Annotated in this window: 87 protein-coding genes, 2 pseudogenes and 1 other annotated feature (1 of these 90 cut by a window edge); of the genes and pseudogenes, 44 read left to right on the top strand and 45 right to left on the bottom strand. The window is 59.8% G+C overall.

The annotated features are described in order from the left end of the window. Nucleotides 1-33: 33 nt before the first annotated feature. The 3 genes from GB927_RS28740 to GB927_RS34445 all read left to right on the top strand — a co-directional run bounded on the left by GB927_RS28740 (nucleotide 34) and on the right by GB927_RS34445 (nucleotide 2,179). Nucleotides 34-1,347 carry an NAD(P)/FAD-dependent oxidoreductase gene (locus GB927_RS28740; protein ID WP_256120648.1) on the top strand — a complete coding sequence of 438 codons (1,314 nt, stop codon included), beginning with the start codon at nucleotides 34-36 and terminating at the stop codon, nucleotides 1,345-1,347. Nucleotides 1,348-1,398: 51 nt separating this feature from the next. Beyond that, nucleotides 1,399-1,815 (top strand): RidA family protein, encoded by a 417-nt coding sequence (locus GB927_RS28735; RefSeq protein ID WP_256120647.1) that lies wholly within the window; start codon nucleotides 1,399-1,401, stop codon nucleotides 1,813-1,815. Between the two features lie 274 nt (nucleotides 1,816-2,089). Beyond that, nucleotides 2,090-2,179, top strand: coding sequence for a hypothetical protein (locus GB927_RS34445; protein ID WP_439655540.1), 90 nt, complete (start codon nucleotides 2,090-2,092; stop codon nucleotides 2,177-2,179). A gap of 798 nt (nucleotides 2,180-2,977) precedes the next feature. Here GB927_RS34445 and virB11 read toward each other — a convergent pair. Genes virB11 through GB927_RS28670 form a run of 13 tightly spaced genes read right to left on the bottom strand, consistent with a single transcriptional unit; the run spans nucleotide 2,978 to nucleotide 13,127 of the window. Beyond that, on the bottom strand, nucleotides 2,978-3,997 hold the full coding sequence (gene virB11 / locus GB927_RS28730) for a P-type DNA transfer ATPase VirB11 (RefSeq protein WP_256120646.1): 1,020 nt from the start codon (nucleotides 3,995-3,997) through the stop codon (nucleotides 2,978-2,980). 7 nt (nucleotides 3,998-4,004) lie between these two features. Continuing rightward, nucleotides 4,005-5,177, bottom strand: a complete 1,173-nt coding sequence (gene virB10 / locus GB927_RS28725) for a type IV secretion system protein VirB10 (protein ID WP_256120645.1) — start codon at nucleotides 5,175-5,177, stop codon at nucleotides 4,005-4,007. Between the two features lie 13 nt (nucleotides 5,178-5,190). Next, complete coding sequence (virB9, locus tag GB927_RS28720; protein ID WP_305112793.1) at nucleotides 5,191-6,045, bottom strand: P-type conjugative transfer protein VirB9; 855 nt, start codon at nucleotides 6,043-6,045, stop codon at nucleotides 5,191-5,193. After that, nucleotides 6,042-6,713, bottom strand: coding sequence for a VirB8 family type IV secretion system protein (locus tag GB927_RS28715; RefSeq protein WP_256120644.1), 672 nt, complete (start codon nucleotides 6,711-6,713; stop codon nucleotides 6,042-6,044). The genes virB9 and GB927_RS28715 overlap by 4 nt, the downstream gene beginning before the upstream one ends. Nucleotides 6,714-6,717: 4 nt before the next feature. Further along, nucleotides 6,718-6,984 (bottom strand): hypothetical protein, encoded by a 267-nt coding sequence (locus GB927_RS28710; protein WP_256120643.1) that lies wholly within the window; start codon nucleotides 6,982-6,984, stop codon nucleotides 6,718-6,720. Between the two features lie 34 nt (nucleotides 6,985-7,018). After that, complete coding sequence (locus GB927_RS28705) at nucleotides 7,019-7,954, bottom strand: TrbL/VirB6 family protein (RefSeq protein WP_256120642.1); 936 nt, start codon at nucleotides 7,952-7,954, stop codon at nucleotides 7,019-7,021. Between the two features lie 6 nt (nucleotides 7,955-7,960). After that, nucleotides 7,961-8,194 (bottom strand): EexN family lipoprotein, encoded by a 234-nt coding sequence (locus GB927_RS28700; RefSeq protein WP_256120641.1) that lies wholly within the window; start codon nucleotides 8,192-8,194, stop codon nucleotides 7,961-7,963. Then, complete coding sequence (gene virB5 / locus GB927_RS28695; RefSeq protein ID WP_256120640.1) at nucleotides 8,191-8,889, bottom strand: P-type DNA transfer protein VirB5; 699 nt, start codon at nucleotides 8,887-8,889, stop codon at nucleotides 8,191-8,193. Before virB5 ends, GB927_RS28700 begins: the two co-directional genes overlap by 4 nt. Beyond that, the gene (locus tag GB927_RS28690) at nucleotides 8,889-11,270 is read right to left on the bottom strand and encodes a VirB4 family type IV secretion/conjugal transfer ATPase (RefSeq protein WP_256120639.1); all 2,382 of its coding nucleotides are present in this window, start codon (nucleotides 11,268-11,270) and stop codon (nucleotides 8,889-8,891) included. The genes virB5 and GB927_RS28690 overlap by 1 nt, the downstream gene beginning before the upstream one ends. Then, a complete protein-coding gene (locus GB927_RS28685) occupies nucleotides 11,263-11,604 on the bottom strand; it encodes a VirB3 family type IV secretion system protein (RefSeq protein WP_256120638.1) in 342 nt (113 codons plus the stop codon). The genes GB927_RS28690 and GB927_RS28685 overlap by 8 nt, the downstream gene beginning before the upstream one ends. A gap of 4 nt (nucleotides 11,605-11,608) precedes the next feature. After that, nucleotides 11,609-11,908: a TrbC/VirB2 family protein gene (locus tag GB927_RS28680; RefSeq protein ID WP_256120637.1), complete on the bottom strand. Its 300-nt coding sequence runs from the start codon at nucleotides 11,906-11,908 to the stop codon at nucleotides 11,609-11,611. Further along, nucleotides 11,905-12,585, bottom strand: coding sequence for a lytic transglycosylase domain-containing protein (locus GB927_RS28675; RefSeq protein ID WP_256120636.1), 681 nt, complete (start codon nucleotides 12,583-12,585; stop codon nucleotides 11,905-11,907). The genes GB927_RS28680 and GB927_RS28675 overlap by 4 nt, the downstream gene beginning before the upstream one ends. A 2-nt stretch (nucleotides 12,586-12,587) precedes the next feature. Then, nucleotides 12,588-13,127: a hypothetical protein gene (locus tag GB927_RS28670; protein ID WP_036565640.1), complete on the bottom strand. Its 540-nt coding sequence runs from the start codon at nucleotides 13,125-13,127 to the stop codon at nucleotides 12,588-12,590. Between the two features lie 95 nt (nucleotides 13,128-13,222). On the opposite strand from GB927_RS28670, the gene GB927_RS28665 reads away from it, so the two are divergent. The 5 genes from GB927_RS28665 to repC (GB927_RS34440) all read left to right on the top strand — a co-directional run bounded on the left by GB927_RS28665 (nucleotide 13,223) and on the right by repC (GB927_RS34440) (nucleotide 18,224). Next, a complete protein-coding gene (locus tag GB927_RS28665; RefSeq protein ID WP_006472545.1) occupies nucleotides 13,223-13,567 on the top strand; it encodes a hypothetical protein in 345 nt (114 codons plus the stop codon). 616 nt (nucleotides 13,568-14,183) lie between these two features. Further along, nucleotides 14,184-15,416, top strand: a complete 1,233-nt coding sequence (gene repA, locus GB927_RS28660) for a plasmid partitioning protein RepA (protein ID WP_256120652.1) — start codon at nucleotides 14,184-14,186, stop codon at nucleotides 15,414-15,416. Beyond that, nucleotides 15,413-16,408: a plasmid partitioning protein RepB gene (repB, locus tag GB927_RS28655; protein ID WP_036565643.1), complete on the top strand. Its 996-nt coding sequence runs from the start codon at nucleotides 15,413-15,415 to the stop codon at nucleotides 16,406-16,408. The genes repA and repB overlap by 4 nt, the downstream gene beginning before the upstream one ends. A 157-nt stretch (nucleotides 16,409-16,565) precedes the next feature. Next, nucleotides 16,566-17,783, top strand: coding sequence for a plasmid replication protein RepC (gene repC / locus GB927_RS28650; RefSeq protein WP_256120635.1), 1,218 nt, complete (start codon nucleotides 16,566-16,568; stop codon nucleotides 17,781-17,783). 186 nt (nucleotides 17,784-17,969) lie between these two features. Continuing rightward, nucleotides 17,970-18,224, top strand: a complete 255-nt coding sequence (gene repC / locus GB927_RS34440) for a replication initiation protein RepC (RefSeq protein WP_369431744.1) — start codon at nucleotides 17,970-17,972, stop codon at nucleotides 18,222-18,224. A gap of 52 nt (nucleotides 18,225-18,276) precedes the next feature. Here repC (GB927_RS34440) and GB927_RS28645 read toward each other — a convergent pair whose 3' ends face one another. Genes GB927_RS28645 through fic form a run of 3 tightly spaced genes read right to left on the bottom strand, consistent with a single transcriptional unit; the run spans nucleotide 18,277 to nucleotide 20,540 of the window. Then, nucleotides 18,277-18,486: a hypothetical protein gene (locus GB927_RS28645; protein WP_006472548.1), complete on the bottom strand. Its 210-nt coding sequence runs from the start codon at nucleotides 18,484-18,486 to the stop codon at nucleotides 18,277-18,279. Between the two features lie 60 nt (nucleotides 18,487-18,546). After that, on the bottom strand, nucleotides 18,547-19,452 hold the full coding sequence (locus GB927_RS28640) for a recombinase family protein (protein WP_256120634.1): 906 nt from the start codon (nucleotides 19,450-19,452) through the stop codon (nucleotides 18,547-18,549). Next, nucleotides 19,449-20,540, bottom strand: coding sequence for a protein adenylyltransferase Fic (gene fic, locus GB927_RS28635; protein WP_256120633.1), 1,092 nt, complete (start codon nucleotides 20,538-20,540; stop codon nucleotides 19,449-19,451). The genes GB927_RS28640 and fic overlap by 4 nt, the downstream gene beginning before the upstream one ends. Nucleotides 20,541-21,005: 465 nt before the next feature. Here fic and GB927_RS28630 point away from each other — a divergent pair, with 465 nt between their 5' ends. Continuing rightward, nucleotides 21,006-21,353 (top strand): DUF6283 family protein, encoded by a 348-nt coding sequence (locus GB927_RS28630; RefSeq protein WP_256120632.1) that lies wholly within the window; start codon nucleotides 21,006-21,008, stop codon nucleotides 21,351-21,353. Nucleotides 21,354-21,389: 36 nt separating this feature from the next. Here the strand turns inward: GB927_RS28630 and GB927_RS28625 are convergent, their stop codons facing one another. Beyond that, complete coding sequence (locus tag GB927_RS28625) at nucleotides 21,390-22,481, bottom strand: tyrosine-type recombinase/integrase (RefSeq protein ID WP_256120651.1); 1,092 nt, start codon at nucleotides 22,479-22,481, stop codon at nucleotides 21,390-21,392. Nucleotides 22,482-22,608: 127 nt separating this feature from the next. Here GB927_RS28625 and GB927_RS28620 point away from each other — a divergent pair, with 127 nt between their 5' ends. The 6 genes and pseudogenes from GB927_RS28620 to tcmP all read left to right on the top strand — a co-directional run bounded on the left by GB927_RS28620 (nucleotide 22,609) and on the right by tcmP (nucleotide 30,056). Then, nucleotides 22,609-23,562, top strand: coding sequence for a DUF1403 family protein (locus GB927_RS28620; RefSeq protein WP_256120631.1), 954 nt, complete (start codon nucleotides 22,609-22,611; stop codon nucleotides 23,560-23,562). A 2-nt stretch (nucleotides 23,563-23,564) separates the two neighbouring features. Next, a complete protein-coding gene (gene scpB / locus GB927_RS28615) occupies nucleotides 23,565-24,212 on the top strand; it encodes an SMC-Scp complex subunit ScpB (protein ID WP_256120630.1) in 648 nt (215 codons plus the stop codon). A gap of 22 nt (nucleotides 24,213-24,234) precedes the next feature. Next, nucleotides 24,235-24,495 (top strand): annotated as a pseudogene (locus GB927_RS28610) (helix-turn-helix domain-containing protein); the annotation flags it as partial. A 355-nt stretch (nucleotides 24,496-24,850) separates the two neighbouring features. Further along, nucleotides 24,851-25,627: a Hachiman antiphage defense system protein HamA gene (locus GB927_RS28605; protein WP_256120629.1), complete on the top strand. Its 777-nt coding sequence runs from the start codon at nucleotides 24,851-24,853 to the stop codon at nucleotides 25,625-25,627. Further along, nucleotides 25,614-29,015, top strand: a complete 3,402-nt coding sequence (locus GB927_RS28600; protein WP_256120628.1) for a DEAD/DEAH box helicase — start codon at nucleotides 25,614-25,616, stop codon at nucleotides 29,013-29,015. The genes GB927_RS28605 and GB927_RS28600 overlap by 14 nt, the downstream gene beginning before the upstream one ends. A gap of 141 nt (nucleotides 29,016-29,156) precedes the next feature. Continuing rightward, a complete protein-coding gene (gene tcmP, locus GB927_RS28595; RefSeq protein WP_256120627.1) occupies nucleotides 29,157-30,056 on the top strand; it encodes a three-Cys-motif partner protein TcmP in 900 nt (299 codons plus the stop codon). 18 nt (nucleotides 30,057-30,074) lie between these two features. On the opposite strand, the gene GB927_RS28590 is transcribed toward tcmP, so the two are convergent. Both GB927_RS28590 and GB927_RS28585 read right to left on the bottom strand, forming a co-directional pair. Further along, nucleotides 30,075-31,322: a three-Cys-motif partner protein TcmP gene (locus GB927_RS28590; protein ID WP_256120626.1), complete on the bottom strand. Its 1,248-nt coding sequence runs from the start codon at nucleotides 31,320-31,322 to the stop codon at nucleotides 30,075-30,077. A gap of 34 nt (nucleotides 31,323-31,356) precedes the next feature. Then, nucleotides 31,357-32,133 carry a phage Gp37/Gp68 family protein gene (locus tag GB927_RS28585; protein ID WP_256120625.1) on the bottom strand — a complete coding sequence of 259 codons (777 nt, stop codon included), beginning with the start codon at nucleotides 32,131-32,133 and terminating at the stop codon, nucleotides 31,357-31,359. 145 nt (nucleotides 32,134-32,278) lie between these two features. Between GB927_RS28585 and GB927_RS28580 the strand changes: the two genes are divergently transcribed. Beyond that, nucleotides 32,279-33,283, top strand: coding sequence for a hypothetical protein (locus GB927_RS28580; RefSeq protein WP_256120624.1), 1,005 nt, complete (start codon nucleotides 32,279-32,281; stop codon nucleotides 33,281-33,283). 58 nt (nucleotides 33,284-33,341) lie between these two features. On the opposite strand, the gene GB927_RS28575 is transcribed toward GB927_RS28580, so the two are convergent. From GB927_RS28575 to GB927_RS28555, 5 genes are all read right to left on the bottom strand, one after another. Beyond that, a complete protein-coding gene (locus GB927_RS28575; RefSeq protein ID WP_256120623.1) occupies nucleotides 33,342-35,516 on the bottom strand; it encodes a CHAT domain-containing protein in 2,175 nt (724 codons plus the stop codon). Between the two features lie 144 nt (nucleotides 35,517-35,660). Next, on the bottom strand, nucleotides 35,661-36,506 hold the full coding sequence (locus tag GB927_RS28570) for a hypothetical protein (protein WP_256120622.1): 846 nt from the start codon (nucleotides 36,504-36,506) through the stop codon (nucleotides 35,661-35,663). A gap of 174 nt (nucleotides 36,507-36,680) precedes the next feature. Then, nucleotides 36,681-37,901, bottom strand: coding sequence for an XRE family transcriptional regulator (locus GB927_RS28565; RefSeq protein WP_256120621.1), 1,221 nt, complete (start codon nucleotides 37,899-37,901; stop codon nucleotides 36,681-36,683). Beyond that, nucleotides 37,894-38,571 (bottom strand): hypothetical protein, encoded by a 678-nt coding sequence (locus tag GB927_RS28560; RefSeq protein ID WP_256120620.1) that lies wholly within the window; start codon nucleotides 38,569-38,571, stop codon nucleotides 37,894-37,896. Before GB927_RS28560 ends, GB927_RS28565 begins: the two co-directional genes overlap by 8 nt. 239 nt (nucleotides 38,572-38,810) lie before the next feature. Beyond that, the gene (locus tag GB927_RS28555) at nucleotides 38,811-39,491 is read right to left on the bottom strand and encodes a GntR family transcriptional regulator (protein WP_256120619.1); all 681 of its coding nucleotides are present in this window, start codon (nucleotides 39,489-39,491) and stop codon (nucleotides 38,811-38,813) included. 101 nt (nucleotides 39,492-39,592) lie between these two features. On the opposite strand from GB927_RS28555, the gene GB927_RS28550 reads away from it, so the two are divergent. From GB927_RS28550 to GB927_RS28500, 11 genes are all read left to right on the top strand, one after another. Beyond that, nucleotides 39,593-40,192: an amino acid synthesis family protein gene (locus tag GB927_RS28550; RefSeq protein ID WP_439655539.1), complete on the top strand. Its 600-nt coding sequence runs from the start codon at nucleotides 39,593-39,595 to the stop codon at nucleotides 40,190-40,192. After that, a complete protein-coding gene (locus GB927_RS28545; protein WP_256120618.1) occupies nucleotides 40,167-40,958 on the top strand; it encodes an alpha/beta fold hydrolase in 792 nt (263 codons plus the stop codon). Before GB927_RS28550 ends, GB927_RS28545 begins: the two co-directional genes overlap by 26 nt. 36 nt (nucleotides 40,959-40,994) lie before the next feature. After that, a complete protein-coding gene (locus tag GB927_RS28540) occupies nucleotides 40,995-41,912 on the top strand; it encodes a flavin reductase (RefSeq protein WP_256120617.1) in 918 nt (305 codons plus the stop codon). A gap of 3 nt (nucleotides 41,913-41,915) precedes the next feature. After that, complete coding sequence (locus GB927_RS28535; RefSeq protein WP_256120616.1) at nucleotides 41,916-42,953, top strand: LLM class flavin-dependent oxidoreductase; 1,038 nt, start codon at nucleotides 41,916-41,918, stop codon at nucleotides 42,951-42,953. Between the two features lie 7 nt (nucleotides 42,954-42,960). Beyond that, nucleotides 42,961-44,424, top strand: coding sequence for an aldehyde dehydrogenase (locus tag GB927_RS28530; protein ID WP_256120615.1), 1,464 nt, complete (start codon nucleotides 42,961-42,963; stop codon nucleotides 44,422-44,424). Between the two features lie 5 nt (nucleotides 44,425-44,429). Then, on the top strand, nucleotides 44,430-44,759 hold the full coding sequence (locus GB927_RS28525) for an NIPSNAP family protein (RefSeq protein ID WP_256120614.1): 330 nt from the start codon (nucleotides 44,430-44,432) through the stop codon (nucleotides 44,757-44,759). Between the two features lie 32 nt (nucleotides 44,760-44,791). Next, entirely contained in the window at nucleotides 44,792-45,802 is a 1,011-nt protein-coding gene (locus GB927_RS28520; protein WP_256120613.1) for an ABC transporter substrate-binding protein, read from the top strand. Between the two features lie 68 nt (nucleotides 45,803-45,870). Further along, a complete protein-coding gene (locus GB927_RS28515) occupies nucleotides 45,871-46,722 on the top strand; it encodes an ABC transporter permease (RefSeq protein WP_369431743.1) in 852 nt (283 codons plus the stop codon). Nucleotides 46,723-46,724: 2 nt separating this feature from the next. After that, nucleotides 46,725-47,525 carry an ABC transporter permease gene (locus tag GB927_RS28510; protein ID WP_256120612.1) on the top strand — a complete coding sequence of 267 codons (801 nt, stop codon included), beginning with the start codon at nucleotides 46,725-46,727 and terminating at the stop codon, nucleotides 47,523-47,525. Then, nucleotides 47,522-48,598: an ABC transporter ATP-binding protein gene (locus GB927_RS28505; RefSeq protein ID WP_256120611.1), complete on the top strand. Its 1,077-nt coding sequence runs from the start codon at nucleotides 47,522-47,524 to the stop codon at nucleotides 48,596-48,598. Before GB927_RS28510 ends, GB927_RS28505 begins: the two co-directional genes overlap by 4 nt. 27 nt (nucleotides 48,599-48,625) lie before the next feature. Continuing rightward, nucleotides 48,626-50,110 carry an NAD-dependent succinate-semialdehyde dehydrogenase gene (locus GB927_RS28500; RefSeq protein ID WP_256120610.1) on the top strand — a complete coding sequence of 495 codons (1,485 nt, stop codon included), beginning with the start codon at nucleotides 48,626-48,628 and terminating at the stop codon, nucleotides 50,108-50,110. 110 nt (nucleotides 50,111-50,220) lie between these two features. On the opposite strand, the gene GB927_RS28495 is transcribed toward GB927_RS28500, so the two are convergent. From GB927_RS28495 to GB927_RS28485, 3 genes are all read right to left on the bottom strand, one after another. Next, complete coding sequence (locus GB927_RS28495; protein WP_256120609.1) at nucleotides 50,221-51,399, bottom strand: MFS transporter; 1,179 nt, start codon at nucleotides 51,397-51,399, stop codon at nucleotides 50,221-50,223. After that, nucleotides 51,396-51,836, bottom strand: coding sequence for a PACE efflux transporter (locus tag GB927_RS28490; protein ID WP_256120608.1), 441 nt, complete (start codon nucleotides 51,834-51,836; stop codon nucleotides 51,396-51,398). Before GB927_RS28490 ends, GB927_RS28495 begins: the two co-directional genes overlap by 4 nt. Nucleotides 51,837-52,178: 342 nt before the next feature. Continuing rightward, nucleotides 52,179-52,598, bottom strand: a complete 420-nt coding sequence (locus tag GB927_RS28485; RefSeq protein ID WP_256120607.1) for an Lrp/AsnC family transcriptional regulator — start codon at nucleotides 52,596-52,598, stop codon at nucleotides 52,179-52,181. Nucleotides 52,599-52,740: 142 nt separating this feature from the next. Between GB927_RS28485 and GB927_RS28480 the strand changes: the two genes are divergently transcribed. Together GB927_RS28480 and speB are read left to right on the top strand one after the other, a co-directional pair. Next, nucleotides 52,741-53,517 (top strand): carbon-nitrogen hydrolase family protein, encoded by a 777-nt coding sequence (locus tag GB927_RS28480; RefSeq protein ID WP_256120606.1) that lies wholly within the window; start codon nucleotides 52,741-52,743, stop codon nucleotides 53,515-53,517. 97 nt (nucleotides 53,518-53,614) lie between these two features. Beyond that, nucleotides 53,615-54,430 (top strand): annotated as a pseudogene (speB, locus tag GB927_RS28475) (agmatinase). 128 nt (nucleotides 54,431-54,558) lie between these two features. Here the strand turns inward: speB and GB927_RS28470 are convergent. From GB927_RS28470 to GB927_RS28450, 5 genes are all read right to left on the bottom strand, one after another. Beyond that, the gene (locus GB927_RS28470) at nucleotides 54,559-56,046 is read right to left on the bottom strand and encodes a SulP family inorganic anion transporter (protein ID WP_256120605.1); all 1,488 of its coding nucleotides are present in this window, start codon (nucleotides 56,044-56,046) and stop codon (nucleotides 54,559-54,561) included. Between the two features lie 69 nt (nucleotides 56,047-56,115). Continuing rightward, nucleotides 56,116-56,171, bottom strand: a sequence feature (sul1 is cis-regulatory element that is thought to sense ions involved in sulfur or methionine metabolism; They are found in Alphaproteobacteria). A 208-nt stretch (nucleotides 56,172-56,379) separates the two neighbouring features. Continuing rightward, the gene (locus tag GB927_RS28465; RefSeq protein ID WP_256120604.1) at nucleotides 56,380-56,829 is read right to left on the bottom strand and encodes a cyclophilin-like fold protein; all 450 of its coding nucleotides are present in this window, start codon (nucleotides 56,827-56,829) and stop codon (nucleotides 56,380-56,382) included. A gap of 152 nt (nucleotides 56,830-56,981) precedes the next feature. After that, nucleotides 56,982-57,878 carry a LysR family transcriptional regulator gene (locus tag GB927_RS28460; RefSeq protein ID WP_256120603.1) on the bottom strand — a complete coding sequence of 299 codons (897 nt, stop codon included), beginning with the start codon at nucleotides 57,876-57,878 and terminating at the stop codon, nucleotides 56,982-56,984. 42 nt (nucleotides 57,879-57,920) lie between these two features. Next, nucleotides 57,921-58,274 (bottom strand): cyclophilin-like fold protein, encoded by a 354-nt coding sequence (locus tag GB927_RS28455; protein ID WP_256120602.1) that lies wholly within the window; start codon nucleotides 58,272-58,274, stop codon nucleotides 57,921-57,923. Between the two features lie 55 nt (nucleotides 58,275-58,329). Continuing rightward, nucleotides 58,330-59,430: an alpha/beta hydrolase gene (locus GB927_RS28450; protein WP_256120601.1), complete on the bottom strand. Its 1,101-nt coding sequence runs from the start codon at nucleotides 59,428-59,430 to the stop codon at nucleotides 58,330-58,332. Between the two features lie 284 nt (nucleotides 59,431-59,714). Between GB927_RS28450 and GB927_RS28445 the strand changes: the two genes are divergently transcribed. The 3 genes from GB927_RS28445 to GB927_RS28435 all read left to right on the top strand — a co-directional run bounded on the left by GB927_RS28445 (nucleotide 59,715) and on the right by GB927_RS28435 (nucleotide 62,619). Beyond that, nucleotides 59,715-60,902, top strand: a complete 1,188-nt coding sequence (locus tag GB927_RS28445) for an MFS transporter (protein WP_256120600.1) — start codon at nucleotides 59,715-59,717, stop codon at nucleotides 60,900-60,902. A gap of 341 nt (nucleotides 60,903-61,243) precedes the next feature. Continuing rightward, nucleotides 61,244-61,912 (top strand): transcriptional regulator, encoded by a 669-nt coding sequence (locus GB927_RS28440; protein WP_256120599.1) that lies wholly within the window; start codon nucleotides 61,244-61,246, stop codon nucleotides 61,910-61,912. Between the two features lie 380 nt (nucleotides 61,913-62,292). Then, complete coding sequence (locus GB927_RS28435; RefSeq protein WP_256120598.1) at nucleotides 62,293-62,619, top strand: hypothetical protein; 327 nt, start codon at nucleotides 62,293-62,295, stop codon at nucleotides 62,617-62,619. A gap of 326 nt (nucleotides 62,620-62,945) precedes the next feature. Here the strand turns inward: GB927_RS28435 and GB927_RS28430 are convergent, their stop codons facing one another. Then, complete coding sequence (locus GB927_RS28430) at nucleotides 62,946-64,028, bottom strand: HWE histidine kinase domain-containing protein (RefSeq protein WP_256120597.1); 1,083 nt, start codon at nucleotides 64,026-64,028, stop codon at nucleotides 62,946-62,948. Nucleotides 64,029-64,213: 185 nt separating this feature from the next. Between GB927_RS28430 and GB927_RS28425 the strand changes: the two genes are divergently transcribed. The 3 genes from GB927_RS28425 (at nucleotide 64,214) to GB927_RS28415 (ending at nucleotide 66,647) form a co-directional block, all read left to right on the top strand. Then, the gene (locus GB927_RS28425) at nucleotides 64,214-64,591 is read left to right on the top strand and encodes a GFA family protein (protein ID WP_256120649.1); all 378 of its coding nucleotides are present in this window, start codon (nucleotides 64,214-64,216) and stop codon (nucleotides 64,589-64,591) included. Between the two features lie 123 nt (nucleotides 64,592-64,714). Then, entirely contained in the window at nucleotides 64,715-65,680 is a 966-nt protein-coding gene (locus tag GB927_RS28420) for a YihY/virulence factor BrkB family protein (RefSeq protein ID WP_256120596.1), read from the top strand. Between the two features lie 88 nt (nucleotides 65,681-65,768). Beyond that, nucleotides 65,769-66,647, top strand: coding sequence for an SDR family NAD(P)-dependent oxidoreductase (locus GB927_RS28415; RefSeq protein WP_256120595.1), 879 nt, complete (start codon nucleotides 65,769-65,771; stop codon nucleotides 66,645-66,647). 30 nt (nucleotides 66,648-66,677) lie between these two features. Here GB927_RS28415 and GB927_RS28410 read toward each other — a convergent pair whose 3' ends face one another. The 3 genes from GB927_RS28410 to GB927_RS28400 all read right to left on the bottom strand — a co-directional run bounded on the left by GB927_RS28410 (nucleotide 66,678) and on the right by GB927_RS28400 (nucleotide 69,005). Further along, nucleotides 66,678-66,806: a hypothetical protein gene (locus GB927_RS28410; protein WP_256120594.1), complete on the bottom strand. Its 129-nt coding sequence runs from the start codon at nucleotides 66,804-66,806 to the stop codon at nucleotides 66,678-66,680. Between the two features lie 97 nt (nucleotides 66,807-66,903). Continuing rightward, complete coding sequence (locus GB927_RS28405; RefSeq protein ID WP_256120593.1) at nucleotides 66,904-68,463, bottom strand: sensor domain-containing protein; 1,560 nt, start codon at nucleotides 68,461-68,463, stop codon at nucleotides 66,904-66,906. Nucleotides 68,464-68,705: 242 nt separating this feature from the next. Beyond that, entirely contained in the window at nucleotides 68,706-69,005 is a 300-nt protein-coding gene (locus GB927_RS28400; RefSeq protein WP_256120592.1) for a hypothetical protein, read from the bottom strand. A gap of 269 nt (nucleotides 69,006-69,274) precedes the next feature. Here GB927_RS28400 and GB927_RS28395 point away from each other — a divergent pair, with 269 nt between their 5' ends. The 4 genes from GB927_RS28395 to GB927_RS28380 all read left to right on the top strand — a co-directional run bounded on the left by GB927_RS28395 (nucleotide 69,275) and on the right by GB927_RS28380 (nucleotide 71,528). After that, complete coding sequence (locus GB927_RS28395) at nucleotides 69,275-69,562, top strand: HU family DNA-binding protein (protein WP_256120591.1); 288 nt, start codon at nucleotides 69,275-69,277, stop codon at nucleotides 69,560-69,562. 317 nt (nucleotides 69,563-69,879) lie between these two features. Next, nucleotides 69,880-70,092, top strand: coding sequence for a hypothetical protein (locus tag GB927_RS28390; protein WP_256120590.1), 213 nt, complete (start codon nucleotides 69,880-69,882; stop codon nucleotides 70,090-70,092). A 70-nt stretch (nucleotides 70,093-70,162) separates the two neighbouring features. Then, nucleotides 70,163-71,143: an HWE histidine kinase domain-containing protein gene (locus GB927_RS28385; RefSeq protein ID WP_256120589.1), complete on the top strand. Its 981-nt coding sequence runs from the start codon at nucleotides 70,163-70,165 to the stop codon at nucleotides 71,141-71,143. Between the two features lie 7 nt (nucleotides 71,144-71,150). After that, the gene (locus GB927_RS28380; RefSeq protein ID WP_256120588.1) at nucleotides 71,151-71,528 is read left to right on the top strand and encodes a response regulator; all 378 of its coding nucleotides are present in this window, start codon (nucleotides 71,151-71,153) and stop codon (nucleotides 71,526-71,528) included. A 17-nt stretch (nucleotides 71,529-71,545) separates the two neighbouring features. Here the strand turns inward: GB927_RS28380 and GB927_RS28375 are convergent, their stop codons facing one another. Further along, on the bottom strand, nucleotides 71,546-71,749 hold the full coding sequence (locus GB927_RS28375; protein ID WP_137901987.1) for a cold-shock protein: 204 nt from the start codon (nucleotides 71,747-71,749) through the stop codon (nucleotides 71,546-71,548). A gap of 178 nt (nucleotides 71,750-71,927) precedes the next feature. Here GB927_RS28375 and GB927_RS28370 point away from each other — a divergent pair, with 178 nt between their 5' ends. The 3 genes from GB927_RS28370 to GB927_RS28360 are packed head-to-tail and all read left to right on the top strand — an operon-like array spanning nucleotide 71,928 to nucleotide 75,365. Continuing rightward, nucleotides 71,928-72,296: a hypothetical protein gene (locus GB927_RS28370; protein WP_256120587.1), complete on the top strand. Its 369-nt coding sequence runs from the start codon at nucleotides 71,928-71,930 to the stop codon at nucleotides 72,294-72,296. A gap of 8 nt (nucleotides 72,297-72,304) precedes the next feature. Next, nucleotides 72,305-74,944: a DNA ligase D gene (gene ligD / locus GB927_RS28365; protein WP_256120586.1), complete on the top strand. Its 2,640-nt coding sequence runs from the start codon at nucleotides 72,305-72,307 to the stop codon at nucleotides 74,942-74,944. Between the two features lie 37 nt (nucleotides 74,945-74,981). Beyond that, nucleotides 74,982-75,365 carry a DUF4112 domain-containing protein gene (locus GB927_RS28360; protein ID WP_256120585.1) on the top strand — a complete coding sequence of 128 codons (384 nt, stop codon included), beginning with the start codon at nucleotides 74,982-74,984 and terminating at the stop codon, nucleotides 75,363-75,365. Here GB927_RS28360 and ligD (GB927_RS28355) read toward each other — a convergent pair whose 3' ends face one another. Genes ligD (GB927_RS28355) through ku (GB927_RS28345) form a run of 3 tightly spaced genes read right to left on the bottom strand, consistent with a single transcriptional unit; the run spans nucleotide 75,366 to nucleotide 78,200 of the window. Continuing rightward, nucleotides 75,366-76,418, bottom strand: a complete 1,053-nt coding sequence (ligD, locus tag GB927_RS28355; RefSeq protein ID WP_256120584.1) for a non-homologous end-joining DNA ligase — start codon at nucleotides 76,416-76,418, stop codon at nucleotides 75,366-75,368. A gap of 55 nt (nucleotides 76,419-76,473) precedes the next feature. Further along, nucleotides 76,474-77,283 (bottom strand): non-homologous end joining protein Ku, encoded by an 810-nt coding sequence (gene ku, locus GB927_RS28350; protein WP_256120583.1) that lies wholly within the window; start codon nucleotides 77,281-77,283, stop codon nucleotides 76,474-76,476. An 11-nt stretch (nucleotides 77,284-77,294) separates the two neighbouring features. Next, nucleotides 77,295-78,200, bottom strand: a complete 906-nt coding sequence (ku, locus tag GB927_RS28345) for a non-homologous end joining protein Ku (protein ID WP_256120582.1) — start codon at nucleotides 78,198-78,200, stop codon at nucleotides 77,295-77,297. A 199-nt stretch (nucleotides 78,201-78,399) separates the two neighbouring features. On the opposite strand from ku (GB927_RS28345), the gene GB927_RS28340 reads away from it, so the two are divergent. Further along, complete coding sequence (locus tag GB927_RS28340; protein ID WP_256120581.1) at nucleotides 78,400-79,281, top strand: hypothetical protein; 882 nt, start codon at nucleotides 78,400-78,402, stop codon at nucleotides 79,279-79,281. 2 nt (nucleotides 79,282-79,283) lie between these two features. Here the strand turns inward: GB927_RS28340 and xth are convergent, their stop codons facing one another. Next, on the bottom strand, nucleotides 79,284-80,066 hold the full coding sequence (xth, locus tag GB927_RS28335) for an exodeoxyribonuclease III (RefSeq protein WP_256120580.1): 783 nt from the start codon (nucleotides 80,064-80,066) through the stop codon (nucleotides 79,284-79,286). Between the two features lie 180 nt (nucleotides 80,067-80,246). On the opposite strand from xth, the gene GB927_RS28330 reads away from it, so the two are divergent. Further along, a complete protein-coding gene (locus GB927_RS28330) occupies nucleotides 80,247-80,498 on the top strand; it encodes a hypothetical protein (protein ID WP_256120579.1) in 252 nt (83 codons plus the stop codon). A 114-nt stretch (nucleotides 80,499-80,612) separates the two neighbouring features. On the opposite strand, the gene GB927_RS28325 is transcribed toward GB927_RS28330, so the two are convergent. The 4 genes from GB927_RS28325 to GB927_RS28310 all read right to left on the bottom strand — a co-directional run. After that, nucleotides 80,613-80,870 carry a hypothetical protein gene (locus tag GB927_RS28325; RefSeq protein ID WP_256120578.1) on the bottom strand — a complete coding sequence of 86 codons (258 nt, stop codon included), beginning with the start codon at nucleotides 80,868-80,870 and terminating at the stop codon, nucleotides 80,613-80,615. Then, nucleotides 80,870-81,460 carry an SOS response-associated peptidase gene (locus GB927_RS28320; RefSeq protein ID WP_256120577.1) on the bottom strand — a complete coding sequence of 197 codons (591 nt, stop codon included), beginning with the start codon at nucleotides 81,458-81,460 and terminating at the stop codon, nucleotides 80,870-80,872. The genes GB927_RS28325 and GB927_RS28320 overlap by 1 nt, the downstream gene beginning before the upstream one ends. 91 nt (nucleotides 81,461-81,551) lie before the next feature. Then, entirely contained in the window at nucleotides 81,552-82,676 is a 1,125-nt protein-coding gene (dinB, locus tag GB927_RS28315; protein ID WP_256120576.1) for a DNA polymerase IV, read from the bottom strand. Nucleotides 82,677-82,679: 3 nt separating this feature from the next. Further along, nucleotides 82,680-84,465, bottom strand: the 3' portion of a protein-coding gene (locus GB927_RS28310) for an ATP-dependent helicase (protein ID WP_256120575.1). Its footprint extends 284 nt past the window's final position; the window shows 1,786 of its 2,070 coding nt (coding positions 285-2,070); its start codon lies beyond the right edge, outside the window — the gene reads right to left on this strand; the stop codon is at nucleotides 82,680-82,682.

Genomic DNA, 84,465 nt, shown 5'->3' with positions numbered 1-84,465 from the left:
CACTTGATGGAGAGATAACTCATGATGCCCCCCATGGATAGCGTCGCGTCGAACCCTGATCGACCGGCCGAGGTTGATGTCGTTATCATCGGAGGCGGCATTGTGGGTGCTGCGACGGCATTCTTTCTCCGGAGACAAGGTCGTTCCGTCCTGCTGTGCGAAAAGGGGATCATCGGAGGAGAGCAATCGGGGAGAAATCTTGGCTGGTGCAGGACGTTGGGCCGCGATCTTCGTGAGCTTCCGCTCATGCTGGAAGCCATGGAAATCTGGGATCGTTCCGAGGAACTCCTTGGCGCAGACGTCGGATTCCGGCGCAACGGGGTCATTTACTTGTGCAACAATGAGCAGGAACTGGCCAAGAACTCGGAGTGGTTGAAATCGGCGGAGCCTCTTGGCGCAAAAGCCGAGGTGCTGGATTCCGTCGAGGTTGCCGCGTTGCTGCCAGGTGCCGCGCGCTCTTGGCACGGCGCCGTCTACGCCAAAGCCGATGGCTGCGCCGAGCCGCAACTGGCTGCGCCGGCATTCGCACGCGCGGCCCAGCGCGCTGGCGCCTTCATCTCGATCGGAGATGCGGTCCGGGGCATCGAGACAAGCGCCGGCCGCGTTTCCGCGGTGGTGACAGAGAAGGGCACGGTGAAATGCGGCGCCGTCGTCGTCGCAGGCGGCGTGTGGAGCAGCCAGTTCCTTGGGAACCTCCGGGTGCGGTTTCCGCAGCTGGCAGTCGTCACCTCCGCGCAATCCACGCAGGCCGGCGAGACACCGCTCACGCCATCGCTGACCGGATCGGGTTTCATCACGCGCAAGCGGGTGGATGGCGGCTACAACGTGCTGCGCTATGGCGGCGAAATCCATACGATCACACCCAGCAGCTTCCGCTTCCTGTGGGATTTCCGTCACCTCGCCTTCGCGGATACCGGCGTGAAGCTGCGGGTTTCCGGCGCCTCCTTCAAGGGATTCCAGTGGAAGCGATCGTGGAGAAACGATCAGAAAAGTCCGTTTGAAACGGTCCGGATGTGGGACCCGCCGATCGACGAAGCCAATCTCGAGTCCGGGCTCAAGATCGCATCGGCGGCCTTGCCGATGTTTGCAAAGGCCAAGGTGGCTCATAAATGGGCGGGCGTCATCGACGTCACCCCCGACGCCGTGCCCGTCATATCGCCCATAGCAGCCATTCCGGGACTCTTCCTGTCATCCGGCTATTCCGGCCATGGCTTCGGCATCGGCCCGGCGGCGGGCCGCTTGACTGCCGACATGGTCGCCGGCACGGCGCGGCCGGACGAACTGGCCCCGTACCGGCTGGAGCGCTTCTCCGACGGCAGCATCAAGCCCGGACCTGCCGTGCGGTAAGCGCGACGGCGCGCTTCCTGATCAATTTTGGTCAAATCAGTGGAGATCATGATGGAACATACCCGGATCCGTACTTTCAATACCAAGGATACCTATCCCGAGCAGAAGCTCGACAACGATCTGTGCCAGGCGGTCGTTACGCGCGGTGGCAGGACGATCTATCTACGAGGGCAGTGCCCGCAGGATCTGGATACGGCCCGCAACATCGGCAGCCATGACCCCGTTGAACAGACTCACAAAGTAATGCAGAACATCAGGCAGCTCATCGAGGAATGCGGCGGCACGATGGACCACCTCGTAAAGGTCGTCGTCTACATTACAGATGTCCGGCACCGTGAGGCGGTGTATCGGACCATGGGCGAATATATAAAAGGAGTTCATCCCGTTTCCACAGGCCTGGTTGTGAGCGCCCTGGCCCGTCCAGACTGGCTGGTTGAAATTGACGGCACCGCAGTTATCCCTGACTAAAGTCACGAGTTCTCGCTCTCCGCAGCAACCGCGGTGATGAAGGCAGCACGAACTGCCAAGGGATCGTGCTACGCAGGTTTACCGAGGTCGAAATCATGGATCGACTGCTGTCAGTGATATCGCTTTGTCGAACTCAACGAAGCTTTCACCGCACAGAGTCTCGCCTGCTTACCCGAACTCGGCTTGCCCTACGATGCTCCCCATGTGAACCGCCGAGGGCGGGCGCCATCGCGCTCGCCATCCGTTCGGCCTGTCCGGTGCGCGGCTCGTCTTGATGGCTTCACTGGAACTGGAGCAACGGTACGCCCGCCAAACGCTTGCGACGATGTCCATCAGGGTCGGGCAAAGCATATCGCTTTGTTAACACGCTCGCGGAATCAGTGGTATAAAAGCTTGGTTTACTAGCGCCTAGTCAGGCTCGTCTGCAATATATTTCTGAGTGAACGTAGATCAAACTAAATTATCTGATAATCAGGGCTATTAACTCTAAGGATATGGAGGATTTAGTATGGAAACTGGACCCAACAGATATGCGGAGCGGTTTATATTGGCGATCGACGGGCAGACATATATTTCACATGAAGAAAACTATTCGTCGCCCGGCAAATTGGTATTGCCCCCATTTCTATTCAAAAGGCTGAGATTACTTATTCGGCGGTTGGGCGGTCACATTCCCATTCTTACGTCAGTCTATAATTCGCTAACGCCGAATATAGGCTTGGACCAACCTAGGGATGAATGTATTTCTAAATGCAAATAAAATCTTCTGTTTTGTGTCGTCGTTTAAGTGATCTCGTGCTTAACGAAGCTGTAGACGTGTCTTCTCAAGTTTGCCATCTCAGACGAGGTGGCTGAACGCAAGACGATCTGGTTGTCGAGGGAAATCCCTTTGTGTATCGGAGCCACCGAGATGCTGTTCCTTCGCTTTCGACAAGCCCCATACGGATTCCCGCCATCTGGCTAAGCGCAGGAGGCAAGGTCATCACTCTAGCCGCCTCAAAGCAGCACAATAGTGACGATCAAAAGGAGGCGATCAAGTGTAATGAGAAACCAGAGGGGCTCGAAAGAAAATCCCCTCAGGGACAGAATTACTCTGATTCACGCTACACAATACATAGTTTGAAGGCGAACAGCCTTTAGCAGACACCGCAAAAATTAGCAACTATTGTGTAGGATGCTGTAAGATTAAATTGCGCTGACGGAAATATACCTCGGATGCTCGAAATGCGCCAGCTAGACGTCTGCATTGCACGACTACGTCGATAGAAGCATGAAGCAAATTCAATATTTCAACGCGTGCAAGGTCGCGCGCGGCCTCGGATTCCTTGATTAAGAGCATTAACTGTTCGAATGCGAGAGCGACAGAATCCGCATGAACTGTAGTAATCGAGCCTGGATGACCCGAGTTCACGTTCCTAATGTAGTAGAATGCGGTGCCATCACGTAGCTCCTGCAGAAGAATGCGATCTGGTCGCATTCGCAGGCTCGACTCAAGAAGCTGTCTCGGCCCCGCCTGAGAGAGTCCTTGCCGGTCTTTCGAGTAAAAAAGTCGGACATTGTTTATTTGGGGAATTACGAGTTCAGCAGTATCCTCTATCGAAATAATCCGCTCGTCGCCAGGAATGTGTTTGATCAGAGCTTTCGAGAGCGTCGTTTTGGCCGATCCAGTCGCTCCCGAAATTATGATGTTCTTCCGGGACACGACCGCCTGACGCAAGAATTCCTTAATCTGACCGGCGCGATATAGATTACGCAACTCGTCATCGTTGCCTGGTGCGTCGGCCTCAATGGTTCGTGTGCCTTCAAAGAAGAGCCTTTCGTCTAAATCATCGAGCGTAAAATCGACGGATGACGGCTTGCGTATTGTAATGCTCACCGTCTCTTTCAGCGTCGCTGGAGGAATGACAACCTGGATGCGCTCGTCTCCTGGAAGCGTCGCTGAGAGTATCGGGCGCGTCTCATCGATGGACTGGTGCGAAAAGCTGGCAACGGCCCGGGCAAGGCGCATGAGCTTTTCGAAGGTCAGACCCGGAAGATCATGGGTCCGCCACCCGCCGGGTCCTTCCGTCAGCACCTGCCCGGGCCGATTGACGATCACCTCATAGAGTGAGGGATCCTGCAGGAACGCCGAGAACGGCTTCAGCAACTCACGAACAACGGCCGCATCCTGCGCTTCTGTCATCGCCGCGCTACTTCGTTACCAGCTTCGAGTCCGGCGCGAAATCCCCCAGCACCGCCCGATCGAGAATGCGGTTCCGTGGTTCCGTCACGCGTAGCCGATAGATTCCAGAAAAATCTAGATCGCGAGCGACAAAGATCGAGACGAGTTCGCCCTGATGCTTGTTCAGCGTCGGTGGGATGTTGATCGATTGCTCGACAGCGATCGCGGCCGCCTGCTGGCCAGCGCTCGTCGTGTTTTGCGCATCAACATCACTATCCTGCAGCCTGCTGTTGGCGTAGCTGGTCGCATCGCCGACAATGGAAAGAAGCAAGGCACTTCCAAACCGCTCCCACCAATGGGTATCAACATAGCCATCGACACCGGCGCGGCCGAGCGCATCCGTCGCCGGAGACGCCAGCGTGACGATTACCCCCTTCGGCGTTTTGGCCCGGTTCCACAAGACGAACAGGCGCTTCTGCCCCCGTTGCAGTCCACCACGATATTCACCAACGACTTGTGTGCCCTTCTCCATGAGGACGACCCTGCCGTTGTCAGAGAGAACGTCTCGATTGATCACGCAGCTGCTGAAGCCGGGCTGCTCCGACGCGAGCGCGGTTTCCAGCACGCAGGGGATCGACGTCCCCATTGCGACGATGAAGTCACGATTGCCAAGGGTCCCAGCCCTAGAACCTTCGAGCTTCGTCGGCCGCAACAGGCCATCGAAACGATGCTGGTCGCTGTTCTGCTGGTTCTGGCCCATCATGTTGTTGTCGAGCGGCAGGAAATTGCTGTTCACAGCAGTATCTGAACTATCCGCCTCGCGTCGCTGCGTGGCATTCTTCTGCCCGCTGCTAAAGGCCATCACCGGCGCGCGGCGCGCGGAATCGAGGAGTTCGTCTTTCTCTTCGGCGATGGGTTCAATGACCGGGGTCGGGAGCTTTGCCTCGGGGACCACCTCCTTCGGCTCGACCTTCTCCTTCGCGGCCTCGAAGGGCGTTGTCTGGCGAATGACAATGCGCTCTGGCTGGGCATTGTCGTCTTTCCCCTTCTTCCCTGTCGTCGACCAGAGGGCAAATCCGACAAAGGCCACGACGGCAAGGGCCACCGCTCCTCTCTTCAGGACGGGGCTATTGTCGATGCGCCGGCCGGTGACGGTTTCGGCGCGCTCGCCGGGAATGCGGTCTTCGTCTTCCTTGGCCATGGTCTCCCCTTTCCTACTGAGCTGTGGCATCGCCCTTGACGATGCGCTCTACCGACGGTGAGGTCGTGTTGGTGTCCGGATTGATGCCCACACGATCGTAGGCCTCGTTGAAGACGCACAGCACGTCCTTGCCGCGGCGCAGGATGAACTTGCGGCTGATGGCGTGAACCATCACCAAGTTGCCATCGACGGATTTCGGAACCAGGCTCTCGGAGCCGTCGGAATTCTCGACATAGATGGCGGGCATTTCCTGATTGCCGACAAAAGCGAATGTCGTAACCTTGCCGTTGTCGTAGACGCTCTGCGGTTCCAGCGCCTGCGATCCCTGCGCCGAGTAGCGCCAGTTGCGCGGTCCATAGGCTTCGTGAAGCGCGAGCACGTTGTCGGCTTCCTTCGCCTGGTTGGCCAAAGCGCGAGCAGCGGCCTGTTGACGGCGAAGTTCCGCCTCATCACCGGGATAGCGGAATTTCACATAGAAGTAGGTATTCTGCCCGACCGCGACGGAGCCGTCGCGAACGGTGAGCTCCATCTGGTAGCTGCGCGTCGATCCGTCCCGCCGCGTCGTCACCACGGAAATGTTGGTCACCGGCTGGTTTTCGCGCGGCTTTAGGAACAAGATGTTGCCTGCCGGCGCCACTTCCCACGCAACGCTGTTGCCGAGCGCGACATGTGCGATTTCCTCATCCGCCGCGAACTCGACCTGCACCGAAGAGCGTAGCGTGCCGACGATCCTTGTAATATTGAAGGGCTGGTAATTCACGAACCGAACGCGGCTGTCTTGCGACGCACCGCGTGGAATTTCGAGCGCGGCAGCTGTTGAAGCGGCTACAATCAATAGCGCCGTAGCGAAGATGATCTTTCGTATCAATTGATTGCCTCCGGATCGGCGCGGTACTCGCTGACCGCAAAGCCGAGGGGGTTTACAAGCCGGTCCGTCGACGACATCGGGGCGTTGGCATAAGAGTATGTGAGGGTCGCAACCCAGTGGCTCGTGCGAACCTCGTCTCCGCGCGTGATCGTCCGCATGTAACGAACCGAAACCACATTCTGATTGATCAGCGAGATCGAGGCGATGTTGATCCTTGCGGTCGCGCCGCGGCCATAAATGTTTTGCGGCGATTCCGGATTGCTCCCGCGATAGACCGCGGAGAACCGGGCCTGCTCGGCTTGCGTCGACAGCAGCGCAATCGAGCGGAAGTTCTCCTGCGCCTCGCTCCACACATAGCCTTCTCGGGCGCGAACATATTTGGCCGCGAAGTATTTGGTCACGGCTTCATCGTAGGTCCCGGCCGTGGAGGTCAGCGCCGACACCACATCGACGATACCCGTGGAATTGTCGACACGCACGACGAAAGGCTCGACGGTCTTCAACGGGGTCAAGCCCGCGACTGCGAAGACGGATACGCCAGCGATGACACTGGCGACGATGGCAATCGACCAGGCGATCCGGTTCGAACGCTCGATCTGCATCATCCGATCCTGATCGAAACGTCGCGCTTTTTCGAAATAGCTCTTGAGATTGTCTGTCGAGACCATGTTCTCACCCCGCGCAACGGCGATGCGAGCCGTCGATATCAAGGTGGGCAAATGCAGCCGGATCCCTGCCCTCCTCGGCATAGGGCGTGGCCGAGGAAGAGGATCGCCGATCCGAATGCGGGCGCTTCAAAGTGCTGTCGCCTTCCCATTCCCACATCGCCCGATTCAACGGACGGCGCGAATAGCCATCGCACTTGGGAAGCGGATAGGTCAGGGAAGTGCAGCCTCCGAGTGCGATCAGCATGACAAGAAAAACGGTAGTCTTGATCATATAGGAATGGCCTTTTCTTATTATTGAGATGCGCTCACGCGCCAGCGCTCTTCGAGCCGAACGCACTGCCTGCGAAGCGCGCGCCGCGACCGATCATCTGGCCCGTGTATCGGGTTCCCCTGGCGAGCATCCCCTCATGCGCATCCCGCGCGGTGGTGTAGCCGTAGGCGAGCGATGCTCCGCCAGACGCAAGGGCTGAAGCGATCGCCGGCAGTTGGTAGAAGACATAGAGAGCAGCGATGCCGATGGCGCAGAGCGCGATCGGGCGCATGAGAACGTCGGCATAGGCATCGATCGCCGTGAAGGTGGAATCGAGGCACGAGATCAGTAGCGCGCCGACGGCGACGACGAGAACCTGGAGGATGACGAAGTTGGCGAGCTGCCCGATCCAGGCCTCGGTGAAGCGACGCGTCGATTGGAACATGGCGAGAGCGATGAAGATCGGACCAATGGCCAGCACGATGGCCAGTGCCAGTCGCGCGTAGAGCGAGACGACATAGCCGATGCCGGCGACCAGAAAGCTGACGCCGATCACCATCATGCCGCCGATACCGGTGACGATATCGACCGGCCAGGAGGCGCGAGACCAGATGTCGGTGGCTGAAGCCTGTCCCTTGTCGAGCAGACTGTCGAACGTGCTGGCGCTGGGCGTCGTGCCGGTGTTAAGTGCCTGGGCAATCTCGCGCGGAAGGATATCGAAAAAGACGTTCGTGACGTAGGTCTGATATTCCCCGGCGTTTTTCACCAGCATGACGATGATCGCCAGCTTCATCGCCCGAAAAGCAAATTCCAGAACCGGATCCTGTACGGAGCCGCGCAGCACAAGGTAGCCATACAACACAACATAGAGCGTCACCGCTGCCGTCAGCGGACCGGTGACCCATTCGGCGATGTTCGAAGTCCCGTCGGAGACGAACATTTCGAGCGGTCGTTTGAATTGGCCGTCGATGAACTCGAACACATTATACATGGCGCCCTACTTCCCCAGCGCCTTGCGCATGTTCTGGAGGCGGAGCTTGCCGTCGGCCGCTTCCGCGTTCTGGCAGTTGACCGTTGCGCGCAGCTCGCCCGGATTGTTCCGGCACTCGGCCATGATACGAGACAGCAGGGCATCGTCGGCGGTCAGCTGGTCGATGGTATAGGATTGCTCGCTTTTCTCGGAGCAGGCCGCGAGGAGAAGGAGCGTCAAAATGAGCAGAGATCGTCTCATTGCAGCGCCGCCTTCATCGCATCCATGCGCTGGCGCCAATCCTCGGCCTTGCGTTGCTCGTCGACCTGGTTCTGCGCCTGCTGCACCATGCGCAGACCTTCCATCCGAAGCACGTCGGTCTGGAGAAACGCCTGTTCCGCTTGCAACCGCGCCTGAAGGTCGGCGGTTTCCTTGGCATCGCTTGCCGTCGAAATCTTTTCACGAAGCTGGTCGATCCCGTCGATGCGCTTGGTGGCAGCATCGTAAATCTGCTGCCCGAGGCTCATCTGGCCCGCGTTCTTGTTCTGCACGCGCGCGAGTTCCTTGGCATAGAAATCGTCGGCGTCGGTGCGATAGGTGGAGTTGCCCTCCAGGAACTTCGAGGCGGAATCCTTGAACACGCCGGTTCCGTCTCCCTTGAGGAGCCCCTCGATGGCGGCGAAATCCGATGGAAGCGCTTTTCGGATCGCCGGATCATTTAGCACGCTCGCCACGTCAGCCATGTCGGTCAGCTTGTTGAGCGAACCGTAGAGCTGCTGGGCCTGCTCGATCTGCTGATGAAGGGCGTCGAGCTGCGACTTCAGCTGCGTGATGCTTTCGATGTGTTTGAGGATCGCCGTCTGGTCGATCACGGGAATCCCCTGCCCGGCCGCACCGCCGGCGGACAGGATAATCGTCGCTGCGAGCGCCGCAGCATGAAGTCGATAGGAAGCCATCAGCTTGCACTCCTTCTTTCCTGGAAAACGGGAAGCCAGTCCTTTGGGTCGTTGCCGACTTCGGCACGAATCGCGTCGAGCAGCTCGACATTGGCCGTTCGGCCGGAGAGGATCGCGAGTTCGTCGTCGAAGCCGTTGAGATTGAGTTCGGCGACGACGCTGTTGTGCCCTTGCTTCAACACGAACCGCCGGCTCTCGACGGACAGCTCGCGGGCGATCAGCTCGTATTCGCGCTCCGTCAGCTTGAACCCCTCGACATAGTCGGCATGGTTGCCGCGAGAGTTGGGCAGGAAGATTTGCGTCGGGCATTGCTCGATGATGGTGTGCGCAATTGGCGAGATCAGCGCGTCGCGCGGGCTCTGCGTGGCAAACAGCATCAGCCCGTTCTGCTTGCGGATCGTCTTCAGCTTGTTCTGCGCAAGGTCACGGAAGCCTTCGTCCTGCAATGCTTTCCAAAATTCGTCGATGACGATGATGATCCGGCGGCCGTCGATCAGCTGCTCGACCCGGTGGAAGAGATAGGCCATCAGCGGTGTGCGAATTTCCTCATTGTCGAGGAAGTCCGTCATGTCGTACCCGATGAACTTGCCGTTGCCGCCCAGATCGCCGAAGCCGATATCCTCGATGACATTGTCGAAGACCCAGCCAAGCGGCCCTCCCCTCTCCCAACGCCGCAGGCGGGCTGCAATCCCTTCCAGGTCCGTGTTGTTGAGGAAGGTACGAAGTGCGCCGATAGTCCGCTGCTCCGTCGGCAGATCGGCAAGCCCGTCGATGGCACCGGCGATATCACGAAGTTCGGTAACGCTCAGTTCACGCGTGCCAGAACCCACAAGCTTTCCGACCCAACGCGTCAGGAAGACCTTGTTCTCCGGTGTGAGGTCGAGGGCCTTGAGGGGAGCGCAGCCGGTGGGCGTGCCATTCTTGAGGGGGAGATAGGTGCCGCCGGCGGCGCGGACATAAAGGTCCGCGCCGCGGTCCTTGTCGAAGAAGACGACATGCGGATCGTGTTTCTCAAGCTGCGACAGCATGAAGTTGACGATCACCGTCTTGCCGGCGCCGGATGGGCCGCACATGAACGTGTTGCCGAGATCGCCATAGTGGAGATTGAAGTAGTAGGGCGACCCGGATGCCGTCTTGAGCAACGCGACGGCCGGTCCCCATTCGTTGCCGTCCTTATGTCCGATCGGATAGGAGTGGAAAGGCGACAGCGCTGCGAAGTTGCGGGACGTTATCGCTCCCGATCGTGCGCGGTAGCGGAAATTGCCCGGCAACTGCGCCCACCAGGCGGCCTCGAGACCGAGATCCTCGCGAGCAACGACCGCGCCTCCGTTCGTCAGGCTGGCGCGGGCCTTGGCCAGATTGTCCGTCAATTCCTTGACCGAGGCGGCGAAGACGGCAAGCGTCAGGTGATGCTCGCCGAGCACGAAGCGGTTCGATTCCAGATCGTCCATCGCGTCATCGAGCTCGCCGATTTGCGAGGCCGCCTTGTCGCCGCTGCTGACCAACTGGTTCTGCTTGCGGCCCATGATAACGCGGGCATCCGCCTTCGAGGCGAAGCAGAAGGATTGCGACAGGATCAGTTCGAACGGACTGGTCAGAACGCCGTCCAGCATGCCCGTCCTGGTGCGGGCAGGATATTCCTTGATGCTCAACATGCCGGTAAAGCGGCTTTCCGCTTCATGGCGGATTTCGATCGTCTCGCGGCCGATGATGACACGATCGGAATAGATGGCCGAGGAGATCCGGCCCTCGGTCAACGGGACCGGCTCACGCCGGCCGCCGACCAACTGGTGTAATACCTCGCTCGGCTCGGAAAACAGGACCCCGTCGTGATCATAGAGGGAGAGCACGCGCGGCTCGAAGCGTTTCAAGCCGGCAACGACGTCCACGACCTTGTCCTGAAGGTGCTTCAGCGCCTCCTGGTCCAGTTCCACGCCTGAATGGTATCGCTGCCGCAATCGGGATAGCAGCTTCGCGGCCTTGTCGGCCGGATCGCGCGCCGGCGACCAGAGGACGGTGAGGTAGAGGTCGTTGCGAAACAGGTCCTCGCGCACCATGCGCTCGCGATACTTTTCGTTGAGCGCGGCCGAAAAAGGTGTTGCGAACGTCCCGTCCGGGTAGTCGCGATCGCGGCGTCGAATGAGATGCGTCCACAAGGCGAGCCGCTCATCCGCGATATTGCGATAAAGCGTATTCAGATCGCGGTGCAGCGCGTTGAGGTCGAGAACATCGGCAGTCTCGAAGGACACGCCATCGAGCGCCACCATCACCATCAAGGTGCGGGAGTCGAGCGCGACGGTGGTTTCGTCGATATGGCGCACATAGGGGATGAAGGTTTCCGGTGTGAGTTCGCGCGATTTGAGAGTGGTGACGCTAGGCATATCCGAGGTCCCTTTCGTCAAAGCGCCGGACAAGCTTCAGCGGCGAAAGCGTGGCTCCGCCCCAATAGGCGCCGTTCCGGGTCCGGCCGCGCGTCTCGACCCAGGCCACCAGGATCCGGAACATGTTGTGGTCGTGCTTGACCAGCGCCCGGAAGACGAAATGGAAGACCACGCCGACGAGCGCATAGGCGACCGAGCCGGCCGCGAGGTAGAAGATCGTGGTCGCCATGACGTTGATGCCCATGGCTTCCATCGTGACGCCCGCGATCATCGCCGGACGCGTGCAGGCGATGAACAGGGTGTCTTCCTCGAGCTCGAGTCGCGCGGCTGCCATATGGTCAGCTCCCGATGATCGTGCTGACGAGTTCCGAGGAGCCGGCGATTACGCCGATGCCGACGATCCAGTAGCCCGCGCGGCGCAGGTCCATGTAGCCGAACATCCAGGCGAGCGCGATCAGGATGACGGCGATGGTGGCGAACAGCCTGAAGATGTTGCCCTGCAAAAGATCGACGACGTTCTGCAGGATCGTCTCGATGCCGGCCGCCTGCGCAAAAGCCGGCTCGACCAGCATCGCCACCACAGCGAATGCCATCGCAGACGGGGCCGCAAACGCGCGGATACGGGAACTGAAAGTCATTCACTCTGCTCCATTTGATTGTTCTGAAACACCAGGACGGAAGATCCGCGGCGGCTGTTGAAGACGTCCCATGTGGGCGCGGTCGCGATTGAGGTGGTTTTCTGCTGGGAGTTCTCCGCAACCACTTCTGCGACGACGTCGACGGAGGCGGCAGGATCGTCAATCCCCCTCCCCTCCCCCGTATCCGTGATCGTCAGCCGGGCGATGGTCGGACCAAGCCGTTTGATTTCGCGGCGAACCTGATCGTCATAGTTCACCATCGCGCCAACCGAGGGATCGTCACGGCCATAGTAGGACTGGAGCATCACTTGCTCGGCCCTGGCTGGACCCGCGCCCGCCTTGACGGCAAGACGGTAGTAGCCGTCCAGCAGCGTGGCCGTGGCTTGCAGGTTCAGGCAGGGATCGAAGGCGTCGGAAATGGAGAGCTTCATCTTTTGAAGCTCCTCCACCCCGATGCCACCGAGACCAAGCTGAATATCGTGATGCTCGGCCGCCAGCGATGTGGCGATCTCGATCGCCTCGGCCTTCGATGCCGGCTGCTTCTTGAGCGGCCGGCCGCTGTTGATGCGAATGTTGAAAGGCGCGAACCGGCTCTCAAGACTGATGACGCCAGCCAGTGTTTCGGACGCAACAAAGGGTGCGCAGGTCTGCGCGAGGTCGACGAAAACGATGGGCATGTTTAGAACCAGACCCTCTGCTTGCCGACGCCGTCGATCGTCACATCGATGTATCGAGGTTTCTCGCGCACCAGGGGACGGCTCAGGGTGTAGGCCATGCACTGGTAGCGGCCATCGGTTTGCTGCCAGCGTGGCGAGATCACGGAGCCATTACTCCCGCCGGCATTATCCCGGTCGCGACGGCAATGACTGTCGCTCACCGGCTGCATCGACGTCGACACGCAGGTTCCGTCGCGCCCGGTCGGGCCATAGCCCGCTGACAGACGGTAACCGTCGTTGCAATAGTAGGGTTCGTATCGAGGGCGGGAGCTTTGGAAGCCGACGCCGCTGCATGTCGGGAAGGAACGTCCCTTGGCGAGCCATCTCCAGAGTTTCTGGATAGGCGGGCGGCACTCAGCGTATTGTGTCGGGCCACCAGGATTGGATAGGCACAGGATAACCTGGCAACCCCACTCGTCGGCACGCGCGCTTTGCCCGGAACTGAGATATAGTGAACCGAACCCTAACGCCGCTATGACCGTTCGAAAGAAAAGGCTCTTCATGCCCCCTACCCTCCGATTGAAATTTCGTTGGACGGGATGCGAAGAATCGTCTCGCCCTAACGCTCATACTATGTAAATAATAGATAGTTAAATCGATGGCAAGCAAATTGAGTGACCGATGGCAAACACAAGCACTGTCTGTCTTCGCCGTGCGTGAAATCCTCGACAAACCCCTTGAGGACGAGAGCGCGCAATCGCGCATCAAACAGATCGGGATGATCAATATCCTCTATATGATGCACCAGGCGCACGAGAAGCTAACGCTCTCAAATATCATACAGTTTACGGGGATGACACGTAGCGGCGTTATCGAAACGATCGACATCCTCGTTAGGCGGGGAATTCTGACGGAGTCTCTCGGCAAGAATTCTCAAGGGCGAGGAGTTGCGAGACAATTCGAGCTTTCGTCGCGTTTGCTCGACAATCTCCGTGCCACGTGACCGTGCGAACGAAGCGATAAACTATAAGAAAGATCGCTAGTATGCTTGCTAGGCACACACACTCGCGTTGCACTTAAGGAGATTGTCTAGTCTGTCGGGGATGGCTTGCTGTTGGCGGAGACCATCCTCCTTGCCGCGGCGTGCAGCGGACATTCCTCGTCACGAATCGCATGGCGAACGGTTCGTAGCCTATCCACTCACCGGGAGAAGGACAGGGACGCCGCATCTTCGGCGCGTATCGTCTACGACGTGATACCACCGAGACTACCCGCTACAATCGCACTGAGGAATGGATGTGATTCCCCTGAAGGCACCTTGAGTCGCATATAGAGGTTGCTTTGGCGCCAAACCTGGGGCGAAGAATGTCAACCGGCCCCCTTTATCGACTCTTTTTTGTCTATGTTCGACGGCAGCGGAGAAAGTTGCCAATGGCTTGTTTTGATAGGGGAATTTCGATGGGTTGCTGGAATTCGTTGCTGGACTCAGCAATGCATTAAGGTTCTGTTAACCTTAAATATCTTGCTGATCGATCGAAATCGGGCATTAGTGTTCATCTGCGGAGTTTGGTCAAATGGCGGCCTTCAGCCGCATATCAGACCCGACAGGCGAGAAAACGATGAACACCGCAAAGGCCAAGGCAAGCCGCAGTTACCCGCTCCGTTCGAAAATCCGTGAGCAAGCGGCATCCCTTTCGACCAAGCTGCAAGAGCATCAGACGAATATTTTTCCACCGCACGCGCGGAAAGGAATTCGTGCGTTCAATCCATCAGAGGCGGCGAAGCTTTTAGGAGTTGCCGAAGGCTATCTACGTACGATCGCAGTTGAACTCGAGCGAAAAGCCTCCGACAGTGGTGAACTGAAGTTTAGCCCAACGATTGCGGGCGGACGACGCATGTATTCTGTCGAGGAGATCTCGGCGATTCGCGCTTACCTCGATAAGCCCACCAGGTCGACAGGACGGTATTTGCCTCATCGTCGGGCGGATGAGGAGCTTCAGATCATCTCGGTGATGAACTTCAAGGGAGGATCCGGTAAGACCACGACTTCGGCCCACCTTGCGCAATACCTTGCCTTGAGGGGCTATAGAGTGCTGGCCATTGACCTGGACCCGCAAGCTAGCCTTTCCGCGCTGTTTGGGAACCAACCAGAAACCGACGTTGGCCCAAATGAGACGATCTACGGTGCCATTCGATACGACGAGGAGCGTCGTCCCATTCAACAGATCATTCGGGGAACCTACATCCCTGATCTTCATCTCATCCCCGGCAATCTCGAACTCATGGAGTTTGAGCACGATACGCCGAAGGCTCTCCTGCAACGTAAGCCAGACGACGTCCTTTTCTTTGCCCGGCTGCAGGCCGTCATTCAAGAGGTGGAAGACGCGTATGATGTTGTCGTAATAGACTGCCCACCTCAACTAGGCTTTTTAACGCTCTCCGCCCTTACGGCTGCGACGTCGGCACTCATAACGATCCACCCTCAAATGCTTGATGTGATGTCGATGAACCAATTCCTCTCTATGATGAGTGCCCTACTTGACGAGATCGCTGAGGCCGGCGCGGAAGATCGAAGCAATTGGATGCGCTATCTCATCACGCGATTCGAACCTACTGACGGCCCTCAGAATCAAATGGTCGCATTTCTTCGCTCGATGTTTGGTGAAGACGTGCTTGTCAATCCAATGCTGAAAAGTACGGCCGTTTCAGATGCAGGCATTACAAACCAGACTCTGTTCGAGATCGACCGTAGCCAATTCCACAGGGCGACCTATGACCGCGCGCTGGAATCGATGAATAACGTCAATGCCGAAATCGAATCACTGATTAAGTCGACATGGGGTAGATCATGAGCCGGAAAAACCTCCTCTCATCTCTGCATACCGAGAGCAAGCAAGAAGCAAGCGCCGCGCCGCCCCCTCACCCGAGACCATTTTTGGATGCCGGGAAATCGAAACCAATGGCTGCGGTCACGAAGACGCTTGGCGATCTCAACGATAGGAGTCGCCGCGCAAATGAAATTGAACGGAAGCTGGCAGAGGGCCAGTCTGTCGTTGAGCTGGAGGCCGACCTGATCGAGCCCTCATTTGTTCAAGACCGCATGGAAGGTGATATCGACGGGTTAAAGGCTTCCATCAGAGAGCAAGGACAGCAAGTCCCGATTCTCGTCCGACCGCATCCCGATCAGGCCGGACGATATCAGGTCGCGTTCGGTCATCGACGCCATCGCGCACTCCGTGAACTTGAACTGCCAGTGAAGGCTGTGGTGCGCGCTCTTTCCGACGAGGAGTTGGTAATTGCGCAAGGACAGGAAAACAATGAGCGCGAAGATCTCTCATTTATCGAGAAAGCCCGCTTTGCGGGACGCCTGAGGGAGAGGTTTTCACGTGAGATTATCATGTCGTCCCTGTCGATCGACAAGAGTACCCTCTCAATCATGCTACAACTCGTCGACGCTCTTCCGCTTGAACTCATCGAAGCGATTGGCCCGGCGCCAGGCGTCGGGCGGCCCAGTTGGCAACAGCTAAGTGACTTGGTTGCTAAGACGCAAGATGGTGGGGTCGATTTGGTCAATCATGCCCGCTCGCTCGCAGGCTTGTCCTCAGAAGAACGCTTCAAGCAGACTTTGGCCCACCTGAGGCCCCGTCGCGTTGAACGGGGCCTTCCCGATGTCATGTCGACCTCCGATGGTGGCCGACTGGCTCAGGTGAAGAATAGTAAGTCAAAACTCGAGATCACGATCGACAAGAAGGCGACGCCAGCATTCGCGGCCTTCGTGCTCAACCAGTTGCCGGCGCTCTTTGAGGCGCATGAAGCTGCAAATCAGAGGAAGAAGGAAGCTTAAACCGCAAAAGAAAAGAGCCCCAAAACGTCGCCGTCTCGGAAGCCCTGTTCTGTTCTCTAAGCAAGCTCAGAATCGCATTTCCGGGAATCTCCGTCAAGAGTCTTAGGCGCCTTTTTTGGCGAACAAATTTCTTTTGCCTGCTGACAGGTGAAGAATGATGGAAACCGGGAATATTTCAACGCCGTTTGGACGGCGATCGGTATCGCTTGCCGAAATTCGACGACAGCGAGCTGTGTCCGAGAGTAAGGCAGCAGAGAGGTCGGTCGACAAGTGGAAGGTGCTTCGAGACGCGTCGGCAGCAATGACGCTCCTTGGCATTCACTCAAACAGTGTAGCAGTCCTTGATGCACTGATAAGCTTCTATCCGGAGAGTGAATTCCGCCCGGATGCGCAATTGATCGTATTTCCCTCAAACATGCAGCTATCCCTGCGTGCTCACGGTATGCCGAACTCAACAATGCGCCGACATCTGGCTTTGCTTGTGGACGCAGGTTTGATCATTCGGAAAGATAGCGCCAATGGAAAGCGCTACGCTAGGAAGGACAAATCTGGGTCCGTTGAATCGGCGTTTGGCTTCGACCTTTCTCCTTTGCTCGTCCGCGCCGGCGAACTGGCCACAATGGCGCAAGAAGTCATGGCTGAGCGGGCTGCATTGAGGAGAGCCAAGGAAAGCCTGACGATTTGCCGACGCGACGTGAGGAAGCTTATCACAGCAGCATTGGAGGAGGAGGCACCAGGAAATTGGTCGTTGATTGAGGGTACGTACTTAGCGCTGGTCCAGCGAATTCCGAGATCCCCGACGGTGACCGAAGTCAGGGAACTCTTGGAGGAGATGCGAATGCTGAAGGAGGAAGCTCTCAATCTCTTGGAAGATAATGAGAATGACGCGAATCCTAGCATCAATCATGCTCCTATTGAGCAGCACATACAGAATTCAAAAACCGAATCCTTTTTTGAATTTGAACCTCGCTCAGGAAAAGAGCGGGGCGGCAATCTCAGCGATAATATTGAGCCGCAGCGCTCGCAATTGAAGTCGTTTCCACTTGGCTTGGTGTTAAGGGCTTGCCCAGAAATTTGCGACTATGGTCCAAATGGCGCTATTGCCAGCTGGCGTGATCTTATGTCGGCTGCTGTGGTAGTTCGCTCGATGATGGGGGTGAGTCCGTCGGCGTACCAAGATGCGTGCGAGATAATGGGGGCAGAGAACGCGGCAGTAGCTGTCGCGTGCATCTTGGAGCGAAACAACATGATTAATTCCGCGGGTGGATATTTGCGAAATCTGACACATCGGTGTGAGATTGGCGAATTCTCTATCGGTCCGATGCTTATGGCATTGCTGAATGCGAGGAGCGACGGCCAGCGTAGAGCCGGTTAACGGTGTTTGCAGCTGCAAACTGCACTAAACTATTGATCGTAAAGAATTATTCTCTCGCGACCTTTGGGGAACCGTCAAAGTGCTCGGACTTGACGACGGGGAACGATATCTCGGCTTGCTTGGTGTTGGCGCGATAGCTCGGCCTATTTGGTGGAATTGGCGGCCAAATGGAGCTGAGGGAATGTCATAGACGCGACGGTCGTGGTGCGGGCGACGCTTTGCGCTAATCCCTCAGGATTTCAGGACGTCTGCGTTCTGTTGAAGTTGAGAACATCGCCACTGCTGTCTCGTGCATCCTTAAAAAGCGTAGGGCACATCACACCCTCCGGCGGCGACCTCCGTGATTTTACGCGCAAGGCGACGTCCGGCGAATTCAACCTCGGGCCGATGATCATGGCGTCGACGCGTGCGAATGCTGGCCCGGACATGAAAACGGCGTAGCGTGAAGTTCGGAGTGAGAACCACGCCGAATGCCGAAGACCCCGTTGCTGATTTACTCCTGCGGAACGAGGCCGTCGAAGACTTCAAGCAGAGCATCGACGATTGCCTGGCCGAGCGCGTTGGCGCTTTCCGCGACCCTGCTATCATCGCCCCCGCGAGCAGCCATAGCAAGATTGCCGCCTTGTTCAGCTATGATGGCGGTGGCGCGTTCGATCGCCCATTGCGCGAAATCGGAGCGGCTTTCGATCGTGACGGTTTCCACGGTTTCATCTTCCCTTGGACGGCGCTTGCGGTTGACCAGTGTGAGGCCGAGCTTTGCCCGCTACTCAATGCCAGTGTCAACGAGGCCAATCCGCTTTGCGCGGTCGAGAAGATTTTTTACGGAGGATGGCGCCCATCTCGTCCCGCCGCGGGGCGTCCGCTCATGGAGCCGTTCAAGCTGGGTGGCGATCTCTCTAATCGTCAGGTCTGGATCTGACGAATGGATTCCGGCGACGAGGCTCATCAAGCGATCTTCTGGCGGCCGGGCAGGGGACTTCTTGAGCAGCCCTGGATCAGCAAGGTGCTCCGTGACCAACCATTTCACCGCGCGACGGAGGCGCTCAGCTGTCCAGTCGCTCCCTCGCTGCTTCAGCATGCGGGCGATCTCGTCCCAGGTATGATCCGGCCGCATACGCTTTACCGTCGGAAGCCACTGGTTGAGCGACACTTGGATACGTTTTCCGTAGGCCTCCTTCTGGGCCGCGGTCACCTTGGCGAGCATCTCGGGCTCGCGTTCACGAATGCCGGGGTTGCCCGGCCGCTTGCCCTTCGATTTCGCCGCACGGATGCCCGCCTTGGTTCGCTCGGAAATCAAAGCGCGTTCGAGCTGGGCGACAGCGCCGAGGACCTGGAGAGAAAACATGCCTTGCGGCGTGGTCGTGTCGATAGGGTCCCGTAAAGAACGGAAATGCGCATTCCGCTCGCCCAGCTCCTCTATCACCGCGAGAAGATGGCTGACGGAGCGAGCCAGACGGTCGAGGCGGACGACGACCAGCGTGTCGTCGGCGGAGATCTCGCGGAGGAGCTTCGCCAGCGCCGGCCGAGCGCGCGATGCGCCGGATCCATGCTCCTGAACGATGATGCTGCAGCCGGCCGAACGCAATTCGATTTCCTGCGCTTCTGTCGCCTGCTCGTCCGTCGAAACGCGGATATAACCAATCAGGCGACCGGAGGGAGAGCGGGTCATTGCCTACGATCCGCCGTCAGCAGGTCGATCAACGCGGGATTGATGTAGAGATTTTCCCGCCCGGCCTTTGCCTCTCTCAGGAGACCGTCATCGACGAGAGCCTTGAGATAGACCGACGCGGCCTGGCGCTTTGCGATTCCGGCCGAGACGAGGTCGCCGATCCGGCAATAGGGGTTGACGAAAATCACCTCGGCGAGTTCGCGCGAATAGATCTTGGGCAGATCTCGGCGGATACGGGCGCCGGTTTCATCGAGAAGGTCACGGATAGCGTGGATCTTCGCGCTCGACCACAAGGCGGTTTCTCGGATGCCCTCCAGCATGTAGAGGATCCAGTCCTCCCACGCGGCGTCGGTCGTAACCCGCAGCAGCCGGTCATAGTAGGCGCGTTTGTTGCCGATGATGTAGCGGCTCAGGTAGAGTACCGGAATGTCAAGAAGCCCCTTGTCGACGAGATAGAGCAGGTTGAGCACCCTGCCGGTGCGGCCGTTGCCATCGGTGAACGGATGGATCGCCTCGAACTGGTAATGCATGACGGCGAGCCGGACGAGCGGATCGATGTCCTCTGCCTCGTGAATATACCGCTCCCAGTTTGAAAGCTTATCCAGGAGCACGGCGCGGCCTTCCGGCGGCGTGTAGATAATCTCTCCGGTCGCGTCGTTGAGCAAGGCGGTCCCAGGCGTTGCCCTGATGTCGAGATCGACACCCTTGATGGTCCGGCAGACCGCCACAGCCATCGCGATCGACACCGGGCGCTCGTTCAGCATGGCGAAACCCTGGTGGAGGGCGGTTCGATAGCGCAGCGCTTCCTTCGTCGCTGAATCCGGAGAATTCCCGGCCTCGTTGGCGAACCGGAACAGACGATCGGTCGTCGTGACAATGTTCTCGATCTCCGAGCTCGCCTGCGCCTCGAGGAGCGGGATCGAGTTGATCAACACCGATTGATTTGGAATAAGCCGCCCGGAGGCCTTCAATTCGGCCAGCGCCGCTCGTGCCTCGATACAGGCTTTCAGCACAGCCTTGGTTTCGATATCCTGCGTCGGCGGGAGAGCCGGAAGATCGTTGAAAGCGCGATCAGGTTGAAACGCCATGCGGAAACAGCCTTTTCCGGCTCATCTTGGCGCCGGATATGTCGATGGCGACGACATGTCGCCAGAATATGTCGATGGAATCGGAATCTATCGACATATGAGGCCGCCGGCAAGACCTCTGTTCAAGTCCACCGCACGAGGATAACCGAACGTTTGTAAACGTCTCTAGGCTGCTGCTTTCGCATGCAAGCGAGGCGGAAACCCCGGAAATCCAATGGTTATGGTCGCCAAAGGGAGCACCGACGGAACTCTGTTCAATCGAGCACGACATTGATACCTATTGTCGCTTTTACTTCCCGATTTCAATTGAAGCGCTAAGCGAAAAATCTGGTCCCCGAATTGTACCTTTCCCGCCCCATGTTGGAGTAGGGGAGGGGGACGCCGGATACCCTTCTGCGGTCGAATTGGGTTGGATGATCGAGCGCAGGGCTGTAAATCGAGCCATCACGAAGGATCGGAATCGGGATGAGCTGGAAACTGAAGCGCGTCAGGCAATGTGCGAAATGTCCTTGGAAGGTCTCCACGAACCCCCACGATATCCCGCACGGCTACAGCGAGACGCTGCATCGCTCTCTGGCCAGCACCATCGCGGCGCCCGGATCGCTGGTGGGTACGGGTCGGGCCATGGCCTGCCATAAGCATCCTCCGGGAGAAGAAGCCCATTGTGTCGGCTGGCTGATGAACCAGATCGGGGCCGGCAACAACATCCCGCTGCGTCTTCAGGTCAGATCCTGCGAGAACTTCGACGCCGTTGTTCTCGACGGTCCGCAGCACGAGCGGTTTCAAGACACGCGGCCGAACGAGACCGCCTGACAGCAGGGGAGGGCTCTTTCAGCCGGCTGCGGCCGATCAGAGCCCCGACGCCTTGGTGAGGTTATTGCGGAACCTGTCGCGCCGGCGCTGGTATTTGCGCGTCATCTCCGCCGAGGTATGGCCCAGCTGCTTCTGCACGTAACGCTCCTCGATCTCGGCCGACGAGGCAAGACCGGCGCGCAGCGAGTGGCCGGCGAACAGGAGCACGCGCTCGCCATCGGGAAGATCGGCGCGGATGCCGGCGGCTAAGGCCGTCTGCTTAACCAGGCGGGCGACATGCTTGCCGGAAAGGCGCTCGACGTCGACGGTCTTGTTGTCCTTGAAGATGCGCCGGAAGAGCGGGCCGCGCGCAATCTTGCCGAAGCGGATCCAGCGCTCGAGCGCTGCCACGGGGCAGGTGTTGTCGGCGGCGCCGCGGCCGACTTCGACCTCACGCCAGCCGGTCTTGCCGCGCAATGTGACGAGGACACCCTGGTTCGGGAAAATCTCGATCCAGCCATGGCCGTCGCTCTGATCGTCTCGGACAATATCGAGACCGACGATCTCGGAGCGCCGCAGGCCGCCGGCGAAGCCGAGAAGAAGGATGGCGCGGTCGCGCAGCCCGCGCAGATCATGGCCGAGCGTGTCGATCATCGCCTTGATGTCGTCGCCCAGCACGGCCTCCTTCTGCCGCGGCGGCTTTCCGTGCTTTCGGCGAATGCCGGCGAGCACCGTCGCGATATGCCGGTCGGCGCGATCCATCGGCATGCCGCGCTGGGTAAAGTTCCAGACGAGACCGGAGAGACGGCGCTCGATCGTCGCGACGGAAAGAGCAGGGGAACCGCGCTTCGCGTCGCCGGCGGCGGTGCCCGAGGCACAGGCGCTGATATAGAGGCCGATGACCTGGCTCGATGGCGGAGCCGGGTCGAAACCTTCGCGGCGGCACCAGGCGGTAAAATGCCGCCAGTCCTTGGCGTAGGCGTCGCACGTGTTTTCCGAGCTGGCGGCGTTGGCATAGGCCGTCGCGGTCGCAACGAGGGCTTCCAGCCGCGCCGCCGGCGGGGACGCGGCCGTCGATATGACGAGGTCGCGCGGGCCGGGGGAGGGGATTTCGTCGATTTCGGGCGGTTTTGCCGGAGGATTTTCCATGGTTCGGGAGGCTATCATTTTACGTCCGATAAGCCAAGTTTATCAATCATTATAGAGCAAAGACAAGCTGTGCGGTTTACGTCGCAATATATAGCATAAACCGCGCACCCATTATAGGATGGCGGCCATGGATTCGCCCATCACCCCTCTCGCCGCGGCGCCGGTGCTCTCCACTGCCTTGCCTGGCTGGACCCTGCCGCGTGGCCGCGAGCCGGACGAACTCACTGCCGCCTTCGCCGCCGGCATCGCTCTGAAATCACTGGACGATCTTGTCCGCTCTGCACCCGTCTGGGCCGGCTGCTGGCGCGCGCGCCAGGCTCTGAAATGTGCTGCCGTCGCAGTCCGGCTGATGGGCCGCAGCGAGGACGAGCCCGCGTTGCGGGATGCGCTCTTGCGGACGGCTGCTGGCGACGATCCCGGCCCGGCCGGAAAGGTGTTTTTGGCCACCAAAAGGCTTTCCACCCGAAAACCCGCTTTCTCCTCGAAAGCGGTGGCCGAGCTTGCCGATCTGTTGGAATTGGCCTGGGACGACCGGCTGGCCGCGGTCGTCGACCACGCCGACGACGCGCTGCAATCCGGCCGTCCCGCGCCGCTTGCCGCGGCGGACCTGGTGAGCGCCATCTATGCTGCGCGCCCGGATGCCGAATCGCTGGCCTGGGCGCTTGCTGACATGCTGATCGCCACGCTGCTGACATGGGATTTTGCCGTGCCGCTGCTGATGGCCGAGCGCTATGGGCCGGCCTTCAAGACGCTTGGGGGCAGGGGCCGCGTGCACCCGCGGGAACCGGCCTTTGCCCGGGCCGTCTGCCTCGCCCTCACCGAGGCAACAGGCGGTGCCCTGCGCACCGCCGGCGAGATTGCGCGCCGCGCGGAGACGCTGCGCGCCGCGATGCCAAAGGTTCGCACCAAGGGCGCCGGCGCCGTCATCGCTAAATTGCTCGAAGAGGACGCCGTGGCTGCCTCGGCGCCCGGCAACAATCTCTCGCGCTGGGCGGCGACCCGGCTGTTCGACCGGCTGGAAGGCTTTGGCGCCGTGCGCGAATTGTCCGGCCGCAGCGCGTTCCGAATCTATGGATTGTGACGATGGCTGAAACGGAGGCTGCGGGCAAAACACGAACGTCTCGGACGAAGGACGCACGCGAACGCTTGTTGGATCGGGAGCTGTCGGATCTGCCACTGGAGCTGCGCTGGCGCGAATGGATGCTGCGGGTCGAGGCGGTAAACTTTGCCGCTGCCGAGCCGGTTGGCCGGGAGACGCTAGCCCGTGTCCTCGGCAAGGACTGCAGTATCGACCTGCTGATCGATGACCTGCAGGAAGAACTCCGTGACCGGCCCTATGAGATCGTCTTCGTCGCCGGCGGCTGGCAGCACCGAACGCGTTCGCGTTTCGCCGTTCCGATTAGGGCGTCGCAGGCCTCGACGCGGAGTGCGGCGCCGTCGCTGTCCGATTTCGACGCCATGGTGCTGATGGCGATCGCCTATTTCCAGCCGATCACCCGCGGCGACCTGTCGAAAATCTTCGGCAAGGAGGTCGGTCGCGACACGATCGCCAGCCTGCGCAATGCCGGCTTCCTCGCTTCCGGTCCGCGCAGCCCGACGCCGGGTGCACCCTACACCTATGTGACGACAAGACAGTTTCTCTCGGCCTTCGGTCTGCAGACGTTGCGCGACCTGCCCGACGTCGAGGCGCTCGAGGACGCGGGGCTGCTCAGCCGGAAGGAGGGGGGATGAAAGAGTTGATAAGGCGCAAACCGCGGCCGCCGAGATCGGCATGAAAGAGCATGACCGCTTGGCGCTCCCGCGAAAAATGATGGAGCGGAAACTGTCGGGGAGGCGGATCTCCTCGAAACTGCCGGAGCTTGTCGATCTCGTCATGGCGACACCGCTCGTTCATGCCGGGACGGTCACCAAAACGCTCGGGGTCACGCCGCAGGCGGCGAGGCGGATCGTGACGGAGCTTGGGCTTCGCGAAATGACGGGGAGGGGGAGGTTTCTAGCGTGGGGTGTAATCTAGAGAAATCCATTCCAAAAAGGGTTCGAATTCACGAGCGCCTTATGGCAGGGCGATCGGCGCTTCCTCCGCGCCGAGCTGTCCCATGCGGCGTCTTACCGTCCGATTACGCGAAAGCGATAGGGTTCCGCTCCGTGCTGAGCATGCGCAAGCACATCTACGGCAAAATTGAACACGCTGGGCGGATCGAGCCCCATTTCGCGTCAAAAATCGCGGATACTCTCAGTAAAGTGAATTGGCTGTTGTAATTTAACACAAAAGGCGAGTAAGCCTGCCTACTCGGACTAGTTGAGTAGGTCGAGGCAATGGCATGGATGACCGAACGTGACCAGACGAGTTGCGACGGCAAGGGGGGAACGTGCCACTATTCAATGATTGGTGCGACAGTGATCATCAGCAGGATGGCCGCAAGCATCTTCGGCGCCTGACAGAACTCGACGGTGGGCGGGCGGCAATCGCCGATCGGCTTCCAGATATCCTTCGCTCGCACTACGACGACATGGAGCGCATTGCCGATGACATCCGTGATCTGGGCTTTCCTGGCGCTGCCGCCCTATTGGCTGAGCGCCTTCCCCGAACATCACGTGCACGATCAGGCGAACTCGGCGAAATCTTAGCAACGGAACTTGTTGAGGAGCAACTTGGCTTTTCCGTTCCAGTTCGGCGACTTCGCTACAAAGATGGACGCGAGATGGCCTTGCGAGGCGACGACTTTATCGGAGTGCGTATGGACGCCGCCGGCGATCTCTTCCTGCTAAAGGGGGAGGCCAAGAGCCGTGCGCAACTGGCGGGCGCGACAATATCCGAAGCCCGAATGGCCCTCTCCCGCGACAACGGCCGTCCGACTGCGACTTCCCTGCTTTTCATCGCCGACCGATTAATGGAGCGCGAAGATGAAAGCGCGACGGTCGGACGTGCGATACGCAATGAAGTGGCCAATCGAGCAGTACCTGCGACACGCATAGACCACGCTCTTTTTACGATGTCAGGAAATGCAACACCTCAGGCGCTCATTGATGATCTTCAGGCCGCCGGTCCCGAGCGGACGCACACGGTTATTCATCTTCGCATCGTTGATCACCAGGAGTTCATAAGGCTTTCGTACGAAGGAGCTCTCGCCCTTGGAAACGATTGAGGAGCTAACAACCTTCCTAAACCTGGTCGCTGCAGACGGCGCCAGAGGCCGGCTGCAGGCTCGCGGTGAGGCGCGTTCTATCGTTCGTCAAGACGGCGTTCTTCCAGACGACGCGCCTGCATTCGGCAACACGATCGACACGGATCTTGCAGAATACGCCTTATCGCTGTTGCGGGCATCCATGGCTCTTCGCGAGGCGCAGGGCGAGCCAGAGGTTTGGCGGAGAGGCTTTGCACGGGCCGGCAATGCGTTTGAGGCGCTGGTTCAAAATGGCGCGCCGGATGACGTCAACCGAGGTTTTTATCGCATAGCAGGCGCCGCATCATATCATCTTGCAAGTTATTCCGCATTGGCCTTTTCGCTAATTTCACAGCGAACTGACCGGCCGAATTTCGCACCACCTGAGGAAGCACTAGCGTTTCTCATCCTGCGAGACCTCGACAGGCTGGGCACGCAAGCAAGAAATTGGCTTCTCGATCCGGCCCATGGCGACGAGAGCGTTACGCGGTCTGCAGCGGAAGGTGAGCTTGACCCGGACGATGTGGTAAGGCTCGTTGTCACGACGACGATCTTCCGTTCGCTCGCCTTTTTCGAATTCGCACTTCAGACGGGAGTCGCAGCCCTCGTCGATGAGGCGAGGTCGTTGTTGCGCAGAGCAATCTCCTTGGCCAAGCACGCAAGTGCGGTGAGCCTGTGGTGGACTGCACGGATCGCCCTGAACCTGATCGATGACCTGTGGGCTAGCAGCCTGCATCAAATCCTTCCCGTCGAGGGGCCGGCTGGTGCCGAAGGATATAGGGCGCTGCGGAGACTCTTTGTCGGAGAACTCTATTCCAGACGTGTTGCAGAGGTCGAACTTTGGCCGTCGCAACTGGAGGCGGCGCGGCGCGCGATAGATCTCGCTGATGATCTTGTCGTTGCTCTTCCGACGAGCGCCGGAAAGACGCGAATTGCCGAGATCGCCGCGTTAATGGCGCTCGCATCTGGTCATCGCGTTCTGATTGTAACACCACTGCGAGCTCTTTCTGCGCAGACGGAGCGCTCCTTTCGGAAGACATTTGCAAGCCTCGGGTTCACGGTTTCCTCGCTCTATGGCGCCAGTGGTGTGGCGATCGGCGATGAGGACGCCCTTCGGTCGCAGGATATCGTAATAGCCACGCCGGAGAAACTGGACTTCGCGCTTCGTAACGATCCCACCATCATCGCCGACGTTGGGCTGGTCGTCCTCGATGAGGGCCATCTCATTGGACCGAGTGAACGCGAGATACGTTACGAAAGCTTGGTGCAACGACTACTCCGCCGTCCGGACAATGCAGCCCGCCGTATCGTGTGCCTCTCAGCGATACTCCCTGATGGAGACCAGCTCAATGATCTCACCGCTTGGATACGCAGTGATGCACCCGGTTCTCCAATACAGTCGGGTTGGCGCCCCACCCGACAGCGTTTTGGAACACTCACGTGGCAGGGAAAATCCGGCCGGCTAGGCTTCGACCTCGAAGCGGGTGGCCCCTACATAAGGCACTTCATTCCCGAGGAGCCGGCTATTCGCCCACGGCGAACTCCGTTTCCCAGAGACAACAAGGAGCTGACGCTTGCGGCCGCGTGGAGGTTTTCGGCTCAGGGGAAGCGAGCGCTGATTTTCTGCACGCAACGCGACCATGTTGAAGGTTACGCGGAAACTGTTGTCGATCTTCACAGGCGCGGATATCTGGCGTCGTTGCTCGATGACCCCGCGCAGGTGGAACGCGCGCTGGCCGTCGGTCGCGAATGGTTGGGTCCAAACCATCCCGCGGTGCAATGCTTGCCCATTGGCGTCGCCATACACCACGGGCGTTTGCCGGGCCCTTTTCTCCGAGAGGTCGAGGCATTGCTTGCCGCCGGGATTCTCCGCGTAACCGTCGCCTCGCCTACTCTTGCGCAGGGGCTCAATCTGAATGCCGCCGTGCTTCTCATTCCCACACTCTATCGGGCGGGCGTGCCGCTGTCCGGCGAAGAGTTCGCCAACGTGGCGGGTAGGGCTGGCCGCGCCTTTGTCGACCTGGAGGGCCTTGTGCTTCACGTCATGTACCAGCCCGAAAACTGGCGGGCCCGAGCCTGGCGGGAGCTTGTCGGATCGTCAAAGGCCCGCTCATTGACGAGCGGTATCATTTCAGTCATCTCCGAAGTCATAACGCGTCTCGCACGGACAAACGTCTTCCTTCGGGCCGACGCTATCGAGTATCTCGCCAACGCGCAGGAAGCATGGTATCCGCAAGACCAGGCGGAGGATACGGACTCAATCGAAAGCTTGATCGAGCGGTTGGACGCAACCGTATTTGGTTTGATCGAGGCTCTCGACACCGACAGTGCGGAACTCCCGCGTCTTCTTGACGAGGCATTGACTGGCTCGCTTTGGGCACGCCAGATCGGTCGCCTCGGCCCCCAAACTCGATCGAACCAGCTCTGGGTTCTTTGGGCACGCGCAAGCCTGATTTGGAACAAGTCTACCGTAAACCAGCGTCGCGCGACGTTTGCCATGGGTGTCGGGCTTGAAGCTGGCTTGGCTATCGACGCGATAGCGGCGGATCTCACCGCTTTGCTGGATCAAGCCGATGCCGCCGCCTTGGCAGGAAACCTCCCTGTTCTCAGCGCGTCGCTCATTGGCATGGCCGAACGCCTGTTCGCGATCCGGCCATTCGTTCCGGATGTCGAGCTGCCTGGCAACTGGCGCGACCTGCTTGGTGCTTGGCTCGCTGGTACAGACGTCGTCGCTCTTGGGCTCGAAAACATGCGAGTTGTCGAGGACGCTTTTGTTTACCGGCTCGTCTGGGCGATCGAAGCCGTCCGCATGCGTCGACGCGCCGAGGGTGGTGAAAGCGATACCATTGAGGGCAGCGCCGCTGCAACTATTGAGGCGGGCGTTCCGCAGACAATGATGGCGATGCTAGTTCGAGCAGGCCTGCCCTCGCGGATCGCGGCTATGGCCGCCATCCGTGAGACCAAACCCGCTTTCGTGACGCGTGGGGAAATGAACCAGTGGTTAGGTTCAAATGAGATTGCAGCACTTAGCGACCAGCCAGACTGGCCGACAGCCAACACTGGCTCCATCTGGAAACAGTTCCGAAACGAGGCCTTATCGGGGCCAGTAGTTAAATGGGCAGCGCAGGAATGGAATATGCAAAGTGCCCTTCCAGCATTCCTCAACTGCGCGATCCCCGGTCGGATCAGCATCAACCCGGCTGACGGAGTGGTCTCGGTAACGACGCCAGATTTCAAGCACGTAGTTGGCATTAAACATCGCCTAAGGCAATTCTCTCCCCGCCTGTTGCATGTTGAATATGCGGCCGACGGCCAGAGCGCCCGAATAATAAGGATTGGCCGTGGCGAAGCCCGCTGGGAACTACCGTAGGCACCAACGCTGGGTATTGCACACGACATCACAAACCGCTTCGAAGCACTGCGTAATTCTCTTTGAGGTGTTCACGCCAATTGAATGGCGTTCAAAACACCCCTACGTTGTGGGCTTGGATGAATCGCTGTGAGTGTTCTGATGGTCGCTGAGGTTGGCCCATGGGCAAAAGAAAAGCTAGATATCCTGGCCCGCTATCTCGATTTCTATACGAAGGTCCTGAAGAACCAGCCGTGGCGCACCATCTATGTTGACGCATTTGCGGGTGGCGGGCGCGCAAAGATTCGTAGCAAGAATGAGCCGCTCGCAATGCTCGATTTATTGGAAGCGCCCGCCGAACAAGATTCTGGGCAGGCTGAATTCCTTGATGGATCGCCCAGGGTTGCGCTTAGCATAGCCAACCCCTTTTCACGCTACGTTTTTATAGAACCCGATGCTAACCGCGCCGAGGAACTGAGCGATGTCGAAGCCGAATTCGGCGAGCGCCGGCACATAACGAAACTAAAAGCGCCAGCAACAGAAGGAATTGCATGGGTCGCAGGCCAAGCAATTTCGAAGAGTAGTCATCGTGGCGTCGCGTTTCTCGACCCTTTTGGTGCGAGGCTCGAGTGGTCGAGCGTACAGGCCTTGGCGAATACCGGACTGTTCGAGGTTGTTGTGAATTTCGCGCTCAACATGGCGCTCAATCGAATGCTCCCCAATGATGGCAAAGTTCCCGTCGCTTGGGCAGACACGTTGGATCGCTACTTCGGTAGCCGCGAATGGTTCGATGAGGTTTACTCTTCTGATGCCCATGGCCTGTTCGCATCCACAGAACTCCGCAAGCGAGACGATTATTCTGACCGCTTGCTAGAATTGTATCGGCGGAACCTGAAGGACGCATTCGGCTTCGTGTCGACGCCAAGGCTGATCTGCAACACGCGTGGCGCACCGCTTTACTATTTGTTGTGGGCCGGCCCGCATCGCAAGGGCCTTGAGGGTGCAGATTACATCCTGAGAATGGGGGATAAGCTACCTAAGGTCCGGAAAGGATCCACCTAGATACAATCAGAATTCTGCTCAGCGGTTTTCAATCGGCCGTAGAAGTTGATGGAATGTCCGTTGCGGGTTGAGCCTGATAGTATCATCTACCTTAATGGTACTGGCCTTGCGGCGTTCGCCTCCGGATTTGGTCGTGACCTTGAGCTCGGGGTTACCAATTAGCGATGAAAGTATGTCGGCCGAATGCGCAGGCGTCAAATTGTAGATGCTTTCATAGAAAGCAAGGACATTAATCGCATGGCCCCGCTCGCCTAGAAGTCGAGGGACATCATCCCGTAGTTGATCAACTGCTGTTGTGCGCCCTGCTTGATCGAATAGGTAAAGATGGCCGTCTGTATGGCGAGCGTTGTAACTCAGCATATTTAGGCCGGCCCTGCCGAAATGGGCTTGCGAGCTGCTGTTGTCATGCAAGACGTTGTTATAGACTTGGCGGGCGCGGTACGACTTGGCGAAGTGGATAAACCAGTAACGCCATCCATCTGGATTGTGGATGGAGAAAGGGCTCACAAATGGCGCGCAGACCTGAAACGCATCGAATACGAGGCGCTCAGCCGTGCCCAGCCATCGTTCGTTGCTCATAGGAAAATTTAACTGTTCGATATCTCGAATTGGCAAGCCAAGGAAAGCCAGTTGTGACAGCAGGAGATCGGGGTTTGTTCGGCTCAAAAAGGCCAAGAACGACTGGATACTGAAGGTGTAGAAAATTTCGGATTGGTAGGTCCGGATTATATCTACCAAGGTGGCGCGGTCCACATAGCTATGTCCGCATTGATCCAGGTTGAACAGCACATTCGTAATTTTCGCCGATGTTAGTATCGTTTTGATCTTTGGGTAAGCGTCTTCGAATGGCTCGTTGAGGATGCTGGTCTCAATCCGAAGATTTTTGCTGGTTTCCCGCACTTCGGCAAGCAATGGAGCAATATTCTGCCTAAGTAGAGAAACTGCGGCTGGGTCGGCGTCGTTCAGAATCAAGTGGCATTCGAGGTCAATGTTGGAGAGCCCTTCGATCGCCCGTGCCAGATTTATCTGCTCGGCAGCCACCCGCATTCGGTCAACGAATATAAGCGGCGAGCCCACGGCGCCTCCAGCATATCGTCCGGCACCAGCGAAACCGTCGATAATGGCGAAGCGAAAACGTGGCTGCTGCGGGTGCTTACATCTGACGACTATATATTGCAGAACGTACTCGTGCAGAATCTTGTGTTTGCGCTTCGAGTGCTCGTCAAGTTGCGCGCCACCTTCCCAATCATACCGTTTCCTGACCACTCATCCCCCACTGTGAAAACGTTCTGTGGTCAGCTCACGATACTGCATGGATTGGCATCTGATCCCATGTGCGACCCTTATATTCTCGGCCATTTGCTTTCTTCGAACGCCGTTTGTTATCTTTGCCCCACGTTCCCCATTGCTTGAAAAAGAACGCCGTATCGTGTTCTAGGCAAGTGTTGTATATCTCATCGATCCACTCCTCCTGCAGTGGTCGAGCAGATTTGCCGCTTTCTCCGCCAACGATAGCCCAGTGGATATTCGTAAGATCTATGGCTCCGACAGAACCGATCAGCGGTTCAAAGGAGATGAAGCGAATGGCTGCCGGCACTTGACGAAGATGGTCAATGCGGTCCGTCACAGCTTTGTCCTCGACACTGGTTCCAAGCCACACGTTCGGCAAAACGTCGCCAATCACCTGGTGGATAACAGTCGCCATACGTTCTGGCCGTTTGGTGAGAATCTGGTAGTTGTGGTGTGGCGTCTCGCGCATCACCTGCCAGACTTTTAGAATGAATTCATCGGAGACCGAATCATGGAAAAGGTCGCTCATCGAATTGACGAAAATCTTGCGGGGCTTTTTCCAGGCATGCGGAATGAGGAGAGCGGATTCGTCTTCCCGCACAACCCCGGTCCAGATTGTCCTTGTACCGCTCTTACGGGTTAAGCCCACATATTTGTCAACATGCATAGCTTCCAGTCGCTTTGCCATGGCCATTGCGTAGCAGTTGGTGCATCCAGCGGACATGATGGTGCAACCCGCGACGGGATTCCATGTCGCGTCGGTCCATTCGATCTGTGTCTCAGCCATTTGCAACCCTCCGATAGTCCGGTTGATATGACATCAACATACCCTTAATTCCCGTTAATTTGCAGTGCTCGTCTTTAGATTGTAGAAATGCTGCCGACTTTTCTCCACAGTGAAAACTTTATCTCGACGACCAAGCTGAACGCATATGGCAACTTCCTTTCGGGTTTCATCCGATCTGTTACCTTCGTCTATCCACAAACCAGCCTTTTCGCCTGCGGGTGTGGGGGCTCTTTTGGCGGACAGCTTTAACGCTGATGTCAGTGCTAACCGTTCGGAATTCCCATTCCTCAAGCGGGGTCGCACGCTTCTACTTGTCGCAGATTTCGGCGGCCATCATCAAAAGCAGCATTTTGATACCTACACGTTTTTGATACTGGACTTGGCTAAAAACCAAGAATGGTTGGCGCTGCAACGCCAATTCCGTGATGCTATTCTGCCGAACCGCCGCCGAATGTCATTTAAGGCACTCAACGATGGAATGCGGCGTCAGGCACTGGTGCCATTCATGCAAGCGGCAGCTGGTATCGAAGGCTACTTGGCACAGTTTGCCATCTCCAAAGCGGGTGGATCATTTTTCACCAAGCCTGCCGAGGATGAGGTGGGCGCCGAATTATTGAAGCGATGGAAGCCGAATGTGCAAGAGCGCTTGCTCCGAGTTTTGCACCTAAGCGCATTTCTTTTGTCAGGGCTGTCCTCACCGGGACAAGACCTTCTTTGGATTATCGATGAGGACGATATTGCCGCGAACGTGAGCTTGCTTACGGACCTAACGCAACTTTTCCAGCGTGTTATGGCTTCTTATTTCTCTCATTCCCTAGGCCACATTCGCTGCAGCACAACGGGCATTGCAGATGATGGAAGTCTCGTTCTCGAAGACCTAGCGGCCATCGCGGACCTGACCACTGGGGCCTTCGGCGAGCTATGCACAGGATTTGTCAATGAGAAGGTGTTCCCTCGCAAGGGTCTGATTACGCCGTTGCCTAAACAGCTCACCTGGAAGACAAATCTTATTGCGTCTTGGATGGCTGCGACCGAAGTCAATATTCGCCGCCACACAACAATTCTGGAGTTGGGTCAGATGCCAAAAGATACTCGTATCTCTACTTTGGGGTGGAGAATGTACGAAAGAACTTTCTTTGCGTCGCCGTAGCTTGGGTATTTTCAACACGCCCGGCCCGCGGCTGATCCTAGTGTAAAGAACAGGGGGTTCAGGGGTGGACAGCGCTCAGCACATCATTGTCGGTGATGCAAAGCAAATCTGGATTTCCTAGATGTGTGTACCGCACGCTGTCGCCCTCGGCGATCGTCTTCGAAACCAAGCGCGCCATATCGTCAGCTTCAAGCCCTGTCACCTCCATTAGCCTAGCCTTGGCATTCGCCCACCAATCGGTGTCTCGAGTGTGGACGAACATGTTCACTTCTGTGCGCAGATCGGCTGCTGGCCGTGGGGAGAGCTTTTTCTTTTTTTCCAATCGGCCGATCAAATCGGAAAGAAAGTCGAGGCGAAGCATACTACCTACAACTTCACTCCAGAGTATGGGCCGCTTCGAGCCATGGACAACCGCATGCGTATACCACGCGGCGCGCATCGAAAGGCGAGCGGCAAAGAGGGCCGCATTCTTTGAGCGCACCGGAAGAAGGGTTGCGACGACGGAGGTTGCGCCACAAGTCAGAAACCCAGCGCCGGCGGTGGCGTGTGTGCGATCCGGCGAGTGAGTATCGCATGCACTGAGAACAACAACGGGAGGAGGCCGCAGCCTCCCGCGCAGTTCCCAGACGTCAACCTTCTCCGCGCCGATGTGCAGGAAGCCGGCGCCGCTGTTGCGATCATGCGACCCATGACCGTCGAAGATCATCATGGCGCCATGAAAGCTGTTGACGGCTTCGACGAACTGATCGCGGCAACTCACTATGACCTGCCGGAAATTTAGATGTTCCTTGGCAGTCTTGGTGAAGGTCTCCATCGCTATTCGGACGTCGTGGCGGATCGGGTCACTCGGGGAAAAGGAGGATACCACCAGTACTTCGCCGAACGCCTTGGGCTTGAGATAAAGCGTCTCGCTTCTCATGAGCTGAGTCATCATCAGATTGCCGGGCGTCGTTGGAATGCGTGAGACGTCCAAAGCTATTGCCAGAGGCAGATCCCCCACAGGTAGCCACTCAAGCGGTGCGTCGGCGATAAGCTTCACCCCTGTCTGGCTACTGGCAACAATATCCAGCAACGCCGGAGGGGTATAAGACCGAAGGGATCTCTGAACATTGCGAAACACACGCTCGGCCTTGCCGTTCCCACCGGTGCTTCGCCCGCCTCTCACATGGCCTGTGAAATCTGACAGTTCTGATGAAAGGTTCACCCCGTTCGGAAGCCGCAATGTGGCAGCCAGCGTTGACGCCGCGCGTAGGGTGACTGCGAGGGTTTGCACGTTCAATTCCTGAGCGCGCAACCCCATGATGTACTGGCCAGCAGGGGACATAGTTCGCAACATGGCGGCACCAGGACCAGAGAACGTGTAGCCTTTCTGCTGCTGTATGATCCGTATAGTTTCGAAAAGGCCTGCCGGCGCATCTGTGTTTGGCCTAAGGCGCTGGCGTGTGTGTGCGTATAGTGATGGAGCGATAACGATCCGATCAGGTTTTGGAAAATGGGAAAATAGGGCTGGAAAAACCCCAACGCTGTCTTGTTGTGAAATCACAGCATTCGCAGACTCCGCGATCGCATTGATGTGCGGGCTCTCATCGCCGGGGGGCGACATAAGCGGTTCCTCGCCCGCGAAGCTGAAACCGAGCGAGCGCAGCGTGACGAGGTTGGCGATCGTGCAGTTGTGAGGTTTGGCAACGAGATCCAAACGTGGAGCGGTGGGCTTACGCCATGCTTTCAAGGTTTTCCGAAGTTCGGCGATCGGGAACCCTTGCGTCCGTTCATGGAGCTTCACTGCAACGCGCCGAATATGGTCGCGCACATGGGTCCATCGCGCTCTATCTGGAGCGAGGCCGCCAGCGTCATCGGCGGAGATATGAAGAACGGGTAGTGTCTGACGACCTTCCCAATCTGAAAGTGCGCTGAAGATGGCCTCCGACGCAGAATATACAACCCAGTATGGATCGTCATGGGTGATGCGGAGCCGTAGAAAGTTGCTGATTGTGAGGGGTGTCCAACTCCAGCCCTTACCTGTGATCCGCCTTGCCTTTCTGGCCTCGAGAGGCAAGCCAAAATCAAAGATGTCTGCCGGCATTTCGGAAATCGACCGCAAGGCCCATTCCATATTGAGCATACTAGGCGAAATTCCTTGGAATATGCTTGCCTCTTCGAGGCTGTCTTCGTCCAGGACGACGACGTACCGTATCATCGATGGCCAGTTTACGTGCGGTTCCGCGTCTTTCATGAGGCTATCATTCCGTATCCGTATATCGCACCAAGTCTATGAGCGCCAAATACTAGCAGCGGCTCAATCTCGTGTTATCGGCTGCCGTAAGTGCCGCAACGCAGCGTGCCCGGTCTCACTACGAGCGGAAGCGGGAAATACTGGCTAAGGGCCAGTCGGTAGGAAAGTGGCGGGCCTGCTTATGGGGTCGAACGGTGTTACTCCTGCGTGATCTCCTAGAAAATGGAGCTGTTCTTTCAACTCATCTAGCTCGAGTGTTCTTGCCTTGATCTGGTAGCTGGCCGGAAGTGCTGCGATGCTGCCAGTTGCTTCCATCACGGCGCGGTAGATCCTTTGGAAGTCATATGGATATTGCGCATGTAGCCTCGCTTTCGGATTCTCGGTCTTCATCTCCCGAATTTTTGTGCGAAGTAGTTGAACCGTCTTTGCGATGACACGCTTGTCGGAGGCGTCACCATAAAATTTCGTTCGGATGCCCAAAACCACGCCATGTGCGATACCATCAGGCCCTTGGCCTTCCTCCAGCACCATGCTCCATGCGTTCGTGTATTGGCGCAATCTAGTAGCGATGAGGTCAACGTTGGCAGCGAAGATATCCTCAGCGTCTGCGTTGTCTGACGATTTCTTTAGGATATCCGTCTGCGTTTTTATGAAACTGGCCTGGTTTTTAGCCTCGGTCGCCTGTTCCCTCATCACTGTCCGGTTTTCTTTAAATTCTTTCCGCGTCCACGACAGCTCTTGTCGCTGTTCCCGCAGTTCTCTCGACTGTAGAAACACAGCAACCACAAGCCAGAGGAACGCGAGGGGCGCCGACGCTCCTGCCGCGTAATCACCCCATTCGTTGATTTTAAGCGGGGCGTGGACTCCGCAATGGAAGGCCCAAGCAATGATGCTCGCTGCAATGAGCCAGACCAGACTGAATACCGCCGCACCAATCATGATGCGCTTCGATCCAGTGGGCAGAGTTACCCTGTCATCATCGTCTTCCATGCGTTTGTCCCCCAGCCTTCTGGCCTTCTATCATAGGTTTTGCCAAGAGCGAGGGCATGTGATGATTCCGTTAGGGGTCGAGATATGCTCTCCCAGCTTTTCGAGCGACTTTAAAAAGCATGAAAACACGAGCTTGGACGGTAAAGGTCGTCTGCAGGAGAACTTGCGACGAGATCAACGCATCTTGGCTCGATTTCGCGTCGGAAAACTAATGAGCTTTCCGGTCTCGAGGTCCATCGCGCGCACCGCGGGCTTATGGAAAGTCTCTGGCATTATCGGATGTCCGATTTTCTCCCCAACGCCGAAAATGCCTACGAGTTGGTTGATCTCATTTGTGGGCAGGGACAGCAGATGTTCAAGGAAATCGATAGAATATTCGCCAGAATCCAAAAGAGCGTTCACACCTCGCAGCAACATTCTTGGTCGCTCCAACTCCATTGTGCTGTCGAACGGTTCTCGGTTTGGCCCTCGCCATTTTCGACGCCTCATCGAGATAAAAAGCTGACTTTTTGCGTCTTTGTCGATCATGCCGAGGTCAGACGATCTCGAGATCATCGCAGCGATTGACATGCCCCACCGCTTTTTTAGCGCGTGGAAATAATCCAACGTCGGAACGGCGACCTCTTCGAAAAAACGGTCTTTCGGGAAAAGAAAAGCCCCGGCAAAGCGGTGTGCTTGTTGCTCCAGAAGTTTATGGAGTTCTGCGTCGCGCTCCTGTTCCGACGTGACGTACTTATGGAGAATTAGATGCCCCAGTTCATGCGCCACGTCGAACCTTGCCCGTGCGGCGGTTACACTATGGACGTTCACGCCGATGAACGCCCGATTTAAAAGAGAGGACCTGAAAAAGAAGCCATCCTGCTTCTCGGACGGGATGTCTAACATCACGACGGGGATTCCGGCATTTTCCACACTCAAGACAACGTCGCGGATCGGCAGATCTTTCAATCGCCAATCTCGCCGAACGCGTTCTGCAAATCCCTCGATCATAGTCGGTGTAATCTGGCGGAAGTCGTCTGGCACATCGAGCTCAGGAATATCCGTACCGGGAAAATCCAGCTCCTCCTCCAGTGTCCAGAACAATTCGCACAGCCATCTCATTCGCTGCTCGGTCATGTCCCGGGCCGTCTTTGTCTCGGCAACCTGACTGCGCCAGAAAATTGGACCCAACGGCTCAGGCCAACTCTTTCTAGTAAAAAATTCATACGGGAACCCAAGCGCTTCTGCGATTGAGCCGAGTTTCTCTGGCGTCGGGCGATCCTGGTTGGCTTCATACCGCGTGATTTGCATCGCGGTGACACCAATCCGGTCGGCGAGAGCATTTTTGTACAAACCTTTCGCTAGCCTAGCTTCCGTCAACCTCTGTCCGGAAAATGTCGCAACACCCTTAGCCATGTGATCTCGTTTTATGCTTCTTGAGCTTCCTTTTGACGACGACGCGGTCTTCTTGAACATTCTCCTGTCGGAAAGCCTTGGAATCGTCGATCGGCTGGTTTCCAAACATCGCAATGTCGTGGAGGTCAATGCGCAATATCCAGTTTTCATACGCGGCATCCGGAATGGCGAGCATTAATGCCCCTAACTCACAGTCCCGCTCACCGAACCGAGCGCCGGATGCACCATGAAGCAGTACGGCGAGAATCCCATCTGACCAGTCAAGCAGGCTTGAAGGCCTGTCGCCCAAGTCAAGCTCAAGCTGCGTTACAACACCAGAATAGCGACTGATTTCTGTTTTATAAGCTGCAGCTTTGGGTCTGTCGCCAAAGAGAAATGCCATTGGTTCCTGCAGAATAACGATGCGGCCTATCTTTACCAAAACTTTATTTTGGCCGTTACATTTCAAGCGTTTAATGTCGTAAGGCACGCCGTGTTTTTGAGCGGCACGAACCATAGCCTTCGACACCGCTAACGCGCGACCGCGAGAGAACTCCTGAAGTCGCTGTTCTGGCGAGAATGTTGGATCTTCCAAGAGACGGTCAAAGAGAACGCGATATTCCCAAGCCGCGAAATTCGAGACACTTTCAACGAACGGTGAATCACAGTCGCTGCAGACGATACTTTTCACGTCATCACTTAGGCTCATGAATCACCGTGCGCTTGATCGATAAAGTAAAATGTACAAAATGCCTATAAAAGTAAAGTCTGAAGAGCGTGCGAGTGTGATTTGCTGGAAGCTTGGCCGGATGGAGAGGTGTATTTGAACAAACGAGGGTTAGAAAAATTACTGTAATGCCAGTCGCTTACCTCTCCTAGAATGTCCTTACCGAGGGTTCGATTCCGTTCAAGAGCAAAGCATGATGCGCGCTAGCTCAAGATTATTTTCGCAATTGCCGCGGCCGCCCCGACATGGGCGCGGCAAGCTGAGGCCGCTGCCTCCCCGTCATTGCCGTCGATCGCTGCGAAAATCTCCCTGATCTGCAATGGTCCCGATGTCATGCGGTTCGACGTCGAGAGGGTCATCACACGCAGGCGTGAGATGCGGCTGTTCAGACGGCTGACGATTTCCCAGGCGATATTGTTGCCGCCGGCTTCGAAGACGATCTTGTAGAATTCCGTCGTCGCGTCGAGTACGCCGACCGGGGAATTCTGTTTCGATGTGCGTTCCAATTCGCCCATCGCCTTGCGAAGCGCAGTCTTGATCTCAGGCCCGGCGACTTTCGCGCAATCGGCAACGGCGGTCGATTCCAGCGCGGCGCGAATCTCGTAGATCTGGCGCGCGTCGTCCCAGTTGAGGGTCGCGACGATCGGTCCCTGTTTGGCCAGCATCTCGACGAGGCCTTCTGCCTCGAGATGGCGGATAACCTCGCGGATGACGGATCGCGAGACGCCGAGCTGTTCGCACAGCGTTCGCTCCACCAATCGTTCCCCCGGCTCGAACAGGCCGCCGATGATGGCGCGGCGCATGCGATCGAGCGCGATTTCCCGAAGTGTTGCTGGCGGGGTTTCGATGCGTAGGGCGGCAAGGTTTTCGGCGTTCTTTTTCATGACCACAGTCATAGCTCCAAAAAAACTTTCAGACAATGGCTTGACACTTTGTCCGATGGTATACCAAGATATGAGCAGATGAAAGACAGGAGGATATCTCGGTGACGCTGGTCCGGAAAACGCTGCTGCATGTGGAAACGACCTTCGTGGAAGGTGGCAAGGAAGCGGCCAAGCCGCTGAAGCTGATCGCCGCGATGGCTGTCGTGAAAAATCCCTGGGCGGGTCGCGGTTTCGTCGAGGACCTGAAGCCGGAAATTCATGCGGTCGCACCGATCCTCGGCGAACTCCTCACCAAGATGATCATTGATGAGGCCGGCTCGGGTGAGGCTGTCGAGGCCTATGGAAAATCTGCCGTGGTTGGGCTCGATGGCGAGGTGGAGCATGCTTCGGCGCTCATTCATACGCTGCGTTTCGGCAATCACTACCGCGGCGCTGTCGGTGCCAAGTCCTATCTTGCCTTCTGCAATACACGCGGTCCGGCAAATGCGCCGATCATGATCCCGCTGATGGACAAGAATGACGAAGGCCGCCGCTCGCATTACCTTACCATTCAGTGCGCGATCCCGGATGCGCCTGCCGCAGACGAGATCGTCATCGCGCTTGGCGCTTCCATCGGCGGCCGCCCGCATCATCGCATCGGCGACCGGTACCAGGACCTCAAGGAGCTGGGCCACGATGTCGAAAACCCTGCCGCGGTCTAAGACGCCTTCGGGCGCTGCCTATCTCGAGCGGGGCGAGGGGGACGAAACCCTCGTTCTCATCCACGGCGTCGGCATGCGCATCGAGGCCTGGCAGCCGCAGATCGACCGGCTGGCGAATGATTTTCGTGTGGTCGCAGTCGATCTTCCCGGCCACGGTTTTTCGGATGCGCTGTCGGGCGCCCCTGAGCTGTCGCGCTACGTTGAGTGGTTCCGGCGTTTCCTGGAGGAAGCGGAGACGGGGCCGGTAAATGTCGCAGGGCATTCGATGGGCGCGCTGATAGCCGGCGGCATCGTTGCGACGGCACCTGAGAAAGTGCGGCGCGTAGCACTGCTGAATGGTGTGCATCGTCGTGGCGCGGACGCGCGCAGGGCCGTGGAAGCGCGGGCGAAGGAAATCGGCTCGGGTGCATTTGACCGAGTGGCGCCGCTTGCGCGCTGGTTCTCGCAGGATGAAGCGCAAACCGAAGCCTATGCGCTGGTGCGGGATCTGCTGCAGGCGGTCGATCCGGCTGGTTATGCCGCGGCCTACGCCGCCTTTGCCGGTGGTGACGCGATCTACGCGGATTGCTGGCCCCGGGTTGAATGCCCGGCGCTGTTCCTGACGGGGGATGGCGACCTGAATTCGACCGCCGCCATGGCGCGGGACATGGCCGCCGCCGCTCGCCGAGGACGGGCCGTGGTGATCGAGGGGCACCGTCACATGGTGAACCTGACCGCGCCTGAAGAGGTCAATCGAGCGCTCGCCGCGTGGTTGGCCACGCGCTGAAACATTCGGTCCTCGGGACCATGGGAGGAGATTATGATGCCAGATGCCAGAGCCCTGCGCGATGCCTTCGGCGCATTCCTGACGGGTGTCACCGTCGTCACGACGGTTGACGATGCGGGCGCGCCGATCGGCTTCACCGCCAACAGTTTCACGAGCGTTTCGCTCGATCCGCCGCTGCTCCTCGTCTGCCTGGCCAAGACCTCGCGCAACTATGCGACGCTCACCACTGCCAAGGGTTTTGGCGTCAACATCCTGGCGGAAGACCAGAAGGACGTTTCCAACACGTTTGCCCGGCCGGTCGAGGACCGCTTTGCCGCCGTCGACTGGCAGCCTGGACCGCATGGTTCGCCCGTCTTCGCCGATGTTGCCGCCTGGTTCGACTGCGCCACCCACGACGTCGTCGATGCGGGTGACCATGTGATCCTGATCGGGCGGGTCGAAGGGTTCGACAACAGCGGAAAGACCGGGCTCGGCTATGCCCGCGGCGGCTATTTCACACCGGCACTGGCCGAAAAGAGCCTGCTTGCCTCGGCTGAAAGCCTGCGTCTCGGCGCGGTCGCCGTTAGGGATGGTGAAATCCTCCTGGTCGAAGACGGCAAGGGTGGCTGGACGCTGCCCTTCGTCGACAAGGCCGAGGGCGACGGATTGGAAATCCTGGAAGGCCATATCGCGCAGACGGTGGGGCTGACGCTCACGACGGGGCTTCTCTACTCCGTCTATGAAGACACCAAGGCAGGCGGGCAGCATGTCGTCTATCGCGGCGAACTGGCGGCGGGCACGCCGCAGAGCGGCCGGTTCTTTCCCGTCCAGTCTCCGCCGGTGGACGAGATCGCCGACAGCGCGGTGCGCGATATCGTCAAGCGCTACGGCGCTGAAAGCATGCTCGGCAATTTCGGCGTCTATTTCGGAAATCAGGAAAAGGGCCGCGTGCATGCCGTGGCCGCAAAGGGGTAAGCCATGAAATTCTCCCTGTTCGTTCACATGGAGCGGCTGGATGCCAGCCAAAACCATCAGGAACTCTATGAAGAATTCATCGCGCTGTGCGAGATCGCGGATAAGGGCGGCATGCATGCCATCTGGACCGGCGAGCACCACGGCATGGATTTCACCATCGCGCCGAACCCCTTCGTCAACATCGCCGATCTCGCCCGGCGCACGACGAATGTGCGCCTCGGCACGGGTACGGTGATCGCGCCGTTCTGGCATCCGATAAAATTGGCTGGCGAAGCTGCGATGACCGACATCATCAGCGGCGGCCGGCTCGATCTCGGCATTGCGCGCGGCGCCTACGGCTTCGAATACGAACGGCTGCTGCCCGGCCTCGACGCTTGGGGCGCCGGCCAGCGTATGCGGGAACTGATCCCGGCCGTGAAGGGGCTCTGGGCCGGTGACTATGCGCATGACGGCGAATTCTGGAAATTCCCGAAGACGACCTCCGCACCGAAGCCGGCACAACAGCCGCATCCGCCGATCTGGGTCGCGGCACGCGATCCGAACAGCCACGAATTCGCTGTCGCCAATGGCTGCAACGTTCAGTGCACGCCGCTTGCCAATGGCGAGGCAGAGATTTCGAGCCTGATGGAGCGCTTCGATGCGGCCTGTGAAAAGGCGACCGGCGTTTCCCGGCCGAAGATCATGCTGCTGCTGCACACCTATGTCGGCTCCGATGAGGCCGATATCGCCCAGGCGGCGAAGGAAGTGAGCACCTACTACAATTACTTCTTTGCCTGGTTCAAGAACGAGCGGCCGATCGAGCAGGGCCTCATCGCGCGCCTGAGCGAGGAGGAACTCGCCGCCAATCCCAACCTTTCTCCGCAGAAGATGCGCGAAAACATGCCGATCGGCACGGCGGACGATGTGATCAAGCGGCTGAAGGTCTACGAGGGCCTCGGCTATGACGAATATTCGTTCTGGATCGACACGGGCATGAGCTTCGAGCGCAAGAAAGCGTCGCTCGAACGCTTCATCGCCGATGTCATGCCGGCATTCCGGTGAGGCGGCCATGCAGAGCTTCCAGCAATATATAGACGGAACCTTCGAAGACGGCGCGGCGCGGTTCGACTCGATCGATCCCGCAACCGGTATCGTCTGGGCGGCGATGGCCGAGGCGCGCGAGGATGATGTCGATCGCGCGGTGAAGGCGGCCCAGCGTGCGCTCTGGACCGGCGAATGGCCGGCCATGACCGCGACGGCTCGCGGCAAGTTGCTCTACAAACTTGCCGATCTCGTGCAGGCCAATGCGCGGAAGCTCGCGGAGCTCGAGACCCGCGACACCGGCAAGATCATCCGCGAGACCTCCGCGCAGATCGCCTATGTCGCGGATTACTATCGCTACTATGCGGGTCTCGCCGACAAGATCGAAGGCGCGACGCTCGCCATCGACAAGGCGGACATGGATGTCTGGACGCGCCGCGAGCCGATCGGCGTCGTGGCCGCCGTCGTGCCGTGGAACAGCCAGCTCTTCCTGTCGGCCGTGAAGATCGGCCCGGCGCTGGCCGCCGGCTGCACGCTGGTCGTCAAGGCATCGGAAGACGGTCCGGCGCCGCTTCTCGAATTCGCACGGCTGGTGCATGAGGCGGGTTTCCCGGCCGGCGTCGTCAACATCCTGACCGGCTTCGGCCCGACCTGCGGCAGCGCGCTGACCCGCCATCCCGGCGTCGACCATATCGCCTTCACCGGTGGTCCGGGCACGGCCGCCGCCGTGGTGCGCAACTCCGCGGAAAACCTGGCGACGACCTCGCTGGAACTCGGTGGCAAGTCGCCCTTCATCGTCTTTGCCGATTGCGACCTGGAAAGCGCGGCCAATGCGCAGGTCGCCGGGATTTTTGCGGCGACCGGACAGAGCTGTGTGGCGGGCTCCCGCCTCATCGTCGAAGCATCCGTGAAGGACCGGTTCCTCGCCATCCTGAAAGCCAAGGCAGAGGCCATCCACATCGGTTCGCCGCTCGACATGGCGACAGAGGTCGGTCCGCTCTGCACGAGACGGCAGCGGGATCATATCGAGACGGTCGTCGCATCCTCGATTGCTGCCGGTGCGAAGCTCGTCACCGGCGGCCGGGCAGGCGAGGGGGATGGCTTCTACTACGCGCCCACCATTCTCGACTGTGACGGCGTTTCCGCCGCTTCGGTGGAAACCGAGCTGTTCGGACCGGTGCTCTCCGTTCTCTCCTTCACGACGGAAGAGGAGGCCGTGCAGCTTGCGAATGCGACGCCGTACGGTCTCGCCTCGGGCGTCTTCACGCGCAACCTCGCGCGCGCCCATCGCATGATCAAGCGCATCCGCGCCGGCATCGTCTGGGTCAACACCTACCGCGCCGTCTCGCCGATCGCGCCGTTCGGCGGATACGGCCAGTCGGGGCAGGGGCGGGAAGGCGGCCTTGCCGCCGCGCTCGACTATACCAAGACGAAGACCGTGTGGCTCAGGACATCGGACGATCCGATCCCCGATCCCTTCGTGATGCGGTGACCGACATGTTCGTCGAGATCCGCACCTACAGGCTGAAGAACGGCGGCGTTCCCGAATACCTCAAGGTGGTCGGCGACACCGGCATCGCGATCCAGAAGAAACATCTCGGCAATCTCGTCGGCTATTTCTCCTCGGAGATCGGCCCGATCAACGAGATCGTCCACATCTGGAGCTTCACGAGCCTCGACGACCGGCAAGCCCGCCGCGCGCGCCTTGCCGCCGATCCTGACTGGCAGGCCTTCCTGCCAAAGATTCGCGACCTGATCGTCACCGCGGACAACAAGATCATGACTCCGGCCGCTTTCTCGCCGCTTGGCGGCAGCGCGCCGGTCTGACGAAGCATCATTCAACCGGGAGGAACGGACACATGAAAAGCAGATTGGCGCTTGCGCTTCTTTCGACGACGCTCTTGTTCGCGGGGCATGCCGCAGCCGAAGACATGGTCTTCACCAGCTGGGGCGGCACCACGCAGGATGCCCAGAAGACCTATTGGGCCGATCCGTTCACGGCGGAGAAAAACGTCGCCGTCACACAGGACGGCCCGACAGACTACGGCAAGATCAAGGCCATGGTCGAAGCCGGCAACGTGACCTGGGACGTCGTGGACGTCGAGGGCGATTATGCCGTGCAGGCCGGCAATGCCGGCCTCCTCGAAAAGCTCGATTTCTCCGTCATCGACAAGAGCAAACTCGACCCGCGCTTCGTCACCGACTACTCGGTCGGCAGCTTCTACTATTCCTTCGTGATCGGCTGCAACAAGGATGCCGTCGAGGCCTGCCCGAAGACCTGGGCCGACCTGTTCGACACCCAGAAATTCCCCGGCAAGCGCACCTTCTACAAATGGTCGGCGCCGGGCGTGGTGGAGGCCGCGCTGCTTGCCGATGGCGTGCCGGCCGACAAGCTCTATCCGCTCGATCTCGACCGCGCCTTCAAGAAGCTCGACACGATCAAGGGCGATATCGTCTGGTGGGACAGCGGTGCGCAGTCGCAGCAGCTTCTCGCATCCGCCGAAGCGCCGTTCGGCTCGTTCTGGAACGGCCGACTGACGGCGCTCGCCGAAACCGGCGTCACCGTCGAGACGTCGTGGACGAACAACATCACCGCCGCCGATTCCCTCGTTGTGCCGAAGGGCGCCAAGAACAGGGACGCGGCCATGAAGTTCATCGCGCAGGCTACCAGCGATGCCGCCCAGGCGCAGTTCGCCGCGGCGACAGGGTATGCGCCGGTGAACCTTGACTCCAACACGCTGATGGATGCGGAACTCCGCAAGTCGCTGCCGGACATGCAGGCCGACACCCAGATCAATGCCGACATGAGCTACTGGGCCGAGCATCGCGACGAGATCGGTACGCGCTGGTACGCCTGGCAGGCAAAATAACGCTGTCTCCCAAGACGATGGCGGGCCGGCTTCGGCCGGTCCGCTCCTCACCCACTGGATGATCGACCATGGCTGTTACGGTAGTGACGGGCGCCGTCAAAACAAAGCGTGGGGCCACGCTCGGCTATCTTCTGCCGGCACTGCTGCTCATCGCCCTCTTCTTCATCGTGCCGGTGCTGATGCTGTTGATGCGCAGCGTGCTGGAACCGGAGGTGGGCCTGCAGAACTATAAGGCCCTGCTGGGCTCGACGACGTATCTGCGCGTCTTCCTGAACACCTTCCTGGTGGCCGGCGTCGTGACGCTCGTCTCCATTGTCGTCGGCTATCCGGTCGCCTGGCTGCTCGCCATCATGCCGCAGAAGTGGTCGCGCATCGTGCTGGCGATCATCATTCTCTCGATGTGGACGAACCTGCTGGCGCGGACCTATGCCTGGATGGTGCTGCTGCAGCGCACCGGCGTCATCAACAAGACCCTGATGGGACTGGGCCTGATCGACACGCCGCTGGCGCTCGTCAACAATCTCGTCGGTGTGACCATCGGCATGACCTACATCATGCTGCCCTTCGTCATCCTGCCGCTGATGGGCGTCATCCGTACCATCGATCCCGCCATTCTGCGCGCCGCCGCCCTCTGCGGCGCCGGCAAGATGCAATGTTTCCTGCGCGTGCTGCTGCCGCTGTCGCTGCCCGGCATCGCCGCCGGCGCCTTGATGGTCTTCGTCATGTCGCTCGGCTATTTCGTGACGCCGGCATTGCTCGGCGGCACATCCAACATGATGCTCGCCGAACTCGTCGCGCAGTTCGTCCAGTCGCTGGTCAACTGGGGCATGGGCGGCGCCGCGGCTCTGGTGCTTCTCGTCGTCACGCTTGCGCTCTACGCCGTCCAGCTTCGCTATTTCAATCCGGCACGGGGGACGTAGCCATGCTGCTCGACTTCGACAAACTCGGCGGTGTCAGGACCCTTCTTATCGCGCTCGTGGCGCTGGTCTGCCTCTTTCTGATCCTGCCCATCGTCTTCATCGCCGCGCTGTCCTTCGGGTCGTCGCAATGGCTGATCTTCCCGCCGCCATCCTGGACCTTCAAATGGTATCAGGACCTCTTCGCCGATCCGCGCTGGCTCTATTCGGCGCTGACCAGCCTGAAGATCGCGGCAATCGTGACCGTGCTCTCCGTCGTCATCGGCTTTCTTGCCGCCCTGGGTCTCGACCGCGGTCGCTTCGCCGGCCGGGATCTGCTGCGGGCGCTGTTTCTGACGCCGATGATCCTGCCCGTCGTCGTTCTCGCCGTCGCGCTCTACGCCCTGTTTCTGAAACTCGGCCTTGCCGGCACGACCATCGCCTTCGTCATCGCGCATCTCCTGATCGCGCTGCCCTTCTCGATCATCTCGATCGGCAACGCGCTCGAAGGTTTCGACCGCTCGATCGAGGATGCGGCCATCCTGTGCGGGGCAAATCCCTGGGAGGCACGGCTGCGTGTGACGGTTCCGGCGATCAGCCACGGCATCTTCGGCGCGGCCGTCTTCTCCTTCCTCGCCTCCTGGGACGAGGTGGTGCTGGCGATTTTCATGGCAAGCCCGACATTGCAGACCCTGCCGGTCAAGATCTGGACGACGTTGCGCCAGGACCTGACGCCGGTCATCGCCGCCGCTTCCACACTGCTCATTGCCTTCACGATCCTTCTGATGATCGTCGCAGCACTCTTCCGCAAGGGACGAAAAGCATGACCCAGCCTTTTCTCAGCATCAACGGCATCCGCAAAAACTATGGCAATGTCACTGCCGTGAAGAATGTCAGCATGGATATTGCCCAAGGCGAGTTCATGACCTTCCTCGGGCCATCGGGTTCCGGCAAGTCGACGACCCTCTACATCCTCGCGGGGTTTCAGGATCCGAGCGGCGGCGATATTCTGCTGAACGGCCAGAGCCTGCTATCGACGCCGTCGCACAAGCGCAATATCGGCATGGTGTTCCAGCGCTACACGCTCTTCCCGCATCTGACCGTCGGCGAGAACGTCGCCTTCCCGCTGCGCATCCGCCGCCGCCCGCAGGCCGAGATTGCCGAACGCGTCAAAGCCGCCCTGAAACTCGTGCGTCTGGAAGGCTTCGAGGATCGCATGCCGGCGCTGATGTCCGGTGGCCAGCAGCAGCGCGTCGCGCTTGCCCGCGCGCTCGTCTACAACCCGCCGGTCCTTCTGATGGACGAACCGCTCTCGGCGCTCGACAAGAAGCTGCGCGAGGAAATCCAGTTCGAAATCCGCCGTATCCACCAAGAAACGGGTGTGACGATCCTCTATGTCACGCATGACCAGGAGGAGGCTTTGCGGCTGTCGGATCGCATCGCAGTGTTCAGCCAGGGCGAGATCGACCAGATCGGGACCGGCCCGGAACTCTATTCCAATCCGGCAACCCGCTTCGTTGCGGGGTTTATCGGCGACAGCAATTTCCTCGATGCGACCGTCGTCACAAGCAATGCCGGGAAAGCCAAACTCGCGCTGGGCGATGGCGCGGTCGTCGAAGGCGTGCCGTTGCACGGTCCGTCTGCGGCAAGCAGCAGGGCATCTTTGATGTTGCGCCCGGAACGCCTTTCGCTCTCGCGGGTCTCCGTTCCCTCGGGCATCGCCGTGACGGTGCGGGATATTACGTTCCTGGGCAACAATGTCGAGGTCAGCACCGCGACACCGGCGGGTGTCGATCTCGCCGTGCGCTTGCCGTTCGGGCACGAGGCGATTTCCAGCCTTGCGCGCGGCGAGCAGGCCTGGCTGACCTTCGATACAGCCTCCGCGCACGCTTTTGCCTGACCTCCAACCTGCGCTGGGAGCCTTATCGTGGCAATTTCCGAACGCCTCCTGGCGAGACTAAAGGACCCGGCGCTGGCGATGGACAAGGCGCCTGTTGCCGGGACATGGCTTGGCTGCGACGATGCCGAAAGGACGTTCGACGTCTTCAATCCGTCCACGGGTGAGAGGATCGCTACGCTTCCGGACATGGGACGGGTTGAGGCCGCCCGCGCAATAGATTCTGCCTATATCGCCAAGAAGGACTGGGCGAAACGAACGGGCAAGGAGCGGGCGGCGATTCTGCGCAAACTCCATGACCTCCTTGTTGCCAATGCCGATGACCTTGCCGTCATCCTGACGATGGAAATGGGCAAGCCGTTGGCCGAGGCGCGTGGAGAAATCCTCTATGGCGCCTCCTATGTCGAATGGTTCGGCGAGGAGGCCAAGCGTGCCTATGGCGACCTGATCCCCGGCCATCAGCGCGACAAGCGTATCATGGTCGTCAAGCAGCCGGTGGGCGTCGTTGCGGCCATCACTCCGTGGAATTTTCCGAATGCCATGCTTGCGCGCAAGCTTTCGCCGGCACTTGCCGCAGGCTGCGCCATGGTCGCCAAGCCTGCCGCCGAAACGCCGCTTTCTGCGCTTGCCCTGGCCCGCCTTGCCGAACGGGCCGGGCTTCCCGCCGGTCTCTTCAACATTATCCTCACAACGGATGCCATTGAGGTCGGCCATGAATTCACGTCGAACGACAAGGTTCGCAAGCTGACCTTCACCGGCTCCACCAATGTCGGCCGCACGCTTATGCGGCAGGGTGCCGACCAGATCATGAAGCTCGGCCTCGAACTCGGCGGCAATGCGCCCTTCATCGTGTTCGATGATGCCGACCTCGACGCGGCGGTGGATGGCGCCATGGTCGCGAAATACCGCAACAACGGCCAGACCTGCGTGTGTGCCAACCGCTTCTACGTCCAGGCCGGCGTCTACGATGCTTTCGCCGAAAAGCTGGCGGCGCGTGTTGCGCAATTGAAGGTGGGCGACGGGTTCGACGATGCTGTCGATGCTGGCCCGCTCATCGACGGGAAGGCTCTGGCAAAGGTCGAGGCGCATATAAGCGACGCGGTATCGAAGGGCGCTTGCGTCGCGGTTGGCGGTAAGGCGGATGCGAAAGGTGGCCTGTTTTTCCAACCGACGGTCCTGACGGATGTCACACCCGATATGCTCGTCGCTCGTGAGGAGACGTTCGGTCCGGTGGCTCCGCTCTTCCGGTTCGTGACCGAGGAGCAGGTAGTCGATCTCGCCAACGACACTGAGTTCGGCCTCGCCGCCTACTTTTATTCCAGAGATCTCTCCCGAGCCTTCCGGGTCGGCGAGGCGCTGGAATATGGCATGGTCGGGATCAACACCGGTCAGATTTCGACCGAGGTCGCGCCCTTCGGCGGCATCAAGCAGTCCGGTCAGGGGCGGGAGGGCTCGAGATACGGCCTGGATGACTATCTGGAAGTGAAGTACCTGTGCCTCGGATTAGACGTATAACCCTGCCGTCGTCTTGCTCAGGAAGGCAGGTTCAAATCCACTCGAGTGCCCGACTGAAATCGACTTGAAAGCCCATCCACGTACTCAATGACTGCGCTCGGATCCTAAGCTCAATTCCTTGCCGCCGCGGCGGCGATGGTAACGGTGACTACCAGCATCAGCGCTGTCACGAGAATAAGTGTGACGGAAAGTGACGCCACGGTCAGCAATGCGCTCGCAAGGATGACTCCGACGGCGTTGGCGGTCCTTAGCAAAGCGAATACTTCCGGGCGCCTGTGGGGAGGGGCGAGTTCGTCGAGTGTCAAGGAGTAGTGGGTGGCCAATGGCGCGAGGACAGCGCCTATGAGCAGAGTTCCGATAATCGTCACGGAGACAGAATGGTCAAGCGCGGCTAGCGCCGCGCCTAGAGTCATGATGGCAAGGTAACAAACCACCGTCCTGTGCGTCGTCCTGCGGTTCCGCACGCTAATCCAGATCCCACCCGCCACGGAGGAGAGACATAGCGGTACGGTGAACATAATCGCTAGAGCAGGTTCGTATCCAAAGTTGATCGCCAGGGCCACGGCGCCAATTTCGACCGCAGCGACAGCTGCTCCACCCGCGATCGCACAGGCGAGCCACAGTGCGATAGGGCCCGTCACTACCGAGCCTGGGATCTGAGGTGCGTCGGTGATATGAGCGGCGGCGGCGTTTGGAACCAATAGAGCCGGGATAGCACCCACGATCGTGAGGGCAAACAGCGCGAGCACAGGTGAGATTGTTCCCAGCCCCGATGCAGCCACAGGCGCGAGAACGAATGTCATTTCGTTCAGCGTTGCCGCGATCCCGAGGGCCCGCGGAAGCTTCGACGCGGGCGCGAAATGATTGAGAATAGATCGTAGATGACCATAAGCTGCACCGTTGACCAATCCGGCCAGGGCCGCGAAGAATATCATCCATGGAAACGGTGCGCCGTATGCCGCAGCCAGCACGATCGCGCTGAGGGCCAGGGTGCGCCACGTGACCAGAAGCCTAAGCCCTGTTGCTGACGTGAGTTTGCGCCCGATGCGTGTTAGCGGGATGGCGCCGATGACCTGGGCAAGCGTCATAGCTAGGATCATCGCGGCGCCACCGCTGGTGTCGCCGGTTATGCTCAAGGCCAGCAACGAGAACGCGACCGGTCCAGCAGCCTGCGGCACGTTTAGTGTGGTTGAGGAGATGAACCAGCGGACGAGCGGCCATCGGCGCGACGTCTGCTCGGCCAACGGATCCACTGGGCGATTGGCAGAGGGGTGGTGTTGCGTGATCATTGCACGTCCGTCGCCTGCATCGTCCACTCAGGAAGTGGAAACACGCGATCGTAAGCCCAGTTGAAGGCCAAAGCGTATAACATGTAGAAAATGGCGAACGAGATATCCATGACGAGCGCCTGCCAAATCGAGACGCCGAGATACCACGCGATAAACGGCATCAGGACGGCGAGAAGCCCCACCTCGAAGGAGATCGCGTGAAAAACCCGCGTCCGGGGGCTTTTTTGCGTTGTGCCAGTCCTTTGCTGCAGGACCCAGTCGAATAGGTAATTGTAGACAAAATTCCACGCCGTGGCGATGGTGGCGCTTACGATCCCGACCACGCCAATATCGTGCATCGGCATCCCGAATGCGAAAGCACCTAGCGGCGTCACGAGAAGAAGGCCGGCGATTTCGAAGCTGATGGCGTGGCGGATACGGTCACCGACGGAACGCACTTGAACCTCCAACATGCGCGGGTCGTCCCGTGCGAAAGAACCCGATGAGGGGGAGGTCGTCCTCACTTCGTGCTTCTGACATATAATCCCGGACACGCGATTGCAATGCGATCTTCCCCGATGTCGCGCCGGCGCTTTGCCATCGAAGCTATCGGCAAAACTCCGGCAACCGTTCTCTTGCCGAGGACCCAAGACCGCCTATGAGCTGCGAGCAGAGAAGGGGACGTGAAAGGGGCGAACCTCTCCGATACAGCTCGCGCCTTTTCAAGGTTTCGCCGCTCCCATTGGACGACGTCAGCGAGTTTATCCAACTAAGATGTCGATCCCCGCCAAGGTTGGTCGTTACAAGAACGTTTTCAGGCGAATACTGCAATTCGTCTCGAGAACGTGTTGCAGGCTGCGAATTTCCGCCAGGATTTCATCGAGTTCGACCGTTGATTTTGACCGAAGTTCGAGTGCGAAATCATAGTCTCCATTCAAAGACGTGAAGCTTACTAGGTTCTTGATCTTGCGCAGCTTGATGATGAGCGGGCGTGTGTCGACGGAACTCGTCTTCAGCAGAACGAGGGCCTCGATCGCTGTTTCGTCTGATGTGTCACCGAGCTCGATCGTGAAACGTGAGATGACGCCTTGGGCCACGAGCTTGTCGATCCGGTTTTGGATCGTCGCCCTCGACACCCTCAACTCCCGACCAAGGGTCGCGGTCGAAATTCGCGCGTTTTCCCGAAGGCTTTCGAGAATGAACCTGTCCTTGTCGTCCACGACATCCCACCAGTGCCGATGTGGCGATTTGCCAATTCTAATTCCCTTATCGCCAGAATTGTTGCGAAACGCCAGAGGAGGATGGCTTTAAATTGATCGAGCTCCATCCGAACGTCTCAGTACATTCGATGGAGGTTTGAGAATGAAAGTAACTGTCTGTGAGCTTGATCCGCGCGAAGGTTTTCTCGAGGATGGATTGGTGCGCCTGGCTGCACACGTCGCCGAGGCGCAATCCGATTTCCTGCTGCTCCCTGAAATGTGCTTCGCCCCCTGGCTTGCCGCGGACAAGGATGCGAACGACGCGGCATGGGCGGATTCCGTCGCCGCACATGATGCCCACATCGCCGACCTCTCGCGCCTGAACGCCAAGGCGGCGTTGGGGACACGCGCGATCGTCAACGCGCAGGGAAGCCGGCGAAATCAGGCCTATGTCTGGAACAAAGATTCCGGCGCCGCAGCTGGTATTCGCGACAAATATTATCTTCCTGATGAGGAGGGCTACTGGGAGCACCACTGGTACGATCGCGGGGCAAAGAGCTTCGATCTGGCGCGGGCGCTGGGCATGAGGATCGGGGTTCAGATCTGCACCGAGATGTGGTTCTTCGAATGGGCACGCTTTTATGGTGCGTCGCGCGCCGATCTCATTTGTGTGCCGCGTGCGACGCCGCACAGTTCGGTCAGGAAATGGCTTGCCGGCGGGCAGGCATCGGCCGTCTGCTCGGGCGCTTATAGCCTCTCTTCCAATCTCTGGTGCCCACCGGGCGACAAAGCCGATTGCGGCGGCCTGGGCTGGATCATCGATCCCGAGGGCAATGTCCTTGCCGAGACCTCGCAGCAAAGTCCGTTCGCGACGGTGGAAATCGATCTTGAATTCGCACGCGCGAGCAAGAAGACCTATCCGCGCTACGTTCCCGAATAGCGCAAGATCACATTAGCCAAGACCGCCCGGGAGGTAGGTTTCGTCCCGGGCGGTCCTATCGTTGTTTTACGCCCACGCAAAAATCGAGGGACCGCAAATGGGTACGCAGCTGCCGCTTGGCCTCGTTGGCCTGCCTTATGACGCAAATTCCAGCTTTCTTCAGGGACCACGCCTGGCACCGGACAAGATCCGTGAGATGCTTCGGTCCGAACATTGGAACCTCACGACCGAACAAGGCGTCGATCTAGACGTGCATGCATGGAAAGACTTTGGTGATCTCGCGCTCGGTGGGCTAAACAGCGCGCAGGCCTTTCAAACAATCGAAGCCGGTATCGCGAGAATTCTGCGCGAAACATCGTCTCTAATCTCCCTCGGAGGTGACCACTCGGTCTCCTACCCGGCCATAAAGGCCCATGCCGAAAAACATCCCGGATTGAACGTCCTCCATATCGACGCCCACGCCGACCTCTATTCAGACTTCCAGGACAATCCCTATTCCCACGCCTCGCCGTTTGCCCGATTGATGGAGGATGGCGTCGTCCATCGGTTGGTCCAGGTCGGCATCAGAACGCTCAACGCGCATCAGAAAGAGCAGGCGCGCAAGTTCGGGGTGGAGATCATCCAGATGGGGGACTGGTGAGATGATATCACGCTCGCGTTCGAAGGGCCGGTCTATATCTCCGTGGATCTCGACGGTTTGGACCCGGCATTCGCACCGGGCGTGTCGCATCATGAACCCGGGGGATTTTCGACGCGCCAGGTCATCAACATCGTCAACGGCTTCAAGGGGAGGCTGGTCGGCGCCGACGTCGTCGAACTCAATCCCATGCGCGATGTAGGATCGCTCACGGCGACCGTTGCCGCAAAGCTCGTCAAGGAGCTGTTTGGCCGGCTCATACTCGACGCAGAATAGGCTACCCACAAAGCCGCCTATCTAGCCGGCGCATTGGCTGTTCTGTTGAAACCCTGGCGTTTCATCGCTGCCTGAAGAGCGGAACAATTAGGTCCGGAACGATGCTCCGGGCTTTTTTGTTGCCGCCGTCAATGACCGCCATGAGCGGAGAATGCGGCGTGCTCCTTGTGGTGCAGCGCGAAGCGGTCAAGCATATGAGCGCTTGCCTCATTGACGCCTTTGACGGCGACCTCAACGCCCCGGCGGCGGTATTTGAGAACGATCTTGTCGAGCGAACCGACGGCCGTGATATCCCATAGATGCGCCTCCGTGACGTCGATCGTCACCTTGCGGACCGTCTCGGCGAAGTCGAAGGCCGTGGTAAAACTCTCCGCCGAGGCGAAGAAGATCTGGCCATCGACATGGTAGGTGCGCTCCGAACCATCCGCACTCAGCACCGAGCGGACGTGGAAGAGCTTGGCGACCTTGCCGGCGAAGAACACGCCCGACAGCAGCACGCCGACGAGCACGCCTTTGGCGAGATCATGCGTGCCGACGACAGTCGCGACCGTTGCCAGCATGACGACGGAAGAGGAGAGCGGATTGCGGCGCAGGTCGAGGATCGAGCGCCAGGAGAAGGTGCCGATCGAGACCATGATCATGACGGCGACCAGGACGGCCATCGGGACGATGCGCACGAGATCGTCCAGCACGAGAATGAGAAACAGCAGGAAGGCGCCGGCAACGAAGGTCGAGAGGCGTCCACGGCCACCGGAGGTGACATTGATCACCGACTGGCCGATCATGGCGCATCCCCCCATGCCGCCGATGAGGCTGGAGGCGATGTTGCTCGCCCCCTGCCCGATGCATTCCTGGCTCTTGGAGCTCGGCGTATCCGTCATGTCGTCGACGATCTGTGCCGTCAGCAGCGATTCCAGCAGGCCGACTGCGGCAAGCGCGATGGAGTACGGGAAAATGATCTGCAGCGTCTCGAAGGTGAGCGGCACCTGCGGCAGGGCGAATATCGGCAGCGCGGAGGGCAGTTCGCCGAGATCGCCGACGGTGCGCAAGTCCAGACCGCCCCAATAGGCGACGCCGGTCAGCACGAGGATGGCGACCAGCGGCGACGGGATGGCTTTGGTGACATAGGGGAAGAGATAGATGATCGCGAGGCCCGCGGCGATCATCACATAGGTCAGCCCCGGCACACCGATGAGTTCCGGCAGCTGCGCCATGAAGATGAGAATCGCCAGCGCGTTGACGAAGCCGGTGATGACGGAACGCGAGACGAAGCGCATGACGCGGCCGAGCTTCAGGAAGCCCGCACATATCTGGATGACGCCCATCAACAGCGTGGCGGCGAAGAGATATTCGAGGCCATGCTCCTTCACGAGCGTGACCATCAGCACGGCGGTCGCTGCCGTGGCGGCGGAGATCATGCCGGGCCGGCCGCCGACGAAGGCGGAGACGCAGGCGATGGCGAAGGAGGCAAAGAGCCCGATCTTCGGGTCGACCCCGGCAATGATGGAAAAGCCGATGGCTTCCGGAATGAGGGCCAGCGCCACAACGATGCCGGAGAGAATATCGGCGCGAATGTTCGAGAACCATTCGCGCTTGTAGGTCGTCAGATTGAACATGGAGAAATCCGCAAAGAAACGCATCCAGACCGGACGGCGTCCGGCCTCGTGAACAGGTTCGATGCTTTGCGTTGTCTGGCGGATCGGCGGCCAGAAGAGCCACCCGGAGTTTCACCGGGTCCGGGGCGAATAGCCCGCTATATAAACGAGAACGGAGGTGTCAACAACGGTCTGATCGTGGATACCGGTTTCATTCCTATCGGACGCTGATCGATGCCAAATCCCGCGTCATCCCAACTGCTTTGTCTTCATACAGTCGGTGACGGGGCGAGGCCGGAACCGAAGGTTCGTACTCCTCCAACGCCTTGGAAAAGGTACAGTTTCAGCATCGGCTTAGTTTACGATCTCGATGCGAACCGGACCTCCTACAAGCTTGTCGAGCTCTGTCGGCGATGCCATGTATTTGCCGATATGGATCGTCTGGTCCGAAAAACCGACGCCGGACGTGTCGTAGTAGAAGCCGATGTTGCCCCACGGCACGAAATAAATGAGATCGCCATCTTTCGGATCAGAACCGGGTGATCCTTCGGTCGCAAGCTTCGGCGAGAGATAGCCGATCCTTTCCCGGCCGGCATATTCCTCCAGCTTCATCGCCAGGGGAAGACGGGTGAGAAGGTCGCGCACCGTCGGATTGTCCTCGCCGATCGTCACATCGACCGAGGTCTCGCCGGCAGTGAACCGGACGATGGTTCCAACGACCTGATCTGCCGCCCGCGCATCGTGGCCGATAGCGACGATCGCCGCGGTGACCATCGCGATCAGGCTTTGTTGGCGCTTTCCCATGTTTCACGTCTCCCGAAACGCATCGACGATGCTGGCGGCCATTCACCGGCGCTGAGGGCAACATAACAGTCGAAAAGGTCGTTGATTACCGACCGGCCTTCGGATGAGGCTATGAACTGGATTCATCAATACCCTGGCTTTCCTCCTTGCCATTACTCACGATGGCGCAGGGCTTCGACCAGAGCGACGAAGGCCGGCGACGATTGCCGCCGGCTGGGATAATAGAGGTGATATCCTTCCCAAAAAGGCGACCAGCCCTCGAGCACACGGTGGAGACGACCCTTGGCGATATGCGGCAGGGCGATCTCTTCCGGTACATAGCCGAGACCATGGCCGGCAAGCGCGGCGTCGAGAACATGGAAGATGTTGTTGAAGGCGAGCGGGCCGTCGACCTGGACCTTGATCTCGTGGCCCTCCTGGTCTTCAAACTCCCACGCGTAAAGGGTCCCAGAGGAGGGGAACCGGTAGTTGATGCAGTCGTGCAGCATCAGGTCCTGCGGGTTTTCCGGGATCGGGCGACCGGTAAAATAGGATTTCGCGCCGACGACGGCGAAGCGGAAATCCGGTCCGATGCGCGCCGAGATCATGTCCTTGGCGAGCCGGTCGCCCATGCGCACGCCTGCGTCATAGCGTTCCGTGACGATATCGGACAGCCCATTGTCGAGCAGCAGTTCCACTTTGATATCCGGGAACTTCGGAAGGAACTTCTGCACCTTCGGCCAGAGCACATGGCTGATCGCGAAATCCGGCGCCACGATCCTGACCGTGCCTGCGGGCTTGTCCTTCAGCTCGTTCAGCGCATCGACCTCAATTTCGATCCGGTCGAAATGCGGGCCGATCCGCTCCAGCAGCCGCTCGCCGGCTTCCGTCGGCGCGACGGCGCGCGTGGTGCGGGTCAGCAGACGGATGCCGAGCCGCGCTTCAAGCTGGCGGATGGTATGGCTGAGCGCCGATTGCGAGATGCCGAACCGCGCCGCCGCCTTGGTGAAGCTGCCTTCCCGTGCAACCGCGATGAAGGCGAGCAGGTCGTTGATGTTCTGGCGTGTCACCGATATTCCCCATCCTGCAAGGGCCGACGATGGCGGCTTTGCTTATTCTATGCGTTCGATCCGCAGCGAGACACGGCCGGGCCGATCGAAAATCGAAACGTCACCTGTGAGCCGCCCGAGCACTGCGAGGCCCGGAAGCGGAACGCGGCCGCCGCGATAATAAATCACGAAATGATCGGAATCCCAGAGTCCGAGCATCCCGGACGACAATTCACGCTGCCGTTCCTGGTCAGGAAGAGGGGAGGGCAGATGGCCGGTCTTCTCCTGCCGAAGATGATCGCTCATGTCGATGGTGAGCGGCAGCAGACGGGCCAGCGCCCGTGCAGCTTCATTGTCGGCAAGCTCGGCCGTGACCTCGCCCCAGTCGGAAGAAATGCGAATGCGCTCTTGAGCCATGGCGGGTCCTTTGGATTGGAAGCGGCGTCCGCAGGGGGGCGGACGCCACCTGCATTTACGCGAGATGCTGCTCGAAGAAGGACTGCAGCTTGTCGAACGGGATGAGGTCGATCTTGTCATAGAGATCGGCATGGCTGGCGCCCGGAATGATCACGAGCTCCTTCGGTTCGGCCGCTGCGGCGAAGGCGGTTTCGCTGAAGTAGCGCGAATGTGCCTTTTCGCCATGGACGAACAGGACCGGGCGCGGCGATATCTCCGCGATATAGGTCAGGATCGGCATGTTCATGAAGGACAACGGCGTTGTCTGCGTCCAGGAATTGCCGGAGTTGACCGCACGCTTATGGTAGCCGCGCGGCGTCATGTAGTAGTTGTGGTAGTCGATGAGGAACTGCGCCTCGCCGCCCTTCAGTTCGTTGTAGGGCGGCTGGTAGGCCGGGGTGCCGGCTTCCGCATCCGCCCAGCGCTGGCGGCTCAGCTGTTCCAGCGTCTGCGCCCGCTGCTCGGGCGTCACGCTGTCGTTGTAGCCCTTCGACATGACGCGGGTCATGTCGTACATGGTGCTGGCGGCGACGGCCTTGACGCGCTTGTCCGAGGCGACGGCATTTAGCGCCATGCCGCCCCAGCCGCAGATGCCAATCACACCGATGCGCTCGCGGTCGACGGAGGCGTGCAGGCCGAGATAGTCGACGGCCGCGCTGAAATCCTCGGTGTTAATGTCGGGGGAGGCTACATTGCGCGGCTCGCCGCCGCTTTCGCCGGTGAAAGATCCATCGAAGGCGAGGGTGACGAAGCCACGCTCGGCCATGGTCTGGGCATAGAGCCCGGACGATTGCTCCTTCACTGCACCGAACGGCCCGCCGACGGCGAGCGCCGGCAGACGCCGGTCAGTCCGGTCCTTCGGCAGATAGAGATCACCGGCCAGGGTGATGCCGTAGCGGTTCCTGAACGTGACCTTCTCATGGTCGACCTTGTCGCTTTTCGGGAAAACCTTGTCCCATTCCGTCGTCATATTCTGAGCCCTCGCGCTGGCGGTCGTGAACATCGAAGCTGCACCGATGGCGGCAACGCTTGCGCCGGTCAGCTTGAGCAGGTTACGGCGGCCGATGGTCGGCTCCGCCTGGTGTTGGATAGCGGTCTCCATGTCGTTCTCGTGCATGACGGCATCTCCGTTCTGATCGTTCTGGTCACGCCGCAAAATGTAGAGGCCCGTTCGTTCAGCGATTAGACGGCCTGTTTCGCATGCGGCTATGAACGCAGCTCATGAATACGATGGGGTAGCGCCACTCGCTCATTGATGAATCATGCTCATAAGCGCATGCGATTTGCACCGGCTAATCGATGACCGGCGTCTCTCTTATCTGGAGCGCATCGAAGCTGCGTGAACCGAGCTGCGCCAATGAGGCGGGTGCTGGTGGCCTGCACGTTTTAGGAAAATGAAGAATGTCCTCTCATGTTTCGACCGTGACGCTTGAAACCGACGAACGTCCGGCTCATTGGGGCGGCGTGTTTGCGATGTCGCTTTGCGTCTTCGCGCTCATCGCTTCGGAATTCATGCCCGTCAGCCTGCTGACGCCGATCGCCGCCGAGCTGGATGTCAGCGAGGGACAGGCAGGGCAGGCAATCGCCATTTCCGGTGCGTTTGCCGTCATGACCAGCCTGGTCACCTCCGCACTCGCCGGCCGGCTCGATCGCAAGATTTTGCTGCTGGTGCTGACCGGCGTCATGGCCGTATCGGGGACGATTGTGGCTCTTGCCCCGAACTACTGGCTGTTCATGGTTGGCCGGGCGCTGATCGGCGTCGTCATTGGAGGCTTTTGGTCGATGTCGGCTGCCACCGCGATGCGGCTGGTGCCGGAGAACCATATTCCAAGGGCGCTTGCGATCTTCAATGGCGGCAACGCGCTGGCGACGGTCATCGCCCCGCCGCTCGGCGCGTTCCTCGGCTCGGTCGTGGGTTGGCGCGGTGCTTTCTTCGCGGTCGTCCCGGTCGCCATCATCGTCTTCCTCTGGCAGATGGTCAGCCTGCCAACGATGAAGGCGCAGCCGGGGGCGCGATCTAACACTGTCTTCGCGCTGCTGAAGCGCCCGCTCATTGCCCTCGGCATGGCGGCGGTCGGCCTGTTCTTCATGGGGCAGTTCGCACTGTTCACCTATGTGCGGCCATTCCTGGAGACCGGCACCCAGGTCGATGTATCGACATTGTCTCTGGTCCTGCTCGGCATCGGTGTGGCCGGCGTTGTCGGCACCAGCCTGATCGGCGGGTTTCTCAAGGACGGACCAAACCGGACGCTGATCGTCATCCCGATCCTCATGGCCGTTATCGCCGTCATACTGATCGTCTTCGGCCACAGCCTCCCTGTTACGGCCGGCGCGCTGGGCGTGTGGGGGCTGATCGGCACGGCCGCGCCCGTCAGCTGGTGGACCTGGCTAGCACGGTCGCTTCCACACGACGCCGAAGCAGGCGGCGGGCTGATGGTGGCCGTCATCCAGCTTGCGATCACCCTCGGCGCGGTCTTCGGCGGCGTCCTGTTCGATTTCAGCGGCTATCGAATGACCTTCGCCGCCAGCGCAATGCTGCTGGTGCTAGCAGCGGCACTTGCAGCTCTGACGTCGCGTGCTCGCTTCTGACTATCTTCGTCTACCGTGCGCTGCCATTCTTGATGAACTTCTCCCAGAACCGAATGGCATCAGCGATCCATCCTTCGGCGATCGTGCCGGCCCCGTCCCGAAACCATGGCTTAGATTCTCGTATCTCCGGTACTCGACCTCCGTACCGGCCTTTCGAAGGGCCGCCACACGCCGTTCCATGGCCGACGGCGACGCTATGCCGTCGCGCTCGTCGACGACGACAAAGGTGGGAGGTTCATCGGCGGACATATCGGAATGCCCGGTAGGGCTGCAATTGCATTTTTGTTCGAGACATGTCTCTTTGCGCGTAACCAAATGAGTGCACTCGGAGCCTCGAACATTTGAAAAAATTACAAAAGAACTTTGTCGTTGAGTACAAGGGCGCGCGTCGAAAGCCTCCGACGCAATCCAACTCGATCTGGGGCAATGTCGATTTGCGCCAGTTCGCCGAATACGATGGCCAGGCGGAAACACCTCGGGCTGAGGGGCTGAGCGTCGTCTCAGATGCGGCGATACACGAGGTGCCGCCCGCGCCCGCGTCAGCAAGCGATCTACGGCAAAAGACAACACCAACCTTGGTACTGGAGGAACAGATGGCCGACGAAACGAGCGTGACCGAACAGGCGTCCACGGAATCCGAAACTGCTTTGCCGAATGCGCTCGAGCCCAAGAAGCGCGGCCCGCGAGCCAAAAAGACCGCGCCGGAAGCGGTAACTTCTGACGCTTTGGTGGAAGCGCCTGCAGTAAAAAAAGCACGCGCGAAGAGGGGCAGCAAGAGCGCCGTAGCAGAGGTGAAGCCATCGACCCGTCGAGGCGGACGCAAAGCCAAGGCTGCTATCGAGTCGACAGTCGAACCCGCTCCGCAGGCCGTCGCGCCGATCACAGCCGCTGGTGACGAGATGGAGGACCTGCTTCAGCTCGAGCAGGAAAACCAGCGCCTGCGGAAGCTGCTTGCGGAAAAACTCCGTACCGAGAATGCAGATCTTCGCAAACGGCTCGGTCTTGACTGATCTGAAAACGGGGGATTGGCCGGCTGCCAAGTCGATCCTCCTGTTCCGCGCGACGTTGTTCGACCGCTGACGACGAGCATCACCGTCTCCGTCGCCCGGTTGGTTGCCACAGCATTCGACAAGATGGGAGTTGAAAAGCGATGGTAAAGTCGCCCTGGAGACTTCTCACCGGATTGCTATCTTGGGGAAAGTCCGCGGATCAGCATGAGGTAGGACAAACCGGTCTCATCGAGAGCCTCGAGGAGACTGAGGTTCCTGGAGCCAATTCCTTCACTGAACCAGCGAGAGGAAGCGAACTCACGCCTGAGACGAGGTCCTCAGCTCCGTTGCAGCCTAGCGACGACGACGCTGGTGATCGTCAGGAACCAACACCGTCAACGATGGCAGAAGTGCCAGGCGCGACGCTGACCGAGGAAAACACCGTCTTGGCTCCCGATCGCGATGTGGTCATCGCCGGTGCCGAACGTCGAAATCAGCAGGGTAAGGCTCCAACGACGACCCGAAGGAAGACCACGGCGGAAATATCGATCCATACCGAGGAGGTTGGGCGGGCAAACGCTTTGACGGAGCGTTCAGTGGCAAATGAACCAGATCCTGTGCGTGCGCTGGACAGCGAGATCCGTGAACTACGGTTTCAATTGGCTGGAAAGCTCCGGCTTCAGAATGATCAATTGAGGCAGATGCTCAGGCGCTTTGAGCCGAAGTGATGCGAGGGGCCGCTGATCTTCACACCATCGATCTCCTACTGGATACGGCTGTTGCCGGGCTAGGTCTTGCCTATCTGCCGCTGGACCAGTTGGAGCCCCTTCTGTAGAGCAGGCGACTGGCGCGGGTGCGGGGGAATGGACGCCGCCGCTGTCCACCTGTCACCTCTATTATCCCAGCCGCCGCCATGCCTCGACGGCCTTCAGGTGTTCATCGAGGCACTACGCTACCGTGGTGTTCGGAATGAGCGTAGCGATTTTGCCTTTACGTGAAGTTTGATTCCGTGGAGACAAACCGTGCGCCCGCCGCTGATGGCAAGCACTGGAAACTACGACTTTTCCGACGCAGGCTGACTGTGATGGTCGCTCGAAGGCTGCTCACCGCCGATCTGACACATGTTGGCACGCAACTCGAACCGAATGCCCAGCGGATCGTGTGAAAGCACGGCCTCGCCGCCGAAATCGTGCGGCAGAACCATTTGGATGATCCGTGAACCGAACCCTTGACGTGCCGGGGTCCGGACCACTGGTCCATCCTCTTCGATCCAGCGAAACACGAACGCATCTTCGGTGTCCGGCCGGCCCGCCACCCATTCGATACGCACTTTTCCCGCCGCGTTCGAAAGGGCCCCATACTTCACTGCGTTCGTCGCCAGTTCGTGCAGTGCCAGGCTGAGGCTCAACGACTGTTTGGACGATAGCATGATCGGAGGACCGCCGATGTGAAACCGCCCCTCCGACGTCCGGAATGGCGCGGTGGCCTCTAGCACGACATCGACAACACTGGCTTCGGTTGCGCTGGCGCGGGTGAGCAAGGATTGCGCCTGGGCGAGCGCCTGAATCCGTTCCAGCAGGATCGATCGCGCCGCGGGATCGGTCTCGTCTCCTCGCAGGGTCTGGCTGACGATCGCTGCGACCACCGCAAGCGTGTTTTTGATACGATGTTCGAGCTCACCGTTGAGCAGGCTTGCCTGCCGTCGAGCCTCGACCGTGCCGGTCGTCTCGATCACCGTGTCGATCATCCCGCGCACGACACCGGCTTCGTCGCGGATCGGGCTGTAGCAAAAGGTAAAATGCGCCTTCTCGGGATAGCCGTGCCGATTGATCACGAGCGGGAAGTCCTCGATGAACGTCGCCTCGCCAGCGAATGCTCGCTGGGCAATCGATCCTATTTCGTCCCAAGCCTCATGCCACACCTCGCTGAACGGCCTGCCGAGCGCGGGCGGTTTCTCGCCAAGGATGGGAAGAAACGCGTCGTTATGGATAGTGATGAGCTCCGGTCCCCAGACGATGCACTTGGGAAACTTCGAACTTAGCATCATGCCGACGCCGATCTTGAGTGAGGAAGGCCAGTGTTCGAGGGGGCCAAGAGCGGTCGAAGACCAGTCGTATGCCCGGATGGCGTCGGCCATACTTCCCCCGCCATCGAGGAAATGCACGGACTCAAGCAATTCGACACCCCTTATGGTTTTCACGGATATTGATGCCATTCCATGCTACGGCAATCGTCTTCAACAAGCATTCGATAACATGGGGTTCTTCAAGGCCTTTGCAACTGCGATGATTCAATCACGATGAACATCTGGAGAAGAGCATGATGGAACGCAAAGCCATGTGTTCCTGCGGCGCGCTCACCATCGTCGCGCTAGGGAAGCCCGGAAAGATCTCCGTCTGCCACTGCCACGAATGCCAGCGGCGCACCGGCTCGGCTTTCGGCATCGCGGTCTTCTTTGCCTCGGAGGTGACCGAGATCGTCGGGCCCTCGGCCATGTTCTCCCGAATAGGCGACAGCGGGCAACCCGTTGAATTCCACTTCTGCCCGGCTTGCGGATCGACCGTCTTCTGGAAGCCCGCATTCCGGCCGGGCGTGACGGCAATCGCCTTCGGATGCTTCGAGGATAAGGAGGGGCTTGAACCCACGCGAAGCGTCTATGACGTCCATCGCCATTCCTGGGTCACGGTTCAAACCCCGTAAATGAGGCGCTCAGGTCGCTGTCAGTCGTCCGCGAACGGCTGGCGTGCCATCTTTCACAAACCGACTGAACTCCTTTCGCGTCCATGCATTGTTGCTGCGTGGCGACAGGGAGAGGGGAGAGGCATGGAGGGATTTGCTGCAACTTCGGATCCGAAAGGCCGCCGCGCCGACTCGCCAGGCGAGATTCCGGCGCTTGGTCTTCGGGATGTGGCGTGGCGTCTCTATGACAGCCTGGCTACCGATCGCATCCTGCTCATCGCGGCGGGAGTCACCTTCTATCTGCTCCTGTCTATTTTCCCGGCGATCAGCGTGTTCGTGTCGCTCTATGGGCTCGTCGCCGATCCATCCTCGGTCGTCGACCGTCTTAGCTTCTTCGGTTCGGCGATGCCGGAACAGGCATTCGAGCTGATCCTTGGCCAGTTGCGCAGCCTCACATCCGCGCCGCAAGCAAGCCTTTCTCTGACTTTGCTCGGCAGTCTGGCGATCGCACTCTGGTCGGCCAATGCCGGCATGAAGGCGCTGTTCGAGGCGATGAACGTCGCCTATGGCGAGACCGAGAAACGGGGCTTTATCCGGCTGAACCTGACCTCCTTCTCGTTCACCTTCGCCGGTCTGGTGCTGGTGGTGCTGATCATCACCCTGGCAGGGATCGTTCCGGCAATCCTCGATTATCTCTGGCTCGGCCGCTGGACGGAGCTGATCATCCGCGTGGCGCGTTGGCCGCTGCTGCTGGCGCTGATCGCTGTGGCGATCATGTCGCTCTACCGGTTAGGGCCAAGCCGGGAACCGGCGAAGCTACGCTGGCTCAGCTGGGGTGCGCTCTTCTCAACCGGCGCGTGGCTTGTCGCGGCGCTCGCGATCACCTTCTATCTCGGTCACATCGCGGACTACAACGCGACCTATGGCGCACTCGGCGCGTCGATCGGCTTCATGGTGTGGGTCTGGATCTCCGTCATCATCGTCATCCTGGGCGCGGAACTGAACGCTGAACTCGAACACCAGACGGCACGCGACAGCACGACCGGACCACCTGAAGAAATGGGCCGTAGGGGAGCCTACATGGCCGACACGATCGGTGCAGATGCGTGACGTCCGCACCCGCGTTCACCAGCGCCGACGCCGCTGAAGCACAAAGATGCATGGCGGGGCGAAGGCAGGCAGCAGAGGAGAACTTCGGATGACCGACAGAAAGCGACCCTTCGATTTGACGGGCAAGGTGGCGGTCGTGACAGGCGCGGCGCGGGGCATCGGGCGTGCCGCCGCCACCGCGCTGGCTGCTGCCGGAGCAGATATCGTAGGCATCGATATCGCCGGCCCGGTGAGCGCGACGCTGGACTATGCGCCGGCAAGCGAGGCCGACCTTGAGCAGACCGGCCGGGAGGTCATTGCGCTCGGCAGCCGATGGACGGCCTACCGGCTGGATCAGCGCGAACTTGCCGCTCTTCGCGATGCCGCCGCGGACATCGAGCAGGAATTCGGCCGTATCGACATCCTCTTCGCCAATGCAGGCATCCAGGCGTTCAAGCCCATCCTCGACATGGAAGATGCCGACTGGCACGATCAGATCGACGTCAACCTGACCGGCACGGCCAACGCCATCCGCGCCTTCGCGCCGGCAATGGCACGGCGCGGCGGCGGATCGATCATCGTGACGTCCTCGACGCAGGGTCAGCACGGAACCAAGAACGGTGCGGCCTATTCGGCCTCGAAGTGGGGCATCATTGGGCTGATGAAGTCAGCTGCCATGGAACTCGGCGAATACGGCATCACCGTCAACGCCCTCATTCCCGGCCTCATCGACACGGCGTTGACCCGCCACGAGGATCGCTATGCGCAGGCGATCGAGGTTGCGGGCGGCGAACCGACCGGCGATGAGGCGAAGGACGAGAGAACCGCCATGGAGGGGTTGGCCAAGAAATCGCCGCTTGGTGCGCCGATGATCGACCCGCGCGACGTCGCGCCGATGGTGGTGTTCCTCGCCTCGGACGAAGCCCGCATGGCGTCCGGCGGCACCTATTCGATCACGGGCGGGGACAGCGCTAACATCCAAAGTTGACGAGCCGCGCTAGGCCGCGGTTTCAGATTTTCAGAGCGGCGATGCCGTCAGCAACAGCATGATCGGCACGCTGACCGCCGATGCGGTCAATGCCAGCATCGATGCCATCTTGAGCAACTGCGCCCGCCGGGCACGGCCCGCATCCCATTCATACGCCATTCTTTATCCTCCGGGACGAGGAATGAAGCACTCGCACCGCCCGGAGTCCATGGACTATTTCTCACAGGCCTGCGCTTTACCAATATCTCGGGGCATCTCAGCCGGTCTTCTGACGTCGCGTTGAAGCGATGGTCCATGTGTTCCGGCCCTTCGCCTTGGCGCGATAGAGAGCGCGATCGGCCTTTTGAACAAGCTTGTCGGCGTCAACGCCGCCCGCGGTTGAGGCGGCGAGGCCGATGCTCACGCCAATCCTGATGGCCATGCCCCGAACAGGGAAGGGAGCGTCGAAGGCTGCAACACAGCGTCTCGCCAGATCGACAGCCTGTTGGTGGTCCCCGATCATCAGAATGGCGAATTCGTCGCCGCCCAGTCGTGCGATGATGTGATCTTGCCCGACGGCTCGTAGGCGATCCGCCGTCATCTTGAGCACTGCATCGCCTGCAGCGTGGCCGAAGGTGTCGTTGACCGGCTTGAAGCCATCGAGATCGAGGCAAAGAACGAAAACACCTTCCCCGTCGTTTGATTTGAGGGCTGCGCTCAGTGCCTTGTAGAACTGCATCCGGTTGGGCAGGCCCGTCAGAACATCGTGGTGGGCAAGACGATTGGCTTCAGCCTCCGCAGCAACTCGATCGCTGACATCCGCGATGGTCAGCAAAAGCCGGCGTCTGGCGCCTTCGTGGAGAAGCCGGACATAAATCAGAACATGACGCTCGCTGCCGTCGGCCGCGTGTTGGCGCCAGACGGTGCGGGCATCGCAATCCTTGCTGAGATCATGAACCGCCGCGTTGAACCGTTGCGCCTCCTCTTGCGCATGCATGTCGCCGGCTTCTTTTGAAAGCAGCTCCCCTCTGTCATACCCATAGAAGTCGCAGGCGGCTTGATTGGCCTGCAGGATGGCGAGGCTTTCGCCGTCGCACAGCATCATCGGCATCGGGTTGGCGTCAAACAGTTGGCGAAGCCATTCCTCGCGCTGCTTCAATCCGGTGATATCGATGCGCATGCCGATGGCGCCACCGTCCGGCGTGCGGCGGTCGTCATGCCGAAGCCATCGCCCGTCGCGAAGCTGCTGCTCCTCCTGCGAGACCGGGCGCCGAAACTTCTCCATTCGTTCGCGAAGCCATGTCTCCTTGTCCTCGATGAGCTCCTGCATGTCGTCACCGGCCAGGCTGATCCTCAAGATCTCTTCGAACGGAACACCTGGCTGAAGATGAGCCGCAATGTCGCTGTAAAGCTCAGCATACTTCCGGTTCCAAAGCACGAACCGGTCCTCGGCGTCGAAGACACACACGGCTTGCGGCAATATCTCGATGATGTGGCGCAGGCGATTTTCCGCCTCGCTCGTGTCCGGCAGATTCCGTTCAGATTCTATCTCGACGAAGACAGTGCTCATCGTCCCCGAGACTGCCGACCAGCTTGCGATCTTCACATGCGCCAGCTTTTCGTTGCCGAGACCATCAACGATGCGGGATTGCGTCCCTTGAGCCGGCAGGGACCAGTCAGGGAGGAATTGCTTGATCGGCAAGCCACAAAGATCGCGCTGAGGTCGAAACAGCCGATAGGCTGCGGCATTGGCGAACACAATCGTTCCTGTGACATCGACGACAATGGCCGTGGTCGGACATGCTTCAAGAGATGCTTCTAACTCTGCACCAAGCATTCTTGCTCCGAACCAGACAGTCTTTCGAGGGACACAACTGCGAAACATTAGCCTTTGATGGTAAAGAAGACGTTCTACCGCGCATTGTATCGTTCTTCGCGCGGTGCTTTGCGCGGAGCCTCGCGAAAATGCTGATCTAGCAGATTGGATAGTGCGAAGCTGCCATGGACCGGGCAAGCCGAGAACTGCGCCAGCGGTGAAGGGCTGATGGATGACGTCAAATGAACGGCGCGGGGCCGACCCTACGTCTCATCGGTCGTCATTTCGAGACTTTCGTGATCGGTCGTCAGGTCATCGGCGGTGATATGGAGTGTGCCATCGCTGGTCGTGCCCTCCCTATCGTATTTATCGCTCGCGACGGCCTCAAGTAGCGAACGATGACGCTTGAGCAATCCGACAGGGCCGACAGGTTCGGTATCGAACGCTTGCAACGTGCTGGCATAGATATAGACGTCGAGCGTCATTCCCTCGGGTGTCTCCATCGGCCAGAACAGCCCGAGTTCCCTCGGCGCCGAGGCACCTGATTTGCTGATGAGGGGCATTTCGTTTCCTGCCTGAATTCTATGGGGAGACCCAAAGCAGCGGGGGCTGCAAAGGTCTCCCCTGTCCAACCGTTTGAGTCGGAAGAACGCAGTTGATCTGGGGCGGCAAGGGCCGAAGTCAATCATTTCGATGGCCTCGCCGCTCCCTATGGCGCTTTTGGTCGCTCTACTCTGTGGACAAGCGCCGCTCGTTGTATTTCCGGAGCGCCCACCAGATGACAGCCGCGAGAAGCGGAGAGACTATCGATCATTCAACGAGGAGAGTGACGATGACAACAACCAACGAAATTGCCGACAAGATCGCTGGCGATCATGGATTGAGCAAGGCACAGAGCAAGGTGATCGTGGAGGCGGTGTTCGCGCAGATTACCGCAGCGGCCGTCGCCGGCGTGGAAACTTCGCTCCCGGGTTTCGGCAAATTCAAGGTGAAGGATACGCCGGCGCGCGAGGCGCGCAATCCGGCAACCGGGGCTACGATCAATGTCGCGGCGGCGAAAAAGATGACGTTCACACCGGCTAAATCCCTCAAGGACGCGCTCAACAAAGAGCGGACATAGCAAAGCGCTCGGCGCCGCCGTTCTTGACGTCTTGATCCAGGTCGTGGCGGGCCATTCCGATGGAAACCTGGCGGCGTAGGTGTTCCTGAGCTCGCAGGCGGCATGGCAGAGAACTCACCGGCTGCACTTGATGGAGGTTGCCGATGCGGTCGATGTAGTCGGCCCCGTCATAGGTCGGCCTTGCCTTCAGGGGGCGAGAGGTTTGCTGCACTCTAAGCAGGTCCCGATATCGGGGACAATCCGAGGGGGAAGCGAGCCTATGGCGGAACTTCGCCGGCGTTGGAGTCGTTCAGCATTCTCAACCCGGAGCCCGACCAATGCCAGCGCTCGTCCGCTACATGCTGAGCCGCCTTTTTATCGGCTTTGTGCTTGGCGTCGGCAGCGCCGTAGCCATCCTTCAGGTCGAACCACCGCCATTTGGCGCGACGCTCGGTCCCTTGGAAGCCTTGCTGTTCACCTATGGCGTAGGGAGTGCCTTTTCCCTGGGCTATCTGGCGACCGCGCTCGGCTGGGATAATATGGAAGTGTAGCAGTCGATGTTCCCGCCCGGTCATATCGTCCGTTCGGCGGTCCCCTTAAACGGTCGCAGGAAGGCGAACGATGGTCCTTGAAGATTTATACCGCCTGCTGCGCGCCGGTCATGTCCAGGCGCAAGGGATTGTCGATACGCTGACACAGCCGCTCGTCGTGCTTGACCAGGGGTTTTGCGTCACCAATGCCAACAACGCCTTTATCGATGCGTTCAAGGTGGACCGGGACGATATTCTCGGTCACAGCCTGTTTTCGCTTGGCAACGGCCAGTGGGACATCGCTGACCTGCGCAAGCTGATCGCGGAAATCATTCCGAAGACGGCGGCCGTCGTCGGCTACGAGGTCACGCATGATTTTCCTACGATCGGACAGCGCACATTCCTCGTCGATGCAAGGCGCCTCGTCCATCCCGATAACAACAGCACCAGCATTCTTGTCCTTTTCGAGGACGTCACCGAGAGCAACCGGGAGCGGGCGGAGAGCGATATCATTCTTGCCGAAACCCGCCATCGCATGAAGAACCTGTTCTCGGTGATCCGGGCCCTCGCCATGCAGACGCAGACCGAGGGTTACACGGCGCAGGAGTATCGCGACGCCTTTCTGGGGCGCATCGACGTCGCCTTGCGGGCGCAGGAGATCGCGCCCGGAGAAACGAGTGCGGAGTTTGGTTCGCTTCTCGACGCCGCGGTTGCCGCCACCGGTGGCAACCGCATCCACATCGAAGCAGGCCCATCCGCCACTCTTCCGTCACCGAAGGTCGTCCCGGTCAGCATGATGTTCCACGAGTTGGCGACGAACGCGCTCAAATACGGCGCGCTTTCGGTGCCCGACGGGCGCGTTCGGCTGTCATGGCGGATCGAAGAGGGTGACGGCGATCGAACCATGCTGGTCACCGAATGGCGCGAAGAAAACGGGCCCACGGTGCGACAGCCGACCCGTCGCGGATACGGCACGGAGCTGATCACCGCGACGGCGAAGCATCTCGGCGGTTCGGCGGAACAAAGGTTCGATCCGCGCGGTTTAACCGCCATCATCAAACTGCCGATATAGGATGCGCATGTCTTCCGACGACGGACGCAATCGACCCCCAGCGCGCATCCTTGTTGTCGAGGATGAAATCTTCATCGCCATGGAGATCGAGCGAGCGCTCACGACCGACGGCTTCGAGGTTCTGGGACCGGTCGGAAGCATCGAGGACGCCTTGGAACTCCTTCATCGAGATCAGCCGGACGCCGCGGTCCTCGACGTCACCTTGAGGGATGGAAAGGTGACGCCGGTGGCCGTGTTACTGAGATCGCAGGGCGTGCCCTTCGTCCTGGCGTCCGCCGAGGGACGGGAGCTTACCGAAACCGGCTTCTTCCAGGGCGTCACCAATCTTGGCAAGCCAACGAACATGCGGCTGATGATCGGCGAAATCCAGCGTTTGCTAAGCTGAACGGCCCTGCAGCCTTATCAGATTGCCCGAACGTCTTCCGCTTTTGACTTTCCGGTTTTGCGGTCCTGGCCGATCTCGTAACTGACCTTCGCGCCGTCGCGAAGCGGTCCGCCTGAAAGCACGGCCGAAACGTGGACGAAGACATCCTGCCCGCCATTGTCCGGCGTAATGAAGCCAAAACCCTTGTCCTGATTGAAAAACTTGACCGTGCCGGTTGCCATGTAACCCTCATAAACTGAACGGCGGAAGCGCCGCGCCGACCATATTCGTCGCCGATCTCGATCGCAACCACGCTGCCGATGACCGCGCGGAACAACCATCGTGCAGGTGTGTTTTCATGTCGGCGCCCGGCGGGATTTCGGGTTTCCGTAGGCATCGACGTCGCGGGAGACAAACGCAATGACCGATATACGAGCGAAGGGCTTCGACAGCCCGGCCCAGCTGCGTGAACATCTCACTGAGTTGGAGGAGGAGAGCCCTGCGGAGGATCCAGGCGTGGGGAACGAACGTCCATCAGCCCAGCAGCAGATCGAGGCCCTTCGGCGAGAAGTCGCCGATCTGCACGCTCGGCTGACCTCGATCCGAAAGCAGACCGACGGCATGGGTGCGCGGCGTTCGCGAGGCGACATACACCCGTGGCTCAGGGTTTTGGCCACGGCCGCCACGACCTATCTCCTCGGCCGGCTCGTGCAGCGTCTCCGTCTTGGCGCGCCCGGCGCAGCCGCCGTGCCGATGATCGCCTCGCAGATCGACCGCAGAATCTGGTGAGGTCGGTCATGGCGGCTGACAAGCTTTCGACCTACAAGAAGAAGCGGGATTTCAAGCAGACGCAGGAGCCGAGTGGCTCGGCGGCCGTCAAATCCTCGAACCGGCTGCGCTTTATCATCCAGAAGCACGACGCCACACGCCTGCACTACGACCTTCGCCTCGAACTCGACGGGGTTTTCAAATCCTGGGCGGTGACCAAGGGACCATCGCTCGATCCGCATGACAAGCGGCTGGCGGTCGAGGTCGAGGATCACCCGCTCGACTATGGCGACTTCGAAGGCACGATCCCGAAGGGCCAATATGGCGGCGGTACGGTCATGCTGTGGGATCGCGGCTATTGGGAACCCGAGGGCAACAAATCCCCAAAAGAAGCCTTGAAGAAGGGCGACTTCAAGTTCGTGCTGCATGGCAAGCGCCTGCAAGGCAGCTTCGTTCTGGTGAGGATGCGCAATGATCGCGACGGCGGCAAACGGACCAACTGGCTGCTGATCAAGCACCACGACGAGCATTCCGTCGATGAGAACGGCGCGGCCATCCTGGACGAGAACATGACCTCCGTCGCATCTGCCCGGACGATGCAGCAGATCGCCGGCGGCAAGGGGCGAAAGCCGAAACCGTTCATGACGGCCAGCGGCGACGTCGAGGTGGACGCGGTCTGGGACAGCAAGCACGGCCTTGCAGCTGACGAGCGCAAGAAGAATGCCCGCAAGGATGTAGCGACATCGACGGCCGCAGACCTGCCGGACTTCATCCCGCCGCAGCTGTGCGAAACGCTCGAACGCCCGCCGGCCGGCGAGAACTGGCTGCACGAGATCAAGTTCGACGGCTATCGAATTCAGATGCGGGTCGCTAATGACGAGGTGACGCTCAAAACCCGCAAGGGCTTAGATTGGACCGCCAAGTACCCGGAGATCGCCGAGGCCGCCGCGTCGCTTCCAGATTGCATCATCGACGGCGAGATCTGCGCGCTCGATGATAACGGCGCCCCGGATTTCGCCGCGTTGCAGGCGGCGCTGTCGGAGCGCAACACCGGCAACCTGGTCTATTTCGCATTCGACCTCCTGTTCGATCGTGGGGAAGACCTTCGCGACAAGCCTTTGGTCGACCGGAAAGCTCGGCTGCAGGAGCTGCTTGCCGACGCCACCGAGGATCCGCATCTGCGCTTTGTCGAGCATTTCGAGACGGGCGGTGACGCGGTGCTTCGCTCCGCCTGCAAGCTTTCCCTGGAAGGCATCGTCTCAAAACAGGCAGACGCGCCTTATCGGTCCGGCCGCACCGATACCTGGGCGAAATCGAAATGTCGGGCAGGGCACGAGGTCGTGATCGGCGGCTATGCCAAGACGAACGGCAAGTTTCGATCGCTGCTGGTCGGCGTTAACAGGAGCGAGCATTTTGTCTATGTCGGCCGTGTCGGCACGGGCTATGGGGCCAAGAAGCTCGAGACGCTGCTGCCGAAGCTCAAAGCAGTCGAGGCTGAGAAATCCCCGTTCACCGGTATCGGCGCGCCCAAGAAGGAGAGGGAGGTCGTCTGGCTCAAACCCGAGCTGGTCGCCGAAATCGAATTCGCCGGCTGGACCGCGGACGGTCTGGTCCGCCAGGCCGCGTTCAAGGGCCTGCGGGAGGATAAGCCGGCCGCCGAGGTCGAAGCCGATAAGCCCGCCTCGCCGGCAAAGACCGAGACACCAGAGCCGGCCGTGGCCGCAAAGGTGAAGCCCGCGCGCCGGAAGGGTGCAAAGGCGGAGGTTATGGGCGTGCTCATCTCCAATCCGGACAAGCCGTTGTGGCCGGACGCCGGCGACGGCAAGCCCGTGACCAAAGAGGAGCTGGCCCAATATCACGAAGCGGTCGGCGCCTGGCTCATCGAGCATGTAAAGGGCCGGCCGTGTTCGATCATCCGCGCGCCGGATGGCATCGGTGGAGAACAGTTCTTCCAGCGCCACGCCATGCCCGGTACGTCGAACCTATTGGAACTGGTCAAGGTCTTCGGTGACAAGAGGCCCTACCTGCAGGTCGATCGTGTCGAGGGTCTCGTCGCCATCGCCCAGATTGGTGGCATCGAGCTACATCCGTGGAACTGCGAACCGGGGAAACCCGAAGTGCCGGGACGGCTGGTGTTCGACCTCGACCCCGGTCCGGATGTGCCCTTCTCGGCCGTCGTTGCCGCCGCGCGCGAGATGCGTGATCGGCTCGACGACCTCGGCCTCATCAGTTTCTGCAAGACGACCGGCGGCAAGGGCCTGCATGTCGTGACGCCGCTTGCCGTCAATGCCCGCAAGCCGCTCTCCTGGGCCGAGGCCAAGGGCTTTGCCCACGACGTCTGCCAGGAGATGGCGCGTGACAATCCCGATGCCTATCTCATCAAGATGACCAAGAGCCTGCGGGAAGGCCGCATCTTCCTCGACTATCTGCGCAACGACCGCATGGCGACCGCAGTCGCGCCTCTCTCGCCGCGGGCGCGGCCGGGCGCCACCGTCTCGATGCCGCTTACCTGGACACAGGTCAAATCCGACCTCGACCCGAAGCGGTTCACGATCCGCACTGTGCCGGCGCTGCTGGCGAAGTCGACTGCCTGGGAGGACTACTGCGATGGCCAGCGCCCGCTGGAACAGGCGATCAAGCGGCTCGGCAAGCACAAGGCGGCCGCATGACCTTTGAATGGGTGAGCGTCGAGACCACATAGGAAGAATGAAGAAACACGATCTCCCCATCGAGCACCTGGCGCGCCTCCGACGAATTCGTGGACTGGCGCGGCTGATGGATACCGCGCTTCGTGTTCCCGGAACGCGGATATCGCTAGGGGCGGACTCTATGCTTGGCCTGATCCCGGGCATCGGCGATTTCGCGGCCGCCGCCGTCAGCCTCGTCATCGTCAACGAGGCTCGCCGTCTTGGCGTGCCGAACGACAGGCTCGTCAAGATGCTGGTCAATGTCGGTTTTGATACGGTCGCGGGCAGCGTGCCGGTGCTGGGCGACGTCTTCGACGTCTATTTCAAGTCCAACCGCCGCAATCTGCAACTCGTGCTGGATCACTTCGGTCTCGACCATACCGACCTTGACCGGCGACGATAGTCACTTGCCGGCGGCCATTGTTTCCATGTCGAAGACAGCGGCATTGTCCTGGACTTCGCGCAGGCCCTTATAGGAGGCGTGGCGCAGATTGCCGTCGTCCGTCCAGCCGCGGAACTCGATCTCGGCGATGAGCGTCGGTAGGGCGAACACATAATTCTTGCCCTTGATCGGAACGACTGGCTTTTTCGTCTTCAGCTTGTCGAGCGTCTTGCGCAGATATTCGGCGTCCTTTGCCTTGAACCCCGTTCCGACCGAGCCGACCGACACCCAGGCATCGCCCCTGCGCGCGGCAAGCAGCAGGCTGCCGATACCGCTGCGCGCCACTGCGGATTGCTCATAGCCGACGATCATGAAGCTTTCGCTCTGGATGCACTTGATCTTGATCCAGTCACCGGTTCGGCCGGACCGATAGGGTCGGTCGCGGTGCTTGGCGATGATGCCTTCGAGACCCATCATGCAGGCCTTCGCGAGCAGCCCGGCGCCGTCGGCTTCTTCCGACAGCTGCACAGCGCCCGTGGCGCCGTTGAGGAAATCCGAGAGGAGATGCCGCCGGACGTCGAGCTCCGTCTTGGTAAGATCGTGGCCGTCGAAATAAAGAAGGTCGAAGGCGAAGAAACCGGCTTCTGTCGAAGCGCGCTTGCCGCCGCGCCCGCCAAGCGAACGCTGCAATGCCCCGAAATCCGCGTGACCTTTCTTGTTGAGGACCACGGCCTCGCCGTCGAGAATGGCGGTCCCAACGCCGAGCTTCTTCGCGGCTTCGGCGATGGTCGGAAATCGGTGGGTCCAGTCATGGCCGCCCCGCGTGATGATCCGCACCCCCTTCGGCTCGATGTGGATCGCCAGGCGATAGCCATCCCATTTGTTTTCGAACAGCCAGTCCGGTCCTTCCGGCGGCGCCGGCCGGAGAAGGGCGAGGCATGGCTCGACGCGCTCGGGCATCGGATCGAACGGCAGGCTCGGCTGCGTGGGATTGCGTTTGCGCACCGGGCGCGACTGGAGCGCCGTGCCGGAGTCATCGAGCAGGGGGATGGCCGATCGTCGCTTCACTTTCATGGAGGTCCATCACGCGTGCGAGAGGAAACAAACATAGGCGAACCATGTGACGATTTCAGGAGGCGCGCTTGCCTTTTTCGCCGGCGAGGCTCTTGCGCAACGCGTCCATGATATCGATGACGTTGCCGCCCGACGGCCGGTCTTCACCTTTGGCCTTGCCTTTCCTCGACGGCTTCAGCGCCTTCTTCTTTTTGGCGATGATGTCGAGCAGCGCATCCTGAACGGGATCGGAGACCATGTCCCGCGACCAGGTCTTCGTGTGCTGCTTGATGAACTTCTGGACGAGAGGAACGAGGTCGGGATCGGACTTTCCGTCGATATCCTCGAAATAGGATTCCTCCGGCCGCACCTCGTCGCCGAAGCGCAATGACCAGAGCACGATGCCTTCGCCGCGCGGCTCGAGCACGACGGCTCGCTCGCGCCGGCCGATGACCAGACGTGACACGCCAAAGACCTTGTCCGACGCCATGGCGTCGCGGATGACGGCGAAAGCTTCGTGTCCGACCGGATCGTCGGGCACGAGATAATGCGGCTTTTCCAGATAGATCCATTCGATGCTGTCGCGCGGCACGAACGTGTCGATGTCGATCGTCTTCACCGTGTCGAGCGCCACCGCATCCAGCTCGTCGTCGGTGAGCAGGACATAGTCGTTCTCGCCGCGGGCATAACCCTTCACCTCGTCCTCATCCTTCACCGGCTTGCGCGTGACGGCGTCGACATATTGCGAGACGACGCGGTTGCCGGTCTCCCGGTTCAAGGTGTGAAACCGGACCTTGTCGCTCTCCGACGTCGCCGGCGACATTGAGACGGGGCATGTGACGAGTGAGAGCTTTAGATAGCCTTTCCAATAGGGGCGGGGTGCCATGATCTATCTCCTCAACCGGCTTTGCGCTGTGCGGCCGCCGGGCTGCGCGCCTTCGACGCGGTGGCGCGCGCCGCCGGCTTGCGGCCGACGCCCTTGTTGGCATTGGCGGCGGAACGCTTCGGCGTGTCGTCATCGGCCTTCAGCATCCTGGCACTTTCGCGCAAGGCAGCCAGCAGATCGTCGGGCTTGGACACCTTGACTTCCTTGCGCTTCGGCAGAGCCTTGCCCTCGATCTTGGTCTTCACCAGTTCAGCGACGGCAGTCTCGTATCGATCGTCGAACGCCGCCGGATCGAAGGTGCCCTTCTTGGTGGCGATGATGTGCTTGGCGAGATCCAGCATTTCGCCCTTGATGCGCAGCTTCGGTATCTCCTCGAATGCCTTTTCCGAGGAGCGAACCTCATAGTCGTATTGCATGGTCGTGGCGATCAGGCCTTTGCCATGCGTGCGGATCAGGACGGTGCGCATGCGCCGGAACAACACCGTGCGGGCGACCGCGGCGACCTTCGACTTCTCCATGGCGTCCCTGAGCGCGGTGAAGGCGTCCGACGAAACACGGTCAGTCGGCACGAGATAGTAGGGCTTGTCGAAATAGACGTCATCGACATCGGAGCAGGGGATGAAGGCCTCAATCGTCAGCGTCTTGTTGCTGTCCGGAATGGTCGCTGCGACCTCTTCGGGATCGATCATGATGTACTGGCCGTTCTCGATCTCGAAGCCCTTGGTCTGGTCCTCGCGCTCGACCTCCTTGCCGGTGTCGCTGTCGATGAAGACGCGGTTGACGCGATTGCCGGTCTTTTTGTTGATCGTGTGGAACGAGATGCGCTCGGACGTGCTGGCGGCCGTGTAGAGGCCAACCCCACAACTGACCTCGCCGAACTTGATGAAACCCTTCCATTGGGCACGATGACCGGCCATCTCGATACTCCCGACTCGACGCAACCAAAGCGAGTCAAGCGAATCACTTGCGAATTTGTTCCGAGTCGAAAAGAATCGGAAATCAATAACTTAGGCGATCGTCGCCTCGCTTTTTGCGAGTCTCGATCATGCCTTTGATTCACTGCATCTTTTCGAGTTGGCGTGCGTTTCTTGAGAACCGCAACTGAAAGACAATGGGATGGTCGACGGCGACGACATTGGCCAGGACGCCATGGAGAACGACGAGCGCGCCGCCGTCTCGTTTCCGTTCGATCGGATGACGGTGCAGCGGTTTCGCGAAACCTTTCCACGCGCCCGCTGGAGCGACCGACGGAAGGCGTGGCTCGTCCCCGGAAAGACCGCGCGGCGGCGCATCGATCGCTGGATGGCAAGGGAAGAGTCCCGTGTCGATCCCTATGCCGATGCGAAGGGCAGGGATGCCTTCGCGTTCGAGCCGATCCTCAGCCCCTATCTCGGCGTTGACAGAGAAGGGTTTCGCATCAAGACGCCATATTCGCGCAAGCTGGTCGAGGAAATCCGCCAGGTGCCGTTCGCCCGTTGGGACGGCGACAACAAGGTCTGGCGGGTGCCTTTCGCCTCCTATGAGCATCTCGTTGATCGCTGGCAGGTCATCGAGACGGAAGCAAAGCGGTGCGAGCCTGAAGAACGGCGCAAGCGCGCCGAGGCGCGTAAAGGGACGGACGAGGAGAGGACGTCCCGGCTCCGGACGACCGAACGCAAGCGCCGGCGCATCCCGCTTCCCGCCGACGATCTGCCTCCGTTGGACCGACCGATTGCGACGACATCGTACGGGATTGTCGTCGTCAGCGATATCACCGGCGAAGTGGTCGAGCGCGAAGACATCGCCGACCTCTATCCTGATCTCTCCGAGGATTACGTCTGGGGAGTTTGGCAGACGCCTTCGCTGGACGAGCTTGTCCACACCTGGCCGTCGAAGGTCGAACCGGGAGAACAAGAACGTCGGCGGGGCTGGTGGCTACCGACCCTTGAGGAGTTGCGCGAGGCGCGTCGAACGGCGAGGGCGCGCGAGCGTCGGGCGACCCGACGCACTTCCGCCTGACCTCAATCCGATGGTGGCTCTATCTCGATCATGACGGGTGCGTGGTCGCTGGTGTGCTCCCAGCCTCGTGGACCACGCCGCACGCTCGCCTTCCGAAGCCAGGGTGCCAGCGCCGGGCTGAGGAGAAGATGGTCGATGCGCAGGCCCGCGTCACGTTCGAAGGAGTGTCGCCAGTATTTCCAGAAGGTGTAGATGCGTTCCTTCGGATGCAGCTGACGGACGGCGTCGGTCCAGCCCTGGGTGAGAAGGTCCGCATAGGCTGACCTGACCTCGGGGCGGAACAATGCGTCGTCGCGCCAGCGCTCCGGCGCATAGACGTCGAGTTCCGTCGGCATGACATTGAAATCCCCGATCAGCGCGACGGGAAGATCGAGCGCCAGCAGATCGGCCGCATAGGTGCGGAGCCGCTCGAACCAGCGCAGCTTGTAGTCGAATTTGGGACCGGGCGCCGGATTGCCGTTCGGCAGGTAGAGGCAGCCGACCAGGATGCCGTCGACGGCGGCCTCGATATAGCGGCTGTGGCTGTCGTCGGCATCGCCAGGCAGGCCGCGGCGCGTCAGGATGGGGGTTGCATCCCTGGCGAGGATCGCGACACCGTTCCAACTTTTCTGTCCATGCCAGACGGCCTCGTATCCCATTCGCTGAAGTTCGCGCCGGGGAAAGCGCTCGTCCGGCGATTTGAGTTCCTGCAGGCAGACGATGTCGGGCGCGTCTTCTTCCAGCCATCGCAGAAGGACTGGAAGCCGGCCGTTGATGCCGTTGACGTTGTAGGTGGCGAGTTTCACGAAGCTGCTCCGGGCGGGGCGATGGTTCGAGGGAAAACCGTCCCGGAATTACAAAGGTTCCCCGCGCTTTGAAGCTCCAGGGACGTGTGCGGCAACTTGATCGCTCTGGGCGTCTTTCCCTGCCATTGCAAAGATTTTGAGCGCTCCTATCTGTGCTCAAGATCGTTGGAGACGACCGCGATGAAGACAATTCCCATCGATACCCTTTTTGACCCCGCCGCCGAGATCATGCTGCCGCACCGGTGCGACGACGCTGCCCGCCCTGCGGCTGCCTGCATCTGTTGCGGGCAGGCAGGTCAGGCGATGGACGATGACGGCTGCGGTATCTGCGATGCGTGCCTCGATGCACCGCTGCAGGCGACCGGCAATCCCGACGGCCTTGATTTCCCGGATGCCTTTCCCCATCTATCGCTCACTGCCCGTCATCGATGAACTGTCTGCAGCGACGATATCCGTCGCGCGTTCGCAGTCGTCCGGGTCGGAAGGGCGCTCCCCGAAAGGGTCGAGCGCCCTTCGTCATTTCGGGAAGGCTCGCGCGAGGGGCGGTCATGCGGATCGCCGCGAGCGCCAGGATCCAGCCTTGTCCATGACCAGCCGCCAGCGGCGCGCATCGACATCCGTACCGCGGGCGGTGCGATAGGCCGGGACAGAAAGCTGAATGTCGTCGCCGTCCGGATGCCATTCTCCAATCATGGCGATGCCGTCGCCGAACTCGACCACGCACATGCCTTCTGCAGCCTCGGCATCCTCGACCCGGACCTCGCCGCCGGGAAAGGCGTGACTATGCGGGAAGGAGAAGCGCATCAGCCCACCTGCTCCGCGGAAAGGGAGCCGGCCGGCAGCGGCTTGATCAGCGTCTTGGCGGAAACGGAGGGATCTAGCCAATCCGCCCATGCCTCGCGCTCGAGGATGACGATCTGGCGGTCGTGGTAGGGTGCGATATCGGGACCGGGTTCCATCGTGAGCATGGTGAAGGCTTCGCCAACCTCCTCCGTCTCGCGCCAGATGCCGGCGATCGCGAAGATCGGCTCGCCGGCCTTCCGGAACATCCATTTGTTTTTCCGCTTCTTTTTCGGATCCTCTGGCGTTGTGAATTCGAAGAAGGCGTCAGCAATGACGAGGGCCCGGTGCGAATTGAACTCGCGGCCCTCCGACCGGAAATTATAGACCGGCTTCTTGGTCGGGCTCGGCCAACTCCATCGGCGCTGCACCAACTCGCCGACCCCACGCTCGCCAGCGGCTGTGCGAACGATGGGCGCCGTGTCGGTGATCCTGATGTCCTCGCGCGCTTCGATGTTGGGCCTGCCCTCGGGGAAGCGGATCTTGATCTTGAGGTGCTCGAATTCCTCGATGACCGAGGCAAGTTCGACCATCAGCCTATAATCGTTGCACATGGTCCCTCCGGCGGCTCCGCGAATTCTGGCTCCGCAATAATCTAGCGCGGCGGCTGAGGATTTCGATGCGACGATCAAGAAGAGGGTGAGCCTAAATCTCCAACCGAAGTTGATCGGCAGGTCCGCTCGCGGTTTCGTCGCCAAACGAGGACAGGGTCACGCCGAGGAGGCGGATGCCTTTCGCCGTCGGAAACAGGGGGGCGAGGAGCGTCTGGACCGTCGCCACGATCTCGCCGGGCGAGCTGAACGCGGTGGCTTCGGTCCTGCTCCGCGTGATAATCTGGAAGTCGGCATATTTCACTTTCAGGGTGACGGAGCGGCCATGCAAGTCCTTGGCCTCGCAATGCCGCCAGACCTTGTCGATGAGCGGGGAGATTTCCGCACGAGCCGCATCCAGATCGAAGAGGTCGGTCATGAAGGTATCCTCGGCGCCGACCGACTTGCGCTCCCGATCCGGGCGGACCGGTCGATCGTCGATGCCTCGGGAGATATTGTAATACCAGGCGCCCGACTTCCCGAAATGCTCCTGCAGGAAAGCAAGCGACTTCGCCTTGAGATCGGCGCCCGTCAGGATGCCGAGCCGCTCCATTTTGGCCGCAGTCGCGGGCCCGACGCCGTGGAATCTCTTGACGGCGAGCCCCTCGACGAAAGCCGGCCCGTTTTTGGGCGTAATGACCGCCTGGCCGTTGGGCTTGTTGAGGTCGGAGGCCATCTTGGCCAGAAACTTGCAATACGAGATACCGGCCGAGGCGTTCAGCCCGGTGACATCCTTGATGCGGGCGCGGATCCTCGTGGCGATCTCCGTCGCGATCGCAATGCCCTGCTTGTTGTCGGTGACATCGAGATAGGCTTCGTCGAGCGACAGGGGCTCGATCAGATCAGTGTATTCGGCGAAGATTGCATGGATCTGCGATGAAACGGTTCGATAGACATCGAAGCGGGGTGAAACGAAGATCAGATCCGGGCAGCGCCGCTTGGCGGTGATCGATGGCAGAGCGGATCGCACGCCGAACACACGGGCCTCATAGCTTGCTGCCGCCACGACGCCGCGGGCGGCCGCGCCGCCCACAGCAACGGGTTTGCCCCGCAGTTCGGGATTATCGCGTTGTTCGACGGAGGCATAAAACGCATCCATGTCCACATGAATGATGCGCCGGACCCGATCTTCGCGATCCGGTTTATGCTCCTCTATCTCGGCCAAAATAATGGGCTGCATCGCTCATTTCCACATCGAGCGCATTCGCGCACCGATATCGACGCGAACCTGGCGACTGCTCTGCTCGTTGGCGGCGGCCGATATCTTTGGCCAGCTTGCCGTTTCGAAGAACTGCAAGAGCGTGGCCGGTATGAAGCGGGTTCGCGACGCATAGACATGGCGGTCGCCCTGGGCATTCTGGCCGTGCGTGAAGAAGCGCTGCAGCGTGATCAGCGTGAGGTTGTCGCGCGCCCGGGTCATGCCGACATAAAGCAGACGGCGTTCTTCCTCGAGTTCAGGGGTAGAGCCGGTGCCAAGGTCAGACGGGATGCAGCCGTCGACGACATTGAGCATGAACACGGCACGCCATTCCTGGCCCTTGGCCGAATGGATCGTGCTCAAGATCAGATAGTCCTCATCGAGCAGCGGCACGCCGGCCTGGTCGCTGGTGGCGTCCGGCGGGTCCAGGGTCAATTCCGTGAGAAAACGTTCGCGGCTCGCATAGCCGCCGGCAATCTGTTCGAGCTGCAGCAGGTCATCCTTGCGGGTGTCCGCATCCTCATGGATGCGGTCGAGATGCGGCTCGTACCACATCCGCACCGTGCCGATTTCAGCAGGCCAGCCGGCCTCGGCCTTTCGCAACGCCGTGACCAGCGTGACAAAGGCGGGCCAGTCGTCGCCGGTCTTGGCGGGCGCCGGGATTTCGGCGAGCGACTGCAACGGCTCGGGATCAACCGCGATCGTGTCGAGGATCTTGCCGGCCAGCTTCGGCCCGATGCCAGGTAGAAGTTTCAAGACCCGGAACCCGGCAACCCGGTCGCGCGGGTTCTGCGCGAACCGCATGACCGCCAGCATGTCCTTGACATGCGCGGCGTCGAGGAACTTGAGGCCGCCGAATTTGACAAAGGGAATGTTTCTCCGCGTGAGCTCGATCTCCAGCGCATTGCTGTGGCTCGATGTTCGAAAGAGCACCGCCTGCTGCTTCAGCGTCATGCCGATCTCGCGGTTGGCCAGCACCTGCTCGACGATATAGGCGGCCTGATCGATCTCGTCCTTCACTGTGACGAGCATGGGCCGTTGCTCGGAGACCCGATCGGTCCAGAGATTTTTCGTATAGCGTTCCCGCGCCAATTCGATGACACCGTTGGCCGCAGCCAGGATCGGCTGGGTCGAGCGATAATTGCGGTCGAGCGTTATGACATCGGCCGGCTTCGGCGAGAATTCCTTCGGGAAATCGAGGATGTTGCGGATGGTCGCGGCGCGGAAGGAATAGATCGACTGTGCGTCGTCGCCGACGACAGTCAGCCCGCGGCCGCCGGGCGCCAGCGACATCAAGATCGACGCCTGCAGGCGATTGGTGTCCTGGTATTCGTCGACGAGAATGTGGTCGAAACGGTTGCCGACGTCCTCGGCCAGCTCTGGTTCGGAAACCATCTGCGCCCAGTAGAGCAAGAGGTCGTCGTAATCCAGAACGTTCTGCGCCTGCTTCGCCTCAACATAGGCGGCGAAGAGCTGCTTCAGCTCCTCTTCCCATTCCAGCACCCACGGATACGAGGACTTCAGGATATCCTTGATCGAAGCCTCGGAATTGACCACGCGGGAATAGATCGCAATGCAGGTGCTCTTGGTGGGGAAGCGGCTTTGCTTGGCGGAAAAGCCAAGGTCATGCCGGACGAGGTTCATCAGGTCGGCGCTGTCCTCGCGGTCGTGGATGGTGAAATCGACGCTGAGACCGATCTGCTCGGCATACATCCGCAAGAGCCGGGCGCCGATACCATGAAACGTGCCGGCCCATGCGAGAGCGTCCCTC

Origin of the sequence: Shinella lacus, from assembly GCF_010994755.1 — a bacterium.
Taxonomy (GTDB): domain Bacteria; phylum Pseudomonadota; class Alphaproteobacteria; order Rhizobiales; family Rhizobiaceae; genus Shinella; species Shinella lacus.
The sequence above is the reverse complement of the archived record's forward strand: the minus strand, read 5'-3'. Positions and strand labels throughout refer to the sequence as shown.

Bases quoted from the DNA above. Each gene is read 5' to 3' on its own strand.
- GB927_RS28585 (WP_256120625.1), bottom strand. From the start codon at position 32,133: ATGGCTGAGACACAGATCGAATGGACCGACGCGACATGGAATCCCGTC.
- GB927_RS28740 (WP_256120648.1), top strand. From the start codon at position 34: ATGGATAGCGTCGCGTCGAACCCTGATCGACCGGCCGAGGTTGATGTC.
- GB927_RS28395 (WP_256120591.1), top strand. From the start codon at position 69,275: ATGACAACAACCAACGAAATTGCCGACAAGATCGCTGGCGATCATGGA.
- GB927_RS28530 (WP_256120615.1), top strand. From the start codon at position 42,961: ATGCAGAGCTTCCAGCAATATATAGACGGAACCTTCGAAGACGGCGCG.
- GB927_RS28470 (WP_256120605.1), bottom strand. From the start codon at position 56,046: ATGTTCAATCTGACGACCTACAAGCGCGAATGGTTCTCGAACATTCGC.
- GB927_RS28370 (WP_256120587.1), top strand. From the start codon at position 71,928: ATGACCGATATACGAGCGAAGGGCTTCGACAGCCCGGCCCAGCTGCGT.
- GB927_RS28670 (WP_036565640.1), bottom strand. From the start codon at position 13,127: ATGAAGAGCCTTTTCTTTCGAACGGTCATAGCGGCGTTAGGGTTCGGT.
- repA (WP_256120652.1), top strand. From the start codon at position 14,184: ATGAACACCGCAAAGGCCAAGGCAAGCCGCAGTTACCCGCTCCGTTCG.
- repC (WP_256120635.1), top strand. From the start codon at position 16,566: ATGGAAACCGGGAATATTTCAACGCCGTTTGGACGGCGATCGGTATCG.
- GB927_RS28545 (WP_256120618.1), top strand. From the start codon at position 40,167: ATGTCGAAAACCCTGCCGCGGTCTAAGACGCCTTCGGGCGCTGCCTAT.
- GB927_RS28525 (WP_256120614.1), top strand. From the start codon at position 44,430: ATGTTCGTCGAGATCCGCACCTACAGGCTGAAGAACGGCGGCGTTCCC.
- GB927_RS28700 (WP_256120641.1), bottom strand. From the start codon at position 8,194: ATGAGACGATCTCTGCTCATTTTGACGCTCCTTCTCCTCGCGGCCTGC.
- repB (WP_036565643.1), top strand. From the start codon at position 15,413: ATGAGCCGGAAAAACCTCCTCTCATCTCTGCATACCGAGAGCAAGCAA.
- GB927_RS28400 (WP_256120592.1), bottom strand. From the start codon at position 69,005: ATGCCCCTCATCAGCAAATCAGGTGCCTCGGCGCCGAGGGAACTCGGG.
- GB927_RS28665 (WP_006472545.1), top strand. From the start codon at position 13,223: ATGGCAAGCAAATTGAGTGACCGATGGCAAACACAAGCACTGTCTGTC.
- GB927_RS28495 (WP_256120609.1), bottom strand. From the start codon at position 51,399: ATGATCACGCAACACCACCCCTCTGCCAATCGCCCAGTGGATCCGTTG.
- ligD (WP_256120586.1), top strand. From the start codon at position 72,305: ATGGCGGCTGACAAGCTTTCGACCTACAAGAAGAAGCGGGATTTCAAG.
- ligD (WP_256120584.1), bottom strand. From the start codon at position 76,418: ATGAAAGTGAAGCGACGATCGGCCATCCCCCTGCTCGATGACTCCGGC.
- GB927_RS28535 (WP_256120616.1), top strand. From the start codon at position 41,916: ATGAAATTCTCCCTGTTCGTTCACATGGAGCGGCTGGATGCCAGCCAA.
- GB927_RS28325 (WP_256120578.1), bottom strand. From the start codon at position 80,870: ATGCGCTTCTCCTTCCCGCATAGTCACGCCTTTCCCGGCGGCGAGGTC.
- GB927_RS28445 (WP_256120600.1), top strand. From the start codon at position 59,715: ATGTCCTCTCATGTTTCGACCGTGACGCTTGAAACCGACGAACGTCCG.
- GB927_RS28675 (WP_256120636.1), bottom strand. From the start codon at position 12,585: ATGCCCATCGTTTTCGTCGACCTCGCGCAGACCTGCGCACCCTTTGTT.
- GB927_RS28505 (WP_256120611.1), top strand. From the start codon at position 47,522: ATGACCCAGCCTTTTCTCAGCATCAACGGCATCCGCAAAAACTATGGC.
- GB927_RS28625 (WP_256120651.1), bottom strand. From the start codon at position 22,481: ATGGAAAATCCTCCGGCAAAACCGCCCGAAATCGACGAAATCCCCTCC.
- GB927_RS28420 (WP_256120596.1), top strand. From the start codon at position 64,715: ATGGAGGGATTTGCTGCAACTTCGGATCCGAAAGGCCGCCGCGCCGAC.
- GB927_RS28570 (WP_256120622.1), bottom strand. From the start codon at position 36,506: ATGGAAGACGATGATGACAGGGTAACTCTGCCCACTGGATCGAAGCGC.
- GB927_RS28705 (WP_256120642.1), bottom strand. From the start codon at position 7,954: ATGTATAATGTGTTCGAGTTCATCGACGGCCAATTCAAACGACCGCTC.
- dinB (WP_256120576.1), bottom strand. From the start codon at position 82,676: ATGCAGCCCATTATTTTGGCCGAGATAGAGGAGCATAAACCGGATCGC.
- ku (WP_256120582.1), bottom strand. From the start codon at position 78,200: ATGGCCGGTCATCGTGCCCAATGGAAGGGTTTCATCAAGTTCGGCGAG.
- GB927_RS28540 (WP_256120617.1), top strand. From the start codon at position 40,995: ATGCCAGATGCCAGAGCCCTGCGCGATGCCTTCGGCGCATTCCTGACG.
- GB927_RS28320 (WP_256120577.1), bottom strand. From the start codon at position 81,460: ATGTGCAACGATTATAGGCTGATGGTCGAACTTGCCTCGGTCATCGAG.
- GB927_RS28450 (WP_256120601.1), bottom strand. From the start codon at position 59,430: ATGCACGAGAACGACATGGAGACCGCTATCCAACACCAGGCGGAGCCG.
- GB927_RS28480 (WP_256120606.1), top strand. From the start codon at position 52,741: ATGAAAGTAACTGTCTGTGAGCTTGATCCGCGCGAAGGTTTTCTCGAG.
- GB927_RS28685 (WP_256120638.1), bottom strand. From the start codon at position 11,604: ATGGCAGCCGCGCGACTCGAGCTCGAGGAAGACACCCTGTTCATCGCC.
- GB927_RS28425 (WP_256120649.1), top strand. From the start codon at position 64,214: ATGGAACGCAAAGCCATGTGTTCCTGCGGCGCGCTCACCATCGTCGCG.
- GB927_RS28390 (WP_256120590.1), top strand. From the start codon at position 69,880: ATGCCAGCGCTCGTCCGCTACATGCTGAGCCGCCTTTTTATCGGCTTT.
- virB5 (WP_256120640.1), bottom strand. From the start codon at position 8,889: ATGGCTTCCTATCGACTTCATGCTGCGGCGCTCGCAGCGACGATTATC.
- GB927_RS28630 (WP_256120632.1), top strand. From the start codon at position 21,006: ATGAGCTGGAAACTGAAGCGCGTCAGGCAATGTGCGAAATGTCCTTGG.
- GB927_RS28410 (WP_256120594.1), bottom strand. From the start codon at position 66,806: ATGGCGTATGAATGGGATGCGGGCCGTGCCCGGCGGGCGCAGTTGCTC.
- virB10 (WP_256120645.1), bottom strand. From the start codon at position 5,177: ATGGCCAAGGAAGACGAAGACCGCATTCCCGGCGAGCGCGCCGAAACC.
- GB927_RS28520 (WP_256120613.1), top strand. From the start codon at position 44,792: ATGAAAAGCAGATTGGCGCTTGCGCTTCTTTCGACGACGCTCTTGTTC.
- GB927_RS28580 (WP_256120624.1), top strand. From the start codon at position 32,279: ATGGCAACTTCCTTTCGGGTTTCATCCGATCTGTTACCTTCGTCTATC.
- GB927_RS28680 (WP_256120637.1), bottom strand. From the start codon at position 11,908: ATGACTTTCAGTTCCCGTATCCGCGCGTTTGCGGCCCCGTCTGCGATG.
- GB927_RS28360 (WP_256120585.1), top strand. From the start codon at position 74,982: ATGAAGAAACACGATCTCCCCATCGAGCACCTGGCGCGCCTCCGACGA.
- GB927_RS28565 (WP_256120621.1), bottom strand. From the start codon at position 37,901: ATGGCTAAGGGTGTTGCGACATTTTCCGGACAGAGGTTGACGGAAGCT.
- scpB (WP_256120630.1), top strand. From the start codon at position 23,565: ATGGCTGAAACGGAGGCTGCGGGCAAAACACGAACGTCTCGGACGAAG.
- GB927_RS28375 (WP_137901987.1), bottom strand. From the start codon at position 71,749: ATGGCAACCGGCACGGTCAAGTTTTTCAATCAGGACAAGGGTTTTGGC.
- GB927_RS34445 (WP_439655540.1), top strand. From the start codon at position 2,090: ATGGCTTCACTGGAACTGGAGCAACGGTACGCCCGCCAAACGCTTGCG.
- GB927_RS28735 (WP_256120647.1), top strand. From the start codon at position 1,399: ATGGAACATACCCGGATCCGTACTTTCAATACCAAGGATACCTATCCC.
- GB927_RS28380 (WP_256120588.1), top strand. From the start codon at position 71,151: ATGTCTTCCGACGACGGACGCAATCGACCCCCAGCGCGCATCCTTGTT.
- GB927_RS28715 (WP_256120644.1), bottom strand. From the start codon at position 6,713: ATGGTCTCGACAGACAATCTCAAGAGCTATTTCGAAAAAGCGCGACGT.
- GB927_RS28435 (WP_256120598.1), top strand. From the start codon at position 62,293: ATGGCAGAAGTGCCAGGCGCGACGCTGACCGAGGAAAACACCGTCTTG.
- GB927_RS28455 (WP_256120602.1), bottom strand. From the start codon at position 58,274: ATGGCTCAAGAGCGCATTCGCATTTCTTCCGACTGGGGCGAGGTCACG.
- GB927_RS28430 (WP_256120597.1), bottom strand. From the start codon at position 64,028: ATGGCCGACGCCATCCGGGCATACGACTGGTCTTCGACCGCTCTTGGC.
- GB927_RS28415 (WP_256120595.1), top strand. From the start codon at position 65,769: ATGACCGACAGAAAGCGACCCTTCGATTTGACGGGCAAGGTGGCGGTC.
- GB927_RS28640 (WP_256120634.1), bottom strand. From the start codon at position 19,452: ATGACCCGCTCTCCCTCCGGTCGCCTGATTGGTTATATCCGCGTTTCG.
- GB927_RS28575 (WP_256120623.1), bottom strand. From the start codon at position 35,516: ATGAAAGACGCGGAACCGCACGTAAACTGGCCATCGATGATACGGTAC.
- GB927_RS28340 (WP_256120581.1), top strand. From the start codon at position 78,400: ATGGTCGACGGCGACGACATTGGCCAGGACGCCATGGAGAACGACGAG.
- fic (WP_256120633.1), bottom strand. From the start codon at position 20,540: ATGGCGTTTCAACCTGATCGCGCTTTCAACGATCTTCCGGCTCTCCCG.
- ku (WP_256120583.1), bottom strand. From the start codon at position 77,283: ATGGCACCCCGCCCCTATTGGAAAGGCTATCTAAAGCTCTCACTCGTC.
- GB927_RS28510 (WP_256120612.1), top strand. From the start codon at position 46,725: ATGCTGCTCGACTTCGACAAACTCGGCGGTGTCAGGACCCTTCTTATC.
- GB927_RS28405 (WP_256120593.1), bottom strand. From the start codon at position 68,463: ATGCTTGGTGCAGAGTTAGAAGCATCTCTTGAAGCATGTCCGACCACG.
- GB927_RS28710 (WP_256120643.1), bottom strand. From the start codon at position 6,984: ATGATCAAGACTACCGTTTTTCTTGTCATGCTGATCGCACTCGGAGGC.
- GB927_RS28690 (WP_256120639.1), bottom strand. From the start codon at position 11,270: ATGCCTAGCGTCACCACTCTCAAATCGCGCGAACTCACACCGGAAACC.
- GB927_RS28385 (WP_256120589.1), top strand. From the start codon at position 70,163: ATGGTCCTTGAAGATTTATACCGCCTGCTGCGCGCCGGTCATGTCCAG.
- GB927_RS28465 (WP_256120604.1), bottom strand. From the start codon at position 56,829: ATGGGAAAGCGCCAACAAAGCCTGATCGCGATGGTCACCGCGGCGATC.
- GB927_RS28515 (WP_369431743.1), top strand. From the start codon at position 45,871: ATGGCTGTTACGGTAGTGACGGGCGCCGTCAAAACAAAGCGTGGGGCC.
- GB927_RS28620 (WP_256120631.1), top strand. From the start codon at position 22,609: ATGGATTCGCCCATCACCCCTCTCGCCGCGGCGCCGGTGCTCTCCACT.
- virB11 (WP_256120646.1), bottom strand. From the start codon at position 3,997: ATGACAGAAGCGCAGGATGCGGCCGTTGTTCGTGAGTTGCTGAAGCCG.
- GB927_RS28555 (WP_256120619.1), bottom strand. From the start codon at position 39,491: ATGAAAAAGAACGCCGAAAACCTTGCCGCCCTACGCATCGAAACCCCG.
- GB927_RS28330 (WP_256120579.1), top strand. From the start codon at position 80,247: ATGAAGACAATTCCCATCGATACCCTTTTTGACCCCGCCGCCGAGATC.
- tcmP (WP_256120627.1), top strand. From the start codon at position 29,157: ATGGTCGCTGAGGTTGGCCCATGGGCAAAAGAAAAGCTAGATATCCTG.